Source organism: Acidovorax sp. NCPPB 3576 (assembly GCF_028473605.1).
Taxonomy (GTDB): domain Bacteria; phylum Pseudomonadota; class Gammaproteobacteria; order Burkholderiales; family Burkholderiaceae_C; genus Paracidovorax.
The window spans coordinates 3,355,447-3,468,090 of sequence record NZ_CP097267.1; the positions used below are offsets into that span (position 1 = coordinate 3,355,447).

At 65.1% G+C, this 112,644-nt stretch carries 105 protein-coding genes and 1 tRNA gene (2 of these 106 cut by a window edge); 83 read left to right on the forward strand and 23 right to left on the reverse strand.

Translation table 11 applies throughout. From position 1 onward, the window contains the following. Both M5C98_RS15465 and M5C98_RS15470 read right to left on the reverse strand, forming a co-directional pair. Positions 1–87, reverse strand: the 5' portion of a protein-coding gene (locus M5C98_RS15465; protein WP_272548327.1) for a malonyl-CoA decarboxylase. The gene continues 1,368 nt to the left of window position 1, outside the view; only the first 87 of its 1,455 coding nucleotides appear in the window; its start codon is at positions 85–87; its stop codon lies beyond the left edge, outside the window. After that, entirely contained in the window at positions 84–773 is a 690-nt protein-coding gene (locus M5C98_RS15470; RefSeq protein WP_272548328.1) for a GntR family transcriptional regulator, read from the reverse strand. Before M5C98_RS15470 ends, M5C98_RS15465 begins: the two co-directional genes overlap by 4 nt. 278 nt (positions 774–1,051) lie before the next feature. On the opposite strand from M5C98_RS15470, the gene M5C98_RS15475 reads away from it, so the two are divergent. Both M5C98_RS15475 and M5C98_RS15480 read left to right on the forward strand, forming a co-directional pair. Next, positions 1,052–2,080: a GlxA family transcriptional regulator gene (locus M5C98_RS15475; RefSeq protein ID WP_272548329.1), complete on the forward strand. Its 1,029-nt coding sequence runs from the start codon at positions 1,052–1,054 to the stop codon at positions 2,078–2,080. A gap of 113 nt (positions 2,081–2,193) precedes the next feature. Then, on the forward strand, positions 2,194–3,360 hold the full coding sequence (locus tag M5C98_RS15480; RefSeq protein WP_272548330.1) for an MFS transporter: 1,167 nt from the start codon (positions 2,194–2,196) through the stop codon (positions 3,358–3,360). 93 nt (positions 3,361–3,453) lie between these two features. On the opposite strand, the gene lgt is transcribed toward M5C98_RS15480, so the two are convergent. Then, a complete protein-coding gene (gene lgt, locus M5C98_RS15485; RefSeq protein WP_272548331.1) occupies positions 3,454–4,275 on the reverse strand; it encodes a prolipoprotein diacylglyceryl transferase in 822 nt (273 codons plus the stop codon). 383 nt (positions 4,276–4,658) lie between these two features. Between lgt and M5C98_RS15490 the strand changes: the two genes are divergently transcribed. After that, the gene (locus tag M5C98_RS15490) at positions 4,659–6,824 is read left to right on the forward strand and encodes a TonB-dependent receptor (protein ID WP_272548332.1); all 2,166 of its coding nucleotides are present in this window, start codon (positions 4,659–4,661) and stop codon (positions 6,822–6,824) included. Positions 6,825–7,310: 486 nt separating this feature from the next. Here the strand turns inward: M5C98_RS15490 and M5C98_RS15495 are convergent, their stop codons facing one another. Further along, complete coding sequence (locus M5C98_RS15495) at positions 7,311–8,771, reverse strand: Fic family protein (RefSeq protein ID WP_272548333.1); 1,461 nt, start codon at positions 8,769–8,771, stop codon at positions 7,311–7,313. Positions 8,772–9,354: 583 nt separating this feature from the next. Between M5C98_RS15495 and M5C98_RS15500 the strand changes: the two genes are divergently transcribed. Both M5C98_RS15500 and bfr read left to right on the forward strand, forming a co-directional pair. Beyond that, positions 9,355–9,540, forward strand: a complete 186-nt coding sequence (locus M5C98_RS15500) for a hypothetical protein (RefSeq protein WP_272548334.1) — start codon at positions 9,355–9,357, stop codon at positions 9,538–9,540. 92 nt (positions 9,541–9,632) lie between these two features. After that, a complete protein-coding gene (bfr, locus tag M5C98_RS15505; protein ID WP_272548335.1) occupies positions 9,633–10,109 on the forward strand; it encodes a bacterioferritin in 477 nt (158 codons plus the stop codon). Positions 10,110–10,207: 98 nt separating this feature from the next. Here bfr and M5C98_RS15510 read toward each other — a convergent pair whose 3' ends face one another. Continuing rightward, positions 10,208–11,194, reverse strand: a complete 987-nt coding sequence (locus M5C98_RS15510; protein ID WP_272548336.1) for a LysR family transcriptional regulator — start codon at positions 11,192–11,194, stop codon at positions 10,208–10,210. Positions 11,195–11,336: 142 nt separating this feature from the next. Between M5C98_RS15510 and ilvD the strand changes: the two genes are divergently transcribed. Continuing rightward, on the forward strand, positions 11,337–13,031 hold the full coding sequence (gene ilvD, locus M5C98_RS15515; protein ID WP_272548337.1) for a dihydroxy-acid dehydratase: 1,695 nt from the start codon (positions 11,337–11,339) through the stop codon (positions 13,029–13,031). Between the two features lie 102 nt (positions 13,032–13,133). Here ilvD and M5C98_RS15520 read toward each other — a convergent pair whose 3' ends face one another. Continuing rightward, entirely contained in the window at positions 13,134–13,376 is a 243-nt protein-coding gene (locus M5C98_RS15520) for a TIGR04438 family Trp-rich protein (RefSeq protein WP_272548338.1), read from the reverse strand. 104 nt (positions 13,377–13,480) lie between these two features. On the opposite strand from M5C98_RS15520, the gene M5C98_RS15525 reads away from it, so the two are divergent. Beyond that, positions 13,481–13,786, forward strand: a complete 306-nt coding sequence (locus M5C98_RS15525; protein WP_272548339.1) for a c-type cytochrome — start codon at positions 13,481–13,483, stop codon at positions 13,784–13,786. A gap of 200 nt (positions 13,787–13,986) precedes the next feature. Here the strand turns inward: M5C98_RS15525 and M5C98_RS15530 are convergent, their stop codons facing one another. Both M5C98_RS15530 and acs read right to left on the reverse strand, forming a co-directional pair. Beyond that, on the reverse strand, positions 13,987–14,466 hold the full coding sequence (locus M5C98_RS15530) for a LapA family protein (RefSeq protein ID WP_272548340.1): 480 nt from the start codon (positions 14,464–14,466) through the stop codon (positions 13,987–13,989). A 354-nt stretch (positions 14,467–14,820) separates the two neighbouring features. After that, on the reverse strand, positions 14,821–16,815 hold the full coding sequence (acs, locus tag M5C98_RS15535) for an acetate--CoA ligase (protein WP_272548341.1): 1,995 nt from the start codon (positions 16,813–16,815) through the stop codon (positions 14,821–14,823). Between the two features lie 199 nt (positions 16,816–17,014). Here acs and M5C98_RS15540 point away from each other — a divergent pair, with 199 nt between their 5' ends. The 4 genes from M5C98_RS15540 (at position 17,015) to proX (ending at position 21,907) form a co-directional block, all read left to right on the forward strand. Then, a complete protein-coding gene (locus M5C98_RS15540) occupies positions 17,015–17,626 on the forward strand; it encodes a TIGR00645 family protein (RefSeq protein ID WP_272548342.1) in 612 nt (203 codons plus the stop codon). 633 nt (positions 17,627–18,259) lie between these two features. Beyond that, positions 18,260–19,552: a glycine betaine/L-proline ABC transporter ATP-binding protein ProV gene (gene proV, locus M5C98_RS15545; RefSeq protein ID WP_272548343.1), complete on the forward strand. Its 1,293-nt coding sequence runs from the start codon at positions 18,260–18,262 to the stop codon at positions 19,550–19,552. Continuing rightward, positions 19,549–20,832 carry a glycine betaine/L-proline ABC transporter permease ProW gene (gene proW / locus M5C98_RS15550; RefSeq protein ID WP_272548344.1) on the forward strand — a complete coding sequence of 428 codons (1,284 nt, stop codon included), beginning with the start codon at positions 19,549–19,551 and terminating at the stop codon, positions 20,830–20,832. The genes proV and proW overlap by 4 nt, the downstream gene beginning before the upstream one ends. 37 nt (positions 20,833–20,869) lie before the next feature. Continuing rightward, complete coding sequence (gene proX, locus M5C98_RS15555; protein ID WP_272548345.1) at positions 20,870–21,907, forward strand: glycine betaine/L-proline ABC transporter substrate-binding protein ProX; 1,038 nt, start codon at positions 20,870–20,872, stop codon at positions 21,905–21,907. A 39-nt stretch (positions 21,908–21,946) separates the two neighbouring features. On the opposite strand, the gene M5C98_RS15560 is transcribed toward proX, so the two are convergent. Continuing rightward, positions 21,947–22,858, reverse strand: coding sequence for a LysR family transcriptional regulator (locus M5C98_RS15560; RefSeq protein WP_272553302.1), 912 nt, complete (start codon positions 22,856–22,858; stop codon positions 21,947–21,949). Positions 22,859–23,000: 142 nt separating this feature from the next. On the opposite strand from M5C98_RS15560, the gene M5C98_RS15565 reads away from it, so the two are divergent. The 6 genes from M5C98_RS15565 (at position 23,001) to M5C98_RS15590 (ending at position 29,121) form a co-directional block, all read left to right on the forward strand. Beyond that, the gene (locus M5C98_RS15565) at positions 23,001–23,924 is read left to right on the forward strand and encodes an amino acid ABC transporter substrate-binding protein (protein ID WP_272548346.1); all 924 of its coding nucleotides are present in this window, start codon (positions 23,001–23,003) and stop codon (positions 23,922–23,924) included. Next, positions 23,924–25,264, forward strand: coding sequence for an aminotransferase class V-fold PLP-dependent enzyme (locus tag M5C98_RS15570; protein ID WP_272548347.1), 1,341 nt, complete (start codon positions 23,924–23,926; stop codon positions 25,262–25,264). The genes M5C98_RS15565 and M5C98_RS15570 overlap by 1 nt, the downstream gene beginning before the upstream one ends. A gap of 200 nt (positions 25,265–25,464) precedes the next feature. After that, complete coding sequence (locus M5C98_RS15575; RefSeq protein ID WP_272548348.1) at positions 25,465–26,382, forward strand: dioxygenase family protein; 918 nt, start codon at positions 25,465–25,467, stop codon at positions 26,380–26,382. Positions 26,383–26,456: 74 nt separating this feature from the next. Beyond that, entirely contained in the window at positions 26,457–26,756 is a 300-nt protein-coding gene (locus tag M5C98_RS15580; RefSeq protein ID WP_272548349.1) for a hypothetical protein, read from the forward strand. Between the two features lie 17 nt (positions 26,757–26,773). Next, positions 26,774–28,393 (forward strand): ATP-binding protein, encoded by a 1,620-nt coding sequence (locus M5C98_RS15585; RefSeq protein WP_272548350.1) that lies wholly within the window; start codon positions 26,774–26,776, stop codon positions 28,391–28,393. After that, positions 28,390–29,121, forward strand: a complete 732-nt coding sequence (locus M5C98_RS15590; protein ID WP_272548351.1) for a response regulator — start codon at positions 28,390–28,392, stop codon at positions 29,119–29,121. Before M5C98_RS15585 ends, M5C98_RS15590 begins: the two co-directional genes overlap by 4 nt. 45 nt (positions 29,122–29,166) lie before the next feature. Here M5C98_RS15590 and M5C98_RS15595 read toward each other — a convergent pair whose 3' ends face one another. Further along, positions 29,167–29,328 carry a hypothetical protein gene (locus tag M5C98_RS15595; protein WP_272548352.1) on the reverse strand — a complete coding sequence of 54 codons (162 nt, stop codon included), beginning with the start codon at positions 29,326–29,328 and terminating at the stop codon, positions 29,167–29,169. On the opposite strand from M5C98_RS15595, the gene M5C98_RS15600 reads away from it, so the two are divergent. Both M5C98_RS15600 and M5C98_RS15605 read left to right on the forward strand, forming a co-directional pair. Next, the gene (locus tag M5C98_RS15600) at positions 29,327–31,411 is read left to right on the forward strand and encodes a TonB-dependent receptor domain-containing protein (RefSeq protein WP_272548353.1); all 2,085 of its coding nucleotides are present in this window, start codon (positions 29,327–29,329) and stop codon (positions 31,409–31,411) included. The genes M5C98_RS15595 and M5C98_RS15600 overlap by 2 nt on opposite strands. 281 nt (positions 31,412–31,692) lie before the next feature. Continuing rightward, complete coding sequence (locus tag M5C98_RS15605; RefSeq protein WP_272548354.1) at positions 31,693–32,841, forward strand: DNA topoisomerase IB; 1,149 nt, start codon at positions 31,693–31,695, stop codon at positions 32,839–32,841. A gap of 55 nt (positions 32,842–32,896) precedes the next feature. Here M5C98_RS15605 and fumC read toward each other — a convergent pair whose 3' ends face one another. Then, positions 32,897–34,282 (reverse strand): class II fumarate hydratase, encoded by a 1,386-nt coding sequence (gene fumC / locus M5C98_RS15610; protein ID WP_272548355.1) that lies wholly within the window; start codon positions 34,280–34,282, stop codon positions 32,897–32,899. Between the two features lie 186 nt (positions 34,283–34,468). On the opposite strand from fumC, the gene M5C98_RS15615 reads away from it, so the two are divergent. The 3 genes from M5C98_RS15615 (at position 34,469) to murI (ending at position 39,337) form a co-directional block, all read left to right on the forward strand. After that, positions 34,469–36,688 carry a putative bifunctional diguanylate cyclase/phosphodiesterase gene (locus M5C98_RS15615; protein ID WP_272548356.1) on the forward strand — a complete coding sequence of 740 codons (2,220 nt, stop codon included), beginning with the start codon at positions 34,469–34,471 and terminating at the stop codon, positions 36,686–36,688. A gap of 74 nt (positions 36,689–36,762) precedes the next feature. Beyond that, positions 36,763–38,316 (forward strand): fumarate hydratase, encoded by a 1,554-nt coding sequence (locus M5C98_RS15620; RefSeq protein ID WP_272548357.1) that lies wholly within the window; start codon positions 36,763–36,765, stop codon positions 38,314–38,316. Between the two features lie 100 nt (positions 38,317–38,416). Continuing rightward, on the forward strand, positions 38,417–39,337 hold the full coding sequence (murI, locus tag M5C98_RS15625) for a glutamate racemase (RefSeq protein ID WP_272548358.1): 921 nt from the start codon (positions 38,417–38,419) through the stop codon (positions 39,335–39,337). Positions 39,338–39,371: 34 nt separating this feature from the next. On the opposite strand, the gene M5C98_RS15630 is transcribed toward murI, so the two are convergent. From M5C98_RS15630 to M5C98_RS15640, 3 genes are all read right to left on the reverse strand, one after another. Continuing rightward, complete coding sequence (locus M5C98_RS15630) at positions 39,372–39,887, reverse strand: M48 metallopeptidase family protein (protein WP_272553303.1); 516 nt, start codon at positions 39,885–39,887, stop codon at positions 39,372–39,374. Between the two features lie 67 nt (positions 39,888–39,954). Next, on the reverse strand, positions 39,955–40,587 hold the full coding sequence (locus M5C98_RS15635; RefSeq protein ID WP_272548359.1) for a DUF6806 family protein: 633 nt from the start codon (positions 40,585–40,587) through the stop codon (positions 39,955–39,957). 13 nt (positions 40,588–40,600) lie between these two features. Beyond that, positions 40,601–40,692, reverse strand: a tRNA-Leu gene (locus M5C98_RS15640). Positions 40,693–41,074: 382 nt separating this feature from the next. Here M5C98_RS15640 and M5C98_RS15645 point away from each other — a divergent pair. Next, entirely contained in the window at positions 41,075–42,172 is a 1,098-nt protein-coding gene (locus tag M5C98_RS15645; protein ID WP_272548360.1) for a hypothetical protein, read from the forward strand. 311 nt (positions 42,173–42,483) lie between these two features. Here M5C98_RS15645 and M5C98_RS15650 read toward each other — a convergent pair whose 3' ends face one another. Beyond that, positions 42,484–43,128, reverse strand: a complete 645-nt coding sequence (locus tag M5C98_RS15650; protein WP_272548361.1) for a hypothetical protein — start codon at positions 43,126–43,128, stop codon at positions 42,484–42,486. Between the two features lie 544 nt (positions 43,129–43,672). Further along, positions 43,673–44,848: an IS5 family transposase gene (locus M5C98_RS15655; protein ID WP_272548362.1), complete on the reverse strand. Its 1,176-nt coding sequence runs from the start codon at positions 44,846–44,848 to the stop codon at positions 43,673–43,675. 128 nt (positions 44,849–44,976) lie between these two features. Here M5C98_RS15655 and M5C98_RS15660 point away from each other — a divergent pair, with 128 nt between their 5' ends. Continuing rightward, a complete protein-coding gene (locus M5C98_RS15660; RefSeq protein WP_272548363.1) occupies positions 44,977–45,879 on the forward strand; it encodes a LysR family transcriptional regulator in 903 nt (300 codons plus the stop codon). Positions 45,880–45,943: 64 nt separating this feature from the next. On the opposite strand, the gene M5C98_RS15665 is transcribed toward M5C98_RS15660, so the two are convergent. Beyond that, positions 45,944–46,111, reverse strand: coding sequence for a hypothetical protein (locus tag M5C98_RS15665; RefSeq protein WP_272548364.1), 168 nt, complete (start codon positions 46,109–46,111; stop codon positions 45,944–45,946). 93 nt (positions 46,112–46,204) lie between these two features. Between M5C98_RS15665 and M5C98_RS15670 the strand changes: the two genes are divergently transcribed. From M5C98_RS15670 to M5C98_RS15740, 15 genes are all read left to right on the forward strand, one after another. Next, the gene (locus M5C98_RS15670) at positions 46,205–46,354 is read left to right on the forward strand and encodes a hypothetical protein (protein ID WP_272548365.1); all 150 of its coding nucleotides are present in this window, start codon (positions 46,205–46,207) and stop codon (positions 46,352–46,354) included. A 5-nt stretch (positions 46,355–46,359) separates the two neighbouring features. Further along, positions 46,360–46,572, forward strand: a complete 213-nt coding sequence (locus tag M5C98_RS15675; RefSeq protein ID WP_272548366.1) for an AlpA family transcriptional regulator — start codon at positions 46,360–46,362, stop codon at positions 46,570–46,572. A gap of 37 nt (positions 46,573–46,609) precedes the next feature. After that, the gene (locus tag M5C98_RS15680) at positions 46,610–47,473 is read left to right on the forward strand and encodes a ParA family protein (protein ID WP_272548367.1); all 864 of its coding nucleotides are present in this window, start codon (positions 46,610–46,612) and stop codon (positions 47,471–47,473) included. After that, the gene (locus M5C98_RS15685) at positions 47,457–47,717 is read left to right on the forward strand and encodes a type II toxin-antitoxin system HicA family toxin (RefSeq protein ID WP_272548368.1); all 261 of its coding nucleotides are present in this window, start codon (positions 47,457–47,459) and stop codon (positions 47,715–47,717) included. Before M5C98_RS15680 ends, M5C98_RS15685 begins: the two co-directional genes overlap by 17 nt. Further along, positions 47,710–49,422: a ParB family protein gene (locus M5C98_RS15690; protein WP_272548369.1), complete on the forward strand. Its 1,713-nt coding sequence runs from the start codon at positions 47,710–47,712 to the stop codon at positions 49,420–49,422. Before M5C98_RS15685 ends, M5C98_RS15690 begins: the two co-directional genes overlap by 8 nt. 11 nt (positions 49,423–49,433) lie before the next feature. Beyond that, entirely contained in the window at positions 49,434–49,994 is a 561-nt protein-coding gene (locus tag M5C98_RS15695) for a DUF2857 domain-containing protein (protein WP_272548370.1), read from the forward strand. A gap of 2 nt (positions 49,995–49,996) precedes the next feature. Next, entirely contained in the window at positions 49,997–51,193 is a 1,197-nt protein-coding gene (locus M5C98_RS15700; RefSeq protein ID WP_272548371.1) for an STY4528 family pathogenicity island replication protein, read from the forward strand. 408 nt (positions 51,194–51,601) lie between these two features. After that, positions 51,602–52,420 (forward strand): PFL_4669 family integrating conjugative element protein, encoded by an 819-nt coding sequence (locus M5C98_RS15705; RefSeq protein ID WP_272548372.1) that lies wholly within the window; start codon positions 51,602–51,604, stop codon positions 52,418–52,420. Then, positions 52,417–52,935 carry a DUF3158 family protein gene (locus tag M5C98_RS15710; protein WP_272548373.1) on the forward strand — a complete coding sequence of 173 codons (519 nt, stop codon included), beginning with the start codon at positions 52,417–52,419 and terminating at the stop codon, positions 52,933–52,935. Before M5C98_RS15705 ends, M5C98_RS15710 begins: the two co-directional genes overlap by 4 nt. Beyond that, positions 52,932–53,330 carry a single-stranded DNA-binding protein gene (locus M5C98_RS15715; RefSeq protein WP_272548374.1) on the forward strand — a complete coding sequence of 133 codons (399 nt, stop codon included), beginning with the start codon at positions 52,932–52,934 and terminating at the stop codon, positions 53,328–53,330. The genes M5C98_RS15710 and M5C98_RS15715 overlap by 4 nt, the downstream gene beginning before the upstream one ends. A gap of 278 nt (positions 53,331–53,608) precedes the next feature. After that, a complete protein-coding gene (locus tag M5C98_RS15720; RefSeq protein WP_272548375.1) occupies positions 53,609–55,633 on the forward strand; it encodes a DNA topoisomerase III in 2,025 nt (674 codons plus the stop codon). A 545-nt stretch (positions 55,634–56,178) separates the two neighbouring features. After that, complete coding sequence (locus M5C98_RS15725; protein WP_272548376.1) at positions 56,179–57,657, forward strand: DNA cytosine methyltransferase; 1,479 nt, start codon at positions 56,179–56,181, stop codon at positions 57,655–57,657. 326 nt (positions 57,658–57,983) lie between these two features. Continuing rightward, the gene (locus tag M5C98_RS15730) at positions 57,984–59,549 is read left to right on the forward strand and encodes an ATP-binding protein (RefSeq protein ID WP_272548377.1); all 1,566 of its coding nucleotides are present in this window, start codon (positions 57,984–57,986) and stop codon (positions 59,547–59,549) included. A 355-nt stretch (positions 59,550–59,904) separates the two neighbouring features. Beyond that, a complete protein-coding gene (locus M5C98_RS15735; protein WP_272548378.1) occupies positions 59,905–60,183 on the forward strand; it encodes a type II toxin-antitoxin system RelE/ParE family toxin in 279 nt (92 codons plus the stop codon). Positions 60,184–60,192: 9 nt separating this feature from the next. After that, complete coding sequence (locus M5C98_RS15740) at positions 60,193–60,477, forward strand: HigA family addiction module antitoxin (protein WP_272548379.1); 285 nt, start codon at positions 60,193–60,195, stop codon at positions 60,475–60,477. A 158-nt stretch (positions 60,478–60,635) separates the two neighbouring features. Here M5C98_RS15740 and M5C98_RS15745 read toward each other — a convergent pair whose 3' ends face one another. Beyond that, positions 60,636–61,619: an IS5 family transposase gene (locus M5C98_RS15745; RefSeq protein ID WP_272547916.1), complete on the reverse strand. Its 984-nt coding sequence runs from the start codon at positions 61,617–61,619 to the stop codon at positions 60,636–60,638. Between the two features lie 484 nt (positions 61,620–62,103). Here M5C98_RS15745 and M5C98_RS15750 point away from each other — a divergent pair, with 484 nt between their 5' ends. The 21 genes from M5C98_RS15750 (at position 62,104) to M5C98_RS15850 (ending at position 80,316) form a co-directional block, all read left to right on the forward strand. Continuing rightward, positions 62,104–62,355, forward strand: a complete 252-nt coding sequence (locus M5C98_RS15750) for a hypothetical protein (RefSeq protein WP_272548380.1) — start codon at positions 62,104–62,106, stop codon at positions 62,353–62,355. A gap of 27 nt (positions 62,356–62,382) precedes the next feature. Next, positions 62,383–62,775: a hypothetical protein gene (locus M5C98_RS15755; RefSeq protein ID WP_272548381.1), complete on the forward strand. Its 393-nt coding sequence runs from the start codon at positions 62,383–62,385 to the stop codon at positions 62,773–62,775. Positions 62,776–62,873: 98 nt separating this feature from the next. Further along, entirely contained in the window at positions 62,874–63,584 is a 711-nt protein-coding gene (locus M5C98_RS15760; protein WP_272548382.1) for a DUF5983 family protein, read from the forward strand. A 130-nt stretch (positions 63,585–63,714) separates the two neighbouring features. Continuing rightward, positions 63,715–64,731 (forward strand): hypothetical protein, encoded by a 1,017-nt coding sequence (locus tag M5C98_RS15765; RefSeq protein ID WP_272548383.1) that lies wholly within the window; start codon positions 63,715–63,717, stop codon positions 64,729–64,731. A gap of 280 nt (positions 64,732–65,011) precedes the next feature. After that, a complete protein-coding gene (locus M5C98_RS15770; protein WP_272548384.1) occupies positions 65,012–65,812 on the forward strand; it encodes a GTPase in 801 nt (266 codons plus the stop codon). Between the two features lie 84 nt (positions 65,813–65,896). Beyond that, complete coding sequence (locus tag M5C98_RS15775; RefSeq protein WP_272548385.1) at positions 65,897–66,271, forward strand: DUF3085 domain-containing protein; 375 nt, start codon at positions 65,897–65,899, stop codon at positions 66,269–66,271. A gap of 397 nt (positions 66,272–66,668) precedes the next feature. Beyond that, positions 66,669–67,223, forward strand: coding sequence for an STY4534 family ICE replication protein (locus tag M5C98_RS15780; RefSeq protein ID WP_272548386.1), 555 nt, complete (start codon positions 66,669–66,671; stop codon positions 67,221–67,223). A gap of 111 nt (positions 67,224–67,334) precedes the next feature. Further along, complete coding sequence (locus tag M5C98_RS15785; RefSeq protein ID WP_272548387.1) at positions 67,335–67,943, forward strand: DUF3275 family protein; 609 nt, start codon at positions 67,335–67,337, stop codon at positions 67,941–67,943. Between the two features lie 108 nt (positions 67,944–68,051). Then, positions 68,052–68,702: a hypothetical protein gene (locus M5C98_RS15790; protein ID WP_272548388.1), complete on the forward strand. Its 651-nt coding sequence runs from the start codon at positions 68,052–68,054 to the stop codon at positions 68,700–68,702. 72 nt (positions 68,703–68,774) lie between these two features. Further along, positions 68,775–69,884: a DUF6094 domain-containing protein gene (locus tag M5C98_RS15795; protein ID WP_272548389.1), complete on the forward strand. Its 1,110-nt coding sequence runs from the start codon at positions 68,775–68,777 to the stop codon at positions 69,882–69,884. A 113-nt stretch (positions 69,885–69,997) separates the two neighbouring features. Further along, positions 69,998–70,324, forward strand: coding sequence for a methyltransferase (locus tag M5C98_RS15800; protein ID WP_272548390.1), 327 nt, complete (start codon positions 69,998–70,000; stop codon positions 70,322–70,324). An 86-nt stretch (positions 70,325–70,410) separates the two neighbouring features. Beyond that, positions 70,411–70,707, forward strand: coding sequence for a hypothetical protein (locus tag M5C98_RS15805; protein ID WP_272548391.1), 297 nt, complete (start codon positions 70,411–70,413; stop codon positions 70,705–70,707). Between the two features lie 102 nt (positions 70,708–70,809). Continuing rightward, positions 70,810–73,089, forward strand: a complete 2,280-nt coding sequence (locus M5C98_RS15810; RefSeq protein ID WP_272548392.1) for a DEAD/DEAH box helicase family protein — start codon at positions 70,810–70,812, stop codon at positions 73,087–73,089. Between the two features lie 161 nt (positions 73,090–73,250). Further along, positions 73,251–73,889 (forward strand): PFGI-1 class ICE element type IV pilus protein PilL2, encoded by a 639-nt coding sequence (pilL2, locus tag M5C98_RS15815; protein WP_272548393.1) that lies wholly within the window; start codon positions 73,251–73,253, stop codon positions 73,887–73,889. Next, on the forward strand, positions 73,886–74,530 hold the full coding sequence (locus tag M5C98_RS15820) for a hypothetical protein (protein WP_272548394.1): 645 nt from the start codon (positions 73,886–73,888) through the stop codon (positions 74,528–74,530). Before pilL2 ends, M5C98_RS15820 begins: the two co-directional genes overlap by 4 nt. 9 nt (positions 74,531–74,539) lie before the next feature. Continuing rightward, on the forward strand, positions 74,540–75,271 hold the full coding sequence (locus tag M5C98_RS15825) for a TIGR03759 family integrating conjugative element protein (RefSeq protein WP_272548395.1): 732 nt from the start codon (positions 74,540–74,542) through the stop codon (positions 75,269–75,271). Further along, the gene (locus M5C98_RS15830) at positions 75,256–75,870 is read left to right on the forward strand and encodes a transglycosylase SLT domain-containing protein (RefSeq protein WP_272548397.1); all 615 of its coding nucleotides are present in this window, start codon (positions 75,256–75,258) and stop codon (positions 75,868–75,870) included. The genes M5C98_RS15825 and M5C98_RS15830 overlap by 16 nt, the downstream gene beginning before the upstream one ends. Further along, entirely contained in the window at positions 75,867–76,826 is a 960-nt protein-coding gene (locus tag M5C98_RS15835; RefSeq protein ID WP_272548398.1) for a phosphoadenosine phosphosulfate reductase family protein, read from the forward strand. Before M5C98_RS15830 ends, M5C98_RS15835 begins: the two co-directional genes overlap by 4 nt. 19 nt (positions 76,827–76,845) lie before the next feature. Next, positions 76,846–77,388, forward strand: a complete 543-nt coding sequence (locus tag M5C98_RS15840; RefSeq protein ID WP_272548399.1) for an integrating conjugative element protein — start codon at positions 76,846–76,848, stop codon at positions 77,386–77,388. 10 nt (positions 77,389–77,398) lie between these two features. After that, positions 77,399–79,570 carry a type IV conjugative transfer system coupling protein TraD gene (traD, locus tag M5C98_RS15845; RefSeq protein ID WP_272548400.1) on the forward strand — a complete coding sequence of 724 codons (2,172 nt, stop codon included), beginning with the start codon at positions 77,399–77,401 and terminating at the stop codon, positions 79,568–79,570. Next, a complete protein-coding gene (locus tag M5C98_RS15850; protein WP_272548401.1) occupies positions 79,567–80,316 on the forward strand; it encodes a TIGR03747 family integrating conjugative element membrane protein in 750 nt (249 codons plus the stop codon). The genes traD and M5C98_RS15850 overlap by 4 nt, the downstream gene beginning before the upstream one ends. A gap of 936 nt (positions 80,317–81,252) precedes the next feature. Here M5C98_RS15850 and M5C98_RS15855 read toward each other — a convergent pair. The 3 genes from M5C98_RS15855 to M5C98_RS15865 all read right to left on the reverse strand — a co-directional run bounded on the left by M5C98_RS15855 (position 81,253) and on the right by M5C98_RS15865 (position 84,837). Next, entirely contained in the window at positions 81,253–82,539 is a 1,287-nt protein-coding gene (locus M5C98_RS15855; RefSeq protein ID WP_272548402.1) for a hypothetical protein, read from the reverse strand. Between the two features lie 195 nt (positions 82,540–82,734). Then, positions 82,735–83,232, reverse strand: a complete 498-nt coding sequence (locus M5C98_RS15860; RefSeq protein ID WP_272548403.1) for a restriction endonuclease — start codon at positions 83,230–83,232, stop codon at positions 82,735–82,737. A gap of 111 nt (positions 83,233–83,343) precedes the next feature. Then, positions 83,344–84,837 carry a hypothetical protein gene (locus M5C98_RS15865; protein ID WP_272548404.1) on the reverse strand — a complete coding sequence of 498 codons (1,494 nt, stop codon included), beginning with the start codon at positions 84,835–84,837 and terminating at the stop codon, positions 83,344–83,346. A gap of 409 nt (positions 84,838–85,246) precedes the next feature. On the opposite strand from M5C98_RS15865, the gene M5C98_RS15870 reads away from it, so the two are divergent. The 11 genes from M5C98_RS15870 (at position 85,247) to M5C98_RS15920 (ending at position 95,980) form a co-directional block, all read left to right on the forward strand. Beyond that, complete coding sequence (locus M5C98_RS15870) at positions 85,247–85,609, forward strand: integrative conjugative element protein, RAQPRD family (RefSeq protein WP_272548405.1); 363 nt, start codon at positions 85,247–85,249, stop codon at positions 85,607–85,609. Further along, positions 85,606–85,839 carry a TIGR03758 family integrating conjugative element protein gene (locus M5C98_RS15875; RefSeq protein WP_272548406.1) on the forward strand — a complete coding sequence of 78 codons (234 nt, stop codon included), beginning with the start codon at positions 85,606–85,608 and terminating at the stop codon, positions 85,837–85,839. Before M5C98_RS15870 ends, M5C98_RS15875 begins: the two co-directional genes overlap by 4 nt. 17 nt (positions 85,840–85,856) lie before the next feature. Further along, positions 85,857–86,231 (forward strand): TIGR03745 family integrating conjugative element membrane protein, encoded by a 375-nt coding sequence (locus M5C98_RS15880; protein ID WP_272548407.1) that lies wholly within the window; start codon positions 85,857–85,859, stop codon positions 86,229–86,231. Positions 86,232–86,241: 10 nt separating this feature from the next. Beyond that, complete coding sequence (locus tag M5C98_RS15885; RefSeq protein ID WP_442867187.1) at positions 86,242–86,637, forward strand: TIGR03750 family conjugal transfer protein; 396 nt, start codon at positions 86,242–86,244, stop codon at positions 86,635–86,637. Beyond that, on the forward strand, positions 86,634–87,326 hold the full coding sequence (locus M5C98_RS15890) for a PFL_4703 family integrating conjugative element protein (protein WP_272548409.1): 693 nt from the start codon (positions 86,634–86,636) through the stop codon (positions 87,324–87,326). The genes M5C98_RS15885 and M5C98_RS15890 overlap by 4 nt, the downstream gene beginning before the upstream one ends. After that, the gene (locus tag M5C98_RS15895; RefSeq protein WP_272548410.1) at positions 87,323–88,231 is read left to right on the forward strand and encodes a TIGR03749 family integrating conjugative element protein; all 909 of its coding nucleotides are present in this window, start codon (positions 87,323–87,325) and stop codon (positions 88,229–88,231) included. Before M5C98_RS15890 ends, M5C98_RS15895 begins: the two co-directional genes overlap by 4 nt. After that, a complete protein-coding gene (locus M5C98_RS15900; protein WP_272548411.1) occupies positions 88,221–89,672 on the forward strand; it encodes a TIGR03752 family integrating conjugative element protein in 1,452 nt (483 codons plus the stop codon). The genes M5C98_RS15895 and M5C98_RS15900 overlap by 11 nt, the downstream gene beginning before the upstream one ends. Continuing rightward, positions 89,653–90,087: a TIGR03751 family conjugal transfer lipoprotein gene (locus tag M5C98_RS15905; RefSeq protein WP_272548412.1), complete on the forward strand. Its 435-nt coding sequence runs from the start codon at positions 89,653–89,655 to the stop codon at positions 90,085–90,087. Before M5C98_RS15900 ends, M5C98_RS15905 begins: the two co-directional genes overlap by 20 nt. Then, positions 90,087–92,966 (forward strand): conjugative transfer ATPase, encoded by a 2,880-nt coding sequence (locus M5C98_RS15910; RefSeq protein ID WP_272548413.1) that lies wholly within the window; start codon positions 90,087–90,089, stop codon positions 92,964–92,966. Before M5C98_RS15905 ends, M5C98_RS15910 begins: the two co-directional genes overlap by 1 nt. Positions 92,967–93,210: 244 nt before the next feature. Next, positions 93,211–95,523: a type VI secretion system Vgr family protein gene (locus M5C98_RS15915; protein ID WP_272548414.1), complete on the forward strand. Its 2,313-nt coding sequence runs from the start codon at positions 93,211–93,213 to the stop codon at positions 95,521–95,523. Positions 95,524–95,536: 13 nt separating this feature from the next. Continuing rightward, positions 95,537–95,980, forward strand: coding sequence for a hypothetical protein (locus tag M5C98_RS15920; RefSeq protein WP_272548416.1), 444 nt, complete (start codon positions 95,537–95,539; stop codon positions 95,978–95,980). 12 nt (positions 95,981–95,992) lie between these two features. On the opposite strand, the gene M5C98_RS15925 is transcribed toward M5C98_RS15920, so the two are convergent. Beyond that, positions 95,993–96,982 carry a DUF2169 family type VI secretion system accessory protein gene (locus M5C98_RS15925; protein WP_272548417.1) on the reverse strand — a complete coding sequence of 330 codons (990 nt, stop codon included), beginning with the start codon at positions 96,980–96,982 and terminating at the stop codon, positions 95,993–95,995. 56 nt (positions 96,983–97,038) lie between these two features. On the opposite strand from M5C98_RS15925, the gene M5C98_RS15930 reads away from it, so the two are divergent. The 12 genes from M5C98_RS15930 (at position 97,039) to M5C98_RS15985 (ending at position 112,430) form a co-directional block, all read left to right on the forward strand. Continuing rightward, positions 97,039–98,316: a hypothetical protein gene (locus M5C98_RS15930; protein ID WP_272548418.1), complete on the forward strand. Its 1,278-nt coding sequence runs from the start codon at positions 97,039–97,041 to the stop codon at positions 98,314–98,316. Beyond that, on the forward strand, positions 98,313–99,428 hold the full coding sequence (locus M5C98_RS15935) for a 3-oxoacyl-ACP synthase (protein ID WP_272548419.1): 1,116 nt from the start codon (positions 98,313–98,315) through the stop codon (positions 99,426–99,428). Before M5C98_RS15930 ends, M5C98_RS15935 begins: the two co-directional genes overlap by 4 nt. A 3-nt stretch (positions 99,429–99,431) precedes the next feature. Then, on the forward strand, positions 99,432–104,225 hold the full coding sequence (locus tag M5C98_RS15940) for a DUF6531 domain-containing protein (protein WP_272548420.1): 4,794 nt from the start codon (positions 99,432–99,434) through the stop codon (positions 104,223–104,225). After that, positions 104,215–104,793 carry a hypothetical protein gene (locus M5C98_RS15945; RefSeq protein ID WP_272548421.1) on the forward strand — a complete coding sequence of 193 codons (579 nt, stop codon included), beginning with the start codon at positions 104,215–104,217 and terminating at the stop codon, positions 104,791–104,793. Before M5C98_RS15940 ends, M5C98_RS15945 begins: the two co-directional genes overlap by 11 nt. A 287-nt stretch (positions 104,794–105,080) precedes the next feature. Further along, positions 105,081–105,953 (forward strand): Bug family tripartite tricarboxylate transporter substrate binding protein, encoded by an 873-nt coding sequence (locus M5C98_RS15950; RefSeq protein ID WP_272548422.1) that lies wholly within the window; start codon positions 105,081–105,083, stop codon positions 105,951–105,953. Between the two features lie 126 nt (positions 105,954–106,079). Continuing rightward, entirely contained in the window at positions 106,080–106,847 is a 768-nt protein-coding gene (locus M5C98_RS15955; protein WP_272548423.1) for an AP2/ERF family transcription factor, read from the forward strand. A gap of 118 nt (positions 106,848–106,965) precedes the next feature. Further along, positions 106,966–107,700 (forward strand): DsbA family protein, encoded by a 735-nt coding sequence (locus tag M5C98_RS15960; protein WP_272548425.1) that lies wholly within the window; start codon positions 106,966–106,968, stop codon positions 107,698–107,700. Between the two features lie 44 nt (positions 107,701–107,744). After that, on the forward strand, positions 107,745–108,197 hold the full coding sequence (locus M5C98_RS15965) for a TIGR03757 family integrating conjugative element protein (protein WP_272548426.1): 453 nt from the start codon (positions 107,745–107,747) through the stop codon (positions 108,195–108,197). Next, positions 108,194–109,147 carry a TIGR03756 family integrating conjugative element protein gene (locus tag M5C98_RS15970; RefSeq protein ID WP_272548427.1) on the forward strand — a complete coding sequence of 318 codons (954 nt, stop codon included), beginning with the start codon at positions 108,194–108,196 and terminating at the stop codon, positions 109,145–109,147. Before M5C98_RS15965 ends, M5C98_RS15970 begins: the two co-directional genes overlap by 4 nt. Further along, positions 109,144–110,553 (forward strand): integrating conjugative element protein, encoded by a 1,410-nt coding sequence (locus M5C98_RS15975; RefSeq protein WP_272548428.1) that lies wholly within the window; start codon positions 109,144–109,146, stop codon positions 110,551–110,553. Before M5C98_RS15970 ends, M5C98_RS15975 begins: the two co-directional genes overlap by 4 nt. Next, complete coding sequence (locus M5C98_RS15980; protein WP_272548429.1) at positions 110,550–110,900, forward strand: hypothetical protein; 351 nt, start codon at positions 110,550–110,552, stop codon at positions 110,898–110,900. The genes M5C98_RS15975 and M5C98_RS15980 overlap by 4 nt, the downstream gene beginning before the upstream one ends. Positions 110,901–110,918: 18 nt before the next feature. Beyond that, a complete protein-coding gene (locus tag M5C98_RS15985; RefSeq protein WP_272548430.1) occupies positions 110,919–112,430 on the forward strand; it encodes a conjugal transfer protein TraG N-terminal domain-containing protein in 1,512 nt (503 codons plus the stop codon). 12 nt (positions 112,431–112,442) lie between these two features. Here M5C98_RS15985 and M5C98_RS15990 read toward each other — a convergent pair whose 3' ends face one another. After that, positions 112,443–112,644: the 3' portion of a DUF3742 family protein gene (locus M5C98_RS15990; protein ID WP_272548431.1), read on the reverse strand. It continues 161 nt past the right edge of the window; 202 of the gene's 363 nt are visible here — the last part of the coding sequence; its start codon lies off the right edge, out of view; the stop codon is at positions 112,443–112,445.

The window sequence follows — 112,644 nt, forward strand, 5'->3', positions numbered from 1 at the left end:
GCCGGCGCCGTCGGCCGATCCGGTGGTCTTGTCGGCGGGGCGCAGGCGGGAGACGCTGCGCGAGATCCATTCCGCAGTGGCATTCATGGGGTGATCCTCGAAGGGGGGTTGCGGGCGATGTCGCGCAGCGCGGCGCGCTGGCGCACGAGGTGGGTGCGCATGGCCTCCTCGGCCGCCTCGGGGGCGCGCAGCTTGATGGCTTCGAACAATTCCAGGTGCTCGGCCAGGCTCTGCTGCAGCCGCCCCGGAGCGCGCAATTGCTGCAGGCGCGCCAGCCGCAGGATCTTGCGCAGATCGCCGATCACCTGGGCCAGCCAGCGGTTGTCGGCCAGCGTGATGAGGGCCTCGTGGATGGCATGGTTGGCCGCGTAGTACTCGCCGATGCGGCCGGCCGCGGCGTGTTCGCGCAGGCGTTCGTGCAGCACTTCCAGCGCGGCCAGGTCGGCCTCGCTGGCGCGCAGGGTGGCCTCGTGCGCGGCGCGGCCTTCCAGCAGGGCGATCACCGGGAAGATCTCGTCCAGGTCCCGCTCGGTCACCTCGGCCACGAAACAGCCCCGGCGCGGCTCGTGGCGCAGCAGGCCCTCGGCCACCAGCACCTTGAGCGCCTCGCGCAGCGGCGTGCGCGAGATGGCGAGCCGGTCGCACAGCGCGATCTCGTCCACGAACCCGCCCGGGGGCAACTGCCCGGCAAAGATCAGCTCGCGGATGCGCTCGGCGGCCTCGGAATGCAAGGACAGGGAGAGCGAGCGCGCGGTGGCGGGGAGGGACGACATGGCAAAGCGGCGTTGGGGCGGCGGTAGGGACGGCGGGGTGTGGCTCGATCGACCTCGCAAGCAGTGACAACGAAACGCAACCTGCCGGCATCGCGCGGCAATGTGCGTAATTTCACATAATTATGGCGATCGCCCCGCCACTTTCCCATCAGGGATTCCCTGGCCCGCGAAAACCCCCATGCAGTGGCGCCAAGCGGCCGGCCTGCTCGGCAGAAGTGGCCGGATCTGTGCGATGGTTGTCATTGCAGCCACTGCCCCGCCGCGCGACACTGCAGCGCATGACCCCACACCCCCGCCGCATCGCCTGCCTGCTGTTCCCCGGCTTCATGAGCCTGGACGTGGTCGGGCCGCTGCAGGTCTTCGCCTCCGCCAATGTCGAGATGGAGCGCCAGGGCCGCACGCCCGCCTATGCCCTGCAACTGGTGGCCGAGTCCGCCGGGCCTGTGGCGTGTTCCGCGGGCTTCGCCGTGGTGGCCGACACGGCGCGGCGCGCCGTGGCGCTTGCCGGCCTGGACACCCTGCTCGTGCCCGGCGGCATGGGCGTGGAGGCGCAACTGGACGACGCGGTCCTGCAGGACTGGCTGCGGCAGGCCGAGCGCGCCGCACGGCGCGTCGGATCGGTCTGCTCCGGCGCGCTGCTGCTGGCCCGCGCCGGCCTGCTGGACGGGCGGCCCGCCACCACCCATTGGGACAGCGTGGAAAGCCTGCGCCGGTGCCATCCGCAAGTCCAGGTGGCCGGCGACCGGCTGCACACCTACGACCCCGGCGGCATCGACGGCGACGGCCACGTCTTCACCTCGGCCGGGGTGACGGCGGGCATCGACCTGGCCCTGGCCTTGGTGGAACACGACCTGGGCCGCGCCATGGCGCTGGCCGTGGCCCGGCGCCTGGTGATGTACCTGCGCCGCCCGGGCGGGCAGGCGCAGTTCAGTCCGCTGCTAGCGCCCGATGCGGCGCACGCGCCGCGCCTCACGCCGCTCTTGGAATGGATTCCCGGCCACCTGGGCAGCGACCTGTCGCTGGACGCCCTGGCCGCCCGCGCCTGCATGCCGCCGCGCACCCTGACCCGCGTGTTCCAGCGCGAGCTGGGCACCACGCCCGCGCGCTATGTGGAGCGGGTGCGGGTGGAGGCGGCGTCGGCCCTGCTGGCGCATGCGCAGGCCTCGGTTTCCACCGTGGCGCGGCTGTGCGGGTTCCAGCACCCCGAGACGCTGCGGCGCGCCTTCCACAAGCACCGGGCCGTGAGCCCGCAGGCCTATGCCGAGCGCTTCGGCGCTGGGACGGCCGGCGCGGCGCGGCCGGGCTGACGCGGCGGCCGGCAAGGACAGCCCCGGGTCGCTGCGGCCGGTCCATCGCACCGCGCCACGGCTCGAACGACCTTCCTTTCGCGTTTCTTTATCCATCCCTCACAGGCCCTGCCATGCTGCTTCGCAACCCCGCCATCCGTCTGCTGTTCGCCGGCCAGGCGCTCTACTGGTCGTGCTCCATCATCGGCATCACCCTCACGTCCCTCGTCGGGCTGCGGCTGTCGCCGTGGGGCGCGCTCGCCACCCTGCCGCTGGCGCTGCTGGTGCTGGGCAACCTGCTGGCCGTGTCGCCGCTGTCGCTGTTCATGCAGCGCCGCGGCCGGCGGCCCGGCCTGATGCTGGGCGCCGCCTTCGGCGTGGCCGGGGGCCTGGTGTGCGCGCTGGCCGTGGCGGCGGGCAGCTTCGCGCTGCTGTGCCTGGGCACGGCGTGCATCGGCGTGTACCAGGCCTCGGCGGGCTACTACCGCTATGCCGCGCTGGAGGCCGTGGACCCGCGCCACAAAGGCCGGGCCGCGGCCTGCGTGGTGGGCGGGGGCCTGTGCGCCGCGCTGCTCGCGCCGGCCGTGGCAGTGGGCTCGCGCGATGCGCTGGCCACGCCCTTCGTGGGCTCCTACCTGGCCATCGCGGCCCTGGCGGCGCTGGGCGTGGCCACCATGGCGCGGCTGCGCGAGGGCGTGGCGCCGCAGCCAGCCGCCGCCGGGCGCGCGGTGCTGCTCGCGCTGCTGCGGCGCCCCGCCCTGCGCGCCGCCGTGGGCATGACGGCCATCGGCCACGGCCTGATGATCCTGGCGATGAACGCCACCCCGCTGGCCATGGATGGGTGCGGCTTCTCCACGGCCCAGGCGGCGCGGGTGATCCAGTGGCACGTGGTGGGCATGTTCCTGCCAGCGTTCTTCGCCGGCCCGCTGGTGGACCGCTGGGGCAGCCGGCGCGTGGCCGGCGCGGGCGCCCTGGCGCTGGTGGCCAGCGCCACGGTGGCGCTGTCGGGCCTGGGGTTCGCGCAGTTCCTGGCCAGTTCGCTGCTGCTGGGCGTGGGCTGGAACCTGATGCTGATCGCCGGCACCACGCTGCTGTCCGAAAACCATGCGGAGCACGAACGCGGCCCGGCCCAGGCGCTGATGGAGCTGTGCAACGGCGGCATGGCCGTGGCCATGTCGTTCGGCTCGGGCGCACTGCTGTCGGGCATCGGCTGGACCGCCATCAATGCGGCCATGCTGGGCCTGCTGGCCGTGGCGCTGGGCCTGCTGTGGTCGATGGCGCCGCGGCGCGCGGCGGCCTGAGGGCCGATCACCGCCGATGCGCGCCCAAGGCGTTTGCTACATTTTTTATAGCAACATGCCCTAGTGCTTATTGCGGTGGAGGCCTTTTTTGCCTCAAGCCCTTTGCAGCACGGGCTGACGCCGCGCCCACACCCACATGGCGATGCCGGCAACGATCATGGGCACGCACAGCCATTGGCCCATGCTCATGCCCAGCGAGAGGATGCCCAGGAACGCATCCGGCTCGCGGAAGTATTCGGCGATGAAGCGGAAGCTGCCGTAGCCCACCAGGAAGGCCGCGGCCACCTCGCCCTGGCGGCGCTCGCGGCGGGCATAGAGCCACAGCAGCACGAACAGCAGCACGCCCTCCAGCAGGAACTGGTACACCTGCGACGGGTGGCGCGGCAGCAGCGAGCCGCTTTGCGGGAACACCATGCCCCAGGGCAGGTCCGGGCTGCTGAACCGCCCCCACAACTCGCCGTTGATGAAGTTGCCCACGCGCCCGGCCGCCAGCCCCGTCGGCACGCACGGCGCCACGAAGTCGGCCACCTGCAGCCAGGGCCGCCTGCGCGAATGCGCGAACCACACCATGGAGGCGATCACGCCCAGCAGCCCGCCATGGAAGCTCATGCCGCCCTGCCAGATGTAGAAGATCTCCAGCGGGTTGGACAGGTAGTAGCCCGGCTTGTAGAACAGGCAGTAGCCCAGCCGCCCCCCCGCCACCACGCCCACCACGCCGAGAAAGAGAATGTCCTCCACGTCGCGCCGCGTCCAGGCGCCGGGCCCGGTGATGGAGGCGAAGGGCTCGTGGCGCAGGCGCCGCACCCCGAGGAACATGAACAGCGCGAAGGCCGCCAGATAGGTCAGGCCGTACCAGTGGATGGCCAGCGGGCCCACTTGCAGGGCGATGGGGTCGATTTGGGGGTACATCAGCATGGTGGGCGGTATTGTGCCCGCGCGGCATGGCGGTTCCGGCCGGCGCCCTGGAGCGGCGGCCGCTGCGGCGACGGCGCGGCGCGCCGGCCGGCCAGGCGCCGCCGCAGTCCGCCCAGAGGACTTCGTCATCGCATTCCGCCGGGCGGGATATGGGCCGAATCGGGCCCATGCCGGCGTTTTGATTGCCTTCGACGCTATTTAATTGATAGCACCAATCCCACGCGCCCGGCCGACGACCCCGATCAGCCCGTGGTGGTGACTTCATAATTGATAACGCTTCTCATTCTTCTAACCGCTTTCCGCCGCCGGCGTTCCTCTCCCGGCCTTTCACGGCCTCGCCATGGACCCCGGCCCGCCGGCCGCAAAGCCCGCTCCTGAACACCATGCACCGACACGCCAGCCGCGCAGAACCCCGCTTCGCCCCCACCCCGCTCGCCCGCCTCGTCCGCCATTGCGTCGGCGCCGGCCTTCTCATCGCCGCCACCGGCGCCGGCGCGCAGACCGCCGCCCGGACGGCGCTCGACGAAGTGGTCGTGTCCGACCAGGCCGAGGCCATCGGCGGCCTGCAAAAGACCTACTCGGGCGGCCAGTTCGCGCGCGGCGGCAACCTGGGCATCCTGGGCAACACCGATCTGATGAACGTGCCGTTCAGCACCACCAACTACACCTCGGAGCTGATCGACAACCAGCAGGCACGGACCGTGGCCGATGTGGTGATGAACGACGCCTCGGTGCGCACGCTCACCTCGCGCGGCGGCTTCGGCGACGACTTCCAGGTGCGGGGCTTCACCCTCTCCAACAGCGACATCAGCATGAACGGGCTGTTCGGCCTGGCGCCGTCCACCAGCATCCCGCTGGAGACCATCGAGCGCGTCGAAGTGCTCAAGGGCCCCGGCGCGCTGACCAATGGCGTGGGCCCCGGCGGCAGCGTCGGCGGCAGCATCAACGTGGTGACCAAGCGCGCGGGCGACGTGCCGCTCACGCGGCTGACCACCACCTACATGGGCAAGGCACAGTTCGGCACCCACCTGGACGTGGGCCGCCGTTTCGGCGAAGACAACCAGTGGGGCGTGCGCGTGAACGGCCTGGTGCGCGGCGGCGAGGGCAACATCGACGGCGGCAAGCAGAACCTGGGCCTGGGCTCGGTCGGCTTGGACTACGCCGGCGCCCGCACGCGCTGGTCGCTGGACGCCTTCGCCACGCGCGGTGAAACGAAAGAGTTCCGGCCCCAGATCAACTTCGCCGGCACGGCCGCGACCGTTCCGGCGGTGCCCGACGCGCGGCTCAACTTCTACCCCGGCACCAAGCTGCAGGACAACGTGAAGACGGTCATGTCGCGCCTGGAGCACGACCTGAACGACCGCACCACGGTCTATGGCAGCGTGGGCTACATGGACATGGACTACGAGCAGACCTTCCCCAGCGGCCGGCCCGACGCGCTGGGCAACTTCCGTGTGTCGAACGCCTACTACGACCAGTACACGAAGTCCAAGGCCGCCGACGTCGGCCTGCGCACGCGCTTCAAGACCGGCAGCGTCGGCCACACGCTGGCCCTGGGCGCGAACTACCTGAACCAGGAAACGGGCTACTTCTACGCCACCTCGGCCACGACCAACGCCTCCAACCTGTACAACCCCTCGCCCCTGCCCGCCATGACCGTGGCGCGCGGCGCGCCCGGCAAAAGCTCGGTCACCGACCAGTCCAGCCTGGCGCTGGCCGACACCATGGCCTTCCTCGACGACCGCCTGCTGGTGACCCTGGGCGTGCGCCACCAGACCATGGAGCAGGAAAACTTCACGCCCACCACGGGCGTCTCCACCAGCCGCTACGACAAGAGCGCCGTGACGCCGCTGGCGGGCGTGGTGTTCAAGCCGGCCAGGAACATCTCGGTCTATGCCAACTACACCGCGGGCCTCACCCGCGGCGCCACCGCTGGCGTCACCACCGCCAATGCCGGCGAGACCTTCGCCCCGCAAAAATCCAAGCAGCACGAAGTGGGCGTGAAGGTGGACTGGGGCCAGCTCACCACGCAGGCCGCCATCTACCAGATCAAGAAGCCCAGCGCGGTCACCGACCCGGTCACCAATGTGTACAGCTTCGGCGGCGAGCAGCGCAACCGCGGCCTGGAGCTGACGGCCTACGGCGAAGTCCAGCGCGGCCTGCGCCTGATGGCCAGCGCCGCGTTCAACGACGCCAAGCTCACCCGCACCGCAGGCGGCCTGAACCAGGGCAACCACGCTGCCGGCGTGCCGGACCGCACCTTCAACCTGGGCCTGGACTGGGACACGCCCTGGGTGCAGGGCCTGAGCCTGAACGGCCGCGTCATCCACACCTCGCCGGTCTATGCCGACGCCGCCAACCGCCTGCGCGTGGGCAACTGGACGCGCCTGGACATCGGCGCCCGCTACGCCACCAAGGTCTCCGGCAAGCCCGTGGTGCTGCGCGCCAGCCTGGAAAACGCGTTCGACAAGAACTACTGGGTGGTCAGCAACTACGTGACCGTGGGCGCGCCCCGCACGGTGATGCTGTCGGCGGCTGTGGATTTCTGAGGCTAGGTGGCCTGGCAGGAAATTAGAGGCCCGAGCAACGCCGCCGACGTTGCCGTGTCAGACTCATGGTGCAGAGGACGCTGAACCTCGAGGCGCGCCGGTGGGGTGCAGAATCTGCTCCAGCTTTTCGCGGATCGCTTCCGGTTTGCTTCCACTGCGGTTGATGGTTTCGCAATTCCCCAGCGCCGTTTCTTTGGACGGACTCGGGGACCGAGCGTAGCGCAGCGACTCGCAGTCGCACCGCAAACGGGCTTTCAAGGCCTTTGTCCGCTGACTCCGAACTTCGGCCACCCAGCATGCGTCGGCGCAGCCGCAGGAGCGGTAGTTGAGCACTTCGCCGCGGTAAGGCCAGTCCAAGCGATAGATACCTGCTCCTCCAGCGTGCGCAATCGCAGCGGTGAAGACAAAACAAAGCACCAAAGTGCTGCGCAGGACACGCCGTGCGGAGACGGGTTTGTCAAAAGGCCTCTTTGGACATGGTGAGTTTTAACGCCTTGATGTTTTCAATCCCAAATGTTTTTCGTAAATCTCGACGGTCTTTGTCATCCCCTCGACTGTCCAGGCCAAAGCATCGTCGGGACCGTTTGGATTGCGTCCGCTGGAAAACACGATGATTGGACGTTGCGGGCTGTTGACGGGCGGCAGTCCATAGCTCATCAACACCCAGTCGCCCGCAAGCCGCGTCGTGCGACCGTTGGCATCGGGGAACGGGTGAATGCTGACAAGGCGCTGCACTGTCGCAGCAGACAATTCAGCGGGACTCATTCTGCCTTGAGCCACCTGAGCAGACGCCTGTTCAAACCATTCATCAAACTGAGCCATCTCCGCACCCACTTCTCGCTCGTCCACTACAGCAGCTGCAGAGCCCCCCTGGGGAAAACCGGTCGGTTGCCGACGAAACTCCCCAAAGCGAGCGCCAAGTTTTTCAAAAGCATCGGGGTCATTGAAAGGATCGGTGCCGTTGCCAAGCATCGCATTCAGGCGCTTGAGATGGTCGGTATCCAACGGCTGGTGCTGGCCGATCCATTCTTTGATTTGATGATTGGCGGCCTTCCAATTGCGCCCTGCCAGTGGTGTTGATTGCGCGGTATTGGAGAGACCGGCCCTGCCCTGATCCACTTCCAAGCGGGCGGCCTCTGTCTTCTGTGCCACTTTAGCGCCGCCGGTTTCGATCAGCTTCTGGATCGTTCCCCAGTGCTTTTGCACTTGCTTGAGTTTGGCGTCTTGCTCTTTGCGCACAGGCGGACTGATGGGTTGGTTTAAAACCAAGTCCATCAGGCGGATCTGCGTCCCTCGCGTGCCGACATGCACCTTTTTGAAGTTCAGGCCTGGTGGAAGCTGCTGCATGGCCGTGTTGTCCGCTAAGTTCAGCGACTTCAGCTTTGGGAGGGCCCCAATACCAGAAGGAATGCTCGAGAACGAGCAACCTTTCAATTCCAGATGTTCAATATTGGGGCTCTCGCCTAATTTCTCTGGCAAATGGCTGAGCCTCGGATTATCAGAGAGATCGATTTGCCGGATTTTTGGGCCCATCCCGCCTTCCGGCAAGGCCACCAAATTACAACGGGTTGCCTCGATCACCTCGAATTTTTTCAAATCCGCCATCGATGCAGGGAGTTCGGTCAAATGGCCGTTATTTTTAATCTCCAGCATGACCAACTCCCCCGCCTGACCGATATTTTCCGGCAACTCATGCAGGTCACAATCGTTTGCCTGGATGCGGGCCAATGCGGGGGCGTAAGCCAGATCGGGCGGCAAATTTTTGAGTGAAGGGTTGCCATTCACAATGAGGTTTCCCAAATGTGGCAGCAAGAAAAGCCCATCCGGAAGACTGCTCAGATGTTTCCCTTCCAAGTCTAGAACGAAGGACTCCTGCTCGTGGGCCTTGAGAATTTTGGTTTTTACCGACTGGGGACCTGACCAATTCGTCAAAAAATCTTGGAGCATTTCCCTTTGCTCGCTTTTGCTCTGTGGCAATACTGGCCTGATTTCCGCCCTGCCCGATCGACCCCTTATCGAGGGAGACATCATCAGGGCAGACCCTGGCTCGGATGCGACCCGCTCGGCAATTTCCGTCATCCTTCGCCGATCCAGCGCAGGTCCACGGGGCTGAAACGCAAATGCCTTTCTTGGAGCAGACGAACTGGAACTCGATGAGTTGCCCTCGACGCGTGGAGGCAAATCAGATGGGCGATGGAGCGCAGCCCGATGCCTGAGAGGCGGGCGTTGGGTACTCGGCCCTTCCCCTGATGCAGTCGGGTTACTACGACGTGATGATGAATCAATGGGCGATGACTTCATTAGGGGATTCCATAGCAATTCGTAAAATCATCTTAAAAAATGCAGAGCGAACCCAATGATCGAGCGCGAAGCAATGGAAAAAATAACGAATTTCCTCTCGCTTGACGAATTGACAGCCCCTGATGCAGTCGGGTTACTACGACGTGATGATGAATCAATGGGCGATGACTTCATTAGGGGATTCCATAGCAATTCGTAAAATCATCTTAAAAAATGCAGAGCGAACCCAATGATCGAGCGCGAAGCAATGGAAAAAATAACGAATTTCCTCTCGCTTGACGAATTGACAGCACATCTCTTTGTTGAAAGTCGAGCATCTTTCCTGCAATTGACCATCGATGCACGAAATACCGATCGGCTCCAACAACGCCGAGCACTCTCGTCATCAAAGCACCCCCAACGCGAACGCTTCTGATCCCGGTACGCATGCAGAGCGCTGGCAGGGGGACTTTCACCCGCGGGCCGGGCGGCCGCGCGATACTCCTGCCCTGATTCCAAGGAAAACACATGCAGGGAAACCCACAGGTCATCGATTATTTCAAGGACCTGCTGCGCGGCGAACTGGCCGCGCGCGATCAATACTTCATCCATTCGCGCCTGTACGAAGACCAGGGCTTCGTGAAGCTCTACACGCGGATCGACCATGAGATGCAGGAAGAGACCCAGCACGCCGACGCGCTGCTGCGGCGCATTCTCTTCCTGGGCGGCATGCCCGACATGCGCCCCAAGGAGTTCACGCCCGGCACCACGGTGCCCGAGATGCTGCGCAAGGACCTGGCCACCGAATACGAAGTGCGCGCCGCGCTGCAGCAAGGCATGGCCCTGTGCGAAAGCGTGCGGGACTACGTGAGCCGCGACCTGCTGCTCGCCCAGTTGCGCGACACCGAGGAAGACCACGCCTACTGGCTGGAAAAGCAGATCGGCCTGATCGACAAGGTCGGCCTGCAGAACTACCTGCAGACGCAATCGGCCTCCGCGGACTGAACCTGCGCCCGGCCAAGGCGCGCATGCCAGGGCGGTGTGCGCGCCTCTTGATTCAAGACGTTTTATGCCTTCTGCCGCCGGTTTTATTGCGGTGGCAGCTATTCATTCAATAGCAAATCATTCTCTTGCGGGCTTCCCGATGGCCTGCCCTGTTCCGCGCCGTGAAGCGACTGCACGAAGGCCACGAACCGCACCAGGGCCGGGCTGGCGGCCTTCGCGTTCCACACGAGCCGGGTATCGCATTCGGGCAGTGCTGCCGGCCCTTTCCGGCGTGACGGCGCCGCCACGCGGCGATAGACCACGCCGGTGCGCTGGAACTGCATCACGCTCTGCGGCACGAAGGCCAATCCCAGGCCGGCCGCCACCAGGTTGACGATGGTCTGCATCTGGATGGCTTCCTGCGCCACCTGCGGCGAGTGCCCGGCCGCGTGGTAGAGCGCGAAGATCGCGTCGTACACCGACGGCAGGATGCGGCGCGGAAAGATCACCAGCGGCTCGGCCAGCACGGCGGCCAGCGGCGGGTCTTTGGCCTGCACCGCCAGCGGGTGCGCTGCGGGCAGCGCCAGCACCAGCGGCTCGCGCGCCACGCGCAGGCCGGCCAGGCCCGGCGGGGCGAACTGCGGCGAGTGCAGCAGCAGGCCGGCATCGATCTCCCCGCGCTCCAGCAACTGCAGCTGCACGTCGCCCGTGGCCTCGACCAGTTCCAGCGACACCTGCGGGCAGGCGCTGCGAAAGGCGCGCACCCAGGCGGGCAACTGCTCGAAGCCCACGGTGGACACGAAGGCCAGCCGGATGCGACCGACCTCGCCCTGCGCCGCGGCCCGGGCGCGCGCCGGCAGGGCCTGCGCGCGTGCCAGCACCTCGCGCACATCGGGCAGCAACGCCTCGCCGGCCGGCGTGAGCGCGACGCGGCGGCGCGTGCGGTCGAACAGCAGCAGGCCCAGCGCGCGCTCCAGCTGGGCGATCGCCTGGGTGAGCGGGGGCTGGGTCATGTGCAGGCGCTGCGCGGCGCGCCCGAAATGCAGCTCTTCCGCCACGGCCAGGAACTGGCGCCACACACGCAGCTCGATCAATGCGTCATTCATATGCCAAGCATATCAATAGCCCCTTGAAAACGGATTGGAACCAATCAATCAAACAGCGCATACTCCGCGCTGCCCCGAAAGCCGCAGGCCCTCCCGACGCTGGCCCGGCAGCACAAAAATTTCCTCCCACGAAGGACGCCCCATGGAAAACCAACCCCTGCAGATCAACCGCCGCAGCGCCAATATCACCGAAGGCAAGTCGCGCGCGCCCAACCGCTCCATGTACTACGCGATGGGCTACGAAGAAGGCGACTTCAAGAAGCCCATGGTGGGCGTGGCCAACGGGCACAGCACGATCACGCCGTGCAACTCGGGCCTGCAGAAGCTGGCCGATGCGGCCATCCAGGGCATCGAAGAGGCCGGCGGCAATGCCCAGGTGTTCGGCACCCCCACCATCAGCGACGGCATGGCCATGGGCACCGAAGGCATGAAGTACAGCCTGGTGAGCCGCGAGGTCATCAGCGACTGCATCGAGACCTGCGTGCAGGGCCAGTGGATGGACGGCGTGGTCGTCGTGGGCGGCTGCGACAAGAACATGCCCGGCGGCCTGATGGGCATGCTGCGCGCCAACGTCCCGGCCATCTATGTCTATGGCGGCACCATCCTGCCGGGCCGCTACAAGGGCCAGGACCTGAACATCGTGAGCGTGTTCGAGGCCGTGGGCCAGAACGCCGCCGGCAACCTGAGCGACTTCGACCTCAAGGAGATCGAAAAGCGCGCCATTCCCGGCACGGGATCGTGCGGTGGCATGTACACCGCCAACACCATGTCCAGCGCGTTCGAGGCGCTGGGCATCAGCCTGCCCTACTCCAGCACCATGGCCAACCCGCACGACGAGAAGCAGAACTCGGCCAAGGAATCGGCCAAGGTGCTGATCGAGGCGATCAAGAAGGACATCCGCCCACGCGACATCGTGACCAAGAAGTCCATCGAGAACGCCGTGGCCGTGATCATGGCCACCGGCGGCTCGACCAACGCGGTGCTGCACTTCCTGGCCATCGCGCACGCGGCGGACGTGGAATGGTCCATCGACGACTTCGAACGCGTGCGCCAGAAGACACCCGTGCTGTGCGACCTCAAGCCCAGCGGCAAGTACCTGGCCGTGGACCTGCACCAGGCCGGCGGCATTCCGCAGGTCATGAAGGTGCTGCTGAACGCCGGCCTGCTGCACGGCGACTGCCTCACCATCGAAGGCAAGACCATCGCCGAGGTGCTCAAGGACGTGCCGGACGCGCCCCGCGCCGACCAGGACGTGATCCGCCCCATCGACCGGCCCATGTACGAGCAGGGCCATCTGGCCATCCTCAAGGGCAACCTGAGCCCCGAGGGCGCGGTCGCCAAGATCACGGGCCTGAAGAACCCCGTCATCACCGGCCCGGCGCGCGTGTTCGATGACGAGCAGTCGGCCCTGAAGGCCATCCTGGACGGCAAGATCGTGGCGGGCGACGTGATGGTGCTGCGCTACCTGGGCCCCAAGGGCGGCCCCGGCATGCCCGAGATGCTGGCCCCCACGGGAGCGCTGATCGGCGCGGGCCTGGGCGAGAGCGTGGGCCTCATCACCGACGGGCGCTTCTCCGGCGGCACCTGGGGCATGGTCGTGGGCCACGTGGCGCCGGAAGCGGCGGCGGGCGGCACCATCGCGTTCGTGAACGAAGGCGACTCGATCACCATCGACGCGCACACGCTGCGGCTGGAGCTGAACGTGCCCGAGGCCGAACTGGCCCGCCGCCGCGAAGGCTGGACGCCGCCCGCTCCACGCTACACGCGCGGCGTGCAGGCCAAGTTCGCCTTCAATGCCGCCAGCGCCAGCAAGGGCGCGGTGCTGGACGCCTATTGATCCACGCCGGCCGCGCACCGGCCATCGCAAAAGACAAAGCCCGCGGCCGGTCAGGCGCGCGGGCTTTGGTTTGAAGGGTGGGTGCCGATCGGGACAGTGCGTTCAGCGGCGGTTGCGCGGCTGGATGCCCAGGGCTTCCTTGTTCTTGTTGATGCGGTCCTGCTTGCGCTGGTCCATCCGCTCCATGGCGCGGCGCTTGGTGTAGCCGGTGGCGTCGGCCCAGGTCCACCAGGCCAAAGCCACGGCGAAGGGGGACAGCACCCACCACCACGACCACAGGGCCACGGGCCCGATTTCGAGGTATTTGAGCAGCACAAGAAGCACTCCCAGACCCAGCGCGTACATGGCGATCTCCTGTGCGGTACGGACTTTACGTGGCGGGGGTCAACCCCCACCACTACAATTTCATTGAGCCGGATACTAACCCACAACCCACAGGAAAACCCCCGATGAAGCGCACCCTGATCACCCTCGCGATGGCCCTGTCGGTGGCCGCGCCGGCCCTGGCCGACCAGGCCCTTGCCACCTCGAAAAACTGCATGGCCTGCCATGCGGTGGACAAGAAGCTGGTGGGTCCGTCGTTCAAGGACGTGGCCGCCAAATACGCCGACCAAAAGGATGCGGTGGACAAGCTGGCCGCCAAGATCATGAAGGGTGGCTCGGGCGTGTGGGGGCCGGTGCCCATGCCGGCCAATGCCCAGGTGAACGATGCCGACGCCAAGAAGCTGGCTGCCTGGGTGCTGTCGCTGAAGTAAATCCAACCCTCGCTGCCGATCAAAACAAACGCCGCGCTGCACGGGACCCGTGCAGCGCGGCGTTTGTTTTGGAGGGGCGGCAGCGGGCGGGCCGCCCAGTCAACCCCACGACTTACGCAAAAAGGGGCTCAGGCAAGGCGCTCGCTTTTGGGCAAAGCCGTTGCTGCATCCTTGTTTGCGTAAGTCCTAAACCCATTACGTCAGATCGGATCGATGCGGGAATCGACGCGCGGAGTCCCACGCAGTTGGTGTTCGAGCTGGCCCACATAGGCCGCCGTGGTGTTGTCCGACTCCTGCGCGCGTTGGGCCAGGTGCAGTTCCATCGCATCGATGCGCGCGATGAGCGCTGCGTGGGACTGCAGGTTCTGGTTTTCGAGAAAAACGCGCAGTTCGGTGAAGCGGGAGGCTTCGGCCTTGTCGGCCAGGTCGCGCTGGGCCGTCATTTCCTTGGCATGGCGGCGCGTCTCCAGCAACACCGAGCCTTGCAGCGACAGCACATAGGCGATGAAGAACACGCCCAGCAGCACGGTCAGCCCCAGCATGAGCAGGCCCAGCGGCGCTTCGAAGGAGGTCAGCCCCAGGGAAATGATGGAAGGGGTGGCCAGCGTGGTCCAGTTGAGCGCGGCCAGCACGGCCATGGCGGCCACGATGACCAGCAGCGCGATGGTTCTGAAATTCATGTCAATCTCCCGGAAGGTGTCGAAATCCGCAGCTGGGGGCAGGTGCGGTTGGGGGACGTTTTTAACCTGAGCAGCGGCGGTTATCGCGGGCTGGAAATTGAAACCGGCACTGTCCTACAGTGCGGGCCGGGCGTGAAAAAACCACCGAACGGAAGCGTGCGGTGGTTTTGATGGGGACAGAAACCCACGTTTGAAAGAATGCCTGCGCGCCTGCGGCGCTTTTAGGCCCGTCGGTTGGCGCCAGTCACCGAGATGAGGGATTTTGCCGTCACTCACATCGCCTGCGGCGATATGAGTGCCGTCAAACCCTGCGAGCGCTTCGCGCCGGGCCGCCTTGCGGCGGCCCCCCCTGGATCAATTGGTTTCAGCCAATTGATCCAGGATCGCAGGGTTTTCCAACGTGCTCGTGTCCTGCGTGATCTGTTCGCCCTTGGCGATGGAGCGCAGCAGGCGCCGCATGATCTTGCCGCTGCGGGTCTTGGGCAGGTTATCGCCGAAGCGGATGTCCTTCGGTTTCGCGATGGGGCCGATTTCCTTGGCGACCCAGTCGCGCAGTTCCTTGGCGATGGCCTTGGCCTCGTCGCCCGTGGGGCGCGAGCGCTTGAGCACGACGAAGGCGCAGATCGCCTCGCCCGTCACGTCGTCGGGCCGGCCCACCACCGCGGCCTCGGCCACCAGGTCGGTCTTGGAAACCAGGGCCGATTCGATCTCCATCGTGCCCATGCGGTGGCCCGAGACGTTCAGCACGTCGTCAATGCGGCCCGTGATACGGAAGTAGCCGCGGTCGGCAGAACGAACGGCACCATCGCCCGCCAGGTAGTAGCCCTTGAGCTCTTCGGGAAAGTAGCTTTTCTTGAAGCGCTCGGGGTCGTTCCAGATGGTGCGGATCATGCTGGGCCAGGGCTTCTTGATGACCAGGATGCCGCCCGTGCCGTTGGCGATGTCGTTGCCCACCTCGTCCACGATGGCGGCCGCGATGCCCGGCAGCGGCAGGGTGCAGCTGCCCGGCACCAGCGGCGTCGCGCCCGGCAGCGGGGTGATGACGTGGCCGCCGGTTTCGGTCTGCCAGAAGGTGTCCACGATGGGGCAGCGCTCGCCGCCCACATTCTTGTAGTACCACATCCAGGCTTCGGGGTTGATGGGCTCGCCCACGCTGCCCAGGATGCGCAGGCTCGACAGGTCGGAGCGTGCGGGGTGCACGGCGGCATCGCCTTCGGCGGCCTTGATGAGCGAGCGGATCGCCGTGGGCGCGGTGTAGAAGATCGTGCAGCGGTGCTTTTCGATCATCTGCCAGAAGCGGCCGGCGTTCGGGAAGGTGGGAATGCCCTCGAAGATGATCTGCGTGGCGCCCGCGGCCAGCGGCCCGTAGGCCACGTAGGTGTGGCCGGTGATCCAGCCGATGTCGGCCGTGCACCAGAACACGTCGTCCGGGCGCAGGTCGAACGTCCAGTCCATGGTGAGCTTGGCCCACAGCAGGTAGCCGCCGGTGGCGTGCTGCACGCCCTTGGGCTTGCCGGTGGAGCCGCTGGTGTACAGGATGAACAGCGGGTGTTCGGCGCCCACGGGCACCGGCGGGCAGTCGCTGCTCTGGCCCTGCAGCGCCTCGGCGAAGGTCTTGTCGCGGCCCGCCACCATGGCGCAGGCGGTGGCCGTGCGCTGGTACACGAGGATGCTGCGGATGGTGTCGCAGCCGCCCATGGCCAGGGCCTCGTCCACGATGGCCTTGAGCGGCAGCTCCTTGCCGCCGCGCATCTGGTAATTGGCGGTGATGACGGCCACCGCGCCGGCGTCGATGATCCGCTCCTGCAGCGCCTTGGCCGAGAAGCCCCCGAACACCACGCTGTGCGTGGCGCCGATGCGCGCGCAGGCCTGCATGGCGATCACGCCCTCGACGGTCATGGGCATGTAGATGAGCACGCGGTCGCCCTGCTTCACCCCGTTGGCCTTGAGCGCGTTGGCGAACTGGCCCACGCGGGCCAGCAGTTCCTTGTAGGTGACCCGGGTGACCGTGCCGTCGTCGGCCTCGAAGACGATGGCGGTCTTGTTCTCGACCGGGGTGCCGATGTGCCGGTCCAGGCAGTTGGCGCTGGCGTTCAGCTGTCCATCGGCGAACCATTCATAGAACGGCGCCTTAGAGGCATCGAGCGTGCGGGTGAAAGGCTGGGTCCACTGCAGGTTCTCGCGCGCCAGGCGGGCCCAGAAGCCTTCGAAGTCCTGCTCGGCCTCGGCGCACAGCGCCTCGTAGCCGGCCATGCCGGAAACGCGTGCGGCCTTCTGCAGGGCTTCGGAAGGCGGGAAAACGCGGTTTTCCACCAGCACGGATTCGATCATGGATGAGGACGCACTCATGGGATTTGTCTCCTGGGATCAAGATAGTTTCGCGGTACTGTCGGGCGCTGCACTTACATGCCACTGACGGATGTCGGCAGCCGCCCCGGGCTCCGATGCTACGCCTGTACCGCAAGGCGGGTTTCTGTCACAAGGCGCGCGGCCGGTGCTTCTAGAATCGCGCGACTTTCATTTCCAGCGATTTTCACGAAAACCTCCCATGGCCTTCCCGCAACCCCCTGCTTCCCGCAATGGCAGCAAGTCCCTCACCCCCCTGGCTTCGCTGATCTTCGCCAGCCGCTGGCTGCAGTTGCCGCTCTACCTCGGACTCATTGCCGCCCAGGGCGTGTACGTGTGGCACTTCCTGGTGGAGCTGTGGCACCTGATCGAGGCCGCGTTCGGCCACCAGGGCGCGCTGCAGTCGCTGGTGACCAGCATCGGCTACAAGCCGGGCGTGGAGGTCACGGCGCTCAACGAGACGGTGATCATGCTGGTCGTGCTGGCCCTCATCGACGTGGTGATGATCTCCAACCTGCTCATCATGGTGATCGTGGGCGGCTACGAGACCTTCGTGAGCCGGCTCAACCTGCAAAGCCACCCCGACCAGCCGGAATGGCTGGGCCACGTGAACGCCTCGGTGCTCAAGGTGAAGCTGGGCCTGTCGATCATCGGGATCAGCTCGATCCACCTGCTCAAGACTTTCATCAACGCCGCCAACTACGACGAGAAGGTGCTGATGTGGCAGACGATCATCCACGTGGTGTTCCTGCTGAGCGCCATCGCCATTGCCTACACTGACAAATTGCTGAACGTTTCGCACGAAAAGCACTGAGCGCCAGCGCGCACTCCCGCAGAGCCCCGGCAAGGCCCCGAATTCGGACCTTTCGAGGCTCTTGCCGTTGGATTCATTGCCTTTGTAGCTACCAAAAATATAGCAACAGAAAAACACCGCGCCATGGCGGCTGCGCCCGCGAATAGCACATCGGGCAAACCCGGGTCTTTTGACACAAAAACACCCAATACCTATACTTTCCGATTGTTTTACAACCTGCAATGCAGGTAATCCGCTCTTTGGGCGGCCTATCGGGCTGCTTTCACAGGGGGCGGATCTCGCCAGGTGAACCGCGGCATCGACCGCCTCCCGCCTGGCCCACGGCCGACGATTCGGCCCTGATGCCTTCGGCGCCCAGCCCCTTCACCGGGCCCGGCGCCGCGTGATTTCCGGGAGTCCTCCGACCAGACCTCTCCCGGCACGCACCAGGCCCTTGCGCACCGCCTCGCGTGCCATTCGGGCCGATCCCGGTCACCTCGGTGCCCACCCTTTCACTGCAGTGCCTGCGCGCCTTGGGCGTTCGGGTTCGGCTGCCGCATCAGGGTCTTTGAATCGTCCGGCCTTCGCAGCCCCGCCCGCCCTCGGGCGGCCGGGGCGTGTTCAACCCGTTCCAACCGAGGGAGGACCCCCACCGTGGCCAAACAAATCACCATCGAACATGTGTTCAAGGTTTTCGGCGATGCGCCGCAAGCCGCGCTCGAACTCGCCAGCCAGGGCCTGAGCAAGCAGGACATCCTGGCGCGCACCGGCCATTCGATCGGCGTGTTCGACGCCAGCTTCACCATCGAGGCGGGCGAGATCTTCGTCGTCATGGGCCTGTCGGGCTCGGGCAAATCGACCCTGGTGCGCATGCTCAACCGGCTGATCGAGCCCACGGCGGGCCGCATTCTGGTGGACTGCCAGGACATCAACGCGCTGTCCGACCGGCAACTGCGCGCGCTGCGCCGCAAGGACATCAGCATGGTGTTCCAGTCGTTCGCGCTGATGCCCCACCTCACGGTGCTGGACAACACGGCGTTCGGCCTCGAACTGGCGGGCGTGGCCCGGCCCGAGCGCCAGCGCCAGGCCGCCTTGGCGCTGGAGCAGGTGGGCCTGGGATGCTGGGCCGACAGCCATCCCGACGAGCTGTCGGGCGGCATGCAGCAGCGCGTGGGCCTGGCGCGGGCGCTGGCGTCGGACCCGTCCATCCTGCTGATGGACGAGGCGTTCTCCGCACTGGACCCGATCATCCGCACCGAGATGCAGAGCGAGCTGCTGCGCCTGCAGCAGATCCAGCGCCGCACCATCGTCTTCATCTCGCACGACCTGGACGAGGCCATGCGCATCGGCGACCGCATCGCCATCATGAAGGACGGCTACGTGGTGCAGGTGGGCACGCCCGACGAGATCCTGCGCAACCCGGCCAACGACTACGTGCGCAGCTTCGTGCGCGGCGTGGACGCGGCGGCCGTCTTCAAGGCCGGCGACATCGCCCGGCGCCCGCTCACCGTGGTGTCGGAGCAGCGCGACCGGGGCTCGCGCGCCGCGCTGCAGCAGCTGGAGGAGCAGGACCGCGACTTCGCCTACGTGGTGAGCCCGGCGCGGATGTACCTGGGCACGGTCTCGGCCGACTCGCTGCGCGCCGCGCTCCAGGGCCACGTGGGCCCGCTGGGCCTGCAGCACGCCTATCTGGACGGCGTGGTGCCCATTCCGGTGGACGCTCCGGTGGCGGACCTGTTCGGCCAGGTGGCGCAGGCGCCCTGCCCGCTGCCGGTGGTGGAGGACGGCGGCCGCTTTCGCGGTGCGATCAGCAAGACCACGCTGCTGCGCTTTCTCGACCGCGACACGCCGCCCGTGCCGCCGGACCCTTTGCCGCCCGCGCCCGCGCCCGCACCCGCCATCGCCCCCCTGCCCGCCACTGAACCATCCGAAAGGAGCCCGGCATGAACCAGCCCACCGCCCCATCGCTCGACTCCACCGCCAACCCCACGGCCGGCGAGTCCACCCCCTGGACGCCCGCCGCGGAGGCACCGCCTGCGGCTTCGGCATCGCCCTGGGATAGCCCGGCCGCCGCGGTGCAGCAGGTCCCCGCCCCCGAGGCGGCGGCCGATCCCTGGGCCGCATCCACCGCGCCCAGCGATGCCGGCAACACCGACTGGCTGAACGCCCCCGCCAGCGCCACGCCCGGCGACGCCGCCACGGGCTTCGACCCCACGGCCGGGGGCTTTCACCTGCACCAGCTGTGGGACGGCAGCCTGCCCGTGGAGTCGTGGATCAACCACGGCCTGTCGTGGGTGGTGGCGCATTTCCGGCCGTTCTTCCAGACCGTGCGCGCACCCATCGACGGCACGCTGGCCTGGGTGGAGGGCCTACTCACCAGCGTGCCCACGCTGGCCATGATTGCGCTGATCGGCGTGCTCGCCTGGCAGTTCGCGGGGCGCGCGCTGGCCGTGGGCACCGTGGTCTCGCTGCTGCTCGTGGCCATGCTGGGCATCTGGCCCGAGGCCATGGTGACGCTGTCGCTGGTGCTGACCTCGCTGGCCTTCTGCCTGGTGATCGGGCTGCCGCTGGGCATCCTGCTGGCCAGCAGCGACCGGGCCCAGCGCGTGATGCGGCCGGTGCTCGATGCCATGCAGACCACGCCGGCCTTCGTGTACCTGGTGCCGGTGGTGATGCTGTTCGGCATCGGCAACGTGCCGGGAGTGGTGGTGACCATCGTGTTCGCGCTGCCGCCGCTGGTGCGCCTGACCAACTTGGGGCTGCGCCAGGTGCGGCCCGACCTGATCGAGGCCGCGCGGGCCTACGGGGCCTCGCCGCTGCAGTTGCTGGCCAAGGTGCAGCTGCCGCTGGCCATGCCGTCCATCATGGCGGGCATCAACCAGTCGCTGATGCTGTCGCTGTCGATGGTGGTGATCGCCTCGATGATCGCCGTGGGCGGCCTGGGCCAGATGGTGCTGCGCGGCATCGGCCGGCTGGACATGGGCCTGGCGACCGTGGGCGGCCTGGGCATCGTGCTGCTGGCCATCACGCTGGACCGCATCACCCAGTCCATGGGCCAGCCGCGCCGCGGCGTGCGCCACTGGTGGCAGACAGGCCCGGCTGGCCTGGTATGGCGCCTCGCCGCGCGGCGCAGCAACCCCGCCCCTGCAGCCGATGCGGCCACGCCACCGCCTGCCGCACAAGGCAGCGCCACGGCCTCCCCGCAATGGGCCTCCGCCGGCCACTGAGCCCCGCCCATCCCCCTCCAGAAACAAGGACGACGACATGACCTGCATCACCCCCTCCCTCCGCCCCTCGCGCCCCTTCGTCCGCACCTGGCTGGCCGCCGGCGCCCTCGCCGCCGGCCTGGCCGGCGCCGCCGCTGCGCAGCCCTTGCCGGGCCAGGGCGTGCGCGTGCAGCCGCTGCAAAGCTCCATCGCGGAAGAGACCTTCCAGACTCTGCTGGTGGGCCGCGCGCTGCAAAAGCTGGGCTACGACGTGCAGCCCATCAAGGAGATCGAGTACGCCACCGCCCACGTGGCGATCGCCAACGGGGACGCCACCTTCATGGCGGACCACTGGGACCCGCTGCACGCGGACTTCTACAAGAACGCCGGCGGCGATGCCAAGCTGTGGCGCCAAGGCACCTATTCGCAGAACGCCGCGCAGGGCTACCTGATCGACCGCAAGACGGCCGAGAAGTACCGCATCACCCACATCGACCAGCTCAAGGACCCGAAGCTCGCCAAGCTCTTCGACACCAACGGCGACGGCAAGGCCGACCTCACGGGCTGCAACCCCGGCTGGGGCTGCGAGGGCGTGATCGAGCACCAATTGAAGGCCTTCGGCCTGGGCGCCACGGTCACGCACGTGCAGGGCAGCTACTCGGCGCTGATCGCCGACACCATCGCGCGCTTCAAGCAGGGCCAGCCCATCCTCTACTACACCTGGACGCCCTACTGGGTGAGCGGCGTGCTGCGCCCGGGCCAGGACGTGGTGTGGCTGCAAGTGCCACGGTCTTCGTTGCCGGGCGCGCAGGCCGGACAGGACACCGCACTGCCGGACGGCAAGAACTACGGCTTCGTGCTGAACACCCAGCGCATCGTGGCCAACAAGGCCTTCGCCGAGAAGAACCCGGCCGCCGCGCGCCTGTTCGAGGTGATGCAGTTGCCCGTGGGCGACATCAACGCCCAGAACCTGGCGATGAAGAACGGCCAGAACCAGCCGGCCGACGTGGCGCGCCATGCCGACGGCTGGATCAAGGCCCACCAGAAGACCTTCGACGGCTGGATTCAGCAGGCGCTCGCCGCGGCCAGGCCCTGAGGCGGCGCACAGGCCCCGGGCACGCGCTGCCCGAGGGCATCACGCCGCGCCATCGGCCTGCGCCTGGAAGGCCCGCGTGAAGTCGCAGCACGACTGCGCCAGCATGATGATCGAGGCGGCCAGCGCGCTGCGGTGCTCGCCCTTGTGCATGGCCACGTAAGGCACGCTGGGCAGCGCGGGCACCACGTCGATCACGGCCAGCATGCCCGCGGCGATGAGCGGCGCCAGGCAGTGCCGGGGCAGGTAGGCCACGCCCAGGCCCGATACGGTGAGGCCCGTGAGCGCGACGAGGTTGCTCACCACGATGGCGTCGGCCAGTTCCACCCCGCGCTCCTTCATCCACGCGTCGTAGAGCCGCCCGGTGCCTGAGGCATTGCCCTGCACCAGCAGGCGGTGGCGCGCCAGTTCGTGCAGCCGCACTGTGCCGGCCGGCACCAGCCCGGGCTTGCACATCCACGCGCTTTCCACCTGGCCGATGGCCTTGGCCGGCAGGCGTGCATCGGCAAAGGCATCGGGCACGATGATGAGGTCCAGCTCGTCGGCCAGCAGCTTGTCGCGCAGGGGCAGGCTGCCGTCCACGTCGGGCTCCAGCGTCACCTTGGGGTAGTGCTGCTGCACCAGGGCGACCAGCCGGGGCAGCCAGGTCATCGCGGTGAGTTCGGTCACGCCGATGCGCAGGCGCCGCTCGATCACGCCGGGCTTGCCGAACTGCTCCACCGCCGCATCGCGCTGGCGCAGCAGCTTACGGGCAAGCACGAACATCTCCTCGCCCTTTTCGGTGAGCCGCGCCGTGCGCTGGCTGCGGTCGAACAGGGGCGTGTCGAAGAGCAGCTCCAGCTCGTGCACCCGTTTGGACACGGCCGACTGCGAGGTGTGCAGCTTCTGGGCCGCCTGCGCGAAGCCGCCCAGCTGGCCGATCCAGTACAGCGCTTCGAGTTGCTTGAAGGTCATCATGGCGGGGCTTATCGAACACTTTTATTCATCTGATTCCAGCACAAAAAATCGCTTTTTCAAAAGCGTCGGCGCTTCCAGAATGCCATTCAGCCCCTCGCCGCCGCGAGGCCCCCCGCGCCCCCTCCCCCGAAAGCCCGCCATGCACCGCCTGCCCCGCCCCCTTGCCTTCGCCCTGCGCCGCACCCTGCCCCTGGCGGTCTGCGCCGCCCTGCTGTCCACCGCGGCCAGTGCCCAGGAGATCGACACCCTGCGCAAGATCAAGGACAGCGGCACGCTCATCATCGGCAGCCGCGACAGCTCGATCCCGTTTTCGTACAAGCCCACGGGCAGCGGCGACCCCATCGGCTTTTCCAACGACATCTGCCTGAAGATCGCCGAGGCGGTGAAGGCCAAGCTCGGCCTGCCCACGCTGCGCGTGCAGTACACGCTGCTCAACTCGCTCAACCGCATTCCGCTGCTGCAAAACGGCACCGTGGACCTGGACTGCGCCACCACCACCAATTCGATCGTGCGCCAGCAGCACGTGAACTTCGCGCCCAGCCATTTCGTGACCAACATCACCGTGGCGGTGAAGAAGAATTCCGGCATCCAGTCGCTGGCCGACCTGGCCGGCAAGACGGTGGCCACCGTGGCGGGCAGCACGTCGATCCAGTTGCTGCGCACCTACAAGCGCGCAGAAAACCTGGAGGTGCAGGAAATCTCGGGCAAGGACACGGCCGATGCCTTCCTGCTGCTGTCCAGCGACCGCGCCGCCGCCTACGTGCTGGACGACGTGCAGCTGGCCGGCCTGATCGCCACCGCGCCCAACCCGGGCGACTTCCGCATCCTCAAGGACGTGGTGCTGCGCCAGGAGCCCTACGGGATCATGCTGCGCAAGAACGACCCGCAGTTCCAGGCCCTGGTGGACCAGACGGTGACCGGCCTGATGCGCTCCGGCGAAATGGAGCGCCTGTACGCGCGCTGGTTCACCCAGCCCATCCCGCCGAGCAACGTGAACCTGAACTTCCCCATGTCCGACGCCGTGCGCGAGGCCTTCCGCAACCCCAGCAACAAGGGCGTGTGATGGCAGGCCAAAGCAACGCGACGCAATACCCGCAGGGCCGCCTCTTCTCCGACGCCTTGATGCGCGAGGTGCGCGAGCGCTTCCTGCAGGTGGAGCGCGACCACCACGGTCAAGAACGGCTGTATTTCGACAACGCGGGCGGCTCGTTCCGGCTGAAGGCGGCGGTCGAGCGCTTCGCGCAGATCGATGCCGTGCCGGACAACACCGAGCGCATCCACGCCACGGCGCGCGAGCTGCAGGACATCCAGGCCGCCGGCGTGGCCGACGTGCGCCTGGTGCTCAATGCCAGGGGCGGCAGCGTGTACGCCGCGCTCACCGCCTCGGGCGCCATGTTCGAGATGGTGCGGGCCGTGGCGCAGAACGTGCCGGGCACTAACATGGTCACCACCGTGCTGGAGCACCCCTCGTCGTACGACGCCATGGACCGCTACGCCCGCGAACTGGGCCGCGAGCTGCGCGTGGCGCCCAGCAACCGCGCCACCGGCGGCGTGGACGTGGACGCCATCGTGGGCCTGGTGGACCAGGGCACCAGCGTGCTCAATGTGATCCACGCCTCCAACATCTCCGGCGCCAAGCTGGACCTGGAGGCCATCGTGCGCCGGGCGCGCGCCATCCGGCCCGACCTGTACATCCTGGTGGATGCGGTGCAGCACGCGCCGCACGGCCTCATCGACCTGCACAAGACGCCGGTGGACGGCATCAACATCGCGCCCTACAAGTTCTTCGGCTGCCGGGGCTCGGGCTTCGCCTGGCTGTCCGACCGCGCGGCCGCCCTGCCGCACCACAAGCTCACGGCCAAGCCCGCCGACTTCTGGGACCTGGGCAGCACCGCGCCGTGGCAGTTCGCCGTGATGACGGAGATCGTGGACTACGTGTGCTGGCTCGGCGCCCAGGCGCCCGAGGGCGAGCACGCCAGCGATGCGGCCCCCGGCAGCCGGCGGGCGCGCTTCGAAGCCGGCATCGAAGCCATCGAACTGCACGAACGCGCGCTGCTGTCGCGCCTGCTGAACGGCAATGACGGCGCAGGCGCCGTGCCCGGGCTGCGCGCCATGCCGGGGGTGGAGGTGTTCCTGGACCACCCCGACCTCACCCGGCGCGACCTGATCGTCGGCATCGGCTTTCCGCACCTGGACTGCACCAGCGCCGTGCGCGAGTACGGCGCACGCGGCGTGACGGTGTACGAGCGTTCGGCCAGCAGCCTGTATTCGCGACGCATGCTGGAGTCGTTCGGCCTCGCGGGCGCAGTGCGCGTCTCGCCGCTGCACTGCCACTCGACGGCCGATGTGGACCGATTCCTGGCGGTGACGCAGGACATCGCCCAGGCGTTCGCCGCGGCGTGAGCGGCGCGCCGGCCGGGGCGGTCCGGCCACGCTGGAGGCGAAAAAGGCCTCCAGCGCATGATTATCTAGGGCACATTGCTATCAAAAAAGTAGCATTTCCATTGTCCACCTAGTGGAAAGAAGGGCGCGCGCCGCCTCAATTTCTCCTCAATTGGATTGCAAAGTTCCTCCATCCCCAACGAAGGAAAAGGAGAGGAACCATGAACACATCCACCCCACTGGCCACCGCGGCCGCTGACATCGCAGCGTCCACCGCGGACAAGCGGCGGCGCCTGGCACTCGGCACCATCGGCTCCCTGGGCATCGCCACGCTGCTGGGCTGCGGCGGAGGCGGCTCCGACGCCGTGGCCGACAGCTCCGGCACAGGGACGGGAACCGGTACGGGCACCGGAACCGGAACCGGAACCGGAACCGGAACCGGGACAGGAACGGACACGGGCACGGGTACGGGAACTGGCACCGGAACGAACACCACCTGCTCCGTCGTCCCCGAGGAAACCGCCGGGCCCTACCCCGCCGACGGCTCCAACGCCAGCAACTCCAACTACAACGTGCTCGCGCTCAGCGGCATCGTGCGCCAGGACATCCGCAGCAACATCGGCTCGTCCAGCACCGTGGGCGGCGTGCCGCTCACCATCACCATCACGCTCACCAACACGCGTGCCAGTTGCGCGGCGCTGCAGGGCTATGCCATCTACCTGTGGCACTGCTCGCAGGGCGGCGACTACTCGGTCTATACCGAGCGCAGCATCGCCGCCAACTACCTGCGCGGCGTGCAGGCCACCGATGCGAGCGGCACCGTCACCTTCACCACCATCGTGCCGGGCTGCTACGCCGGGCGCATGCCCCACATGCACCTGGAGGTGTATCCCAGCCTGTCGGTGGCCACCACGGCCAGCAACAAGGTCAAGACCACCCAGCTCGCGTTCCCCACGGACACCCTGCGCTCCATCTACACGGGCAATGCGGGCTACAGCGCCAGCGTGTCCAACCTGGCGGCGATCACCTTCGCCACCGACAACGTGTTCAGCGACGGCACCGACCTCGAGATGGTGACCATGCAAAGCAACGGCAGCGGCGGCTACACCGCCGCCATCACGATCTCGATCGCCGCCTGACCCTCCGCCTGACCCTCCTCCCGGGGCGCCCGCCCCGGGCCCTTTGAAAAACGCCCAGAAAGGCCAGCGCCACCATGTTCCCTTCCCGCCACCCGACCATCACGACCCTCGCCGGCCTCTGCCTGGGCCTGTCGCTCACGGCCCTGGCCGCCTCCAACGCCCTGGCCCAGGGCGGCCCCAACGGACAGCCCCCCGGCCCGCCGCCCGAGGCCTACACCGCCTGCAAGGGCCAGACCGAAGGCGCCTCGGTCACGCTGACCATGCCGGACGGCAAGACCCTGCCCGGCACATGCCGCACAATGAACGGCACCCTCGTGGCCATGCCCGCCGGCGGCCCTCCTCCCGGCGCTGGCGGCCCGCCCCCCTCCCGCTGACCCCCGACCAGCCGCCCATGCCCCGCCTCACGCTGCAAAGCAAAGCCTTCCTCGCGCTCACCCTGTTGCTGGCCGTGCTGCTGCTGCTTTTCGTGGGGTTCTCGCGCCTGGGGCTGCAGCGCGGACTGGGCCCGTACGTGGCCGAGATCGAGCTGGCCCGCATGGACTGGCTGGCCGCGCGACTGCAGCGCATGCACCTGCTGCACGGCGGCTGGCAGACGCTGCGCACCCAGCCCGAGCTGTGGCGCGAGATGCGCCGCCCCGGCGACAGCCCCGCGCTGCGCAGCAACGCCCAGGGCGCGGGCAGCCCGAACGGCCGCAGCGGCGATAACGCCACGGCCCGCAACGAGGGCCGCAGCGGCGGCTTTCGCGAGCGCCCTCCGCCACCGCCCGACTTCGGCGAACCCGGCGAAGGCCCGCCGCCCGATGGCTACTCTCCCGATCGCACCTCGCCGGATCGCAGCTCGCCCGACGGCCGCGACCGTCCGCCACCGCCGCCCGGCTCCATGCTGTCGCAGCGGCTCGGCGTGCTCGATGCCCAGGGCCGCCTGGTGGCCGGCGTTCGCCCCACGCCCGATGCCGCCCGCCTGCCGCTGCGCGGCAGCGACGGCACGCCCATCGGCGAACTGGTGCTGAGCCCGCCGTCCCACCTGGAGACCGAGGCCGACCGCGCCTTCATCGCCCGGCAGCTGGGCTTCGTGGTGTGGACCGGCATTGCCGGCCTGGCGCTGGCGCTGCTGCTGTCCTGGGCGCTGGCCCGCCGCTGGCTCGCTCCCATCGGCGCGCTGGTGGACGGCGCGCGCGGCGTGGCGGCGGGCCGGCTGGACACGCGCGTGGCCGTGCATGGCGACGACGAGCTGGCCCGGCTGGCGCTCACCTTCAACGACATGGCCGAGCAATTGGGCGGCATGGAAGCCTCGCGCCGGCAGTGGATCGGCGACGTGGCGCACGAGCTGCGCACCCCGCTGGCGGCGATGCGCGCCGAGATCGAGGCCGTGCAGGATGGCGTGCGCCCTTTCGACGACAAGACCGCGCTGCGCCTGCACCGGCAGGTGATGCGGCTCATCCAGCTGGTGGGCGACCTGCGCGCCAGCCTGGATGCCGCCGCGGGCAGCGCGCCCTCGGCGCTGGTGCCCGTGCACCCGCTGTCGCTGCTGGCGGAGGCCGTGGCCTCCATGCAGCCGCGCTTCGACCAGGCCGACCTCGCGGTGGACACGCACGGGCTGGCCGCGCTCGCCCGCCTGTCGCCCCCGCCCCTGGTGCGCGGCGACGCGCAGCAGCTTCACCGCGTGTTCCTGAACCTGCTGGAAAACACGGTGCGCTACACCGATCCCGGCGGCCGGCTGGAAATCCAGGCGCAGACCGAGCGCAGCGGGCCCGCGCCCTCGCTCGTGCTGCAGTTCGACGACACCGCGCCCGGCGTGGCCGAGCACGACCTGCCGCGCCTGTTCGACCGCCTGTACCGCGCCGAGGCATCGCGCGCCCGCGCCACGGGCGACCTGGGCGGATCGGGCCTGGGCCTGGCGATCTGCCGGGCCATCGTGCAATCGCACGGCGGCCGCATCACCGCGCAGCCCTCGCCGCTCGGCGGGCTGCGCACCACCCTCACCCTGCCCTTGCTGGAGAACCCTTCATGACAGCGCGCATCCTCGTCGTCGAGGACGAGACCGACATCGCCCACATCGTGCTCGACTACCTGCGCCACGCCGGCTACGAGGCCGATCACGTGGCCGACGGCCCGGGCGCCCTGGCCCGGCTGACCGGCCCCACGCCGCCCGACCTCACCCTGCTGGACGTGATGCTGCCGGGGCTCGACGGCCTGTCGGTGCTGCGCCAGGCGCGCCGCCACACCGACAAGCCCATCATCATGCTCACCGCCCGGGTCGAAGAGGTGGACCGCCTGATCGGCCTGGAGCTGGGCGCGGACGACTACATCTGCAAGCCGTTCTCGCCGCGCGAGGTGGTGGCGCGGGTCAAGACCGTGCTGCGGCGCGGCATGGCCCAGGCGCCGGCCACGGCCGGCCCGCCGGTGCTGGCGCTGGACGAGGCGCACTGGCAGGTCACGCTGCGCGGCACGCAGGTGACGCTGACCCCGCGCGAATTCCGCCTGCTGCAGGCGCTGGCGCGGCAAAGCGGGCGCATCTTCTCGCGCGCGCAGCTTCTGGACCTGGCCTATGGCGACACGCTGGACGTGAACGAACGGGCCATCGACAGCCACATCAAGAACCTGCGCAAGAAGCTCAAGGCCGCCAGCGGCGACGGCGTGGAATGGATCCGGTCGGTGTACGGGGTGGGCTTCGCGTTCGATGAGGATGCGGGCAAGGCACAGGCGTCGGGCCAGGAACGCCAGGCGGAGGCCGAGTAGCCAGTCAGTGAGCGATGGCCGATGGCACAGGATTTTGCTATTTTTTCAATAGCTGACAATTCTCTCTGCCACTGCGGATTTCTGCTTTTTCAACCTCTCTTTCCACCATTCGAAGAAGCCCGAAATTTCTTCTAAAACCCACCAATTGGTCAAATAGTAAAAGCGAATCACTATCATTTGCAGTTTTTTACAGGAAACTGCTTCCATGATCTTGCCGCCTTCGCTCCGCCCCCAGCCCCTGTCCCTCGCCATCGCGCTGGCCCTGAACGCCGGTGCGCACGCCCAGACCGCGCAGCCGTCCGCATCGCAACCGGCGCAACCCGCGCAGGCCGCCCTGTCCACCGTGGTGGTCACGGCCTCGGGCACGGCCGTGGACATCAAAGAGGCACCCGCCAGCATCAGCGTGATCACCCGCGAAGACATCGAGCGCAAGCCCGTCACCAGCCTCGGCGAGCTGCTGTCCACCCTTCCCGGCGTGACCGGCGGGCTGTCGGGCACGGGCGCGCAGTCCAAGATCCGCCTGCGCGGCCTGCCCGAGAAATACACGCTCATCCTCGTGGACGGCAAGCGCCAGGGCAATTCGGCCGGTGTGAACTACCGCGACGACCTGGGCCAGCAGGACCTGGACTGGATCTCGCCCGAGATGATCGAGCGCATCGAGGTGGTGCGCGGCCCGATGTCGTCGCTGTACGGCTCGGACGCCATGGGCGGCGTGATCAACATCATCACCCGCAAGATCGGCCTGCGCTGGGGCGGCTCCGCCACGGTCAATGACTCCAGGCCCTCCGATTCGGAGCGCGGCGACACGCGGCAGACGGGCTTCACCGTCAGCGGCCCGGTGACCGACCGCATCGGCCTGCGCGTGTCGGGCAACTACACCGAGCGCGATGCCGACGAAGGCACGGGCGGGCATGCGGGCACCTACCCGTCCACGGCCGGCGCGCGCAACCAGGGCCTGAACGCGCTGCTGAACTGGCAGCTCACGCCCGACCAGTCGGTGTCGATCGAGGCGGCCCAGGCCACGCAGCGCGCCACCGGCTCGGATGCGCGCACCGCCAGCGGCGCGCAGGTCGTCAGCCCCTGGGGCCTGAGCCGGCTGCGGCACACCTCGTTCGGCCTGGGGCACGACGGCCGATGGGGCGACGTGCGCTCCAAGATCAACCTGTCGCGCCATGAATACGAAGACCTGGGCGACACCATCGGCAACCACTCGCGCGAAACCACGCTGGACGGCCGCGTGGACATGCCGCTGAAGCTCCTGGGCTTCGACCAGATGCTGACCACCGGGCTGCAATGGAAGCAGGAAGAACTGGACAACCGCGACACCATCGGCCTCGCCCCCATCGACTACAGCGGGCGGCCGGTGTCGGGATCGTCGCTGTCGGCCACCACCTGGGCGCTGTTCGGCGAAGACCAGATCTTCCTGCGCGAGAACCTGGCGCTCACGCTCGGCCTGCGCATGGACCACCACGAAAAGTACGGCAACAACTGGAGCCCGCGCGCCTACTTCGTCTACCACCCGGCCTCGGCCTGGACGGTGCGCACCGGCGTGTCGCGCGGCTTCCGCGCGCCGGGCCTGAAGGAGAACTCGCCCAGCGCCGCCACGCAGTCCGGCGGCAACGGCTGCCGCAGCCTGGCGGGCCTGGGCTGGACCAGCACCAGCGTCAATGCCGACGGCACGCGCGGCTGCTACATGGCCGGCAACCCCGACCTGCAGCCCGAGACCAGCACCAACTTCGAACTGGGCACGGGCTACGAGCAGGGCGGCTGGGCCTTCGGCGCCACCTACTTCCACACCGACTTCAAGAACAAGATCGACTACCAGCCCCTGGGCCTGTACAACGGCTTTTGGTGGACGCGCATGGCCAACGCCCAGCGCGCCCGCACGCGCGGGCTGGAGGCCAACGCCACCGTGCCGCTGGCGCCGTCGCTCGACTGGCGCACCAATGCCACGAAGATGTTCGAGTCCAAAAACCTCACCACCGGCGCCTCGCTGCTGTCCGTGCCGCGCCTGACCGTGTATTCATCGCTGCAGTGGCGCATCGCCCCGGCCTGGACCGCCGACGCCAGCGCCCGCTACGTGGGCAAGGAACTCGTCGTCACCGGCGCGGCCACCACCTTCGCCAAGGCCTACACCACCGTGGACCTGACCACCAGCTACCGGCTGAACGAAACCTTCACGCTGCGGGCCGGCATCCTCAACGTGGCGGACAAGCAGACGCGGGAACTGGGCAGCAACTACGACAACGGCGGGCGCACCTATTTCGTGGGGGCCACGGCGCGGTTCTGAGGCCAGGGCGATGCGTGCAGCGGTGCGGCAGCCACTACTGCGCCCACTGCTGCATCCATCTCGGATGCTATATTTTTCATAGCACAATGCCCTAGTGGATATTGCACTGCAGGCCATTTCGACCCATGGCCCGCAGCACGAGCCCCAACCGGGCCGGCGCGGCGCGGATGCACTCCCACCGGCGCAGCGGGCTGCCTCCTACAGCCGGCCCGCGCCGGCTGGGCTGAGATCGGGGGGCGCGTTTCGCGCCCCCTTTTGCCGCACCGCCTGCCGTCCCATCCATGCCACGCACCGCCACTGCCACCGCCCCTGCCGCCGCTTCGCCGGCCCGCCCGCCCGCCACCCGCCTGGCCCGCGGCCTGCGCTACGTCAACCCCGAGATGCCGGGCCTGAGCCGCGAGCGCAAGGGCGAGGGCTTTCGCTACCGCCAGCCAGACGGCCAATGGCTGACCGACCCGGACGAGATCGCCCGCATCCAGCGCCTGGCCATCCCGCCCGCCTACACCGAGGTGTGGATCTGCCCGCTGCCCAACGGCCACCTGCAGGCCACGGGGCTGGACGCGCGCGGCCGGCGGCAGTACCGCTACCACGCCGACTGGCGCCTGCAGCGCGACGAGGCCAAGTTCGAACGCATGCAGGCCTTCGGCCGCGCCCTGCCCCGCATCCGCGCCCGGGTGGCGCGCGACCTGCGGGCCAAGTCGGGCCCGGCCTTGTCCCGCGAGCGGGTGCTCGCCACCCTGGTGCGCCTGCTGGACACCACCTACCTGCGCGTGGGCAACGAGGAATACGCCAGCACCAACCGCTCCTACGGCCTGACCACCTTGCGCACCCGCCATGCGGCGCTGCGCGGCAACAAGCTGCAGCTGCGGTTTCGCGGCAAGAGCGGCGTGCAGCAGGAGGCCACGCTGGACGACCCGCGCGTGGCCCGCGTCGTGCGCCGCTGCCAGCAGCTGCCGGGCCAGGAACTGTTCCAGTACGAGGGCGAAGACGGCGCGCTGCATGCCGTCGATTCCGGCGACGTGAACGACTACCTGCGCGAGATCACCGGCACGCAGGAGGGCGAGCACTTCACCGCCAAGGATTTCCGCACCTGGCACGGCACCGTGCAGGCGCTGGAGCTGACGCGGCTGGCCTGCTCGCCCCAGCCCGGCGCGCCCGCGGTGACGGCCAAGCACATCCTGGCCGAGGTGGCGCGGCAACTGGGCAACACGCCGGCCGTGTGCAAGAAGTCGTACGTGCACCCCTCGGTGCTGGCGCTGGGATCGCGGCTCACGTCCGACGCCGGGCCGGACATGCAGGTGCTGTGGGAACGCATCGGCGGCACCAACACCCCGCGCGCGCTGCAGGCCGCCGAACGGCGGCTGCTGGCGTTCCTGCGGCACCAGGACCGCCCGGTGCGCGCTGCGCGCGCCCGCAAGGCCACGCACTGAGCCGGCGGTCAACGAGGCGCTGGCACCTCTTCAGTGCCAGCTCAGCGGCCGGCCTTCAGCGGCCAACCATGTTCCCCGGCACGACCCATTGGTCGAACTGCTCGCCGGTGACGTGGCCCGACGCCACGGCGGCCTCGCGCAGGCTGCTGCCCTCCTTGTGCGCCTTCTTGGCGATGAAGGCCGCCTTGTCGTAGCCGATGTGCGTGTTGAGCGCGGTCACCAGCATCAGCGAGCGGTCCACCAGCTCGGCGATGCGGTCGCGGTTGGGCTCGATGCCCACGGCGCAGTGGTCGTTGAAGCTCACCATGCCGTCGGCCAGCAGGCGCACGCTCTGCAGGAAGTTGTGGGCCACCATCGGGCGGAACACGTTCAGCTCGAAGTTGCCCGAGGCACCGCCGAAGTTGATCGCCACGTCGTTGCCGAACACCTGGGCGGCCAGCATCGTCACCGCCTCGCTCTGCGTCGGGTTGACCTTGCCCGGCATGATCGACGAGCCGGGCTCGTTTTCAGGAATGCTCAGCTCGCCGATGCCGCTGCGCGGGCCGCTCGCCAGCCAGCGCACGTCGTTGGTGATCTTCATCAGGCTGGCGGCCAGGGTCTTGAGCGCGCCGTGCGCATGCACCAGGGCATCGACCGAAGCCAGGGCCTCGAACTTGTTGGGCGCCGTGACGAACGGCAGCCCGGTCAGGCGCGCCAGCTCGGCCGCGGCCTGCTCGGCATAGCCCTTGGGGGCGTTCAGGCCGGTGCCCACGGCGGTGCCGCCCAGGGCCAGTTCGCACAGGTGCGGCAGCGCGGCGCGCACGTGGCGTTCGCCGTGATCGAGCTGCGCCACGTAGCCCGAGAACTCCTGGCCCAGCGTGAGCGGAGTGGCGTCCTGCAGGTGGGTGCGGCCGATCTTCACGATGCCGTCGAAGTCCTCGGCCTTTTGCGCCAGCGTGGCACGCAGCCTGGCCAGGGCGGGCAGCAGCCGGTGCGTGAGCGCCTCCACCGCGGCCACGTGCATGGCGGTGGGGAACACGTCGTTGCTCGACTGGCTGCGGTTCACGTCATCGTTGGGGTGCACCAGGCGGGCCTCGCCGCGCTCGCCGCCCAGGATCTCGCTGGCGCGGTTGGCCAGCACCTCGTTGACGTTCATGTTGGTCTGCGTGCCCGAGCCCGTCTGCCACACCACGAGCGGGAACTCGCCCGGGTGCCGGCCGGCGATCACCTCGTCGGCCGCGGCCACGATGGCATCGGTCTTCTTCGCGTCCTGCAATCCCAGCGCCTGGTTGACCACGGCCGAGGCGCGCTTGACCTGCGCCAGGGCCTGGATGATCTCGCGCGGCTGCTGCTCGCCGGAGATGTCGAAGTTCTGCAGCGACCGCTGCGTTTGCGCGCCCCAAAGCTGGTGGGCCGGCACCCCGATGGGGCCGAAGGTGTCGCGTTCGATGCGGGTAGTCATGTCGGGCGGGTCCGGTGGTGAGAAAACAAGGGGCGCACACGGTGCGTATCACCCAAAAGCATAACGCGAAACAAAACCATTCTCATCGGTGAGGACCTAGCAGCGCAGAGACCCTCACTGCCCCCGGGAGAGCCCGCGGTGGATACACTTGGACACCTTTGGCCCCCGTGCGGTCGCCGCCCTTTCATGCCCCCCGAACTCGCCCAACCGTTGACTGGCTTCCTGCCGTCGCACCACGATCCGTTGGTGGTGGCGGCATCGTTTGCCGTGGCGGTGCTGGCCTCCTATGTCACGCTGAACCTCGCCCGCCGCGTGCGCACCTCCCAGCGCCGCATCGGCCTGGCCTGGTGGGCCGCGGGTTCGCTGGTGATGGGCACGGGCATCTGGTCCATGCACTTTCTGGGCATGCTGGCCTTCGAGCTGCCCATTCCGCTCGGGTTTACCGGTGCGATCACCGCCCTGTCATGGCTGTCTGCCGTGGCGGCCTCCGCCGTCGCGCTGGGCATGGCCAGCCTGGAGCGGTTCCGGTGGCTGCACCTGGCCTTCGGGGCGCTGGCCATGGGCAGCGGCATCAGCGCCATGCACTACATCGGCATGCGGGCCATGCACTTGTCGGTCGGCATCGTCTGGAACGGCTTGTACGTGGCGCTGTCCATCGGGGTCGCCGTGCTGGCATCGGCAATGGCGCTCTGGCTCTTTCGCACGTTGCAGCGCATGCACGGCAACCGCCGCAGGGTGTTTCAGGCAGCAGCATCGCTCGTGATGGCTGCGGCGATCTGCGGCATGCATTACATCGGCATGGCCGCCGCCCAATTCCCGCAAGGCACCGTGTGCCTGAGCGCGAATGCACTGGGCGGCCCGGGGCTGGCGGCCATGGTGGCGGTCATCACGCTGCTGCTGATGCTCAGCACGCTGTTCATCTCCATCCTCGATGCGCGGCTGCAGAACGTCGCGCGCCGGCTCACCCAGTCGCTGCAGGACAGCAATGCCAAGCTCCAGCAGGCCAATGCCGAACTGCAAAAACGCGCGTTCGCCGATGCGCTCACCGGCCTGCCCAACCGCCTGCTGTTCGAAGACCGCCTGGCCCACGCCCTGCTGCGCCTGGAGCGCACCAACCACCACCGCGTGCTGGACCGCCTGGCCGTGCTGTTCGTGGACCTGGACGGCTTCAAGCCCATCAACGACTCCTTCGGCCATGCCGCGGGCGATGCCATCCTGTCGGAAGCCGCACAGCGCCTGCGGGCCGAGGCGCGCGAAAGCGACACCGTGGCCCGCGTGGGCGGCGACGAATTCCTGCTGCTGCTGGAAGACGTGGGCAACACGGCCGACTGCATCGTCGTTGCCAACCGCATCCTCGCATCGCTCGCCCTGCCCTTCCATGTGGCCGGCCGTCAGGTGCAGATCGGCTGCTCCATCGGCGTGGTGCTGCACCCCGACCACGGCGACCGCGACAAGCTGGTGGCCAATGCCGATGCCGCCATGTATGCGGCCAAACGCGCGGGCGGCAACAGCTACGCCATGTTCGAGCCCCACATGGGCTCCGACGCATCCGACCAGCTGGAACTGCAAAACGACCTGCGCCACGCCCTCGCGCGCGGCGAACTCGCGCTGCACTACCAGCCCAAGATCGACGGCAAGCGCGGCCGCATCAACGGCGTGGAGGCGCTGCTGCGCTGGCGCCACCCCACGCGCGGCATGGTGAGCCCGCTGGTGTTCATCGGCCTGGCCGAGCGCTTCGGGCTGATCGGCCAGCTGGGCGCCTGGGTCATCGAAGAGGCCTGCCGGCAGATGGCCGACTGGGCGCGCAGCGGCCTGCACATGCGCGTAGCGATCAACCTGTCGGTGCACCAGTTGCGCGAAAGCGGCTTGGCCGAGCGCATCGAACACGCGCTGCAGTTCCATGGCCTGGATGCCTCGCAGTTGCTGTGCGAGATCACCGAATCGGTCGCCATGGAAGACACCAAGGCCACGCAGCGCACCTTCGAAGGCCTGGCGCGCATCGGCGTGTTCCTGTCCATCGACGACTTCGGCACCGGCTATTCGAGCCTGAACTACCTGCGCCAGTTGCCGGCCCAGCAGCTCAAGATCGACCGCAGCTTCGTGAATGACCTCGAACACGAAGAAGACGCCCGCGCCGTGGTGGATGCCGTGGTGCGGCTGGCCCATGCCCTGGGCCTGCGCGTGGTGGCCGAGGGCGTGGAAACCAGCGGCCAGCGCGACATCCTGCTGGCCATGCGCTGCGACGAGCTGCAGGGCTTTTTCTACGCCCGCCCCATGCCGGCCGACGTGCTGCTGGCCTGGGCCCAGGGCGACAAGCCGGAAGGCTCGGCGGATTTTGCGCCGTCCGTGATCGGCGGGCTGGGGCCTGCCGACAGCCTGCCGTTCGACGCCGCGCCGCGCGGCTGAACGCCGCCAGCGCCGTCCGGAGCGGGCGGCGATAATTGCGCGGTCCCGTTTCTCTCCAAAAAACACACCCCACCATGACCACGACCATCCGGTACCACGACCTCGTGGAGTCCGTTGCTGCGTCCCTGCAGTACATCAGCTACTACCACCCCGCCGACTTCATCGCCCACCTGGCGCGCGCCTACGAGCGCGAGCAGAGCCCTGCGGCCAAGGACGCGATGGCGCAGATCCTCACCAACAGCAAGATGAGCGCGACCGGCCAGCGCCCCATCTGCCAGGACACCGGCATCGTCAACGTGTTCCTGAAGATCGGCATGGACGTGCGCTGGGAAGGCTTTCCCGGCGGCCTGGAAGACGCCATCAACGAAGGCGTGCGCCGCGGCTACAACCACCCCGACAACACGCTGCGCGCCAGCGTCGTGGCCGACCCGCAGTTCGCCCGCAAGAACACCAAGGACAACACGCCTGCCGTGACCTTCACGCAGATCGTGCCGGGCGACACCGTGGACATCACCGTCGCGGCCAAGGGCGGCGGCAGCGAGAACAAGTCCAAGATGGTCATGATGAACCCCAGCGACAACCTGGTGGACTGGGTGCTCAAGACCGTGCCGACGATGGGCGCCGGCTGGTGCCCGCCCGGCATGCTGGGCATCGGCATCGGCGGCACCGCGGAAAAAGCCGTGCTGCTGGCCAAGGAAAGCCTGATGGACGACCTGAACATGTACGAGCTGCAGGCCAAGGCTGCGCGCGGCGAGAAGCTCGACCAGGTCGAGGAACTGCGCCTGGAGCTGTACGAGAAGGTCAACGCCCTGGGCATCGGCGCGCAGGGTCTGGGCGGCCTCAGCACCGTGCTGGACATCAAGGTCAAGATGTACCCCACGCATGCAGCCTCCAAGCCCGTGGCGATGATCCCCAACTGCGCCGCCACGCGCCACGCGCACTTCGTGCTCGACGGCTCCGGCCCCGCCTATCTGGAGGCGCCCTCGCTCGACCTGTGGCCCAAGATCGACTGGGCGCCCGACTACAACAAGAGCCGCCGCGTCAACCTGGACACCCTCACCAAGGAAGAAGTGGCGAGCTGGAAGCCGGGCGACACGCTGCTGCTCAACGGCAAGATGCTCACCGGCCGCGATGCCGCGCACAAGCGCATCCAGGACATGCTGGCCAAGGGCGAGAAGCTGCCCGTGGACTTCACCAACCGCGTCATCTACTACGTGGGCCCCGTGGACCCGGTCAAGGACGAGGCCGTGGGCCCCGCCGGTCCCACCACCGCCACGCGCATGGACAAGTTCACCGAAATGATGCTGGCCGAAACGGGCCTGATCTCGATGATCGGCAAGTCCGAGCGCGGCCCGGTCGCCATCGAAGCCATCAAGAAGCACCGAAGCGCCTACCTGATGGCCGTGGGCGGCGCCGCCTATCTGGTCAGCAAGGCCATCAAGGAAGCCAAGGTCGTCGGCTTTGCCGATCTGGGCATGGAAGCCATCTACGAGTTCACCGTGGTGGACATGCCAGTGACCGTGGCCGTGGACGCTGGCGGCACCAGCGCCCACATCACCGGCCCGGCGGAGTGGCAAAAGCGCATCGCCACGGGCGAGTTCAAGTCCATCGATCTCGTCGCCGCTTGAACTCTATCCCCGGCTGCGGCTGCGGCTCCAGGCGTGGCCTGCAGCCGATGGGGCCGCCAGAGTTTTCTGATTTTTCCGTTCACATCGCACCAAGGCACGCATGACGCCCACCTCGCAGCAACGCCCCATCGGTGTGTTCGACAGCGGCATCGGCGGCCTGAGCGTGCTGCGCGCACTGCAAGCCGAGCTTCCGCACGAACGATTCGTCTATCTGGCGGACAGCGGCCATGCGCCCTATGGCGAGCGGGGCGACGCCTATGTCGCCGCGCGCACCCACGCGATCACCCGCTATCTGCAAGCGGAACATGGCATCAAGGCGCTGGTCGTGGCCTGCAACACGGCCACGGCCGCAGCGATCCATGAGGTCCGCACGCAATGCCCGGACCTGCCCCTCGTCGGCCTGGAGCCGGCCATCAAGCCCGCAGTGGCGCTGAGCCAGACCGGGCGCATCGGCGTCATCGGCACGCGGGGCACGCTCACCAGCAGCAAGTTCGCGCTGCTGCTGGGGTCGCTGCAATCGCAGGCCGAGTTTGTGGTCCAGCCCTGCGATGGTCTGGCCTACGCCATCGAACGCAGCACAGAACATGCGGTGCCGGCCGCCGCCGCTGAATCCTCCGAGGTGCGCGAACTGTGCACGCGCTACATCGGCGCCATGGGAGCGTTCGGCACCACCGCCGGCAGCATCGACACGTTGGTGCTGGGCTGTACGCACTATGTGTTCGCCGAAGAAGAATTGCGCGCGCTCATCGGCCCGGCGGTGCGCCTAGTGGACACCGGCGAGCCGGTCGCAAGGCAAACCCGCCGGCTGCTTCAGGCCACAGGCCTCCTGGCCGAGCCCGGCGATCAAGTCCCGCCAGCACGGGACCGCATTCGATTGATGACCACGGGCTCGCTACGGCCCCTGCAGGCGGCTGCGCAGCGCTGGCTGCAACTGCCCGCCCAGTGCTGCAGCGTAGCGGCCGTATCTGGAAACGGCACTGGCCCAGTGGCACATGAGTCCAATCAGGCTCTGGCGCAATAAATACGCCGGCACATTGCTACACAAACAATAGCAATCAGGCACCCCAGAGGCGTTCCCCCGCGTGCTCGATATGGGTCAGATACAACCGGGTATCGAACTCATACTGGTGGTAGCGGGGCTCCATGTGCTCGCATAGCTGATAGAACGCCTTGTCGTGGTTCTTTTCGCGCAAGTGGGCCAGTTCGTGCACCACGATCATGCGCAAAAACTCTTCCGGCACCTGCTTGAACATGGAGGCGATGCGGATCTCGTGGCGCGCCGTCAGGCGCCCGCCCTGAACACGCGCCGACGAGGTGTGAAGACCCAAGGCATGCCGCACCACATGGATCTTGCTGTCGAAAACCACCTTCTGCACCGTATCGGCTTTGCGCAGATGCTGCGCCTTCAGGTCGGCGGCATATTGGTACAGCGCCTTGTCGGTGCGAACAGCATGCGCCTGGGGATAGCGGCGCTGCAGCATGGCCGCCAAGCCGCCTTCGGCGATGAGCGTGCGCACCTGATCCTGCAAGGCATCCGGGTACGCACGAAGGTAAGGCAGTTCGATCGCCATCGGTCCCGACCCGCTGGCCGCCTCTGGATGAGAGGCCACCGGATCTTTCGAGAAAACGCGTGCGCTCTCAGTGCAGATGGCGGGGGCGGCGCCCGCCGCTGCCACCATGGCCGCCACCGGAACCGCCGCTGCCGCGTGGCGGCTTGCCGATCTCCAGCGAGTTCACCAGGGCATCGAAACGCTGCGAGAACAGCTTGTCGATCTCAGCCACCACGCCGCCCAGTTCGGCGCCATCGAAGTGGCGCTCCATCATGTTCACCACATCCTGCACGAGCAGATCGCGCTGCACCTGCATGATGGCTGCAGGGGTCGGGCCCACGAACAGCATGAGGAAGTCGTCACGCGCTTCGGTGCCGTCATCCTCCTCGTCTTCATCGAAGTCGGTGTCATAGAACGTGACCTCAATGGCCGCGCCCTGCTCCGACAACTCGTTGAGGCTCATGCACATCTCGTCGAGCGACTGGCGGAAGTCCTCGTCGCCGCGCACCGTCCAGCAGATTTGCAGGGTGTGCTCCTTGGCGTCGAACTGGATGCCAGGCTCTTCCTCATAGGCGCTCGCCGCACCGTCAGCCAAGGAGCGGGCTCCAGCGTACTTCCAGAGCGGCTTCAAGGCCTCTTGCAATTGATCAAACCCTGCATCGGCACGCAACTGCACCTGGCCGTGGACATGGATTTCAAAGGGAGCGTTGTAACTTGACATGATCGAATCGTAATGGTGCCCCGAGCCGGGGTCGAACCGGCACGCCCCTTTTCAGGAAGCGGCGGATTTTAAGTCCGCAGTGTCTACCAATTTCACCATCGGGGCGCCGGCTGCGCGGCGCGCGCCTCGCATTCAAGCGTAACCCGGGCCACGCAGGTGCGCAACGCTCCAAATACGGATCAGCAGTTCGCTATGAACAACCGATTCGCGCAATAAAAAAGGGAAGCCGAAGCTTCCCTTACAAAACTGGAGCGGGAAAAGGGACTAGAACCTAGCCTCTAACCGCTTGATTTCTAACAACTTTCTCATATCCCGGGCTTTGGGATGGACATGATTATAGACTTGTTTTTACCCATAGGCAAACGCATTGCTCGAAAGAGCGGAAAGGTCGTAGCCTTCAGGATGGTGGACGGATCATGAGGCCACCGACATCTGCTCGACACGGATGATCAGATCTAGCCAAGCGACAACTACCGAAAGGCAAAAAATGACATTGACGCTCGGTCGTGGACGCCCCACTCCCATGGTGTTCAGTGGCCTCTTCCTGCCATCGGTGGAATGGGAAATGAAGGCAGAAGGATTTCCATGGCACGAGATGGAGTCCGAGCCCGGTGATTTCGGCACCCTCGCACGAAATCTGCGTCGAAGGGACGTCTCACCGCAACGGCTCATGAAGCAGGCCATTGAGGCCTTGAAGGCACTGGGGCAGGACAACGAAAGGGCGATCACATTCGCAAACGCACTGGAAGCCGGCTTACATGCCGGCGCGCTTGAGTCGAACGAAATTGCTGATCGCATTTCGGGCGAGCTTCCCGGCTTATGGGGATGCTTCATCGCTGGCATCCGTGAAGAGCCGACCTACCCTACTGCTTTCATGAGGGCCTATGTCGAGATCGAACTCGCCTCCAAAAGGGCTGATGCCGCGTTGGTGGTGGGCGACTTTCGCAACGCCGCCGCGCTTGTTCGTGCCGACCCAATGCTGAACCTCTTCTGGCGCAACCATGATTTGGACGTTCTTGCCACAGCCCAAACCGAGAGAGAGACACTTCGACCTCGACTGCATGCTTGGCTGCAACTCCAACTCAGTGTCGTAGCAAGACAAGCAGTTCGTCACCCAGGTGCGATACAAGCGCAGGAACTGTGTGGAAAGTACAGCAATCTACTCACAGGCCATCGAATCCAACCCGGCGTCTCCTGGCTCAGGATGGCTAAAAGCCTCGCAGGCGCAGCAAGTCTCGCGCAGTTGCGCGAACAATTGCTGCTGAATAGTACCGATTCGGCTTCGCTGCCTAGCGAAGCGACGATCAAGCGATGGAATCGGGGCGTCATATTTCCCCAACGGACCGATCAACTGCGGACATTCATCGAGAGGGTGGCAGCAAGAGGACACATCTACAGGCCAGTGTTGGCGGCAAACAAAATCTGTGATGCACTGGTAAGGATGTATGTCACAGCCCACCGTCTCAACCATGTGGGCTTTTTCGCATCGCTTCTCTGGCAAGAACCTGCGACGCACGTGCAAAGATCCTTCGATGAGTGGTGCGATCACCATCGCGGCACGCCGCGCGCAGAGCGCGGCGCTTGAGCGTCACTTTTGACGCGGCCGATTGACGCTTCTCTTTTTCCCGGACGGTCCCTTGTCGGGGCCTGCTGGCCAACCGCCCGCGTTTCCGGGACCCAAGCCTTTTCCGAGTCCGGGACGGGGAGCGTCTGTACGAATTGCAGGATCTCGGGGCTTCTGGGCAATCGCTTTAGGAGTTGATTTCATATCGATCTTCAATGACGCGGCAATGGCACCGCAGAAGAAATTCTGAAATCAAAAGCTGCCTTGCGCGGGATCATCTTTTCGGCAACTGTCGTGTTTCACGCGAGCGTCATGCGTGAGCAAGCGACTGCTCAGGCCTTCTTGTCCGTAATTGCATTGATTCCTTTAATTGCAAATTTTTTGGAATAGAGCGGAGACGTGTAATAAGAGCCTTTTTTCGTCGCGAGAGTTATCAGATTTTTCATCGCGCCCTCAAGGCCTTCTTCGGCATATGCGATAGATTGGGTGTTTCCGAATGGCTTGTCTGGCTCATAAGTCGTGCAAGGCACTGTTGGATGGCCTATCTCTTTAAGATACTCATCAAAGGCATTCTGACTTATGGCCAAGCCGAAAACACGCCAAGCGTACTTCTTCCCCCAATAGTAGCCAGTCACTTTACCCTTGGGCGTTACTCGCCGGTCATTATTGACTTTTTCAATCGCGTAATTTTCAGCAGACACTTTCTGCGCCACCGCATGGCTAATCGCTGGGTCCACCTCGGAAATCTCGGAAATAAACGCCGTATCAACAATATTCAGTCCATTCCGATCCGGCCTGAAACCGATATTGTAGTGTTTCCCATCAACGACCCTTGGCGTTGATGCTCCTTCAAATTGGTACACAGTCGCCGTTGTTGCAGGTGTAAATTTGTGCAGGTAGCTTCCACTCGGTTGCTGAACGATCGTGTAGTTCGTCACAATAAGATTATGAATTGTATGCAGGTCGCGCGGCTTCATAATTGCAAATCCTTTGCAAGAAATTATTCATAAAAGATAGCTTATTGAAATTCAAAGTGGATACAACCAACGGTCATATAAAAATATAAGTTAGCTTGAGGCCTTATTACCGAAAGAGTTTACCCTACGAAACTGAACTTCACGGAGAGTAGCACAGCAGAAACGAGGGCACGAGAGACCACGTTCGCACAATGGGCTAACATAAATATTCGCCTGAAATGACTGGGTGAAATGAGCATCTCATTCCACGCCAATTCTGCAGCCTCTCCCTAATCTGCTGCTTGAAATTTTGGTGCTTAGATCTATGCGCCGTTCACGCGCGGCGGTTGTCCTTCAATCGCCCATTTCAGATGCAGCATCTGCAAGGCTGATTCGAGCGCGAATAATTTCGCGCCCCCTAACAGGCTGAAGAAATACTCCCCAGATTCCAAGCCAGTCCTGGCCTGCGGTCGTCGGCGGGCTCGCTGGCTTTCACATCCCGGGATCCGAGCGGCCAATCAGGCGTTCTTGCGCATGTTGGGGCCACCTTTGCACCCGTTTTCCCTCAATGCACTGCCTGCGCACGCACCTGTCCCCATTGCCCCAGCGTGCGCATGCGCACCAGGTTGTAGCCCGCCATCGTCAGCACGAACATCTGGTCCACGCGCTTGATTCCTCGCACCATCACCTGCCTCATGCCGCCCACGGTCTTGGCCCAGCCAAAGCCTTGCTCGATGAGCTTTCTCTTTTGTTGCGATACCGCGTAGCCTTCGCTTTGCGCAATGGCTTCGGGCACGGCCGAGTTTCTGCCTGACTTGTTCTGGGCCACGTGGGGCGTGACGTTCATGGCCTGGCACGCTTCAATGAATTCGCATGCGTCATAGCCTTTGTCTGCCCCCAGCGTGATGGTTCGCATGGGATCGGCCTGCGCCTGCCTGGCGTCGTTGATCATGGCCTTGGCTGCTTCCCGTTCTGCGTAGCCATCGGCCAGCGTGACTACCGCATTGGCCACCAGCCCGTGGCGGTTGTCGCTCAGGGTGTGCCCCATGTAGCGCAGTTCGCTGGCGGTATTGCCTTTGCGGTACAGCCGGGCATCGGCATCGGTTGTGGATTCGTGGGTGTCGTTGCTGCGCCGCTGGCCCTTGAAGTTGCCGCCATCGCTGTTGGCTTTGGCATCTGCACCATGGCCATCATCTGTGTTGTCACTATTGCCATCACGACCATCACCGCTCGCGTCATCGTCGCCTTTGCGCGCGAAGCTCTTGTGGCCCGCCCAGGCCTGGATGAGCGTGCCGTCCACACTGAAGTGCTCGCCCGAGAGCCAGTGCTTCTTGTCGGCGATCTTGAGCACTTCGTTGAAGAACTCGATCACGGCGTCGTGCTCGATCAGGCGCTCACGATTCTTGGTGAACACGCTGGGTACCCAGACCTCGTCGTCCATGGACAGGCCTATGAACCAGCGAAACAAGAGGTTGTACTGCACCTGCTCCATCAACTGGCGCTCCGAGCGCACGCTGTACAGCACTTGCAGCAGCATGGCGCGCAGCAGCTTCTCGGGGGCGATGCTGGGGCGCCCGCCTTTGATGTCTGCTTCGTACATGCGCGAGAACAGGGCATCCATCTTGGCCAAGGCTGCGTTGACCATCTTGCGGATGGGACGCAGGGGATGCGAGGCTGGGACAAAGTCGTCGAGCTTGCGAACGGAAAACAGGCTCTCGGTGAAGGTGTCGGCGCCGCGCATGGGGTCAGGCAATGGAGATGGGAGGGACTGGTGAGCTTACCGGGGTTGGGTTGCCGGGCTGGCTGAGCGGGGGTATTTCTTCAGCCTGCTAAAGGGGCACTACTCGAACAACCAAAGGAGGTTTCATCATGAGAATACGTCACTTGCAATATTTCCTGATCGTTGCCCAGGAGCAGAGTTTCGTTCGCGCCGCTGCCAGAGCGAATATCGAGCCATCACCGTTATCGCGGGCAATCAAGGATCTGGAAGAGCAATTGGGCGTGCAGTTGCTGAACAGAACGAAGGGCCGGATCACCCTCACCTGGTGCGGAGAGGTATTTCGGGATGAGGCCCGCCGTATAATCGAATACATAGAAAGCGCTAAAACCCGCGTTGCAGCGGCATCCCTCGGATTCAAGGGTCGTTTGCGGGTAGGCATTACCGACAGTCTCGCCCAGCCGCGTCTGACACGACTTCTTTCACAAAGCCGGGAAGAAGAACCCAGTACGGAAATTCGCATTACCGAAATGACCGTCAACGAAATGCAGATTGCGCTTCGATATGACCAGATCGACATGGGCTTCACCATGGATGAGGAACCCGTTGATGGCTACCTTAAGCACATGGTGTGGAAGGAGCGCCCAGCAATAGCGATCCCCAAACATCACCCGATCCTGTCTCAGGACAAAGTTTCCATGCGGGAAGTGGTCCGTTACCCACTGATCATGTGCCACCCGGAACGATGGGCGGGTGGCTACAAAGTCATACAGCGCTGGATCACCGATCACGATCTCGCATCACCGACCGTCGCAGAACATGCCGCGTGCCATGAGGCCATGATGATGCTCGTCGCGGCAGGATACGGGGTGGGCATCGGCATGCAGTCCCAAGCCGCCCTGTATGACCATCCGAACGTCATTGTCCGGCCCATGGTGGACGAAATCCCGGATGTCCCCACCTTCATCGTTATCTCCGATGAAAACACCTCACCGGAAACGACTCGATTTATCCAGCGTGCAAGACAAATCGGAATGGCCACGCCGACCGATTAATCGCCAACATGAAATTTTCATGACATATCCCCTGCATTTTCCATCGGCCTGACGACAAAAAAAGTCACCTGCTTGCATGGCAGGTGCCATATTCCGTTGATTTCAAAACGATTAAAGGATTGCGCTGTTTTTCTGCCAGCAGCGGCAAGCCGCCTTGAGAACAACTTTTTGTGTAAAGCGCAGACATTTTAAGTCGCTCGGGCGACGTTTTGCGGCAGAACATGGTGCTCAAGCGCCTGGCATCCTGACAGGCAATACCAAGCTCTTCATTCGCGCGCGATCGCTACTTAATATGTAGCGCCCTGACCCAAACCGTGAGAGTTGAATGACGAGCGAACTGGCTGGTAATCACGTTTCTGATTGCGACGGAATGAATGCGGTATCCATTGCAACCGCATTGTTTACTGATTTTCGGCAATGGCATCCATTTAATGCGGATCACGCCCAAGAAGTGCCACTGAGCATCAAGGAGTGATCGCAATGTCCGAACAGAGCAGCCCGCCGGATACCGGGCGCAAAATCCTTCGCCGTGCGGAGGTGGAAGCCAAGACGGGTTTCAAACGCGCGCACCTGTACAACCTGATGAAGGATGGCAAGTTTCCGAAAGCCGTCCGGCTAGGGGTGCGTGCCGTGGGCTGGGATTCCACGGAGATCGACCAGTGGATCATCGACCGTCTCAATGACCGCGCATGACCCGGCTCCCATTCGTTGTGAAGCGGAGCGAACCGCCATGCAGGTGATTTCGGTGATTTCGACCAAGGGCGGCGTCGGGAAAACCACCGTTGCCGCCAATCTCGGCGGGTTCATCGCGGACGCGGGTTTGCGCGTGCTGTTGCTGGACCTGGACATGCAACCCACCCTCTCGTCGTACTACGAGCTCACCAGCCGTGCCCCGTCTGGCATTTACGAGTTACTGGCTTTCAACGAGCGCGACCTCACGCGGCTGGTCTCGCACACCGCGATCGAACGCCTGCATGTGGTTTTGTCCAACGACGAGCATCGGCAACTCAATACGCTGCTTCTGAATGCTCCGGATGGACGGCTGCGGTTGCGCCATCTGCTCCCGGTATTTCGGCCCCACTACGACGTGGTGCTGATAGACACCCAGGGGGCCCGAAGCGTCCTCCTGGAGATGGCGGTGCTCGCGTCGGAATGCGTGGTCTCACCCGTGACGCCGGAAGTGCTCGCAGCCCGAGAATTGCGGCGCGGGACGCTGCAGCTCATCGAAGATATCGCCCCATACCGGCATCTTGGCATCCCCGTGCCACCGCTGCACCTGCTGATCAATCGGGTGCCTGCGGTTTCGGCCAATGCCCGGCTGATCCAGCAGACGCTGCGCCTGGTGTTTGGAGAACATCCCGGCGTCCATGTCCTCGAAACAGAGGTGCCGGCCATCGAGGCGTTTCCGCGCGCCGCCACACGCGGATTGCCCGCCCATCGGGTGGAACATCGCCGCCCCCAGGGACGCCTCACCCCAGCGGCATTCGAGATCGTCCGCGCCCTGGCTTCGGAGTTGTGCCCCCAGTGGAACGAACGTTTTGTCGCGGTGAACGGCAAGCCCGGCGGGAGATTTGCCCATGCCAAACGCCCATGAGCTTGCCCGCGGCCACAAACGATTGCTGCCTCTCATCGAGTTTGCGCTGAAGGAGGGGTGGGAAGTCACACGCACCGCCGGGGGGCATCTCCGGTTTTTCAAAGCGGGGCTGGCCCCCATCTTCACCAGCTCGACCCCCAGCGATCACCGCTCCGCTAGCAATGCACACGCCCGGCTGCGCCGCGCGCAGCGCCAGGCAGATACATCGCACGATACCGGCAGACACGAGGCACCCCATGGCTGAGATTTCCCCACAGGACATGGCATCGCGGTTGCTGCAGGACCGTTTCACCCGCACCGGGCCTGTGGCAGACGCGCTGACGGACCCGATCGCCGATACGCCGATGATCGTGACACTGGACGAGTTGCGCCCCTACGAGCTCGATCCCCGGATCACGCGCAATCCGCTGTACGACGACATCCTGGCGTCGATCCGCGAGCGTGGTCTGGACACACCGCCGCCGATCACCCGCCGACCTGGCGCGACCCACTACATCATCCGCAATGGTGGCAATACCCGGTTGGCAGTCCTGCGGGAGTTGTGGGCGCAGACCAAGGACGAGCGGTTCTTTCGCATCGGTTGCCTCTTTCGCCCCTGGCCCCAGCGCGGCGAGATCGTCGCGCTGACCGGCCACCTCGCGGAAAACGAACTCCATGGCGGCCTGTCTTTCATCGAGCAGGCGCTCGGCATCGAGAAGGTTCGGGAGCTCTATGAAGAAGAGGATGGCAAGCCGCTGTCGCAATCTGAACTGGCGCGGCGGCTGAAATCGGATGGCTATCCGGTTCCCCAACCCCACATCAGCCGCATGCAGGAGGCGATTCAATACCTGCTACCCGCCATTCCGAATGTCCTCTACGGCGGTCTCGGTCGGCACCAGGTCGAACAACTCACGGCCCTGCGCAGGACGGGAACGAAGATTTGGGAGGCGCGTGCAGCATCGAGCCGGCTCGACCTGGATTTTCCGACGCTGTTCCAGGATGTGCTGTCGGTCTTCGACGCGAGCCCAGGCCAGTTCAACGTGCAGCGCGTGCAGGACGAACTGGTGGGACAGATGGCCGATCTGCTGGGCGAGAAGTACGATACGCTCGCCTTCGATATCACGGCCTCGGACAAGCGCTGGCAGTTGCTCAGCAGCGAACCGGGCAGCGTGCCGGCCATCCCCGCGATGCCGGCCCCGCCCGAGCTGCCCCCTCCCCCACGCCCATCGCCTGCGACATCTCCCATCGCAGCGCTGCCTGCGCCCCGCACGGAACCATCGACCGACCCTTCCGAAGCGGTCTCGCCACCGGAACCGCTCACAGTTCAAGCGCGCAACGGCGCTTTCGACGAGGCGGACGATCATGCAGCGCGGGTGCGTGGGCATGTGGTTTCCCCGGCACCGACGTCCGATCGATTGCAGTCCATCCAGCGCCTGGTGGCCGACCACCTTGGCGAGGCACCGCCGGACTTCGAGAGCAATGTGCTGCAAGCCATTCCGGTGCAGGCGGGTGGCCTCTATCCGGTGAGCGACATCTGGTACATCGATCCGGGCCTGGACACGCCGGAACGGCTGAGAACCCTCATCGCGCAACTGGCGCTGGAAATCGCCGACGAGGCGGAACTGTCCGCTGAAATCCTTCCCAGCGAAGACGGTATCGGCTTCCATTGCGCCCAGGACAGCGAATCGATCGGCGAGCGCGCCAGTGCGCCCTTCCCGCGCACGATCCTCTCGCTCCTGCATGCCCTGAGCGCACCGTTTGAGCACGCACGGTTCGTTGCCCCGCACATCGACACGGTGCATCTGGCAAACCATCTCGGCCCCCTGCTGCAGGGGCCGGGCCTCAAGGTACAGTTTCCGCGATTGAGCGACAACGGCCTGGTGAAACTGTTTCGGCTGGTGCGCCTGGCGCGGCGGCTGCTGGACATCGAAGCCTCCCTGCATGGCGACAGCGCCATGCCGTCCCCGTAGGACGGGCCGCGATGTCCGGTCCGCATCCGCTGAACCAGGCCGTGATTGCACAGGCCCTGCACGACCTTCGCAACGGCCAGCTGCGCAAAGCCAAATCCATGGGCTTCGATGACCAGGACCTCGATGCCCTGAAGCACCCGGCCATGGCGAGCGTGCTGGCGAATGCAACGGTGTCTTGGTGTTCGGTCGAGGTCAACCGCGATGTGCTGCGCCGCCTGCTGCATCAGGTGAACGACGTGGCCAAGGAGATCGAGGCGGTGGACCGGATGCTGCGCCTGGGTGCCAGTACCGAGATGATCAGCAAGTTCTACGGATTGACGCATCAAGAAGTCGCGCTGCGCAGATCGGTGATCGGCTTGCCCAAGCGCAAGGGTCGGTATCCGGTCCTGACGGAACAGCAGGACGCACAGCTGTGGGAATCCTGGTCGGACCTCATCAAGGAGCGGGGCATCGCGCTGAACAACGACACGGCCATGCTCGCCATCGCGGCGGATTTTTCGGAATCCACGGGGGTGCCGGTCTCGGTGATCTGGAGCGCCATTCGCGGATGGATCGATGAAGGGCTGGTTTGAACATGACAGCACCGCGCAGACCAGGCGGGCCGGTCCTGCTGGGAGAACTGCTCGACCAGGCGCTGCAGCGGATGCAAGTCGAACCCGCAACCCCGCCGGAAAAAGCCGCGCCAGCCCTGCCCCCATCCGATGGCTTCATTTTCAGCGGCAATCGCCATGACAGCGTGCCGAGGGCGCTGCTGCTGGACCGGCGTCTCACGCCCCTGGAGCGCAATGCCTGGCAGGTGTTTCGCCTGCTGCTCAACGACGATGGCATCACGGCCTTTCCGACCTATGACCAACTGTGCCCCTACCTTGCCTCCATGCCCTGCGCTGCCAAGGCATCGCACGAGACCGTTGCACGCGCGCTGACCCTCTTGCGCCTGACCCGCTGGGTCAGCCTGGTCCGGCGGCGGCGCGATGCCAGGACCGGGCGAATGCTGGGCAATCTCTACGTCCTTCACGACGAACCGCTCACGCCCTATGAAGGCATCCAGCTCGACCCCGACTACCTGGGGCTGGTCAGCCATGCGCTCGATCACGCCAGCAAGTCCATCCAGCGGGTCGGCGTGCACACGCTCAAGGAGATGGCCGAGGACCCGATGCTCAACGGGCGGATACTGCCGAGCCGTCTGCAGGTGCTGACCCAACGCCTCGCCGCCCAGGGGTGGGGGGAGACGATCGGTTATCCACAGGCTGGGGACAGTCACGATTCCGAAGACGGGTCGAGCGGCCTTCTTCGGAATCGGAAACCACCGGGTTCGGATTCCGAAGTGGGTCAAAAAGCCCGCCAAACCGGCACGCTTCGGAATCCGAACGAGGACCGTACTGTACGTAAAGAAGAGATAGAAAAAGAAATACGTACAGTACCCCGCACGCGAGGCGCCCTGCTCCTGCCCGAGCGGTTCAAGGCCCTGAAGTCGGAACAGCAGAACGGGGCGCTCGCCGCCCTGCAGTCGGTCGATCCCGCGTTGCACCAGGCCGTTCTGGAGGAGTGGGATGCACGCTGCCGCGAAAGCACGGTGCGCAATCCCGCAGGTTATCTCTTTGCCCTCATCCAGCGCGCGTTGCGCGGGGACTTCAAAGCCTGGGCCGCATCGAAGGCACCTCCCGCCCCCACCGCTCCCACCGCGGCCGAGCCGGCCCCGTCCCGCCCGGCAGACCCGGAGGTGGCACGGGCGCACATCGCCAAGATCCGGGCGCTGCTGCGGATGCCGTGACGCGGTGCGGTCTTGAGGTTCGCAATCGCACGCTGGATCGTCCACTGGGTTCCATGCTGGGCTATACCCCGGGTATAACCCGGCGCGCCACCCTCCATCGACGGCGGGGCATGTGCCCACATCGGCGGACTGATCGAGGGGCGCGCTCTCTGCGGCGCGCACCCTGTCGCAAGACCTTTTGCGCTCCACGCGCCTGTGCCGGCGTCCCACCGAAGGCCAGGGTCGCCTATACCCTGGGTATAGCGCGACATGCAGCCTTCCTGGCTGGAGGATCAATGACTTTCGGGAGGCCGTCGCCCCTGTGCATGCGCGCACAAACAGGCGTTCGAGGGGTGCGGTTTGATCACTGACGGCCTTCCCGCGCTCGCAGATGCTGAAACCTCGTCTCCACCAACGAGGGTTGCCACCATGGCCAACGAAACGGAACCATTGCAGTTGAACCTGGGGTCGCTGCGCAGTGCGATGTCGCTGACGTTGCACACCCACCACGCCTCGCGCATCTGGCATGGCCGGGCCGCCGCGGAAGGCAAGCCCGGCATCATCGGCCTCAACGGCTTCGTCGGCATCATGAACAAGTTGAAGCGTGGATCGGAACAGGACGATCCTTACTCCGACTGGTGGATGCTTCGGATCGAGGACAAGCTCAACGCCACCAAAGAACAGTTGCAAATCCTGCGCGAACAGGTGGACCGTGCCTTGGCCGATGTTCCACCCGCCCTGAGCCTGGGCGAGAACCTCAACGTCCAGCCCGTCAAGCTGCCGCTGTTCGTCGCCTCGCAGTTGGGCTTCATGGCGGTCTATTTGTTGGCGGACTACGACGATCTGGCACGCCGCCTGATCCTGGCCCACCACACCGCGCTGATCGATCGCGGGACATTGGAACGCTGGCTCAACGAAGGCGCCCACGCCTTGCGCAGCCTGTTTTCGCTGGCACAGCAATACCGATACTCCGGGACGACCCGCAACGACTTCTCCACCGGCAACGCCGCCGCGCGCGTGGCGCGGGAAAAATTCGGCGATCTGCCGCAGGACATTCTGGACGGCTCGCGCCGCTCGCGCTTCGCCCCACCGCCCGTGCGCCGGTCCGCGCCAGCGTCTGCCACCACGCGCTCCCGTGAACCGGAAGAGGCACCGATCATGGATACCGATGCAGCGCCCACCGGCACCGACGCGACGCCGCAGGACGAGGATGCCCCCTCCGACAACGACGGAGAGGAGCCGGCATGAGCGCGCTGCATCGCTTTGTGCCACTGGAACAGCCCGCCTTCCAGTCGCTGGAACATGCGGCCTACCTAAAAGGCCTTTTAAGACCCTTTAAAGGTAAGGGGGCGCTGGAGGACTGGGCCAGCCATTGCAGTGGTCTGCGCGACAGCCTCGTTGCACTGGCCGAGCGCCGTTTGCTGCCACAGGTGCAAGGCTTTCCGTTCGATCGGCTGGCCGCCCATCTGGCCCCGCAGAACACCGCGGCCGGCACCACGTTCCTGCGCTGGCGCAACGTCGATCGCTCCCGCATGGGGGTTGCGTTGTGGGAAGGACTGCTTGCCGATCCCGCGATGCCTGCCGCGCTGATCGATGACCTGTACGCCATCGAGGTTCAGCGCATCGTGCTGAACATGCAGGTCAGCCTCACCCACAGCATCGCGCGGCAGGCCACCGACTGCGCCAACAAGGTGGCCCACGCCGACACGATCTACCAACGGCGCATCCGCGCCATCATCCACCCCGAGGAGTCACACCCATGAGCACGCATTTCCATGGCGAGGGCAATATCGGCTCTGCGCCCGAGTACGACGAATACCCCAACGGCAACGAGGAGCCGCGCCGGGTCCTGCGCCTGAACGTGTATTTCGACAACCCGATCCCGGGCAAGGACGGCTACGAGGACCGTGGCGGTTTCTGGAGGCCGGTCGAGTGGTGGCACCGCGATGCCGAACACTGGGTTCACCTGTTCCAGAAAGGCATGCGCATCGCCGTCAACGGGCGTGAGGAACGCAACGACTGGACCGATGAGGACAACAACCCGCGCACGACCTATCGCATCAACGCCCGGACGGTAGGCATCTTGCCCTACCGCATCGAGTCGGTGACCCTCAGCGCCCGGCCATCGGGACACGAGACGGAACCGCAGGCCGATTGAACGGGGTCTGCGAGGGCGGCTGCCGCAACCGTTATCCGCCCTCCATGCGCCAGACGTCGGCGATGCCTCAACGATTGCGGCCTGCGGCAGCGGCGGTCGTCCGGACAGATGCGCCAGCTTGTCTATCCGACCGTCAGCGAACCCAACACACTCCCCCTGCCGCAGCCGCCCAACAAGCGGGGCGCGGTCGGCTTCCGCTTCTTTGCTGTCAACGACAGCCAGTGCGGACATGCTGGTGTCCTATTCAACGAACGCCACGCCATTTCCGGGGAGGCTCCATGGCTTTGTATCTTTGCGAAAAGCACTCGCAGGCCAAGGACATCGCCCGGGTACTGGGTGCCACCCGGCGCGGCGATGGCTGCTACATCGGTCCCCGCGACACCGTGACCTGGTGCATCGGCCATCTGCTGGAGGCAGCACCGCCCGAAGCCTACGGCGATCAGTACAAACGCTGGTCCATCGAGCAGCTTCCGATTGTTCCAACGCGCTGGCGCAGCGAGGTCAAGGCATCCACGGCCAAGCAATACAAGGCGGTCCAGCAATTGATCGGTCGGGCCACCGATCTGGTCATTGCGACGGACGCCGACCGGGAGGGCGAGATGATCGCCCGCGAAATCATTGATCTGTGCGGCTACCGGGGTCCCATCCAGAGGCTGTGGCTGTCGGCCCTGAATGACGCATCCATCCGCAAGGCACTGGGCGCGCTCAAGCCCTCTGGCGAAACGCTGCCGCTGTACCACGCGGCCCTGGCGCGATCGCGTGCGGACTGGCTGATCGGAATGAATTTGAGCCGCCTGTTCACCCTGCTCGGCCAACAGGCCGGCTACCAGGGCGTGCTGTCGGTCGGCCGCGTTCAAACGCCGACGTTGCGCCTGGTGGTGGACCGGGATCGCGAGATCGCGGGTTTCGTTTCCGTGCCCTACTGGGCCGTCGAAGTCCAACTGTCGCATGCCGGCCAGTCGTTCGCCGCGCACTGGGTGCCGCCCGATGGCAGTACCGATGCCGCGGGACGGTGCCTGCGGCCATCCTTGGCCAGGGAAGCCGCCGACCGCATCCGGCAGGACCGTGGGGCGCTGGTGGTCTCGCTGGAGACCGAGCGAGTGAGCGAAGCGCCACCGCTGCCGTTCGACCTGGGAACACTTCAGGAGGTCTGCTCGCGCCAGTTGGGCCTGGACGTGCAGGACACCCTCGACATCGCACAGGCTCTGTACGAAACGCACAAGGCCACCACCTATCCCCGCTCCGATTCCGGCTACCTTCCGGAGAGCATGCTCCCGGAAGTTCCGGCGGTACTCGACGCGGTGCTGGCGACCGATCCCGGCCTGCGGCCATTGATCGACCGCCTCGACCGCACCCAGCGCTCACGCGCATGGAACGACAGCAAGGTCACGGCCCACCACGGCATCATTCCCACGTTGGAGCCAGCGAAACTTGCCGCCATGTCGGACAAGGAACGCGCGGTCTATGGCCTGATCCGCTCCCATTTCCTGGCGCAGTTCCTGCCCCACCACGAATTCGACAGGACGACCGCCCGGTTGTCCGCAGGCAGCCGATCCTTGCACGCGTCCGGCAAACAGATCGTCGTTCCCGGCTGGCGGATGGCGCTGCCCGGCCATCCGGCGAACGGGGCCGAGGACGCGGACGATGCACAGGGGCCGCGCAGCCAGGTCTTGCCACCGCTCGCGCAGGCAAGCCGTTGCAGCATCGAACAGGTCGATGTGAAGGCGCTCAAGACGCTGCCTCCCAAGCCCTACACGCAGGGCGAACTCGTCAAGGCGATGAAAGGGGTTGCCAGGCTGGTGACCGACCCGCGCCTCAAGCAGAAGCTGAAAGAGACCACGGGAATCGGCACCGAAGCAACCCGTGCCAGCATCATCAACGGCCTGCTCGGCCGAAACTATCTCCTCAAGAAGGGCCGTTCCATCCGCGCATCCGATGCTGCTTTCACACTGATCGATGCCGTGCCCTCGGCCATCGCCGATCCCGGCACCACCGCGGTCTGGGAGCAGGCGCTGGACATGATCGAGACGGGGCAACTGACCCTGGACGCCTTCATCGACCGGCAATCGGCCTGGGTGGCGCAACTGGTGGAGCAGTACCGCAGCGCGAGCCTGTCCCTCCCCGTACCCCAAGGTCCCGCCTGTCCTCTCTGCGGCAGTCCCACGCGGCAACGCAACGGCAAGTCCGGTGCATTCTGGTCCTGCAGCCGGTATCCCGACTGCAAAGGCACGGCAGCGCTGGGTTCGCCCGGCGGCAAGCCCTCTGCCCCGCGCCAGCGCGGGCCCCGTTCCACAGCGTCCTGAACCAGTCACGTCGTGCCCCGGCCCGCGTTCCCTGCGGCCGTTGGGCGTGGCCCCGCATCACTGGCGGGGCACACCAAACATGCCCTCGCCTTCTGCAATGGCATGTGCCTCCCCGGCCGTTCGTGTGGCCGGGTGAGAGGAAGGCGTCCTTATCGACCCCGCTCCCCGCGGACCTCTGTTCCGCTTTCTCTACGTTGCACCCGAAGGGTCTCCTGGCACCTCGCGCATGAGGTGCCAGGAGACCCTTCGGGATCGACGGTGTTCGATGCCGGTGCCCGCCGGCGAAAAAAACGGGCTCCCTTTGTGCGCGGATGTGCGCCGAACGGTTCCGACCCCAGCCACGAAACGGGTCGGGTGCGATCGCTGACGCAACGGCAGGCTCTACCGATGGCCACGCCCTGCAGCAGCCCACGGGTGGTTTCCTCTTCCCTCGCCGCGGGCACCACGCCCGCGGCACCTCTGTCGCCTCGATCCCGACCGCAAGCAGTGCACCGGACCGCCGTACCAGCGGCGCAATCGCTGTGCCCACTCAAGGAGACCACCCCATGACACATCCCCCCATCGAATACGGCAGCGTGTGCAGCGGCATCGAGGCGGCAAGCCTCGCATGGCAACCGCTCGGCTGGCACCCCGCCTGGTTCTCGGAGATCGATCCGTTCCCGATGGCCGTTCTGGCGCACCGGCACCCTGGCGTTCCCAACCTCGGGGACATGGCGCAGATCGCCGCCCGGGTGCTGGCGGGCACCGTTGCGGCCCCCGACATCCTCGTCGGCGGCACGCCATGCCAGGCATTCAGCATCGCCGGATCACGCCAAGGTCTCGCGGACCCGCGCGGCGCCCTCACCCTCAAATACACGGAGCTCGCCAATGCCATCGACCAAGCCCGCCAGGCGCAACGCCGGCAACCCGCGGTCATCGTCTGGGAAAACGTCCCGGGCGTCCTGTCCGACCGTTCCAATGCCTTCGGATGCCTTCTGGGCGCCTTGGCCGGCGAGAGCCGCCCGCTGCAGCCGGCAGGGGGCCGATGGACGCACGCAGGTTGTGTGTCTGGACCCCGCCGCCACATCGCGTGGCGGGTGCTCGACGCACAATATTTCGGCGTGGCCCAACGCCGCAAGCGCGTGTTTCTTGTCGCAAGTGGTCGTACCGGGTTCGATCCCGCCGCGGTACTTTTTGAGTCCGGTGGCCTGCCTGGGCATCCTTCGCCGGGCAGACCGGCGCGGCAAGAATCTGCCACCGCTGCTGAAATGGGTGCTGAAGGCGCAGGCCGATTCGACCACGAACTGAACAGCGCCTATGGCAAGGTATCGGTGACCGTCTGCTTCGGTGGCGGACATTTGCGGGGCCCGATCGACAAGGCGGCATGCCTGACCGCCCGCGGCCACAAATGCGATTTCGAGGTGGAAACCTTCGCGGCGCAATCCGTGGCCGGCAGCATCAGCCACACGCTCGATACGGCCAACCGGGGCAAGGGCTGCGGCGAAGACGGGACGGGCAAAGGCGTTCCCATCGTGGTCGCCTGTGCGCCGCAGGCCCTGGCCTTTGCACAGAACAGCCGCAGCGAGGTGCGGCTGGAATCGGGACATGGCCAGATCGCGGGCACGCTCTCGACCGGCGGCGGCGCTCCGGGCCAGGGCCGGCCCGTGATCGCCAGCATCACGATTCCAGCCGGACACACGGCGGGTGCCATCGCCGACTTGGGGAGTGACCTGTTTCCGACCTTGCGCTCCAGCCGCGGTGGAGGCGACCTCGGCCACGTCGTGATGCCGAACATCGAAGCGTATTTCCAGTGCACGCTGGAGCCGCCCGAAGGCGGCTGGCTGGACTGGTCGTCATGGCGCGTGCGCCGCCTCATGCCGATCGAGTGCGAGCGGCTGCAGGGGCTGCCCGACGACTACACGCTGGTGCCGTATCGGGGCAAACCGGCTGCGGATGCACCGCGCTACAAGGCCATCGGGAACTCCATGGCCGTTCCCTGCATGGCATGGCTGGGCCAGCGACTCCACGAAGCCTTGCCTATCTAACGGGCTGCCCACTGGCACCGTTTGTCGAATGACGGCAGGGGCGGCGATGGTCAAGGTGCCGGCGCGCGTCGGCTGATGACCTCAGCGACATGCCAGCAGCCCGGGTTCTCAAGGCTGCGACGTGGATTTTCCACGGAACCCATCCAGTCCGCACCGCATCACGACCGCGGACGCACGCTCTTTTGGCGTCGATGCATTTCGTCCTCGCGCAACGCCTGCTTCCCAAAGCCATGCCGGGCGCGCGACCTGTTCGGTCACCGCCCCGCGCGCTGCGCAACCCCACTCATCCCTGCGCCGTCGCTGCGCACCCACCATCAGGAGGCCCCATGGGCACCATTCGTCTTCACAACCATCAGGATTTCCTCATCGCGGCCCTGCGCCAGCAACTCCATCAGGCATCGGACCTCGGCGCTTTGCTCCAGACCGCGCGGAGCGCGGGTGCCAGCCTCATCCGCGTCGTGGCCGACAACGCGTCGATCACCCTCTGCGACGACGGCAAAAGCATCGAAGACATGCAAGCGCTGCTCGATCTGCCCGATCCCATCGGCGAGCACGAAGTGCGGGAACGCAGCAATGCTCCCCTCACGGGCGTGTTGTCCGCGCTGTATTTCGCCACGCATTTGTCGGTCCATTGCGGCCAGCAAGGGTTCAGCACGCCGACGGACGCCATCATCCGGGGCGAACCGATTGCCGTTCATGCCGCCGCTCCCCGGATCGGCAACGAGTTTCGCCTCGATGGGGTGGAGTCTCCCCGCCCGGATATGGATCTGCCGCAATGGGTGCGGGTTCATCTGAGGCATTTGTGCCAGGCGTTTCCGGTTCGCGTGATCTTCAATGGCGTCGAGTTGCCACGGCCTCTGGCCCATCCATCGCTGGCCTGGCGTGAAACGCCGATCGGCCGTGTGCTTCTCGACCTGGACGCCCCGCCGCATGAGTGGCAGTGCTTTCGCAACGGCTTGCCCATCGGCCCTGCGCCGTCCACCCCCCGCTACCAGGCCGTGCTTTTGCACGATGGATCGACCACCCGTCCTCCCGATCCGTGGCACCCTTGCGGTGAAGGAAACGACCATGGGTGCATCCAGGCCACGATCGACCCAGCCTATCGGGCGGCGCTGATCGAAGCCAAGGAGCGGCTTTCCGACAGCGAGTTCGTCGTCTTGTATTGGGAGGCGTGTCTGGCCTCGTCCCATGCCGATCTTCTCAATGACGTTCCCTTTGCCCCTCGGGCATGGTTTCGTGACTGGGACGCCCATCCGCCTGGCTACCAACGCTTCGGGCAGAGCGAGCACCTCAGCGGTCTCGCGCACCTGGACAGTCTGGACACGGAAGGCGTCTGGCGCATCCATCCCGAGGGCGACGAGGAACACGCCGCAGAAGTCTATGTCTGCGCCCGTGGAGGTCTTTTGCTGGAAGAACGCCGCCTCGATGCGGGGCACTGGTTGTTCCAGCGGATCAGGTCGATCTCCTCCGAGCAGGTTCGGGTCTATCAGGACGCGGTCCTGCACGAAGACATCCAGGCCACGCTCTACGAGGACGATATCGAGCTGGTGCTGGTCCGTGCGCTGAATGTCCGCCTCAACGGCGAGCCCGATCCGTATGCGGTCAACGCCGTGCGCAAGGACGGCAAGCTGGTGCTGACGGAACAGGCCGGGCCGGTCACCCGACTGGTGTCCGACTATGTTTTCGATGGGCGCCACGACGAAGCGGCCGAAGCAACCGACGCGCAGACCATTCTCGCGTTCATCGCGTCAGGCAGCACACAAGGCCCCGCCCGGATCGTCAACGCCGTACTACCGCCGTCGCTGCGATACCAACCCAATCCTGGCTTGGCCGGAGCAACGGTGCATCTGCGGTTCGGTCCCGATGGACGGCTGCAGGCGATCGACGCCTGATCCGGCCTTTTTCACAACGCCCCTTCGGGGGCGTTCTTCTTGCCTGAAACGGGTACGGACCCTGTTCGCATTCCAGTGGGACGGAGCCGCGCCGCATGCCCATGCTGCACCCATGTGTCGCTGATGCTTTCAGCCCATGCCAGCAGTTCCGGTCTCCCAGACTGCGCCGCGGTTTCCACGCGCCGACCGAACCTGTCCGCTCTCGCATCGCCCCCGCGGACGAACACCTCTCAGGTGTCGATGCTTTTCATCTGCCAGGCCCCTTGCGGGCCCGTTTTCATGAACAGGAGATTTCCATGCGTTCGATCTTTTCGCACTTGAAAACCGTAAGGCCAAGCCTTACACTCCGTGCATCATGATCCGGAGTTTCCAGCACAAGGGACTGCGGATCTTGTACCAGCGTGGTGATGCGTCCGGTGTTCGCGCCGATCACGTCCAACGCCTGCAACGCCTGCTCGCCTCCCTGGAAGTCGCTCGCGCTCCCAACGATATGGATCGCCCCGGCAACCGGCTGCATCCCTTGAAAGGGAGGCTCAACGGCTTCTGGGCGGTCAACGTGTCGGGCAACTGGCGCGTCGTTTTCCGTTTCATCGACTCCGATGTGGAGCTCGTCGATTATCTTGATTATCACTAGGAGGCCCTGATGCCCATGCACAACCCTCCCCATCCGGGAGAAGCCCTGCGCGAAGACGTGATGCCGGCCATCAAAATGAGCGTTTCGGCGCTGGCCCGGCACATCGGCTACTCGCGCGGCCAACTGTCCACGGTCCTGAACGGGCACGCGGCGATTTCCGCCGACCTGGCCCACCGCCTCGAACTCGCCGGCCTTGGCAGCGCACGCCAGTATCTGGCCGAACAGGCGGCCTACGATCTTTGGCAAGCGGAACACCGGGAGCACCCTCCCATCCTGCGCCTGCGGTTCGCCTAAGGAAGGTCTGCAAAACCCCATTCGTCAGCCCGGCACAGCCTGATGTTGAACGGAAGGTCCGCCTGATTCCTGCGCAATCCGCTGCTTAGGCCCGATTGGCACGGTTTACAGGCCCGTTTCAGCCCTTGCGGCGCCACCTCGGCACCCCGCAGACGCACCTATCCCTGCAGCGCCAGGATCCGCTTCCTGGCCATCCACAGATTGCCCAGCGCAAACAGCATCATGAGGCGCGCCGTGTTCTTTTCCAGACCTCGGTAGCGCACCTTGGCGTAGCCGAACTGCTGCTTGATCACGCGGAACGGGTGTTCGACCTTGGCTCGCACGCTGGCCTTCAGGCGCTCGGCTTTGTCCAGCAGCTTGTGAAGTTCCCGCTCGGGATCAAGTGCCTTGCGTTTGCCCGGGCGCATGGCCACGTGCCACTTGATCTTGGCCTTGGCTTTGCTCCCTTGCATCTCCTGGCGCTTGTCCACGCCCTGGTAGCCTGCATCGCCCCAGGCATGCTTTTCTTTGCCATTCAGCAGGCCTGCTGCCTGCGTCACGTCGTTGACGTTGGCGGCTGTGCCGATGACGGTGTGCACCAGTCCCGAGTCGGCATCCACGCCAATGTGCGCCTTCATGCCGAAGTGCCACTGGTTGCCTTTCTTGGTCTGATGCATCTCGGGGTCTCGCTCACCCTCTTTGTTCTTGGTCGAACTGGGCGCTGCAATGATGGTGGCGTCCACGATGGTGCCTGTCTTGAGCATCAGGCCCTGCTGGGCCAGACCGGTGTTGATGGCAGCCAGCACCTGCGGAGCCAGTTGGTGCTTCTCCAACAGATGGCGGAAACGCAAGATGGTGGTCTCATCGGGCATGCGCGCTGCACCATCGAGGCCGGCGAAGCGGCGGTACAGGGGCCGCTCGTGCAGTTCTTCTTCCATGGCCGGATCGCTCAGGTTCCACCACAGCTGCAGGCAGTGGATGCGCAGCATGGTTTCGATGGGGAATGGAGGGCGGCCACCCAGGGCCTGGTGCGCGCCCCGGGCGAACGGAGCAATGAGGGCCACCAGCGTTGCCCAGGGCACAACCTGGTTCATCTCTTCGAGGAAGATCTCCTTGCGGGTCTTCTTGGGCAGTGGGTCCAGGCCCAGGGTGTATTGATCCATGGCGCCATTGTCTTGAATGCTTGGCGCTGGGGGAGGATCAGGCGGGGAGGTTTTGCAGACCTTCCCTAAGCCCTCGACACACCCAATATCCCTCCCCCCTTAGCCCCGCCATCGCGGGGCTTTTTTTCGACCTGGTTTTTTGGCGAACCGGGAAATCAGCCCATGAACCGGGGGCACCGAAGGGCTGGCGTGATGCACCCCGGCACCACGCCAGAAAACGGTGTGCCGCCGTTTCCCATTGCCCGTCGCGATTCGATGCGCCCCGCCGCACATTGCCGCATGCGTTGCCGATAGTCGTCGGTGCCATGCCCAGGCAGATCGGGTCTTCAAGGCTGCTCGGTGGCTCTGTCACCCAGACCCTCCAGTCCGCCCCGCATCGTCCTGCGGACAAGCGCCGTCCCGGCGCAGATGCTTTGTTCCACCCCCCGCGGAAGTTTCACGCCCGCAGGGACGTGGCGCTTTCCGCTCTTTCAAGGAGAAACCCATGTCCCAAGCATTGCTCGACCAGACCTTGAGCATCGCCCAGGCCAAAGCCCAGTCCATCGGGTATCTGGCTTTGACCTATGTGAACAAGCGCCTCCCACTGGAGGTGCGCCACAGCGCCGCCGGCCACTACATCGGCACGGGCGATGCGGACGGCAACGTGTCCAGAGAGTCGTCCGGGTACTTCCGGTCCTACGACGCGGCCACGACGGCCCTCAAGACGGGCCGTTGGCAACAGCGCACCCATCCATGAACCTTCCCCGACCCCAGGAGAATTTCCATGTCCTTGCCACTGGCCCCCGATGCCACAGATTACATCTCACTGGAGGATGCCCACTTCATCCAGGCACCCGAGGCATTTTTTCGGGCCTGGAAGCGTGGCGCGCAAATCGCTGGCGCCGAATGGTTCGGCGATGGCACCCATGAAGGGTGGTTGCGCGCCCACAGCAAATGGGACTTGAAGCCCCGGTTGTTGGTGGTCAACGACGCCCTTGGCGTCCTCAGCGGCGGCGAGAAGATTTTCCTCTCCGCGATGGTGAGCTTCTACAACGCCCGTGAGGGCGGTGCGATGCTCAAGCGCTCCGGCTTTCTGGGCTTTGCCGACCTGGGCGGTCTCGATCTGGAGCGGCGCAAGGTCATCACCGATCTGGCGCTGAACTACTCCGGCTGGTGAGCCACCGCGCCGCCATCCCTCCTTTCATCTTCATCCCTTCGGGACACGCGTCCCGGATGGGGCCGTGTCCTCGTCTTTTTTCTTCACAAGGAGCAACCATGGCCCCCCAAGACAATCCCTTCCTGCGCGGTTACCAGAACCTGCGCGTCAGCCGCATCCTGTGCATTACTTGCAGCGATGACCATCCTCCCCTTTGGAGACCCCTTCATCCCAGCCAGGTGCATCTGACCGATGAGCAGGTCATTCAATCCCGCTGTCGTGTGGGCCGCGATTTCGCCATCGTCTTGCAAGGCAACACGACCGACGTGGAGCGGGCATGGCCCGCACTGGAAGGCATCGTGCGTTTCGTGACCTATTCGGTCGTCGGCGACGACTTCGGCCAACCCGTTCACGTGGGCGATGCCTACTCTTTGGAAGCGGCGCGCGAGGTGATGCGGCGCCTGACGTTCGAGACCGGCTTGTACAGCCGGTGCTGGGAAATCAGCTGCGCGCACCTCAGCGAGGCGGCCTACCGGCATCTCGAAGCGCTCGCGGACTCCCGCGAGTCCCGTGATTCGATCATCGCAGCATTTCGCATCCCCGGCAGCCCGGCGATCGGGATCAAACTGATCGCCACCCCATGGACCGATGCCAACCTGCATTCCATTTTCGGCCTGAGCGCGCACCAACTGCGGCAGGAACACATCGTACAAGGCATGCCCCCCTCGCTGGCGGACGTACTCCACCTTGCCGGTCAGGCCGATGTGCGCATGCTGGTCTTCGACGCCGATGCGCGCCGCCTCGATGGCCTCGCCGTCCACGACACCTGACACCTTCCCAAGCCCCTCACGGGGCTCTTTTTTTTGGCGGAGCGTTGCGATTGCCATCGGGATCGCCATACTGCCGGCTCCCCGGCTTGATGCATCCCGTCCCTTCAAGAAAACAGCCCGATCCCGCCCCATGTCCCAGCCCTACCCACCGGCACAACGCTTGCAGCGTGACGACACCCCACTGCACCAGGCGGTTCGCTCGCTGGTCTCGGCCAAGGACGATCTGGATGCCGCCCTCCGCTCGCCGGTCCTGTCGCCCTTGCTTCCCGCGCAACTGGCCAACGCGGCGGCGTCGGCCATCAGCGTATCGGGGTTCGTCCACGCGGTCGTGCCGTTCCTGGACCACACAAAAGCTGAGGACCGCGAACGCGCACGGGTTCCGATCGACCGGCTGCTGGGGGAATCCTGGCGCTGGCGCGAACCCTATAAAGCCAATCCATCGGCTGAAGAGCTGACACGCCATCTGCTGGACGATGCACGCTCCCACGATGGCGACCCCGACCTCGCCATCGTCTTCGCGGTGGTGCCGCTGGGATTGTTCTTTGCCCATGAAGGCAAGAACCGGGTCCAGTTCCTGCGCTCGCGCGGTGCCACCGACATGCCGGCCCGAATCACCCCGCTGGACTACCCCGAGGCCCACAGGCTGGCGCTCTACCGCTTGCGGGTCGTTGATCGGATCGAACATTGGTGCGTACTGGACCGGCGGTGGGCACAGGCCCTGCCGCTGGCCCACCTCACCGAGCGCCTGCTGGTCGCCTACGGGGTCGCGCACCCAGCGGCATGGCCTGCCGATCTGCCCGCACCGGACGCCGCCGCACGGGAGATGCTTCGGTTTCCGTCTGATGACGACCATCAACCGATCGACCTGGACCTGCTGCGCCAGCGGCTCCATGCGCAGGCCACGCGGGAAGACTTCACGAACGCCAGCCTCGGCGAACTCGCGATCGCCGGCATGATCCGGCCCCGCTGGCGTTGGATCGGGGCCGCAGGCGCCCTGCTGCTGGCCGCTTACCTGCTGAGCCTGGCGGTGCCCTCGCCATGGGACCAATGGCTGTGCATCGGGGCCACCGCAACGCTGTACGGGGCCTGGGCGACGCTGGCCCTTCCATGGGTGCGAACGCGACGCCGGCATCTGGACCGCCAATGATGTGACCGGGACCACCGCGCTGGTGTGCCAGGCGTGGTGTTTGGGGACAGAACTCCGATCGCATTGAGGCGGGCCAAAGCGCGTGGCCTCGGCCAAGCTGCCACCGTGTTCGCTGGCGTTGCCGGCAAGCATCCCAGGCAGCCAAGACCCTGAAGGCTGCGGTGCGGTTTCCGCACAGGTTGTCACCGTCCCCAGGCGCTCCGCGCCATTTCACTCAACCCACAAGGGATCACCTCCCTTGCGGGAGGGCGACCCTTGGTTTTCCTCAAGGAGTTCCCCAATGGATCATCAAGCCATCCGTGCGCAACTGCCCTCCCTGGTCGCAGGCCATGTTCCGCGCAACATCCGGTCTTTCAAATTCCGCATCCATGACGACCAGCCACAGACGTCCGGACTGGGCTTTTCCATCGATCCCAAGCCCTTCGAAGGCACGGTGATCGCCACGACCGCCGAGGCCATCGTCGTCAAGACAGGACGAGCGGAGTTCGCGGTACTGGATCGCCACCTTGTGACACAGGTGCCGGATGAAGGCATCAAGGTGCATGTGCGGCCCTATGCACGCCATCGGTTCGACGGTCTGCGCGCGGACACCCCCGAGGAGCGAACCGAGTTCACGTCCGACGGCATGCCCTACACCGTGCAAACCCACGTCCTCGGATCGGCACCCGCCAAGTTGCCGATCCCGCAACCCCGTTGCCCCCAACTGCAGGAACTGGTGCATCAAATGGAAGCGCTGCCCGCGCCCGATGGATTTCGGCGCATCACGCATTTGCTGGTGGACGCCGGAGCCCGGGATTTCCGCTGGGTCGATCCGCTGGCCGCCGACATCATCCGAACGCCGCCTGCGATCAGTTTCAGCGTGGACAACGCCAAGTTCCAAGGCCGGGTCACGGTGCTCTATGAGCGGGCCGATGACCTCTATGCCGTGGAGCTGCACCGCGATGAAGAAATCGTTCAGCGGGTGGACTCGGTGTTCTTCGACACGCTCGGAGAAACGCTGGAGCGACTGATCGACGACGGTGCCTGGCGCCGCATCCAGGTGGACATCCTGCCCTGCACGCGCAAGCGGGCCCGGCATTGATTCACCGGACGGTATTCCCGCCTGCCCAACGACTTCCCGCCCTCGCGGCGGGAGGTTTCTTTTCAACCCCTGGAGACAACCCCCATGCTGCGATTCAAAGGTGAAGACCTGCGCCCCATCCTGGCCGAGGCCGCAACCCATCGATGCCGTATCGTCCTTGTCAAGGACCACGGTGTGTACTTCCTCGCGGAGAACGGCGAGCAAACGCCGCAGGGCCACCGAAAGCTGCTGGCTTTCGCGGTCGGCTGCAACCCCGACCTCGACCCGTTCGATGCGTGGTGGGAGCGGGCCCGCACCGAACTCGGCGGCGACGACTTCGCCGAATATTTCGACAGGGACAGCACGGTGTTCGCGCGCATCGCCAACAGCCAGGACGACCTGGCCTTGTCGGCCACAGCCACGCACATCACGCTGCAGCCCATCCCGGCCGACGCCGACGAGCGCCCCTCCACCCCATGATCCCCAAGCCCTCACCCGAGGGCTTTTTTTTGCGCTGCGAACCCGATGCAGCGTTGCCCGCACATCGCTTGGAGTTGCCCCACCCCATCGCCGCCAAAACGCGCCCAAGAAACGGGAGCCGTGCCAGTGCCGCTTTCCAGTGGCAGAGCGCACCGGCCAACGCCACGATCGCCCCATGTCCCGCTGACCCCGGTCAGCGACATGCCCAGGTAGCCATGGTCTTTGAGGCTACGACACGGATTCGACCGTGTGATCGCACCAGTTCGCACCGGCATCCCAGCGCGAACGTCCGCCGAAGGTTTCGGCGGTGATGCCACCCACCACCCACACGGGGATCACACCTCCCCTTGGGGCAGGCGTGTCTCTGCCATCCTGTCCTCAAGTCTGGAGATTCACCATGACCGATTCCAATCCAAAGTCGTACTTCGACCTGCACATCACGGGCCTGGGCTACCTCAATCGCATCCGCGACGTCAAACCCAAGCATGCCGAGGCGTTCCTCGCTTGCGACATCGCGGCGCTCAGCGGCCCCGGCGATGACATTTCCTACGTGCGTTTCGACACCAAGGTGGTCGGATCGGACGCCCAGCATCTGGTTCGCCGTTGTGATGACGCCGTCAAGGCGAAACGCAAAGTGCTCGTCGGATTCCGCCTTGGCGACCTGTGGAGCGACATCTTCCACATCAAGAGTGGCGAGAACGCAGGAAAGCCCTGCGTCAGCCTCAAGGCCCGTCTGCTGTTCATCAGCTGGATCAAGATCGACGGGGTCCTCAAGTACAAGGCCGAGACCGAAGATTCCCGACGGGACACCGCGCAACCGCCCTCGGAGCCGGCTCGGGAAGAAGCGCCCCCTCAAACGACGGAAGCCGAAACGCCTGCGACAACCTCCACTTCGGTGGATCAGGCCGCAGGAACTCAGGCCCCCGCCATGGAGGAGGACCGCCCCTTCTGAACGGCCAGACCCCTCGCACCGGGGCCTTGCCTGGATTCCATCCGCCCCCCTGGCACCGCAGTTCCCCTGCGGGGCCGTGGTGCCGGGTGACCCATTCATCAGGAGCCTTCCATGATCATTCTTGCCGGTCAGCTGGCCATCAAGACCATCCATGGGCGCAACGGCGATTTCAACGTCGGGCGCCTTACCACTTCCATCGGGGAGTTCGTCGTGAAGAACGCCGAACTCGATCAATACGACGAAGGCAAGTACGAGGGCGAATTCACGCTCGTGGAGATCCGCCCCGCCACGTACTACGCCAACGGTCGCCTGGTCGTCGAGATCCGCGCCTATCTGGGCGGGATGACCGTCTCCAACATCGATCGGCTGAGCCGGGACGAAGCCCAGCAACTGGGTCCCCAGGAGGTCGATCCCATTGACGAGGAGCCGCAGGCCCCGAAGTCCGATCCGAAGGCGACAGCCACGCCGAAGGCGCGCAAGCGTCCGGACCCGCTGATCGACACCACGCCGTTCGGCAGCGAGCCGGCGGATGCACCGTCCTCGGGCGCAAACGCCGAGGAAGACGATGCGGCACTGTTCGGAACGCTCTGGCCTCTGGGCCCGATCGTCAAGCTCGATGCGACCGTCGATCGCCGTGTCATGCGGCAGCAACGCGACCGCCTCGATGCCCTGGGCTACCAGTTCCAGCCGATGTCGCAGGACTGGCATCTCAAGACCTGATCGCACACCCAGCCATCCGCTTCGGATCGCCGCATTCTTCCACCCCCTGGGACAGCACCTGCCCCACGGGTTCGGTGGCTGTCCCGCTTTTCCAAAAGGACGCCACCCATGCCCGAACGCCCCTCTTCCTCACCGCTTCTGCGCATCGACGAATGCCCCGACCTCATGGTCGATGGCTATGTCGGGGACGAAAGCGGCCACCTCGTCTTCCTGTCCGTGTGGGCCCGCGATACCGCGATCCAGCAGTTCATCGCCCGGCTCACGCTGGGACGCGATGAAGACGGATTGGATCAATTCCACATCCTGACCGATCAAAACGGGTCCGTTCCCGTGTTCGTCGGCAACGTCGATCGCCTGGACAAGCGCTCCACGCGCGTGTTCCGGCGGACGCTGTTCGGCTCGATGGTCAATCTGTGGCTGTTCGATCAGCGCTGCGTGAAGCCCGACAAGGCCAACGCCAGTGCCCTGGCGCTCCTGCGCCGGGATGCGGATCAGCCATTCCAACGGCTGTGGACACTGGTGCAGGACACCTGCCCCTTGCCGCTGCTCGACCACTGGCGCGACACCGTGCTGGACATGCTGCTCGCGCAATCCATGCTCTCACGCCTTCCCATGGCCCTCGGACCGCTGGAGGGCTACCGGCTCTCGATCGATGTTCCGGCGCTCACCAAGGGACTGGGCGATCTGATCCGCAACGGCACCCTCGGTGCCACCCGCCACGAGCTGGCCAGCGGCGAAGCGCTTCGGCGTGTCGCCTGAATCTCCCATCCTCCCCGGCCCGCGCACCGCGCCCGCCCTCTGCCTGTTCCCCATCTGCCAAAGGAGGTTTCCATGGCGCTCATGTTCCCCCGGCTCGCCCGGAATTTTGCCAAGAACGGGTATTTCCCGACGGATGAACCTACGCTGGAGCGAGCGCTGAAGGCGCTGGCACCGGCACCCGCTCGAATGAGCATCATCGATCCCTGTGCGGGCGAAGGCGTCGCCATCGCCGAAGCCGCACATGCCCTGGGCCGGAGCCAGGTGTCCGCCTATGCCGTCGAGTTCAATGGCGAGCGCGCCAGCCATGCCAGGGGTCTCGTCGATCACTGCCTGCACAGCGATCTCATGGATACGCTGGTGAGCCGGCAGAGCTTCGGGCTGTTGTGGCTCAATCCGCCCTACGGGGACCTGTCCAGGAGCGCCGATGGCGACATCGGCTATCAGGGACAGGGCCGCGCCCGGCTGGAAAAGCTGTTCTATCAACGGTCCCTGCCGCTGCTCCAATACGGCGGCGTGCTGGTGTTCATCATTCCGAGCCATGTGCTCGATGCCGAACTGGTGGGCTGGCTCACACGCCATTTCACCGGGCTGCGCATCTACCGTGCGGTGGAGACGCAGTACAAGCAAGTGGTGATCTTCGGCACCCGCGTGCGCCAACGCGATCTGTTGGCCGATGCGGCCCGGCCCGCACGCCAACGGCTTATGCAGATCGGCGCGGGCGATGTCTCAGCGGAGGAACTGCCCCTCGAATGGCCGTTCCTGCCATACACCGTTCCATCGGCGACAGCCGAGCCGGAACATTTCTGCAGGGTGTCCATGGAGCCCGAGCAATTCGCGCGGGAGGTCCATCGCCTGCAAGGGCTGTGGCCGTCTCTGGATACGCACCTGGGCGCATCGCAGCAATCGCTGCGGCCACCGGCACGCGCCTTGTCCCAATGGCATCTGGCACTGGCCCTGGCCGCAGGCGCCATCTCCGGCGTCGTGCGCTCACCCAGCGGCAAGGTCATGGTGGTCAAGGGCGATACCCACAAGGAGAAAACCTCCACCGTGGAATACACCGAACGTGACGACGGCTCCATCGCCGAGACACGCATCCTCACCGACAAGTTCGTCCCCGTCATCCGCGCATGGGACATGACACCTGGCTCCCCGACAAGGGGCGAGGTGCTCACCATCTGCTGACGTTCTTCCCTGTTCCCCAAAGCGGCTCATCGCCGCCTTCGTTCACCGGAACGATCCGCCCGCTAAAGGGCGTTCGTCCGGCCTTCATCCCTGCCCACCGAAAGGAGTTCACCATGCCACTGCGGCTTTTCTCCGGCATGCGCGCAGCGCAGCCTTCCCTGCCCCTGTTTTCCACCGGCACCCTGAAGCTCAGCGACAAGGTGCAGTGGCTCGACAGCAAGGGACTTGTCGATCCGCATCGCTACCTGCACCGCCATCTGCGCGGCGACTGGGGCAACCTGGACGAGGACGGGCGCCGTGCCAACGACGCCGCATTCCAGTCCGGCGGCCTGCTGACCTCGCGCTATGCGGTGACACCCCGACTGTCGTTGGTGGTGGTCACCAACGGCGATCGCAGCCTCACCGTCATCCAGCTGCCCGAAGAGAACCCGCTTCTCTGACGGTTTTTTCATCTTTCCCAACCACCCAAAGGGGTCACGCACCCCTTCGGGGATGCCGTGGCCCCGCCCTCTCGAAAGGAGCCACCATGGCACTCGCACTCTTGTCTTCAACGCAGTTTCAGGCCGGGCAACTGGTCATGACCCAAGGCGTGAACGATCTGGTCCAGCAGGGCCGGATCGAGCCGCTCAGCTGCCTTCGTCGGCATCTCAATGCCGACTGGGGCGATCTCGGCGACAGCGACTGGCAATCCAACGATACCGCGCTGCGCACGGGCCAGGACCGCCTGTTTTCATCCTATGAGCTGTCACCGATCCTGACGCTCTGGATCATCACCGAATGGGATCGCAGCGTCACCACGCTGCTGCTGCCCAGCGAATACTGATCGTTTGGGCGGCTGACAAGCCGCCGGATTTCCTTCTCACCCAACGGGCATGTCCATCGCCCTGCGGGCCGGTGCATGCCCTTTTTCTTTTGGAGCATCACCATGTCCCTCGATCTCGACACCGATACCCTCACCGATGGCACCGCGCAGGACGACCTGTTCGCGACGCCATCGACTCCTCTGACCATCAGCCTCACCGACTTCGTTGGCGAATTCGGCGACGAGCTGCTGGACTCCCTCAATCGCGCGAATCCGCCGGTCTATGCGGGGCAACCCCGTCCCGCCCGGCAGATGGCGCTGTCGCGCCTCAAACGCGCTCCGTTTCCCGCACAGGCCGAGGTCATCCACGCGGTGACCGAGCTGCTGCTGGACCGTGGCGAGCGTGCCGCGATCATCAATGCGGAGATGGGCACCGGCAAGACGCTCATGGCCATCGCCACCGCGGCGGTCATGAACGCCGAAGGCTACCGCCGCACTCTGGTCCTGTCGCCGCCCCACCTGGTCTATAAATGGCGCCGCGAAATCCTCGAAACCGTTCCCGATGCCAAGGTGTGGGTGCTCAACGGCCCCGATACCCTGGTCAAGCTGCTCAAATTGCGCGAGCAGCTCGGTGTGCCGGCGCAGGCTCAGGAGTTCTTCGTCCTCGGGCGGGTGAGGATGCGGATGGGCTTTCACTGGAGGCCCTCCTTCGTCCAACGCCGCACGCTCAATGGGCCGGTGGGGGCCTGCCCCCATTGCGGGACGGCCATCACCGACCTCGATGGCGAACCCATCCCCACGGCGCAACTGCAGGCCGAAGAGTCGCGCCGCAAGTGCGGCCATTGCGCATCCGCGCTGTGGACGCTGATGCGACCGCGATCGCTGTCCGCCACCGACCAGTCGTCGGCCGTCATCAAGGCCCTCAAGCGCATACCGACCATCGGGCAAGCCACGGCCCAGCGTCTGATGAAGACGTTCGGCGAGGCGTTCCTGGTCTCCCTCCTGGGCGACAACCTGTTCGAGTTCATCAACCTGATGGACGAGAAAGGCCAGTTGGTGTTTTCCGACCGGCAGGCCCATCGCATGGAACGCGCGATGGCCTCGATGGAGTTCGGTTTCGGCGAAGGCGGATACCAGCCTTCGGAATTCATCAAGCGCTATCTTCCCCAGGGGTTCTTCGACCTTCTGGTGGTGGACGAAGGCCATGAGTACAAGTCGCCCGGCTCTGCCCAGGGTCAGGCCATGGGCGTGCTCGCCTCCAAGGCGCGCAAGGCCCTCCTTCTCACCGGGACGCTGATGGGCGGCTACGCGGACGACCTGTTCGCGCTGCTGTTCCGGACGTTGCCCGCACGCATGATCGAAGACGGCTACCGGCCCTCCAAGACCGGCAGCATGGCATCTGCGGCCCTCGCCTTCATGCGGGACCATGGCGTGCTCAAGGACATCTATTCCGAGAGTACGGGCACGTCCCACAAGACGGCGCGCGGCAGCAAGGTGTCGGTGCGCACGGTCAAGGCCCCGGGGTTCGGACCCAAGGGCATCCTGCGATGCGTCCTGCCGTTCACAGTGTTCCTCAAGTTGCGCGACATCGGCGGTAACGTCCTGCCGCCCTACGACGAGGAGTTCCGAGAGGTCGCCATGCAGACCGACCAGGCAAGTGCTTACCGCGAACTCGCGGGCCGCTTGACGGCCGAACTGAAGGCGGCGCTGAGAAAGCGCGACACGACGCTGCTGGGGGTGGTCCTCAACGTGCTGCTGGCCTGGCCGGACACATGCTTTCGTTCCGAGGTCGTGACGCACCCGCGCACGCGGGAAACCCTCGCGTGCACGCCATCGCAGTTCACCGACCTGCAAGTCATGCCGAAAGAGCGCGAACTGATCGACATCTGCAAGGCAGAGAAAGCCGCCCATCGCAAGGTGCTGGCCTATACCGTCTATACCGGCACGCGGGATACCACGTCCCGGCTCAAGTCGCTGCTGGAGCGGGAAGGTCTGAAAGTCGCGGTGCTGCGCGCGAGCGTGGATACCTCCCGGCGCGAGGACTGGATCGCCGAGCAGCTGGACCGGGGCATCGACGTGCTTCTCACCAACGCCGAGCTGGTCAAGACGGGCCTTGATCTGCTGGAGTTCCCCACGATCGTGTTCATGCAGTCGGGGTGGAACGTGTACACCCTGCAGCAGGCCGCGCGGCGCTCCTGGCGCATCGGCCAGGACCTGCCGGTGAAAGTGATCTACCTGGGCTATGCGGCCACGTCGCAGATGACTTGCCTGGCATTGATGGCGAGGAAGATCCTGGTTTCGCAAAGCACGTCAGGCGACGTGCCGGAATCCGGGTTGGATGCGCTGAACCAGGACGGCGACTCGATCGAGGTCGCGCTGGCAAGGCAACTCGTTGCCGCTTGATCCGCGCCCCATGCCGGCAGCCCTTCCGGGGGCTGCCGGCTTTTTTTATGGGCACCGCGCCCTCGCCCTGCCAAACCGGGTGCTGGCCGGTGCCTTTTGTTTGCTGATCCACCCGGCCCGTTGGGCAATCGTGCGGGTTCGATGTTCCAGAGAACCGCCCCATGCGATCCATTCATCCATCCCCACGTTTCTTCGCAGGCTGCGGCCTGTGGCTCGCCGCGGCCCTGATCGGCGGCTGCGCCAAGGCACCGCCACCCAACACGTCCGCTGCATCTGCCACATCGGCCACGCCGCTGAACACCCGGTCCGCATCGCACGCTGCAACCCCAGGACCCAAGCCACCGCCCGGCTTCGTGCCTGTGGTGCGCCAGGGGCGCTATACGCTGGTCGAGCTTGCCCCGGAATCCGCGCAGAAGGACTTGCTGCAACAGGTGATCGAGGTGTCGGTGCCCGATGCGCGCCGGGCCACGGTCGGGGATGGCCTGCGCCATGTGCTGCTGCACTCGGGCTATCGACTGTGCCAGGCGGGAGAGGTCACGGCTTTCGACACGCTGCCATTGCCGGCCGCGCACTACCGGCTGGGACCTGTGCTGCTGCGCGACGCCCTGCTGACACTCGCGGGTCCCACCTGGGAACTTCGGGTGGACGATGCTGCCCGCAGCGTGTGCTTTTCCCGCGCCGGGTCCCCGCCCGCGCCTGTCGGCGAAAAGACATCGAAAACACCCGACCGCACCGGCACGTCGGCCAAGTCGGTCCATTCGGCCAACACCCCCACGGCCCGGCAGGGAGCTCGGTCATGAAACTCCCTGCACTGCGCCCGCCCACCCGCTCGATGCTCCTGCGCGCCACCGCCATCACCGCGCTCGTCCTCACCAGCGTGATCGCCGTGATCGATCACGTTGCATTGTCCCGTCTTTCCGAGCGGACCAGCGCAGGCCCACGGGCCTCTCAGATCGCCTCCCTGGAAAACCGTCTCGCGGAACTGGCGCAGCAGATCGAGAGTGTCCAACAGCAGCCACCCGCAGTGACGCAGGCCGATTTCGAGGAGGCGCGCAGCGCCATCGCACAGCGGCTGGCAGACGTCGATCAGGCCATTGCAGAGCGCCCGCCTGCGCCGGACCTGTCACCGCTGCAAAGCCGCATTGAACAATTGGAAGAGCGCCTGAGCACCACCGAACGCGCGGCGATGCAACCGCCCCAATCGCCTGGCGCGCCGCCTCCACGGCCCAAGGCATCCGCGCCACCTTTCCAGGTCATCGGCAGCGAGGTGCGTGGCGGCGAACGCTTCCTGACCATCCTGCCGCAGAACGCCTCCGCGCCGTCGCAGGCCCGTGTGCTGCGGCCCGGTGAAACCGAGTCCGGCTGGCGGCTGGAGGCCATCGAGAACCGCACGGCGGTGTGGGAACACCAGGGCGAAGTCCGTCGCCTGGCTGTGCCATAGGAGGATGGAATGAAACACTGGACCACCCGCATCGCGTTGGCCCTCGGGCTGTCGGCAGGCAGCGTGCTGCCGGTGTTTTCGCAGGATGCCCGCCTGCGGCCCTCTCCCGTGGTGCCCGACCGGGAGCAACCTGCCGCCACCGCGCTCAGCGATGAGCAGCAGGCCCGCACCTGGGGTCTTGGCGTGGAGGACTGGGCGCGTTTTCGGGAGGTGATGCAAGGCCCGCTGGGCACCTACTCTCCGCACCTGGACCCCCTGTCGGCGCTCGGCATCGAGGCCCGCTCGGAAGAAGAGCGACGCCGCTATGCCGAGTTGCAGGTCGAGGCGGAAGCGCGCCGCGTGGAAAAGATGCTGGTCTATCAGCGCGCCTACGATGCCGCCTGGCAGCGCCGGCATCCCGGTGCGCAGCGGGTCAGCCTGCCCGGTGCCAACCCCCATCCTGGCACCTCAGGCGCTGCGGCCCGACTGGCGGTTTTCGTCAAGGGCGATTGCGCGCCCTGCTTGCCCCTGGTGCAGCAACTGCAATCGGCCGGGACGCCCTTTGACCTCTACATGGTGGGAAGCCGGGCCGAGGATGGCCGCATCCGCGAATGGGCCCGCCAGGCCCGCATCGATCCGGGCAAGGTCCGCTCCGGCACGATCACCCTCAACCACGACACGGGCCGCTGGCTGTCGCTGGGACTGCCGGGCGATCTGCCCGCCGTCGTGCGACAGGTGGACGGCCAATGGCAGCGCCAATGAACCGGCTCGCTGCCATGGCAATCCTGCTCGCCAGTTGGGGGGCTGCCAGCGCTGCGGCGCAGGCGCAGGAGATGCCGCCTCCCGCCTACCAGATCGCCGCCCGGCGCGCCGACATTCCCTCTGCGGTCCTGTACGCGGTCGCGTTGCAGGAAAGCGGGTGGCAACGCGGCGGACGGGTGGTGCCCTGGCCCTGGACCCTGAACGTGGCGGGCGACGCCCGGCGATTCGGAAATCGCGGCGAAGCCTGCGCCGGTCTTCAAAGAGCGCTGCGTGAGGTGCCGTCCACGCGCGTGGACGCGGGCTTGGGGCAGATCAACCTCGGCTACCAGAAGCACCGCTACGACCGGCCCTGCGATCTGCTCGACCCCTACCGCAATCTGGCGATCGCCGCCGAGATCCTGCGCGAGCAATACGACCCCGGCGAGGACTGGTTGATGGCGATGGGTCGCTATCACCGCCCGGCCGGTGGTGCGCCTGCCGCCCGCTACCGCCGAAGCGTCGGCAAGCACCTGGCGCGCGTCCTGGGTCCCTCCCAAGCCCAAGCGGCCCTGGCGGGCTGGCACCACGGCGCGCGATGGCAGGAAAGGACGCCCCGATGATCCGCCGCCACGGCTCCCGCATCCAGCATCTGGTCAACGTTTCGGGTGGCAAGGACAGCACTGCCACCTACCTGCTGGCGCTCGAATCGGGCCGCGCGTTTCGCGCCGTGTTCGCCGACACGGGCAACGAGCATGAGTGGACCTATGCATTCATCCAGCAACTCGCTGCGCGCACGGGTGGCCCGGAAATCGAGATCGTGCGCGCCGACTTCACGGCGCAACTGGCACGGCACCGCGCGTTCGTGCTGCGGGAATGGCCTCGCATGGGCGTGGCCGATCACATCGTCCGGGAAGCCGCGGCATTGCATGAGCCCACCGGCATCCCGTTTCTCGACCTTTGCATCTCCAAAGGACGGTTTCCGAGCCGGATGGCGCAGTTCTGCACCTTCGAGCTCAAAGCGCAGCCCATCACTCTGCAGGTGGTGTTCCCCATGCTGCGCAACGGCCCGGTCCTGCAGTGGCTGGGCATCCGCGCACAGGAGAGCGCCCACCGGGCCCAGCAACCGCGCTGGAACCGCCATGAGACCGGATGCATGGTGTGGCGCCCGATTTTCCGTTGGTCGGTCGATGACGTGTGGGCGCTGCATCGCCGCCACGGGCTGGAGCCCAACCCGCTCTACGCCCACGGCATGGGTCGCGTGGGCTGCATGCCCTGCGTCAACTGCCGCAAGTGCGAGCTTCGATCCATTGCCGAGCGGTTTCCAGCACACATCGACCGCATCGAGCGATGGGAGGCCATCGTGGCCGCAGCGAACAAGCGCAGGGCCGCGACGTTTTTTCCCGCCGTGAAAGACCCCATGGACGTGGAGCGGCCCGGCACCTATGCGGGCATCCGCACCGTGGTGCAGTGGAGCCGCACCAGCCGTGGCGGTCGGCAGTACGACATGTTCTTCGATGACCAGGGCGGGGGCGGTTGCCAATCCGATCTGGCGCTTTGCGAGCGCAGCGACCCATGAACGCGACAAGGAGCCTCCGATGAAACACTCATACACCGCCCGGTCGGGATTGGCCTGCCTGCTGTGTTGCAGTGCGTTGCCGGTTCTGGCCCAGTCCCCATTGACCGTGGTGGAGGACCGGGGCGGCGCTTCGGCCCTGCCCTACTATGAAGCATTGAGCCCGCCGCCCAAGCAGCAGGCTTCGCCATCACCATCCAGCGCGGCCGTGCCCAACGCACCGGCCCGGCTGTTCTCCGAAGCCGACATGCTGCCGGTGCGTTCGCAGCGCCTGTCGCCGGGCACCGAGCCACGCCGTGTGATCCAGGCACCAGGACTCATGCCGATGTTCGTGATCGGCGACGACGACCGCTCGCGGGCCTGGCTGGCCGAACGCGGCGCAGCCCTGCGCGAGATGAATGCGACGGGTCTGGTGGTCAACGTCGAATCGGCGTGGGCCCTGGCCGCTTTGCGTCGGGAGGCCCAAGGTCTGACGCTTTCCCCCGTGTCCGGGAACGATCTTGCCGGGCGTCTCGGCCTGCGCCACTATCCCGTGCTGATCACCGCGACCGGCATCGAGCAGTGAGTCCGTCGCCATGGCCCAGCCCCATGCGGTGGAAGTCCTGCTCCGGCCCGCCGTGGAGCTCTATACCGTCGCGGTTTGCGCGGGCGCCGCGCTGCTGTGCGCGATGGCCCCTTGGGCGATTGCGCTGAGCCCTCGGCTGGGCGCTGGTTCCGCGATGGCCTTTCTCGCCTTCGGCGCGATCCGCCTGCGCGACGCCCTGGCGATCCTGCGCTACCGCCGCAACATCCGCCGCCTTCCCCGTTACGTCATGACCAGCCGTGCGGTTCCGGTGAGTTCGCAGCGGCTCTTCATCGGCCGGGGGTTTCGCTGGGACCAGCGGCACACCCACCGCCTGATGCAGACCTACCGGCCGGAGTTTCGCCGCTACGTCGAGCCCACGGCCCTGTACCGCCTGGGCCGGCGTGTGGAGGCGCGCCTGGAGTTCGCGCCGTTTCCGCTGTCGGCCATCGGACGCCTGACCGCATGGGATCACCCGCTCAATCCCGCGCGCCCGTTGCCGCCCGTGGGCGGCATGCCGCGCTTGCACGGGATCGAGCCGCAGGAAACCGACGTGACCCTGCCGCTGGGTGAACGGGTCGGCCATTCGCTGGTGCTGGGCACCACGCGGGTCGGCAAGACGCGCCTGGCCGAACTGTTCATCACGCAGGACATCCGCCGGCGCAATGCCCACGGGGATTTCGAGGTCGTCATCGTCTTCGATCCCAAGGGCGATGCCGATCTGCTCAAGCGCATGTACGTCGAGGCGAAACGCGCGGGCCGCGAGGGCGAGTTCTATGTGTTCCATCTCGGCTGGCCCGACATCAGCGCACGCTACAACGCCGTGGGCCGCTTCGGGCGGATCTCGGAGGTCGCCACCCGCATCGCCGGGCAGTTGTCCGGCGAGGGCAACAGCGCGGCCTTCCGCGAATTCGCCTGGCGGTTCGTCAACATCATCGCGCGTGCGCTGGTGGAACTGGGCCAGCGCCCCGACTACCTGCTGATCCAGCGGCATGTCGTGAACATCGATGCGCTGTTCATCGAGTATGCCCAGCACTACTTCGCCCGGAACGAGCCGAAGGCCTGGGAAATCATCGTCCAGCTCGAAGCGAAGTTGAACGAGAAGAACATTCCCCGCAACATGATCGGTCGGGAAAAACGTGTCGTGGCGCTGGAGCAGTACCTGTCCCAGGTGCGGACCTACGATCCGGTACTCGACGGCCTGCGCAGCGCCGTGCGCTACGACCGCACGTATTTCGACAAGATCGTGGCAAGCCTGCTGCCGCTGCTGGAGAAACTCACCACGGGCAAGATCGCGCAGCTGCTGGCCCCGAACTATTCGGACCTGGCCGATCCGCGGCCGATCTTCGACTGGATGCAGATCATCCGAAAGCGCGCGGTGGTCTATGTGGGCCTGGACGCTTTGTCCGATGCGGAGGTCGCTGCCGCAGTCGGCAATTCGATGTTCTCCGACCTGGTGTCGGTCGCAGGGCATCTGTACAAGTTCGGCGTGGACGATGGACTGCCCGGCGCATCCGCGAACACGAAGATCCCGATCAATGTGCATGCGGACGAGTTCAACGAACTCATGGGCGACGAGTTCATCCCGATGGTCAACAAGGGTGGTGGTGCGGGCATCCAGGTCACCGCCTACACGCAGACGCTCTCCGACATCGAGGCGCGCATCGGCAACCGTGCCAAGGCCGGCCAGGTGGTGGGCAACTTCAACAACCTGTTCATGCTGCGGGTGCGCGAGACGGCCACCGCAGAACTGCTCACGAAGCAGTTGCCCAAGGTGGAGGTGTACGCCACGTCCGTCATGAGCGGTGCCACGGACAGCTCGGACATCCATGGCAAGACGGCGTTCACCAGCAACACGCAGGACCGTATCACCACCTCCAGCGTGCCGCTGATCGAGCCGGCGCATGTGGTCGGCCTGCCGAAGGGCCAGGCTTTTGCGTTGCTGGAAGGGGGCAATCTCTGGAAGATCCGGATGCCGTTGCCAGAGCCCGATCCCGACGAGGCGATGCCCAAGGACCTCCAGCAACTGGCCGGATACATGCGCCAGCACTACGTGGAGGCCGGCGACTGGTGGGAACACCAGGGACTTGCCGGGCTGCAGGACACCCCCCTGCCCGCCGATCTGCTGGACGGATTTCGCCACATGGCCGCGGACGAGGCGCAAGAGCGCGCGGCGGCACCATGAGCGATCCGGCCACGACCGCGCGGCGCCAGCAGGACCAGCAGCAAGGGTTGGTCGCCCAGATCATCACGCTGCCGTTTCGCTTCGTCGGGGTCCTCTGCGGCTCGCTGCTGCTGTGCATCGCCATCGAATGCGTCGGCATGCACCTGTTCTGGCCGGAAGAAGGCTGGCGGCACGCATCGAACATGCTGAACGACGAACTGGACCAGTTGTCGGGGCATTTCACGCGCAGCGCGCTGGTAGAGGAACCGGGGCGCACGGGCCGATGGCTGGTCGAGCAAGGGTACGAGTGGACCTTCGTGCGAAGCGGTCTGGTGGACTGGATGCGCGATGCGTCGGCGCAGGCCAGCGCGCCCAGCCGTGGCAACCATCGGGATTTCCGCTTCTACATCAGCCAGGTGTATGTCTGGACGGAGCGCTATCTGATTGCCAGCGGTTTCATGCTGCTGGTGTTCATCGTCCGACTGCTCGTCCTGGTGCTCAGCCTGCCGCTCTTTCTGATGGCCGCCTTCGTCGGGCTGGTGGATGGCTTGGTGCGCCGGGATATCCGGCGCTTCGGCGCAGGCCGGGAGTCCGGTTTTGTCTATCACCGGGCGAAGGCTGCGGTGATGCCGCTCGCCGTATGGCCTTGGGTTGTCTATCTGGCCTTGCCCGTGAGCGTCAGCCCGCTGCTGATCCTGCTGCCCAGCGCGATGCTGTTGGGGTTGGCGGTAAACATCGCGGTGGGCAGCTTCAAGAAATACCTCTAGTCAGAATTGTGTGCAATCGGATGGACCAAGCGTTATAAATCGCGCGAACAACGCATTGGCATTTGACCTAAAATAGTCAGGTTGATGATTTCAACGACGCCGCAGTGGAAAGAGCAAACGTCCATGCCATTACAGTCATTTTATAAGAGAACTTTATGGAATACATAAGAGGTACATCTTACCCTCATCACGCTGAGTTCATGGGAATTGTCGAGCAATTTCATTCGCAAATCGAAATAAAATCAGCTGAAAATTTATATTTGCGCTACATGTTCTCCCAACTTAGTCGACGAAACAGGCTAATACGGCTCAATTTTGGTCCTAATTTGAAACCAATATCACTTACAGTGGAGACGAGTGAGGACGAAATTTTTCCTGACTGGTGTATAGAAAATTTTGATCGGCAGGAGCTTATTGGAATATGCGCGCAATATAGTGTCGAGTGTCCACCCAGCTTTACCGACGAACTAGCACGTCAGTTACTGTTGAATGTGCTCGAACAAGAAACAGCATCCGTTCCTGCGTACCGTTTCAAAAAAGGCTAACACACCGTTCGGCAAAGTGAGAACAAACGAGAACTTCTCAATAGCTCATGTTTGAGGCGATCCATATAGGTATGAGTAGCGGTCTGCGCTCCGTGCATCAGCTTATGAATCCTCGATGCACAGGGCGCAGACCATCAGTGGGATCCCATTGCACACAAGTCGAAAGGTATGAGCAGCGATGGCTTGCGCGTAAGTTATTGATTTTTCCCACGCCACGCCCGCCAGCAGGCTGCGCACTCTCGCTCCTAAGCTGTTAGGATCAGATATTTGTGTGTAATGCTATGCGTTAGGGGGACGTCATCGCGAACTCGAAAATATCTACAATCTGATTTCCCGTATCTAGAGCGGCGTCCAGCCTGGAGTTTTGAGAGGTTCCCTCACGACACGCCAATCAAACGTTCGCCAAGAAGTTTTTATAGGCACTCGTATCAACGGACAAATTCGACGCAGCAGCCACCACTTCCCTGTGATCAATTTTGGCGCGACGCCGATCATATATCTGCGAATTTTTGTCGATTTCTTTCAGCAGCGCTATCATCCTGGCTGCATCAACCTTGCCAAGAATTGGCGCGATGAAGCGCCCAAACCGTTTGTCCGCATCATCATAATTGACGCAAGCGCCATAGTTTTTTATCGCTATTTCGCATGCAGTTTGCAGCATACCTTCGCTTGCTGATTCATCCAGAAGCAGTGCCCAGCTTTGTTCGCTGACATCATCGAATGCATCGGCGGTTTCGGAACGCAATGCGGCAAGATGCGCAGCGAAGCGGGGGTGTTGAAACCAGGACTTGATTCTGAGGTTGATGTCTCCCGCAGCCTGCCCTTGCAGGAGAATATGGGCGGCAGAATTAAGTGATCCGTATAGTGCCTGGTGCTCCGCCAGGAAATGGATCAACGCTTCGAGCAGTTCTGGATCTGGTCCAACATTGCTGAAATAACTCCGATCACCGTCCATCGCCGTGCGGAACATGGCGGGATTGCGCTCGTAAATCACACCCAGCGCCACAACATTGATATCGCGATGTGCGTCAGTCTCAACATTCCTGAGCTTGAAGCAGAATTTCCAGAGTGACCGAAACAATTCCAGCTCCACCGCCTCGGGCATGTTCGGGAAGTAACGGGCCTCCAGATAGGACTTCAGCTTGCCGGTTGAAATCAGCAGCGCCTTGTTGGTGGCAATATCTGCCACCAAAGCGGGTACTATTTTCTTAGAAAACAACGGCGGCTTGAGAAGCACTGCTTCCAACGCGGTGCGAATGTTGGCACGCGCCGTCTCCTTGGTCGGCTGAAACAAAAGGTCGCTTCCAGTGAGAACGGGATGCGCCGACAGGTGGCGGAGTTTCTGCAGTCCTTGCAACTGAATATGCTCGGCCGCTTCCAGCAACTTGGTACGCGCAACGACCTCATTCAGGAGATAGAGCTCCCACTCCGGATTGGATGGATTATCAAGCTGCTTTTTTTCAACGTCCTTCAGCAGCCTGTCCGCTTGCACATCACCATGCATGTCACGCAAGTTTTGCAATTTATAGACAAGATCGCAGACGACTACGGTCCAAAGCATCACGATGCTGCTGCGATAGCAGCCTGTGGCAAAGCATCGAACAACTTCCTCGAAATTGTTCTGAGAACGTTTTTCGACGATGCGTTCTGCGGCTAAATCAATTGAGAAACTTGGCATTGGTATTCCATATTAAACACGTTTATCTGGGCGAGGGTTTCGGCTGTAGTACCAGTGGCTTGAGTTTTTGCCAGAGTTTTTTGGCTGATCAAGGCTCGTTTCATGTACACGATGACGCTGCTCAGCCGTGCAAGTTCCCAGTTTTGTTAGCGACTCTCAGGGAGACACCACCAGCTCAAACTCTGCACGAAGCAGCTACACGCCGTCACCGGACACTAAAACATCGGGCAGTTCAATTGGCACCTCGACGACGCGCAACACCACACTGCGCTGCAGGCGGTTTCGAGCCGAAAAAGCTTCGTACGCAGCGTTGCGGCCTCCGTTACGGCGGTTCCGTGGGAAGGCAATCTCTAGGGCCGGCACGACGAGGTCGAAGTAGTTTGCCCCGTCGATCAGGTTCTGCTGGATAAACGATGATGCGGCATACAACAGCTGCTCAATCTTCTTCGGTCCGAGGGACTGCAAAGTGAATTTGCACTGTACGAAAATGCGCTCTCCTGGAGCATCGGCGACGAGATCGATGCCTCGATCCAGGTAGCCCAGTGATGATCGCTGTTCGACCACGTAACCTCGGCGCTCGTAGTCGAGGCATGCAAAACGTTCGAAGACGTAGCCAATGCCGCCACGGGCAAGCGCTCTCGATGGAATTAGGGAGATCTGAGAGCCATCCGCGTCGAAGACGGAAATAGACAAATCGGCGTTTATCGACGGCCGCCCTCTTCGAAGTTGAGCGCTTAATCCTGGCTGCATTTCGGGTTGTATGTGGCTTTCGATTTTTCCGCACGGTAGACGACGCCGTAACCTCTATTTCACGCCATCGGCCGTAGCCTTTGAACGCACGATATCCATTATCTTCTTGACGTCGTCGAGGCTCAGCTTCTCCAGCAATTGCAGTGCGGGAGGCTTCTCCATGTGCTTGCCGTCCAACGTCACGGAAGCGTTGTACGCGATCGCGTCGACTGCCTTTGCGATCAGCACCTGTTGCAATTGCTCCGCGTCGACTTGCAGGTCTTGCAACTGCTTCTTGTAGCTCTCGTATGACGATGCCAGTGCCTCTTTGTGTGCGTATTCCTGTTGCAGTCGCTCGTACTGACTCCGACGCGTGGCCGAGAAGATTGCCACCCAAACCACCGGTACGATGATAGGAAGGCGCGTGAGCATGGTGCGTAACACGTCCTGCCAGTCACGAGCTTGAACAAGCTTGATTTCCAGCGGAATGATGCTGATGGAATCGGAAACGATGAACAGGCCACCAAGGAACAAAAGTCCCAGCGCAGCATAGAAAGCCTGCGTGTACCTTGAGATCGGCTTTTGGAAACTGTCCCTCATGGACTTGTAGGCAGTGGCCAAGCCCGCGCTGGCTGCCCCTGGCAGCAATGAGTCGATCTTGTCAAACATTGCTTGGTGTCTGGTGCGATGCTCTGCTTCAAACTTGGTCAGTTGAGCGATGCGGTCATCCAGTTCCGCTTTTAGGCCTCCCTCACGACGATCATCATCCAGGCTCGCCTTTGTACCGAAGATCCGATCATGGAATCCTCCCAGTTCGCTGCATTCGGCTTTGACTCCCTTCAGCATTGAATCAAGCTGGTCGTGGATGGTGCGAATTTGCTTGTCGGCCGCAGCAATCTGAGCGGATGTCGAATCCGGCCCATGAATGAGCTTGAGGTGCAAGGCGTCGATTTCCTGAAGGCGACTCTGAATTTTCTCAGACCAACGCTCGACGAAGGTCTCCATGGAAACGTTGCCATCGATGCCTTCGAAGAGGTAGGCATCGAAATTTTGAGCCTTCTGCTCCATCGCTTCAATATTGTTCAGCCGCGCCCGGGCATCACCTTCCGCCGCGGCCAGCACGGCTTGAGCGTGCGAGCCTCGTTCCTGAAATGACCGCGTGTAGCTGGCCACCTGATCAGAGAATGCCTTGACAGCAACTCCAATGGCTTCCAGTGCTTGCTCTGGCGCCACCATGTACGGTCTTACGTAGGACAGCAGGTTGTCGGCATTCTCGTTAGCGGCCACCAGATGATTTACGCCCCTGCTGGTTGAGAAACTGCGAATCTGGTTAAGGCAAGCCTGGGCCTGGCTTTCGCAATTGCTCCACACTGACCGGGGGATCAACTCCAGATCAACATGGCTGATGATCTTGTCGATGAATGCCAAGGCTTTCTTCAAGCGGGCCGCTTCTTCTACGGCTTCCACGACAGTTGTGTCGTCAACCTCCAGCTTTCCGGCCTCAAGCATTAGGTCAGCCCACACTTGCTTGAACGGGTGTTGCTCGAACTCGCGTTTCCATCTCGTCATGTCGCCTCCCTCATGGCAGCCAGTCTCGCCGGACTGTTCCGCCGAATGCCTGCTCTTGTTCGCTTCCTAAGCCAGGGTAAGCGGCGCGAGCAGGACCATGTTGTTGGAATAGTGATCAAACTGGCAAGGCCCATCGCATTCGGAAAGGGTGGGCTTGGCTTCTGCAGTACAGGCGGCAGTTCGTAGCGTCACGCATGCGCTGTTGATCTCAATGAGAAGGATACTTGATGGACGAAACGCCGCACGGAACCTGTCAGGCTTTATTCGTATGCCGACACAGGTCGATGTCGATGGGCTTGCCCCTTAAGAGTCGCTCAACAAAGTGGTGGTCCCAAAATTCCGATAGATTGCGGACTTTTTTCCCACCACGCCGCAGCATCCAGCCATTCGCATCAGACGGGATGGCACGATGGATCGAACCCACAGATCGACGCTGGCATGGCGACCCACTTTCGCTGCGGCCCTGTTCGTCAGCCTGCTGCCTGCGGCACACCAGGCCGCCGCAACCGATGACGCGGAGATCGAACGCGATCGCCTCGCCGCCATCGTTCGCCAGTTGGACCTGATCGATCGCCTCGTCGGACAATCCTCCACTGCCGCGCCCGGCGTTCCCGCCCGATACCGCTTCGACTACCCGCGCCTGAACGCCGATCTGCAGCGTGTGCGGGCCGGCATCCGCGATTACCTCAGCCCGCAGCGCGCCCAGCCGCGCGACCCGGCTGCCCTCTCCGGCGACTACCGCCAGGACGCCGGGCAGGAGCGCGAGCGATGACGGCCCAGCAACTGTCCGCATTCCAGGCCAATGGCGGCTTCGACGCCTCCGCATCCCTCGGCCTGCTGGTCGGGGCCGTGTTCGCCATCCTGCTGCTGTGGGGCGTGTGGGCATTGCGCACGGCCTATGTCGGCTGGTCGGAGCAACGAATTTCCCAGCGTCAGTTCCTCGGTGTCGCGATGCGTTTCGTCGCGATGTACCTCGTGCTGACTTTCTTCCTTCTCTCTTGACGCAAAGGCAGGACACCATGAATCCGGTCCCCTCCCATCGTTCCTTCCTCCGCTGGCCCGTGCGCCTTTCGGCGCGGGCCAGTATTCCCGCGCTGCTGCTGTCGTCATTCGCGCAGGCCCAGGGGTTGCCCACGCTGGAGGACCCCACCCGCGGCGCGGGCAGCGGCATCATGGAAACGCTGCGCAACTACGCCTACGACATCGTGATGCTGGTGGCACTGCTCGTCGTCGCCTCCATGTTCATCGGTGTCTGCTACCACGCCTACGGCACCTACGCCGAGATCCACAACGGCCGCAAGACCTGGGGCCAGTTCGGATTGAGCGTGGCGGTCGGTGCGGTGCTTTTAGTGGTCGGCATCTGGCTGCTCACCAAGGCCACCGGGATTCTGTGAGGGCATGGGCATGGCCGAGCACGATATCCGGCCCGATGGCACGGTCGCATTCCTCCCGCACCGGCTCAACCGCCATCCCGTGGTGGTCCGGGGCCTCACGGCCGACGAGCTGTGGGTCTGCGCCGGAATGTCGGGCGCGGCGGGGTTTGCGATGGGGGTGCCGCTGGCCCTCCTCGCCGCCTCGATCGCCGTCGTGCCCACCGCCATCGTGCTGGCCATCGCGGTCGGCGTGTTCGTCGGCGGCGGTGTCCTGCGTCGTCACAAGCGCGGTCGGCCCGATACCTGGCTGTACCGGCAGATGCAGTGGTGGATCGCACGCCACCAGCCGGCGCTGGCCTGGCTGTTCGGGGGAGACGGCCTGGTGATCCGCTCGGGCTGGTGGTGCACCCGGAGGACCACGACGTGAGCCGGTTCAAGAACGAAATCACGCAGTTGCGCGCACACATCCAGACCCTGCGCCTGGGCGCTGGCGCGCTGCTGCTCATCGCCCTGGTGATGGGCGCGGGCTGGTGGAGCTCGCCGCGCAACCTGACCATCCATGTGCCACCGGACCTCCGGTCGGGCAGCACCCGCAAATGGTGGGAGGTTCCACCGGAGAGCGTGTACGCGTTCACGTTCTACATCTGGCAGCAGCTCCAGCGCTGGCCGACCAATGGCGACGAAGACTATGCGCGCAACATCCGTGCGCTGTCGCCCTACCTCACGCCGGCCTGCCAGGACTTCCTTTTGCACGACTACGAACTGCGCCGCGCGGCGGGCGAGTTGCGCCAGCGCGTGCGCGGCATCTACGAGATTCCGGGGCGCGGCTATGGCAGCGATCCCGCGCTGCGCGTCAAAACCGTGTCCGAACGGGACTGGCTCGTCACGCTGGATGTGACCGCCGACGAGTATTTCGGGGCGGAACAGGTCAAGCGCGCGCTGGTGCGCTACCCGCTCAAGGTCGCGCGCTCGGACATCGATCCCGAACGCAACCCGTTCGGGCTGGCGCTGGATTGCTACAGCACACCGCCACAACGCATCGCTACGCCCGAACCTGCGCCCGCCCCTGGCCGGCCCTCGGGTGTGCTCGGTGGCGCCTTGGGAGAGACACCATGAGACACACCCGTTGGTCCATCGGCCTGCTGCTGTCCGCAGCCTACCTGGCCACCCCGGCGCAGGCGCTGGAAATCCTGCGCTGGGAGCGGCTGCCCCTGGCGGTGCCGCTGCATGTCGATCAGGAGCGTGTCGTCTTCATCGACCGCAATATCCGCGTGGGCGTGCCGGCATCGCTGGAAGGACGGTTGCGGGTGCAAAGCGCGGGCGGCGCGATCTATCTGCGTGCCAGCGAACCGATCGAACCCACCCGGCTGCAATTGCAGGACGCCGATACCGGCGCACTCATCCTGCTGGATGTCGCCGCCGAAACGGCCGGGGTTGGCCAGCCGGCCTTGGAGCCGGTCCGCATCGTCGAGGCCGATGCCGCCGCCGTGCGCTACGGCGATGCAAAACCCGCGGCAACCATCGAGGATGCCGCCGAAGGGCCGGGATCATCGCCCCGCACGCCGCGCGAGACGCCGATCCCCGTCGTTCTGACCCGGTACGCCGCGCAGAACCTCTATGCCCCCTTGCGCACCGTCGAGCCCTTGAGCGGTATCACGCGCGTGAACCTCCCGCGCCACCTGGCGCTGGAGACCCTCTTGCCGACCGTCCCGGTGCGGGCGCGGGCCCTGGCGGCCTGGCGGCTCGATGACCTGTGGGTCACGGCCGTGCAACTGAGCAATGGCTCCCCGCGCACGTTCAGCCTGGACCCACGGGACTTGGTGGGCGACTTCGTGACGGCCACCTTTCAGCACGGGACACTGGGGCCTGCCGGCCAGCCGGACGACACCTCGGTCGTCTATCTGGTGACGAAGGGGCATGGCCTTGCGCAATCGCTGCTGCCCGCCATCGGCCGGATCGATGCCGCCGCCAACCTTCCGAAACCGGCCCAGCGCCCGCAGGGAGCCTCCCATGAAAAGTAATGGCCTGCTCAAGTGGTTGATGGTCCCGCTGGCGCTGGTGCTGGTGTTCGCGGGCATCCAGCTGTTCTCCGGCGGCAGCGCGTCGTCGCCCCGCCCGCCCGGCACCCGGCTGACCGCCGAGGAGGCCAAGACCCTGGGCATCGATGCCGACACGCCGCGCGACACCGTGGCGACCCTGGTCGGCCAGGTCAAGCAATTGCGCACCGAACTGCAGGGTGCCCTGGCGGACAACAAGACCCAGCAGGCCGAGAACGAGCGGCTGCGCCAGCGCGAGGGCGCGATCGACCGGCGCATCCAGAGCGCGCTGGACGCCGAGCGCAACCAGTTGCGCACCGACCGCGATCAGGTCGCAGGCGAGCGCCAGCAGGCGCAAGGCCTGCTGCAGGAGGTGCAGCGCCAGATCGAGGGGCTGGCCGGGAAAAGCGGCGATGCCGACCTGCCGGTCGGTCTCGGACTGGAGCCGGATGCCAAGGGCGCCCCCGGCGCGCAAGGCATGCGCTGGATCGAGCCCGACGATGCGCGCCGCGACAAAAAGAGCGGCGTGTCCGATCAAAATTTCAGTTTCCCCACCCGGTTCGGGATGGACAAGGCCAACGGGGCGTCCGCCGATCACACCACGGACCCTGCCGGGCAGACGCCAGACGTCTCCACCGCCAAGCCGGTCTATACCGTACCGACCAACGCCACCCTGATGGGCTCCATCGCGATGACCGCGTTGATCGGGCGTGTGCCGGTGGATGGCACCGTCAACGACCCCTATCCCTTCAAGGTGCTGATCGGGCCGGACAACCTGACGGCCAACGGCATCGACATTCCCGACGTCGCAGGGGCCGTGGTGAGCGGCACGGCCTCCGGCGATTGGACCCTTTCATGCGTGCGCGGCCAGATCCGCTCGGTCACCTTCGTCTTCGCCGATGGCACCATCCGCACCGTGCCGCAGGATCGCGGGCGCGGGTCCGGCAATGGACAGCAGAACGGCACGGGGGAAGGGAATGGCAATGCCGACAGCAATGGGGCGCGGGAAGGCCTGGGCTGGATCAGCGATCCCTACGGCATCCCCTGCGTCAGCGGCGAACGGCGCAGCAATGCACAGCAGTATCTGGGGACGCAATCGCTCATCACCGCAGCGGGAGCCGGTGTCGCCTCCTTGATCAAATCCGACAATGGCAGTGTCGCGGTCGTCGCCAACAACAACGGCTCGCTGGGCACGGTCGGCATCTCCGGCAACGAGGCGATGGGCCGCATCCTCGCCGGCGGCGTGCAGGACATGTCGCAGTGGGTGAACAAGCTCTACGGCCAGGCCTTCGCTGCCGTCTATGTCCGGCCCGGCGCGAAGGTGGCCGTGCACCTCGAACAACCCCTCACCATCGACTACGACCCGAAGGGCCGCAAGGTCGATCATCGCCTCGGAGGAGCCTTGCATGCGCAGGACCTGGATTAACGGCATGGCGGCGCTGCTCGCCGCCCTCGCGCTGGCGGGCTGCTCGACCAGCAAGGAAAAACTCCTTCCCCACGACGACCAGACCATGCTCGACGTCTGGAACGCGGAAACCGGCGGCAGCGCGGGCCCGGGCCGACAGGCCGGGCAATTGCTCGACGCCCGGCAGTCGCTGCGCCGCCCGCTCACCGAGGCGGATGTGAAGGCAACGCCTGCGGGCCAGGCGAGCTACACCCGCACGGCGCGCAACGAGATCGATCGGCAGTTCCACCGCCTGCCCAATCCCGACCTGGCGATGTACGTGTTCCCCCATCTGGCGGGCACCGATCCCGTGCCGATTCCGGGCTACACCACCGTGTTCCCGCTGTACCAGCGGGTGCAGTACGCGATGCCCGGAGAACGGACCGAGGACTACTGATGCGGTGGCCCTTCCAGCGCCATCGCCAAGCCGCACCCGACGCTGGCGCGGACGCGCCGCCGCCCGATGCCTGGGAGCGCCACGTCGCTGCGTTGGCGGCGCAAGGCATCGCCGAGCCGGGCAAGCCGCGCGGCCGGGCAACGCGCCCTGCGACGGTCGCCGACGAGCAGGCGCTCTACGACGTGACCCCATCGTTTGCCGACATGCTGCCCTGGGCCGAGTACCTGCCCGACTCCCAATGCATGCTGCTGGAGGATGGCACCTCGGTGGCCGCGTTCTTCGAGCTGCAGCCGATCGGCACGGAAGGCCGCGAGGCCGACTGGCTGATGCAGGCGCGCGATGCCGTAGAAAACGCGCTTCAGGACAGTTTCGATGAACTCGATGAATCGCCGTGGGTGGTGCAGTTCTACGTGCAGGACGAGGCGGACTGGCACCACTACCTGCAGACGTTGGAGAACTACGTGCAGCCGCGTGCGCAAGGGACCGCCTTCAGCGCGTTCTACCTGCGGTTCCTGGCCCATCATCTGCGGGCGGTGGCCAAGCCGGGCGGCTTGTTCGAGGACCACACGGTCACGCGCCTGCCCTGGCGCGGTCAGACCCGCCGCGTGCGCCTCGTCGCCTATCGGCGTGTCCACCAGACCGCGGCCCGCAGGGGCCAGTCACCGGAGCAGGCGCTGAACGTGATCTGCGAGCGATTGGTCGGTGGCCTGTCCAATGCCGGCGTGCAATCGCGCCGCCTGGCCGCTGCGGACATCCATGCATGGCTGCTGCGCTGGTTCAACCCTTGCCCGCCCTTGTTGGGTCCGAGCGCCGAGGACCGCGAGCGCTTTTACCGCCTTGCGGCCTATCCCGAATCCACCGATCCCGGCGAGATCGAGATGGCGAGCGGCACGGATTTCGCGCAACGCCTCTTCTTCGGCCAGCCGCGATCGGATGCCGACAACGGTCTTTGGTATTTCGACGCAATGCCGCACCGGACCATCGTGCTGGACCGGCTTCGCCTGCCGCCCGCCACGGGCCACGTCACCGGGGAGACCCGCAAGGGCGGCGATGCCATCAACGCGCTGATGGACCAGATGCCCGAGGACACCGTGATGTGCCTCACGCTGGTCGTGACGCCGCAGGACATTCTGGAATCCCATCTCAACCAGATCGCCCGCAAGGCGGTCGGCGAGACGCTGGCGTCGGAGCAGACGCTCAAGGACGTGCGGCAGGCGCGCGGCCTGATCGGCAGTTCGCACAAGCTCTACCGGGCCTCCATGGCGTTTTACCTTCGGGGACACGATGTGGCCGAGCTGGACGCGCGCGGCGTGCACCTGGGCAACGTGCTGCTCAACGTGGGCCTGCAGCCGGTGCGCGAAGAGGACGAGGTGGCACCGCTCAATAGCTATCTGCGCTGGCTGCCGTGCGTCTATGACCCGGCCAAGGATCAGCGTCAGTGGTACACGCAACTGATGTTCGCACAGCATGCGGCGAACCTGGCACCCGTGTGGGGCCGCAGCCAGGGGACGGGCCACCCCGGCATCACCTTCTTCAATCGCGGCGGCGGGACCGTGACGTTCGACCCGCTGAACCGCCTTGATCGGCAGATGAACGCCCACCTGTTCCTGTTCGGCCCGACCGGCTCGGGCAAGAGCGCCACGCTGAACAACATCCTCAACCAGGTCACCGCGATCTACCGGCCACGGCTGTTCATCGTGGAAGCGGGCAACAGCTTCGGCCTGTTCGGCGACTTTTCCAAGCGGCTCGGGTTGACGGTGCATCGCGTCAAGCTGTCTCCGGGCTCGGGCGTGAGCCTGGCTCCGTTTGCCGATGCCTGGCGCCTGGTCGATACACCCAGCCAGGTGCAGACCCTGGACGCCGATGCACTGGACGAGGACAGGGAAGAACGGGGCCATGCCGCGGATCACGACGAACAACGCGACGTCCTGGGCGAACTGGAGATCACCGCCCGCCTGATGATCACGGGGGGCGAGGACAAGGAGGAGGCCCGCATGACGCGCGCCGACCGCAGCCTGATCCGCCAATGCATTCTGGATGCGGCGCAGCGCTGTACCAGTGAGCGGCGCAACGTACTGACGCGCGACGTGCGCGATGCGCTGCGAGAGCGCAGCCGTGACAGCACCTTGCCGGAAAGCCGACGCACGCGATTGCTCGAAATGGCCGATGCCATGGACATGTTCTGTCAGGGCGTGGATGGCGAAATGTTCGACCGGCCAGGCACGCCGTGGCCCGAGGCCGACATCACCATCGTGGACCTCGCCACCTTCGCCCGCGAAGGCTACAACGCTCAGCTGTCGATCGCCTACATCTCGCTCATCAACACGGTGAACAACATTGCCGAGCGCGACCAGTTCCTGGGCCGGCCGATCATCAACGTGACCGACGAGGGACACGTCATCACCAAGAACCCGCTGCTGGCACCCTATGTGGTGAAGATCACCAAGATGTGGCGCAAGCTCGGCGCCTGGTACTGGCTGGCGACGCAAAACCTGGACGATCTGCCCAAGGCGGCGGAACCGATGCTCAACATGATCGAGTGGTGGATCTGCCTGTCCATGCCGCCCGACGAGGTGGAGAAGATCGCACGGTTTCGGGAGTTGAACGCCTCCCAGAAGGCCCTGATGCTGTCGGCACGCAAGGAGGCGGGCAAGTTCACCGAGGGCGTGATCCTGTCAAAGTCCATGGAACTGCTCTTCCGTGCCGTGCCGCCCAGCCTGTACCTTGCCTTGGCGATGACCGAGCCGGAGGAAAAAGCCGAACGCTTCCAACTGATGCAGGAGTTCGGTATCAGCGAACTGGAGGCCGCCTTCAAAGTGGCTGAGAAGATCGACCGCGCGCGCGGAATCGAACCTTTGGCGTTCGATGCGCTGGACTGAAACTGGCGGATGGCAGAGCCCATGCAGAGCGCCCCGACAAGGCGCACCGCCGCACTCAACGTCCCACCCGATCGACCACCGACCTCGGGTCAATTGTGACAATACGCATCAAACTGGCGGAATAGTTACGCTTCGACGCATTTAGACAGGTCTGGCGCAAGGGGGAAATGGCTCGATATTCCATCTGTCGGGATATGATCGCGGCCATTTCAATGTAACGGTCCGATACACGGGCCTGCAAAACATGACCCGCCGCGTCACGATCCAAACGCCCCTGGGAGAGCAACTGCAGTTCCGGCAGTTGCAGGGCAAGGAAGCCATCAGCCAACTGTTCTGCCTTGACCTGGACTTGTTGAGCGACAGCAAAAGCATCGACCCGAAGGCACTCCTGGGCAAGAACGCCACGGTCGTGGTGGAAACGCAGGGCGGCGGCCGGCGCTACCTGGACGGCATCGTCACCCGCTTCGGCATGCAAGGCGAGGACCACCGCTCCTATTCCTACCGGCTGCGCCTGCAGCCCTGGCTGTGGCTCGCCACCCGCAAGACCGATTTCAAAATATTCCAGAACAAGACCGTTCCGGAGATCGTCGAAGAGGTCCTCGGAAAATACGGCTACCCGCTGCAAAAGAAGCTCACCCGCAGCTACCGCAGCTGGGACTACTGCGTGCAGTACGGCGAGAGCGATTGCGACTTCGTGTCCCGGCTGCTGGAGCACGAAGGGGCGTACTACTACTTCGAGCATGCCGCAGGCCAGCACACCCTGATCCTGGCCGACGACATCGTCGCCTCGCACAGCCCGCTGCCCGGGGCGGCGGTCATCCCGTTTTATCCCCCCGAAAAAGCCGCCGTTGCCGACAAGGAGAACATCCACGCCTGGGAACTGCACCAGGCCATCCACTCCGGGCGGCACTACAACGACGACTACGACTTCCAGAAGCCCCGGGCCGACCTGTCCAACATGCGCCAGACCCCGCCAGGCCACGCGCACGACGCCCACGAAATCTACGAATGGCCGGGCGGCTACACCCAGTTCGGCGACGGCGAGGCCTATGCCCGCGTGCGCCTGCAATCGAGCCTGACCGGCCAAAGCACCGTCCGGGGCCAGTCGCGCCACCGGGCCCTGGCCCCGGGCTACACCTTCACGCTGGAGAACTATCCGCGGGAAGACCAGAACCAGCAATATCTGCTGACCGGCATCGAATACCACTTCAAGGAAAACCCCCAGGTCAGCGCCGCCGCCCCCGGCCCCAAGGGCACACCGCAGGAAGAAGGCTCGTTCCAGAAGTTCACCCTGCAAGCGCAGCCCACCAGCCTGCCCTACACCCCTGAGCGCACCACGCGCAAGCCGCGCACCACCGGCCCGCAGACCGCCGTGGTGGTGGGGCCGCCCGGCGAGGAGATCTGGCCCGACCAGTACGGACGCGTCAAGGTGCAGTTCCACTGGGACCGCATCGGGGCCATGAACGAGAACTCCAGTTGCTGGGTGCGGGTATCGAGCAGTTGGGCGGGCTCCGGGTTCGGGGCCGTCTTCATTCCCCGGATCAACCAAGAAGTCGTGGTGGACTTTCTCAATGGCGATCCGGACTACCCGATCATCACCGGCTGCGTTTACAACGCCGACAACATGCCGCCGTGGGCGCTGCCGGGCAACGCCACGCAATCCGGCATCAAGACCAAGTCGAGCAAGGGCGGGGCGTTCGGCGACGGATTGAAGAACGGCGCGGGTGACGCCAACGCCATCCGCTTCGAGGACAAGGCCGGGGCCGAACAGCTGTGGCTGCATGCGCAAAAGGACCAGCTCACCGAAGTGGAGAACGACGAGGACAAGTGGGTCGGGAACGACCGGCGCAAGACCGTGGACCGGGACGAGACCAACGTGATCCACCGCGACCGCACCGAGACGGTGGACCGGAATGAGGACATCACGGTCCACAACAACCGCACGGAGCGGGTGGACCACGACGAGAAGATCAGCATCGGGGACAACCGCCGCGAGGACGTCGGTATCGACGAAACGGTGAGCATCGGCAAGAACCGGACGAAGACCATCGGTCGCAATGAGAAGGACAAGATCGGCAACAACTGGTCGATCAAGGTCGGCAGCTTCAAGACCGAGACCGTGGGCCTGGCCTACCTTCAGAACGTGGGGCTGGCCAAGATGATGAACATCGGTGCGGCCTACAACGTGAACGTGGGCGCGGCCATGATCGTCAACGTGGGCCTGACGCAGAGTACCAACGTGCTGCTGAGCCGTTCCGTGACCGTGGGGCAGAGCGAAACCAGCAAGGTTGGTAAAGACCGCACCGACAGCACCACGGAAAACTACACCGAAACCGTGGGCAAGAATTCAGAAACCACGGTCGGCGAGGTGCGCACGCTATCGGTCGGCAAGGAAATGTCCGTGACCGTGGGCGACGCCATGGAGATCAAATGCGGCAAGGCCGTACTGCGCATGACCAGCGACGGCACCGTGCAGATCAACGGGCAGACCATCAACGTGGCCGGTAGCTCCAGCGTCACCGTCGCGTCGCCGAACACCAACGTCAACCCCACGTAACCGGAGCCACGCCATGGCCATCGTGCAACCCATTGCGCCTCCCACCGCGCCATCCCCGGGCGATTCCCCCGATCCTGCGGGCACCGTGCACCTGTGGCAAGCCACCGTGTCATCCGCCACTGCGCAGCAGGACACCTACACCGTGGTGCTGGGGACCGAAACCCTGGAGGCGCGCGTGGGGGTCATGCTGCCGCTGCTGGTGCCCGGCGACGAAGTGCTGCTGACGCGCACCGGCGAGGGCCGTGCCGTCATCACCGCCGTTCTCAGCCCCTCAGCGGCGGTGCCTTGGGACGACCGGCCCATCCGGCTGCAGTCGCACCAGTCGATCACGCTCGCTGCTGGCTCCGCGACACTGCGTCTCACCGCCGAGGGCCTGGCCCGCATCGTCGCCCTCACCATCGAGCACGACGCGCGCGATCTCGTGGACATCGACGCCGCCGAAGTCCGGATCAACTGATCCGCTGGCTCCTCAAAGATGGATTTGCACCCCGTCCGCCCGTCCCTGCTCTCCCTGCGGCAGCGCATGCCGCCACGTCAATGCGAAGTGGCCATGCTCGGGCTCGATGGTCACGGTGTCGAAATCCGGGGACGCGCTATGGCTCTTGCCGTCCGCCGTCCAGTACACGCGGGGCCGGATGTCGGGCAGGGTGATCTGCGACGGGCCCTGGGCACTCAAGTGGACCCACTGGATCGATGTGCCGGGTTTCACCTGCTCGAAAGAAAACTGCATCCTCGGATGCGCGCAGTTCCAGGCCGCAGGGTCGAACGATTGGGGCATCCGCCCCACGATACCGGGCGCCTGCAACTCCGCCGGTCCATAGCTGCCCAGCAGCTTGCGCCGCGGGAGCCAGGTGCGGCCGAAGCAGCCGAACCCGGCCGGCACCGGCGTGTCGCCGGAAGCGCGGATCAACTGATCCGGCCATTCGAGCCGTGGCAGCGGCAAACCATCGGGCGGCAGGCCTGCACTGAAGCCCAGGCCTGTCGGATTGCCCGGTGCGAAGGCCTGCGCATCGGCCGGGTCCTGACCGCCGTAGGCCAGGTGATAGGCCACAGGCACGCGCAGCGCGGGTGCCTGTTCGACCGCCACCGGGAACAACCCCAGCCGCTTGCGCCACACGCGCTCGCCGAAGACGCGCACCGTGCGCGACTCGCGGCCGATCTGGAGACCGGCATCGAACGACGCCACGGGCTTGCCGCCTGGCGCGTAGGCCACGGCGTTGACGATGACGTCCACCCGGGGCTTGAACGGCACCAAATCGCTCTCGAAGCGCACCACGCGTTCCATGCCCGGCGCATCAAAGAATTGATCGCCCCGCAGGATCGGCAACCCCTTGCCCTGCGTCACCAACCGCGACCGGAAATCCAGCGTGGCCTTGACCACCACGATCCTCTGCAACCCGCCGTCCACCCCGTAACCGGGAAGGATTTGTACGGCAAAAGGCGTCAAATTCTCCAGCATCGTATGTCTCCCTCCTGTTTTTGGCCTGATCCCAACCTTGCGTGCGAAGGCCGTCCATGAGTGTCGTCCAACTTCCCCTCGCCCGGGCCATCGACATCCCCGTCCTGCGCACGCTGCCCCTGCGCATGGCGCGCTCGCTGGTGACGCAGTATTGGCGCCGCGCCCACATGCTCACCGTGCCGGCGCATCGGCTGCAGGCCCTGGCGGTCTTCGATGAAGGCATCGTCCAGAGCCTGGCCTCCCTCAAGCTGCACCTGGCGCAAGCCCCGGCGATGGAGGCGGATTTTCATGCAGAAATCGCCGCCTCTGGGCACGAATTGCAGCAGGAAGGCCCCGCCGTTTTCGCCCACGCGTGCATCGAAGTCCTCAAGCTGCAATTGGGTCGGCCTGGCGATGTGGCGCCCGCCCTCTGGAACGACCACCTGCAGACCCACCCATCCGCCGTATTCAACGCGCTGCGCTTTTGCTTCGATGACGCCGTGGGCGCCTACCTCGCTCCGCGCGCCGAACAAGCAGTGGCGCAAAACCACCCATCGTTGGTGCGGCTGCTCATGCGCCTAGCCATCGCGCGGCCCGGCGTCTGTGACGCCTACGCACAGGCCCTGAATGCCATGGCGGAACCGATGCCAGGCGGGATGCCTGCCCTGTGCCAGTGGCGTTGCCTGGGCCAGGGCGACGAAGCCAAGGCACTGCAAGCGCTGGAGACATCGAGCGACGCAGACGCCGCCCTTGTGGCACTGGCCCTCATGGGCAGCTCCCAGCAGATCACCAGCGCCAAGGCCCTGCTGGCACGCGCGCCCGACTCCAGCATCGCCCTGGGGCTGTGCGCGGCAGGCGCAGGCCACGACCTCGCCGTTGCCTTGCGGGCGGGGCGCTTTCCCGCGATGGCCTGGAGCCAGCAAATCTATGCCGCCGCCCTGGTGGGCGACGGCCCCCTGCTGCGGCACCTGGCGGCCCACACGCCGTGGGACGATGAATTGGCATGCCGGGCATTGGCCGACAGCGTGGCGTTGCTGACCGGCGTCCCCTGCGACGGTCTGTTCGACCGCACGCGCCCTGCCGGTGAGCGCGCCCAATGGGCGGACAGCACCCTGGAGGCCCTGCCTGCCACAGGCCCCGCGCTGCGGCTCGGCCTACCACGCCAGACGGTCGTTCTGGGGGACGCCGCTACCCGAGTGGGGACACCGTTGCGGCAACTGCTGTACATCGAACAGGCATCGCGCATGAGCGGCGCGCTCTGGATCGAGGCCGACGACCTCGCCAGCGTGCAGGCGCTCGCGCTCACCACCGCGTCCGTCTTCGAGCGGGCCGTCATCACCGGGACCGCGCCATGACCCCCTTGACCATCGCGGCCACGGGGGCGTGCACGCCCATCGGCACGCGCGCCTGGCAGACCGGCAGCGCCGTGGCCAGCCGCTTTGCGGCCTTCACCCGCCAGCCCATCACGGGCCACATCGATCATCAGGCCACGGTGTCGCGCGTTGCAGCCATCGAGCCCGAATGCACCGGCATTGATCGGCTGATTCGGCTGGCTGCACCGGCCCTGCACGAGGCGCTGCAAGATCCCACCACCGCAACCACCGCAGTGTGGCCGTTGGTCCGGCCCATCCCGGTCTTCATCGCGCTGCCCGAGCCACTGCCCGAACTGCGCGGCGCCATCGATGCCCAGCGGTTCGCGCTGGAGTTGCCGCGTGCGCTCGACGTGGCCCCCGAATTCCTGCCGTTGATGCTGTACACGGGCGGGGCGGTGGCCGGGGCGGATGCGCTGGCTGCGGCCTACCGCTTCCTGCACGAACACCCGGCAGTGCCCGAGGTCATCTTCGGCGGCGTGGACAGCCTGATCGACCCGGCCGTCGTGGACTGCCTCTATGAGCGGCGCTGGCTCAAGGTCAACGGCCACACCGAGGGCTTCATCGCCTCGGAAGGGGCCGCCTTCGTGCGGCTGGCGCGCAAGCCCTGTGCGGCGAACTACGTCACCGTGTTTCCGCCGGGCTTCGGGCAGGAAGCCGCGCCGCGCGTGGGCAGCGAAGCCATCCTGAGCGGCGCGGGCCTCATCGACGCTGCCATCCAGGCCCTGAAGGCCGCGACCCTGCCGGCCGAGGCACTGCATTCGTACTGGAGCGACATGGACGGCAGCCCTTGGCGCGGTAGCGAACTCACCAACCTGAGTGCGGCCCTCGCCGCGCAACATGGCCATCCTGCGATGCAGGAACCCGCCGCCTTCCTGGGCGAGATGGGCGCCGCCTGGGCGCCGCTGCTTCTGTGCCTGCTGCATGAAATGCGCCAGGGCTTGCACCACCCGCACAGGCCCGTGGCACTGAGCGGCCACGCCGGCCTGCAAAGCGTGACCGGCCTGTCCACGCGAACGGCCGCCTGGGTCGCCACCTGGAACCACACCCACAAACCGATGCCGTCTCCATCCACCCGCAACCGCGAAGCTGCCTGACCCATGGCCACGTACGTCAACGACCGCAGGGCGATCCACGAGGGGCGCAGCCCGGCCATGATTCCGGGGCCGATCAACCCGGTGTTCCCCAAGCCCAACGGACCGCCGGTGCCGATCCTGAACATGGCGCACGGGCCGGGCCTCAAGAACGGCACGGCCACGCTCAAGATCGACGGCCATCCAGTCTCGGTCGCCGGCAGCCGGTTCGAATCCATTCCCGCCACACCCGACCGGCTGGGCGGCATTGCGGGCGTGCGCTCCCAGGTGGTGGGGGGCGCGGCCGAACCCACCAGCTACAGCAGCGACACCAAGTTCGAAGGCCGGGGCAGCGTCCGCTCATTCGACACCACCAAAAGCAACGCCAAAGTCATTGAGCCTGGCTGGTTCGAATGGGCGGCCATGAAGGCCCTGCCCGGGCCCTACGATCAACTGGCCGTCAAGGTCCTCGACAAACTTCCTGGCGCGTTGGGGGACGAGCTCATTGCGGTGGGCGATAGCCTCACCGATCCGTGGGCGTTGGTGAAGCCTGCTCTCAAGCTGGTGGGCAAAGCGATTCCCGGCCTGAACGTCCTCGTCGGCGGTGCGGCCACCGCAGAGGCCGCCGCGCAAATGGCGGAGCTCGCAGCGCAGGTCCAGGAAATGCTGACGCCGCCGATGACCGACGAGAAGCTCGATCAGATCGCCCAAGTCATCGCCGATAAAGTGGCAGAAATCGTGGTCGGCTTCGTCATCGGCAAGATTGCCAAGCGCGCCAAGGCCAAGCCGGACTCGGTCGGGAGCCGCGGGGACAACCAGGTCAATCCCAACACACAGGCCAAGATCATTGACGGGGTGAACGCTCCTACGCCGGGCATTTCGAAATGCGAGACGGGCAGTTGCAGGCCTGTCCTCTTCGCCACCGGCGTCAAGATTTTGGCGGAAACCGACTTTGCCTTGCCCGGCCTGCTGCCACTGGAGTGGCAGCGCTTTTACCGCTCGGCCGACCGGCGCCCCGGCTGGCTGGGCTGGGGGTGGAGCACGCCCTTGAGTATCGAGCTGGCCCTGGTCCACAGCCATGTGCACTACTACGATGCCCGGGGCCGCAGGGTGCAGTTGCCGCCGCTCTCGCCCGGGCAGAGCCACTTCGACGAGCGAGAAAAGATCACGCTGCAGCGCCACGAAGACGGGCGCTACAGCGTCGAGGCCACCGATGGCCTGCGGCACGAGTTCGCCAAGCCCGTGCCCGGCCAGTGGCGCCTGCCCTTGGCGCGGGTGCGCGACCGCCACGGCAATGCCATCACGCTGCATTACCCCGCCTATGACGAAACCGGCGTGGACGGCATCGCGCCGCGCCCCACCGGCCTCACCGACAGCGCCGGCCGCGAGTTGCACTTCGGCTGGACCGAGGCTGGCCTGCTGGCCGAGGTGCGCCTCGCGCCCCGCACCCTGGATGGCGTGCAGCACCAGGGCGGGGTGCTGGTGCGTTATGCCTACGACAGCGCGGGCAACCTGGAAGGCGACCAGCACGCCAACCTCGCCCGCGCCACCGATGCGCAGGGCGGCACCACCGCCTACCGCTACGAGAACCACCTCATGGTGGCCTACATCACCAAGAACGGCTTCACCCACCACCAGCAATGGAGCCGGCTGGATGCGGGTGGGCGCGTGGTGCGCACCTGGACCGACACCCCCGGCCTGCTGGACACCCGTTTCGAATACGACCTGGGGATGCGCACCACCCATGTCACCGATGCCCTGGGCCGGCGCACCAGCTACCACTACAACGCGCACAACGAAGTCGTTGCCGTCACGGAAGCCGGACCGGACGGCCAATCTGTACGCACAGAAACGCAGATGGACCGCGCCGGCAACCCCGAGGCCAGCACCGACGCCCTGGGCCGCAGCACCCGCTGGCAATGGGACGCCCGTGGCAACCTGACCGCCGTCACCGACGCGGCCGGCGCCACCACGCGGCTGCGCTACAACGCGCAGAATTTGCCGACCGAGATCACCGACGCCCTGGGCCATGTGTGGCGCAACGACTACGACGCGCGCGGCGACCTGCGCGAGCACACCGACGCCCTGGGCCACGCCACCCGCTACCAATACGACCCGCGCGGCCTGCCCGTTGCCATCGAGGACGCCCACGGCAAGACCCGGCATCTGCAATGGGATGCGGCCGGCCAACTGGTGGCCTACACCGACTGCTCGGGCCGCACCACCCGCTACCAGTACGACATCCTGGGCAACCTGGCCGCCAGCATCGATGCCCTGGGCCAGACCACGCGCTACCAGCACGACGCGCTGGGCCAGTTGCGCATCGTCACCGAAGCCGACGGGGCCGAGCACCGCTACGACCACGACGCGCAAGGCAACCTGACCGCCTACACCGACCCCAAAGGCGCCATCACCCGCTATGCGTACAACGGTCTGGACCAGCCCGTGGAGCGCCAGGACCCGCAGGGCCAGAGCCTGCACTACCGCTACGACGCGGTGGGGCGGCTCGTGGCGCTGCAAAACGAGAACGGCGCCTGGTACCAGTTCCACTACGACGCGGCTGACAACCTGGTGCAGGAGATCGGCTTCGATGGCCGAATCCAGCGCTACCGGTACAACGCGGCGGGCGAGCTGACCGAGTTGCACGAACGCGATGCCGCGCAGCCGCCGGACACGCCGTACGACATGGCGCCCGATGCGCCATTGCCCAAGCGCACGCACTTCCAGCGCGACCGGCTGGGCCGGCTGCTGGCCAAGGTCCACAGCAATGGAGAGGCGGCCAGCTACGCCTACGACCTGCTGGGCCGCATGGTCGGCTGCGCCAACGGGCAGGCGCAGGTGCGATTCGGCTACGACCCACTGTCGCAACTGGTCGAGGAAACGCAGGTCCATCTGTCCGAAGGGAGCGGGCCGGACAACGGCGCCTCAGCCGCGGCCACCTTCACCTTACGGCATGCCTACGACGCGCTGGGCAACCGAATCGAGAGCGTGCTGCCCAGCGGCAAGCAAGTGCAATGGCTGTACTACGGCTCCGGGCATCTGCACCAGATCCTGGTGGATGGCCACACCGTCAGCGACATCGAGCGAGACGCGCTGCACCAGGAGATATCGCGCACGCAAGGGGCGCTGACCAGCCGCTACGGCCTGGACCCGATGGGCCGGCTGGTGGCGCACAAGGTCAGCCGGGAGGCGGCACTGCAACACCAACCCGGCGCTGCCACCGCACAAGCCCTATGGGACAAAGGAACCAGCAAGGCTCCGGGCCTGTCCGATCTGCTGGCCCGCCTTCCCTCAGGCCAGCGCATCGCGCGGCACTACCAGTACGACCGGGGCGGCAACCTCACGGCCACGCAGGACAGCCTGCGGGGGGCCAGCGAATACCGCTACGACGCGCTGGGCCGCATCCTGTCGGCGCACAAAGGCACGCGGAGCACGGCGCAAGGTACGCAGCAGGGAGAAGACCGCGAGCAATTCACGTTCGATCCGGCCGGCAACCTGCTCAACCCCAACCGGGGCGGCGAGCAAAGCGCAGGCGGCGTGAGCCACGAGCGGGAAAAAGTGCCCACCAACCGACTCACCGTGTACCAGGACCTGCGGTTCACGTACGACCTGCATGGCAACGTCGTGCAGCGGCTGGTGGGCTGGCACACGGTGCAAAACTTCCGCTACAGCGCGGAGCACCAGATCGTGGAGGCCACCGTCACGCGCTACCGGGAGCGGCCGATGCCCAAAGCCGTGCAGGCAGGGCAGGTGCAGGCCGAACCAGCATCGACCGTGCAGACCACCCGCTACCGCTACGACGCGCTGGGGCGACGCATCGACAAGACCGACGCCTTCGGCAAGACCCGGTTCGTCTATGACGGCGACCTGCTCGCGGGAGAAATACGGGGCAGCAAAGTCAGCGAATACCTGTACGAGCCGGACAGCTTCGTGCCGCTGGCCAAACTGGAGTCGGAGGCGAAACGGGCTCCAGCGCAAGAGGTATTAGGGCATATTGCTATCGAAGATATAGCAAACGCGGAGGTCAAGACCAAGGACTTCGCCGTCTACTACTACCAGTGCGACCAGATCGGCGCGCCGCAGGAGTTGACGGACGAGGCGGGGCGGATCGTGTGGGCGGCCAGCTACAAGGTGTGGGGGCAGACACAGGCGCTGGAGTATTTGAAGACCGGCACGGACGATGAGGTGGCGGTGTTCACGGCCAGTGATCGCCCGCTGGCGTTGGCGGTTCAGGGCCAGACGCAAACCCTTAATCTGGTGGAGCAGCCGCTGAGGTTCCAGGGGCAGTACTTCGATGGGGAAACCGGGCTGCATTACAACCGCTTCCGGTACTACGATCCGGTGACCGGGCGGTTTGTGCATCAAGACCCGATTGGGTTGGAAGGCGGTGAATTAGTTTACCTATATTCACCCAACCCATTATATTTCTCTGATCCTCTTGGACTTATTAGAGTCACAGGAAAAACCTCCTCTGGGAAAAATCGAGTTTCTGGTGCTTGGCGTGAAAAACATGGGCCGTCTGTAAATCGAAGGCATCATTTAATACCTCAAGAAATGTTGAAGAACAAATGCTTCGTTAACAGACTGAAGGCTGCTGGTGTAAAAAATCCAAAAGATTTCATAGACCGCCAAATTGCAGACATTCCCAATGCAACGCACTCCGATGCACATAGTAATGGATGGAATAATGACTTTAAATCCTGGTTTTGCCAAAATCCCAACTTTTCCCAGTCAGATCTCCAATCTCAAATTAAGAAAATGATGAAAGACTACAATATCCCTAAAAGCTCTAGAAGCGCAGGAGGAAGATATGGTGGATAAAAATCATCTGGAGTATTTTAAAAAACTAATGGAGGGACATAGCGGGATATCATTTTCCGCTTACCTCAGAAAACATGAAGATTCTCTTCGCGAGCAATTGCCAAGGGCCCAATTTCTCCGTTTGAAATTTAATTCTGTCGATGAAATTCAGAAGATTTTGAACGCTGCTGAAATAAGTTATCAACCTAGCCAATCCGCGATTAATACTGAAAAATACCTAATGAATTTCCATCCTGATGTTCTGGATGAAAATGGAAAGATAAAAAAGTCTCATAAAGACGAAATGTTTGATGGAGCTATTAGGCTTTTTGATGAGGATAAATTAGCTGCGGAACGAGCCCTTCACAAGTTCATCGGATATCCAAAAAATATAAACACAAAAAAATCAATTTCTCGAATGGAAGATGTAGAGGGCTTGGCAGAGGTGGAGTTTGAATATGGATCAAAAGAGTTAGGTTTATTTTTGTTGAAAACTCTAGCATCTATTGAGCGGCAATTCTCGGATGCTGACGAAATTGTTATCAGAGCAAAACAAAGTCTGCTCGCTTATACAGGAAATAGCAAATAGAGGGCCCCTCATAAAACCACCTAAAGCTGTCAATTGAGAATTAGACAGGAATCAGGCAAAAATAACAAATTGCAACAATTCTTCGGAATCTTTGACACTCTCCAAAAACTCACCCCCTTAAAATTTCATTGGGATTTTCTCAATAAAATTAGGGAGGTGATATGGAGAGAATGAATCAAAGGCCCCATGCCATTTCGCGCCGCGTTGCGCTGGCGCTTTGTCTTGCAAATACCGGATTACCCTTCGCAGCCACCGCGAAGGAAGAATTTCCAAACAAGCCGGTTCGTTTGATTTCCCCGTTTCCGGCCGGTGGCTCCACCGATATTCTGGCGCGCCTGCTTTCCAAGCACATGTTTCCCGCCAGCGGGCAGGCCCTGGTCGTCGAGAATGTGCCCGGCGCTGGCGGTAATGTGGGAGCAGCCCTGGTCGCCCGATCACCCGCCGATGGCTACACCCTCGAAATCGGTGCCATGTCCACGCATGCGATGAACGGCAGCATCTACAAGAACCTGTCGTTCGATCCCATGAACGATTTCGACACGGTGGCCTTGCTGGCCTATGCGATCAATGCAGTGGCCATCTCGGCCAGCGTGCCGGTGCGCACCTTCCCGGAACTGCTGGCCTACATCCGCGCCAATCCGGGCAAGGTCAACTATTCGACCGGGGGCATTGGCACCCACAACCACCTCACCGTCGCGCTGCTGGCGAAGACCGCCGGTCTGGACATCGTTCATGTGCCTTACAAAGGCGGTGGCCCTGCCGTGGCGGCATTGGTTCAGGACGAATGCCAGTTGTATGCAGGCGGGGCCTCGCTGCTGCTGCCCCACGCCCAGGCGGGCAAGGTGCGACTCGTAGCCGTGACCGAGAAGTCCCGTTCGGAATTGCTGCCGGACCTCCCCAGCGTTTCGGAAACGCTCAAGGGGTTCGAGGTGACCAACTGGTATGGCGCGTTCGCACCGCGCGGGCTGGAGGCCAGCCGCCGCGCCCTGCTCAACCAGGAGATCAATCGCGTCATCGCGCTGCCAGAAGTGGCCGAGCGGCTCAAGGGACTGGGCATGGTGCATGCCTCCCTGTCGCCGCTGCAAGTGCGCGACGTGCTGCAGGCCGATCACGACCACTGGTCACGCACGATCCAGTCGCTGCGGATCGCCAGCGAGTGACGTGCCGCGTTCATGCGGTGGGCATGGGTCACGTCACGATCCTGTCCCGCTCAGCGTTATGAACAGAGCGCCCGTTCCAGGAAACGCATGGGGAGCAGCGCGTGTAGCTCCTGCAATTTTTTATCCATGACGCAAGCTGCCTACCCAAAGATTTACGCCCTCACGCCACGGTTTTATAAAGGGGTCCTGGTGCGCTGGTCAGTCATGCTGGTGCGGCAGGGCCAGCGCTATCAACGCGAGTTCGCGGTCACAGATCACGGCGGCGTAGAAGACGCCAGGGCCGCAGCACTTGTGTACCGAGACGAATTGCTGCGGACCATCCGCCCGTTGAGCCTGCGGGAGTTCAGCGCCATCGTCCGCAAGAACAACACCTCCGGGGTGCCAGGCGTCTCTCGGAATGTTGATCCGGGAGGGGTTCGCTGGTCGGCCACGGTGTATCTGGCCAACGGCAAATCACAGCGCCGATCCTTTGCAGTGAAGAAATTCGGCGAGGAGCGCGCCAGGGAACTGGCAATCGAGGCACGGCACCAGATGCTCCAAACCTTGGAAGGGTGGATGGTTCGCCACCCTGACGGTGAACCCCAAGGCCAGGCACTCCCCGACATGGATCGCTCTGCCATTCCTCGTCTTCGCAAGGACCGGGGTGAGCGATCGCCGACACGGCTGTCGCTGGAGCGCCGCGTGTACCGCTATCGGTGGACCCGGACGATGCGCCGCGGCGGGTTGTGGACCGGCGAATACTGGGTCGCGGAGTATTCGACGTCCGACGGCAAGGTTCGGCGCAAGTGCTTTTCCGTGGGACGCCATGGCGAGGAAGAAGCCAGGCGGCTTGCCCTGGAGCAACGCCGGGAATGGGTGCTGAACCCGCCCCCGCCACAGAACCGGACCCGATAGCGCAAGGCTCGCCAATCGGGAGACCAGCCAGTTCGCTTTGTTGGTCCCTGATGGCAGGACCGTGTGTTTGACTGGTCTCCTGGGCGCGATCTCCGCGCCGGGAAGATCGGAACACACCATGCCGCACCCCCGCCTTGCTCGCTATCGGCGCCCTGCCCTCGCCCTTCTGGCCGGGACGCTGCTCGCATCCTTGACGCTCTACATCGGGCTTCACCGTGGCGGCTCAGACGAGCGCCGGGTTGCGGAAGACGCGAACAGTGCCGCACCGCTGGGCGCCAGCGTCGGCCCCTGGGTGCATGGGCCCATGCAGGCGCGGTTCGCGCTCACCCTTTATGCGGACCTCGAATGCCCGTTTTGCAAGACCTACTATCCGGCGCTGAAGGACTGGATCGACCGGCATCCCGACACCCGCCTTCAATGGCACCATCTTCCTTTGCCGACACACGAACCGGCGACATCGAACCTGGCCGCGCTGGCGGAATGCGTGGGACAGGCCCACGGCCACAGCGGCTATTGGGATGCCGTGGCCTGGATCTACCGCAACACCCGTGGCGGCGGCCAGGGTCTGGAGGACGGCCTGCGCTATCCCGGCACCACGCCTGACGTTCAGGATTGCATTGACAGCGGCCGGGGCCGCGCCGCCGTTCAGGCGCAAGCGGCCGCAGGGCCGCGCGAGGGCGTGGTCGCCACCCCGACCGTGCGGGTGACCGACACCCTCAGCGGGCAGTCTTTGCTGCTGCAGGGACAGGTCGAGGGCGACGCGCTGCTGTCGGCCCTGGATTTGATGGGCAGCGGCAATCCGGTTGCCTCTGGCTCCCGATTGTTGGCTGACCCCGCCGCCGATTCGGAGTGAACTGCACGGTGCCATCCGAGGCATCCGTTGTGCGGGAGATCACCATGCCCAGTGTTTTTGTTCGGCCAAGTTCAAACCTGCGGGGAGGTCCGTTGCTCACGGCGGCCATCGCTCTGGCCAGCGCGTTCGCATCGACCTTCGTCCAGGCCGCAGAGGTGAAGGTCTTCACGCTGCAGTCGATCCCTTTGATCGGCGTTTCCACGGAGGTGGCCGTTGTCCACCTCGATGCGGCCAGCCAGATCGAATCCCGCATCGGCGCCCAACTGCCGGCCGATCCAGAACACGCGCAGGCCATTGCGCGGGAACGCCTGGACCGAGGTGGTGCGGGGTTGCAGCGGGAACTGGCAGCGGCGTACCAGGGCGTGGCCGATGCCTGGAGCCTGGGGATCACCACCCTGCCCGCCGTGGTCGTGGACCGGCGCTACGTCGTCTATGGCGAGCCCGATGTGGCGAAGGCGTCCGCCCGCATCGCGGCCTACCGAAAGGCCCACCCATGAAACACCGACCTCCGTGGCGCGCCGGGATCGCTGCCGCCCTCCTGGGCATGGCTTCGACCGCCTTGGCACTGGACACCGCCACCATCGCCTCGTCCGCCCTGTCGCCGGATTGCCTGGAGTACCGGGTGGTGGGCATCTGCTACTGGCTGCGCTGCTCGAAGTCGGGCTGCTCGGTGCGCACCTCGGTGAAGGTCCGTCACTACGTGCCGGATGCCGTCGTGTCGAGCTATGCCAACACGGGCGAGAACCCGTGGGTCGAGGTGCGTGCGATGGGCATGCCCAATCCCACCGCAGTCGCGGGCGGCGACGGCACGACCAACCAGAGCAACGAGAACAATCTCTCCAGATTCAAGAACGCCGATGTGATCGGCCATCCGGGCGGATCGCTGTTCGGCCGCTTTGCCAGCACCTCCGGTGTTAGCTGCGAGGGCGCGGGCACGGCCTTCATGCCCTATCTGATAAGCACGCTCGATACCGTGGCCTGGCGCTACAACGTGCCCGAAGCGGTCTATCCCGAAGCACTGATCCCCGGCATGCGGGAGATCGGCGCTCGCACCACCCTCAATCTATGGGGTTCGGTCTATCCGCGGGGCGGCTTCCTTCACCAGACGGATGACCACAAGAGCGGTGCCGTGGTGGCCCAGCGGGCCGGCGATGTCGTCACGCGGCGCGGACAGCCGCATGTCTATCAGCCGATGCTCTCCAAACCGCGCGCCGGCTACTGGCCTGCCGGTGAGCTCATCGAAGGGAATGCCTCCACGGGCAAGTGGCAGGAACTGACCCCTGTCCTGTCGCCCACCTGTGCGGTGTTCCCTCACTCGAATACCCGGGTGCAGGCCCCGCGTGGCGACTACGCCTGGGCGCTGTGGCGCCCCTACAGCTGCTGCCAGCGGCGGGGCCAGGTGTTCCTGGGCAGCGTGGATTTCAACGGTGGAGGCTTGCGGCAATGACGGTTTCTCATTCGACGCGCACGTTCGCCCTGGTCACGGCGATGGCGGTGGCATCTCTCCATGTCGGCGCGGCGGCCCAGAGCGCCGATAAGACTGGCGAGAAGGCTGGCGAGTACGGCCTGCAGCGCCAGGGCAGCGTGATCGGGGACGATGTGCTCTACAGCATCGGCGGGGGGCGCGCCGTGTCCATGACCAGTGCTGCCCAGATGCGCTCGATCGGTGTGGGGGTCGGCTGGAACAGCAATCTCATTTGCGGCGACATGAACATCGCGACCACGATCCAGAACCAGCTCAATGGGGTCACCAACGGGTTCCAGACCATCATGTCGTCGGTGATCCAGAACGCCAGCAGCGCGGTGGCGTCGCTGCCGGCGCTGATCATCCAGCGTGCCGATCCGGGCCTGTACAACCTCCTGACCAACGGGGTGCTGCAGGCGCGGCTGGATTTCGACCGCTCGAAGGCGACGTGCCGCGGGATCGCGAACCGGATGGCGGACATGGCGGGCGGCCAGTTGGGCTGGGGCCAGCTGGCCGAAGGCATGGCCCTCAAGAAGGCCGTGGCCAGCACCGATGCGGTTTCGGCCATCGACGAGGCGGAACGCCATCGGGGCAAGGACGGCGTGCCCTGGGTGGGCGGGCGCAATGCCGGTGGTGCCGGCCAGGCACCCATCCGGGTGGTCGCGGACGTGACGCGCGCGGGCTACAACCTGGTGAACGGGCGCGGGGTCGAGGACACCTCGCCCATCGATGCCGCCGGGTGTGGCAACCGGCTGGCCTGCGAGACCTGGTCGTCCCCGCAAGCGGCGGTCGAATGGGCCACCCGGGTGCTGGGCGAGCAGGAACAGCGCACTTGCGACAGCTGCACCAAGACCCAGACCGTGCCCGGCGTCGGCCTGACGCCCCTCATTCAGGAGGAATACGACACCAAGCTGCAGGTGCTGCAGGAATTGATTGCCGGTCGCCAGCCGACGAGCTTCGAGAACCTGCAAGCCGCGAGCAGCGGCTCGCTGCCCGTGACGCGGGGGGTGATCGAGGCGCTGCGCGACGAACCGGACCAGGACGTTCTGGCCCGGCGACTGGCCTCCGAAGTGGCCTTGGCGAGCGTGCTGGAGAAGGCGTTGCTGCTCCAGCGCACGTTGCTGACCGGGCGGATGGAGCCCAACGTGGCCGCCAACGAACTGGCCCAGCAGGCGGTAGGCCAGGACAGCGACCTTTTGGACCGCGAGATCCGCAATCTCAAGACGGAACTGGAGTTGCGCCGCGAACTCGCCAACAACGCGCCCATGGCCATCATCCAGCGGCACAGCACGCGTGCAGCGGGATCGCGCGGCATCTATCAGGGCGACCCGACGCGCAACCGGCTCGATCAGCTGCAACAGCCACCCCCGCGTGGGGGCACGCCATGATGCCCGCCTGGCTGCGACTGCGCTGGCTGCCGGGTCGGCGGGCCGCAGTGGCGCTGCTGTGGGCGGCGGCAGTGATCGCGGTCGCCGTCGTCGCCAATCTGGTGGGCATCCGGATGCTCGGCAGCATCGTCCAATGGGATCGCTGGCTCAAGGAGCAGGCAGTGTGGTTTTTCGCATGGCGGCTGGCGCTGTATGCGGTGACCGGCTGGGGATGGGTGTGGATGCGCAGGCGTCTGTGCGCACGCGAGCCGGACGGAAACGCGCACCAGCGGTTCCTGCGTGCCGAAATCGCCGCCGCCATGGCGCTGGTGGCACTGGAATGCAGCCTGCTGCTGCAGGCACGCTAACACCGGAGGGATCGGCCAATGACGCTCTACACGACGGACTATCTGGAGTATTACCTGACGCTGGTGGGCTGGCTGGTCCACAACGGAATCTGGAACGTGCTGGTCGCCAGCGGCGTGTTCGCGATCCCGTTCCTGACCATCGTGATCCAGGAGTGGCTCAAGGCACGCTCCGAAGGGGCCGACGAGGGCAACAAGGGGGTGTTGAGCGCCCTGCGGATCGAGAACCGGGTGTTCGTGGCGATCGTGGTGGTGCTGTTCGGTGGCATCCCGTTCATCGATGTGGATCTGTCCACGATCCGCTTCGACGCGTCGCGCTCCACCCAGTGCCAGACGACGGTGCCCACGCCCGCGCAGACGGGCTGGAGCCAGTCGTTCACGACGCTGAACGACCAGTCGGCGAAGGTGCCGGTGTGGTGGTTCTTCCTGCATTCGATGAGCAAGGCGGTGACGGGCGCGGCGGTGGCGGCGATTCCCTGCGGCACGGATTTGCGGCAGATGCGGATGGAAGTGGATGCCACGCGCATCGATGATCCGGTGTTGGCCCAGGAGGTGGCGGATTTCTCGAAGGACTGCTACGGACCGGCGCGGGCGCGGTTGTTCATGCAGCGGCCCGATCTGGACGAGGCGCAGGGCAACGAGGTGACGTGGATCGGTTCGCGGTTCTTCGTGGACACGGCGGGGTATTACGACCGCTACCGTTCCCGCACGCCGCGCGAGGGATGGCCCTATGAGGCCGAGCGGGATGCGGGCCTGGCCGAAGTCGCCAGCGGCGGGGGCTACCCGACGTGCCGCCAGTGGTGGTCGGATAGTGAGACGGGTCTGCGCGCGCGGCTCCTGGCCCAGGTGAGCCCGACGCTGCTCACGCGACTGGCCAACTATGCGGGGTTCGTGTCGCGCAGCGAGCTGGACGATTCGGTGATCCGGGCGATTGCGGCACCGCGCCAGCAGAAGCTGAACCAGGGGGAGGTGTACACGGACTATGGCGGGCAGATCGACAAGACGTTCTTCAACGATCTGGCGCGCGGGGCGGGCCACGTGGGACTGGCCCTGGGCGCGCCGGGCTTCTTCCCGGCGATGGATGTGCTGCGTCAGGCCCTGCCCATGGTGTTGTCGCTGCTCAAGATGGCGCTGGTGATCTGCCTCCCGATGGTGCTGGTGATCGGCACCTACGACCTCAAGGTGCTGATGACGAGCAGTTGCGTGTTCTTCGCGCTGTACTTCGTGGATTTCTGGTTCCAGCTGGCACGGTGGATCGACAGCACGATCCTGGATGCGCTCTATGGCTGGGGCTGGGGGTGGAACCGCCCGATGACGAACTTCAATCTCGCGATGGGGCTGGACAATGCGTTCGGCGACATGCTGCTGAACTTCGTGATGGCGACGATGTTCGTCGTGCTGCCGGGGGTTTGGGTGGCAGCATTAGGTTGGGCTGGCGTCAGGGCTGGAAACTTTGTTCAGATGATGACGATGGCGACCGATGGAGCCAAAGGCGCGGGAGCGAAAGCGGCAGGAGCTATCTCTTTGAAGTAACCGGAGAGGCGATTAATTCTCTTCATAGGGATCGCCGATGTCGATGCGAATGCCTCCCCTGTACAAACCGAAACCGTCAACGCCCGTGCGCCACTCGGTTCTTTCATCACTATCGAAACCACCCACACTTGCGGTCCAAGCGAACGCAACGAGGCATCCAAGTAGCAAAGCGAGCCAGAAGGATAGGTAGGCGATGCCGCCAACCGTCAGTAAC

Excerpts from the sequence above, each read along its gene's own strand:
- M5C98_RS15470 (WP_272548328.1), bottom strand. The coding sequence starts at position 773 with ATGTCGTCCCTCCCCGCCACCGCGCGCTCGCTCTCCCTGTCCTTGCAT.
- M5C98_RS15475 (WP_272548329.1), top strand. The coding sequence starts at position 1,052 with ATGACCCCACACCCCCGCCGCATCGCCTGCCTGCTGTTCCCCGGCTTC.
- M5C98_RS15480 (WP_272548330.1), top strand. The coding sequence starts at position 2,194 with ATGCTGCTTCGCAACCCCGCCATCCGTCTGCTGTTCGCCGGCCAGGCG.
- lgt (WP_272548331.1), bottom strand. The coding sequence starts at position 4,275 with ATGCTGATGTACCCCCAAATCGACCCCATCGCCCTGCAAGTGGGCCCG.
- M5C98_RS15490 (WP_272548332.1), top strand. The coding sequence starts at position 4,659 with ATGCACCGACACGCCAGCCGCGCAGAACCCCGCTTCGCCCCCACCCCG.
- M5C98_RS15495 (WP_272548333.1), bottom strand. The coding sequence starts at position 8,771 with ATGCTCCAAGATTTTTTGACGAATTGGTCAGGTCCCCAGTCGGTAAAA.
- M5C98_RS15500 (WP_272548334.1), top strand. The coding sequence starts at position 9,355 with ATGATCGAGCGCGAAGCAATGGAAAAAATAACGAATTTCCTCTCGCTT.
- bfr (WP_272548335.1), top strand. The coding sequence starts at position 9,633 with ATGCAGGGAAACCCACAGGTCATCGATTATTTCAAGGACCTGCTGCGC.
- M5C98_RS15510 (WP_272548336.1), bottom strand. The coding sequence starts at position 11,194 with ATGAATGACGCATTGATCGAGCTGCGTGTGTGGCGCCAGTTCCTGGCC.
- ilvD (WP_272548337.1), top strand. The coding sequence starts at position 11,337 with ATGGAAAACCAACCCCTGCAGATCAACCGCCGCAGCGCCAATATCACC.
- M5C98_RS15520 (WP_272548338.1), bottom strand. The coding sequence starts at position 13,376 with ATGTACGCGCTGGGTCTGGGAGTGCTTCTTGTGCTGCTCAAATACCTC.
- M5C98_RS15525 (WP_272548339.1), top strand. The coding sequence starts at position 13,481 with ATGAAGCGCACCCTGATCACCCTCGCGATGGCCCTGTCGGTGGCCGCG.
- M5C98_RS15530 (WP_272548340.1), bottom strand. The coding sequence starts at position 14,466 with ATGAATTTCAGAACCATCGCGCTGCTGGTCATCGTGGCCGCCATGGCC.
- acs (WP_272548341.1), bottom strand. The coding sequence starts at position 16,815 with ATGAGTGCGTCCTCATCCATGATCGAATCCGTGCTGGTGGAAAACCGC.
- M5C98_RS15540 (WP_272548342.1), top strand. The coding sequence starts at position 17,015 with ATGGCCTTCCCGCAACCCCCTGCTTCCCGCAATGGCAGCAAGTCCCTC.
- proW (WP_272548344.1), top strand. The coding sequence starts at position 19,549 with ATGAACCAGCCCACCGCCCCATCGCTCGACTCCACCGCCAACCCCACG.
- proX (WP_272548345.1), top strand. The coding sequence starts at position 20,870 with ATGACCTGCATCACCCCCTCCCTCCGCCCCTCGCGCCCCTTCGTCCGC.
- M5C98_RS15560 (WP_272553302.1), bottom strand. The coding sequence starts at position 22,858 with ATGACCTTCAAGCAACTCGAAGCGCTGTACTGGATCGGCCAGCTGGGC.
- M5C98_RS15565 (WP_272548346.1), top strand. The coding sequence starts at position 23,001 with ATGCACCGCCTGCCCCGCCCCCTTGCCTTCGCCCTGCGCCGCACCCTG.
- M5C98_RS15570 (WP_272548347.1), top strand. The coding sequence starts at position 23,924 with ATGGCAGGCCAAAGCAACGCGACGCAATACCCGCAGGGCCGCCTCTTC.
- M5C98_RS15575 (WP_272548348.1), top strand. The coding sequence starts at position 25,465 with ATGAACACATCCACCCCACTGGCCACCGCGGCCGCTGACATCGCAGCG.
- M5C98_RS15580 (WP_272548349.1), top strand. The coding sequence starts at position 26,457 with ATGTTCCCTTCCCGCCACCCGACCATCACGACCCTCGCCGGCCTCTGC.
- M5C98_RS15585 (WP_272548350.1), top strand. The coding sequence starts at position 26,774 with ATGCCCCGCCTCACGCTGCAAAGCAAAGCCTTCCTCGCGCTCACCCTG.
- M5C98_RS15590 (WP_272548351.1), top strand. The coding sequence starts at position 28,390 with ATGACAGCGCGCATCCTCGTCGTCGAGGACGAGACCGACATCGCCCAC.
- M5C98_RS15600 (WP_272548353.1), top strand. The coding sequence starts at position 29,327 with ATGATCTTGCCGCCTTCGCTCCGCCCCCAGCCCCTGTCCCTCGCCATC.
- M5C98_RS15595 (WP_272548352.1), bottom strand. The coding sequence starts at position 29,328 with ATGGAAGCAGTTTCCTGTAAAAAACTGCAAATGATAGTGATTCGCTTT.
- M5C98_RS15605 (WP_272548354.1), top strand. The coding sequence starts at position 31,693 with ATGCCACGCACCGCCACTGCCACCGCCCCTGCCGCCGCTTCGCCGGCC.
- fumC (WP_272548355.1), bottom strand. The coding sequence starts at position 34,282 with ATGACTACCCGCATCGAACGCGACACCTTCGGCCCCATCGGGGTGCCG.
- M5C98_RS15615 (WP_272548356.1), top strand. The coding sequence starts at position 34,469 with ATGCCCCCCGAACTCGCCCAACCGTTGACTGGCTTCCTGCCGTCGCAC.
- M5C98_RS15620 (WP_272548357.1), top strand. The coding sequence starts at position 36,763 with ATGACCACGACCATCCGGTACCACGACCTCGTGGAGTCCGTTGCTGCG.
- murI (WP_272548358.1), top strand. The coding sequence starts at position 38,417 with ATGACGCCCACCTCGCAGCAACGCCCCATCGGTGTGTTCGACAGCGGC.
- M5C98_RS15630 (WP_272553303.1), bottom strand. The coding sequence starts at position 39,887 with ATGGCGATCGAACTGCCTTACCTTCGTGCGTACCCGGATGCCTTGCAG.
- M5C98_RS15635 (WP_272548359.1), bottom strand. The coding sequence starts at position 40,587 with ATGTCAAGTTACAACGCTCCCTTTGAAATCCATGTCCACGGCCAGGTG.
- M5C98_RS15645 (WP_272548360.1), top strand. The coding sequence starts at position 41,075 with ATGACATTGACGCTCGGTCGTGGACGCCCCACTCCCATGGTGTTCAGT.
- M5C98_RS15650 (WP_272548361.1), bottom strand. The coding sequence starts at position 43,128 with ATGAAGCCGCGCGACCTGCATACAATTCATAATCTTATTGTGACGAAC.
- M5C98_RS15655 (WP_272548362.1), bottom strand. The coding sequence starts at position 44,848 with ATGCGCGGCGCCGACACCTTCACCGAGAGCCTGTTTTCCGTTCGCAAG.
- M5C98_RS15660 (WP_272548363.1), top strand. The coding sequence starts at position 44,977 with ATGAGAATACGTCACTTGCAATATTTCCTGATCGTTGCCCAGGAGCAG.
- M5C98_RS15670 (WP_272548365.1), top strand. The coding sequence starts at position 46,205 with ATGACGAGCGAACTGGCTGGTAATCACGTTTCTGATTGCGACGGAATG.
- M5C98_RS15675 (WP_272548366.1), top strand. The coding sequence starts at position 46,360 with ATGTCCGAACAGAGCAGCCCGCCGGATACCGGGCGCAAAATCCTTCGC.
- M5C98_RS15680 (WP_272548367.1), top strand. The coding sequence starts at position 46,610 with ATGCAGGTGATTTCGGTGATTTCGACCAAGGGCGGCGTCGGGAAAACC.
- M5C98_RS15685 (WP_272548368.1), top strand. The coding sequence starts at position 47,457 with ATGCCAAACGCCCATGAGCTTGCCCGCGGCCACAAACGATTGCTGCCT.
- M5C98_RS15690 (WP_272548369.1), top strand. The coding sequence starts at position 47,710 with ATGGCTGAGATTTCCCCACAGGACATGGCATCGCGGTTGCTGCAGGAC.
- M5C98_RS15695 (WP_272548370.1), top strand. The coding sequence starts at position 49,434 with ATGTCCGGTCCGCATCCGCTGAACCAGGCCGTGATTGCACAGGCCCTG.
- M5C98_RS15700 (WP_272548371.1), top strand. The coding sequence starts at position 49,997 with ATGACAGCACCGCGCAGACCAGGCGGGCCGGTCCTGCTGGGAGAACTG.
- M5C98_RS15705 (WP_272548372.1), top strand. The coding sequence starts at position 51,602 with ATGGCCAACGAAACGGAACCATTGCAGTTGAACCTGGGGTCGCTGCGC.
- M5C98_RS15710 (WP_272548373.1), top strand. The coding sequence starts at position 52,417 with ATGAGCGCGCTGCATCGCTTTGTGCCACTGGAACAGCCCGCCTTCCAG.
- M5C98_RS15715 (WP_272548374.1), top strand. The coding sequence starts at position 52,932 with ATGAGCACGCATTTCCATGGCGAGGGCAATATCGGCTCTGCGCCCGAG.
- M5C98_RS15720 (WP_272548375.1), top strand. The coding sequence starts at position 53,609 with ATGGCTTTGTATCTTTGCGAAAAGCACTCGCAGGCCAAGGACATCGCC.
- M5C98_RS15725 (WP_272548376.1), top strand. The coding sequence starts at position 56,179 with ATGACACATCCCCCCATCGAATACGGCAGCGTGTGCAGCGGCATCGAG.
- M5C98_RS15730 (WP_272548377.1), top strand. The coding sequence starts at position 57,984 with ATGGGCACCATTCGTCTTCACAACCATCAGGATTTCCTCATCGCGGCC.
- M5C98_RS15735 (WP_272548378.1), top strand. The coding sequence starts at position 59,905 with ATGATCCGGAGTTTCCAGCACAAGGGACTGCGGATCTTGTACCAGCGT.
- M5C98_RS15740 (WP_272548379.1), top strand. The coding sequence starts at position 60,193 with ATGCCCATGCACAACCCTCCCCATCCGGGAGAAGCCCTGCGCGAAGAC.
- M5C98_RS15745 (WP_272547916.1), bottom strand. The coding sequence starts at position 61,619 with ATGGATCAATACACCCTGGGCCTGGACCCACTGCCCAAGAAGACCCGC.
- M5C98_RS15750 (WP_272548380.1), top strand. The coding sequence starts at position 62,104 with ATGTCCCAAGCATTGCTCGACCAGACCTTGAGCATCGCCCAGGCCAAA.
- M5C98_RS15755 (WP_272548381.1), top strand. The coding sequence starts at position 62,383 with ATGTCCTTGCCACTGGCCCCCGATGCCACAGATTACATCTCACTGGAG.
- M5C98_RS15760 (WP_272548382.1), top strand. The coding sequence starts at position 62,874 with ATGGCCCCCCAAGACAATCCCTTCCTGCGCGGTTACCAGAACCTGCGC.
- M5C98_RS15765 (WP_272548383.1), top strand. The coding sequence starts at position 63,715 with ATGTCCCAGCCCTACCCACCGGCACAACGCTTGCAGCGTGACGACACC.
- M5C98_RS15770 (WP_272548384.1), top strand. The coding sequence starts at position 65,012 with ATGGATCATCAAGCCATCCGTGCGCAACTGCCCTCCCTGGTCGCAGGC.
- M5C98_RS15775 (WP_272548385.1), top strand. The coding sequence starts at position 65,897 with ATGCTGCGATTCAAAGGTGAAGACCTGCGCCCCATCCTGGCCGAGGCC.
- M5C98_RS15780 (WP_272548386.1), top strand. The coding sequence starts at position 66,669 with ATGACCGATTCCAATCCAAAGTCGTACTTCGACCTGCACATCACGGGC.
- M5C98_RS15785 (WP_272548387.1), top strand. The coding sequence starts at position 67,335 with ATGATCATTCTTGCCGGTCAGCTGGCCATCAAGACCATCCATGGGCGC.
- M5C98_RS15790 (WP_272548388.1), top strand. The coding sequence starts at position 68,052 with ATGCCCGAACGCCCCTCTTCCTCACCGCTTCTGCGCATCGACGAATGC.
- M5C98_RS15795 (WP_272548389.1), top strand. The coding sequence starts at position 68,775 with ATGGCGCTCATGTTCCCCCGGCTCGCCCGGAATTTTGCCAAGAACGGG.
- M5C98_RS15800 (WP_272548390.1), top strand. The coding sequence starts at position 69,998 with ATGCCACTGCGGCTTTTCTCCGGCATGCGCGCAGCGCAGCCTTCCCTG.
- M5C98_RS15805 (WP_272548391.1), top strand. The coding sequence starts at position 70,411 with ATGGCACTCGCACTCTTGTCTTCAACGCAGTTTCAGGCCGGGCAACTG.
- M5C98_RS15810 (WP_272548392.1), top strand. The coding sequence starts at position 70,810 with ATGTCCCTCGATCTCGACACCGATACCCTCACCGATGGCACCGCGCAG.
- pilL2 (WP_272548393.1), top strand. The coding sequence starts at position 73,251 with ATGCGATCCATTCATCCATCCCCACGTTTCTTCGCAGGCTGCGGCCTG.
- M5C98_RS15820 (WP_272548394.1), top strand. The coding sequence starts at position 73,886 with ATGAAACTCCCTGCACTGCGCCCGCCCACCCGCTCGATGCTCCTGCGC.
- M5C98_RS15825 (WP_272548395.1), top strand. The coding sequence starts at position 74,540 with ATGAAACACTGGACCACCCGCATCGCGTTGGCCCTCGGGCTGTCGGCA.
- M5C98_RS15830 (WP_272548397.1), top strand. The coding sequence starts at position 75,256 with ATGGCAGCGCCAATGAACCGGCTCGCTGCCATGGCAATCCTGCTCGCC.
- M5C98_RS15835 (WP_272548398.1), top strand. The coding sequence starts at position 75,867 with ATGATCCGCCGCCACGGCTCCCGCATCCAGCATCTGGTCAACGTTTCG.
- M5C98_RS15840 (WP_272548399.1), top strand. The coding sequence starts at position 76,846 with ATGAAACACTCATACACCGCCCGGTCGGGATTGGCCTGCCTGCTGTGT.
- traD (WP_272548400.1), top strand. The coding sequence starts at position 77,399 with ATGGCCCAGCCCCATGCGGTGGAAGTCCTGCTCCGGCCCGCCGTGGAG.
- M5C98_RS15850 (WP_272548401.1), top strand. The coding sequence starts at position 79,567 with ATGAGCGATCCGGCCACGACCGCGCGGCGCCAGCAGGACCAGCAGCAA.
- M5C98_RS15855 (WP_272548402.1), bottom strand. The coding sequence starts at position 82,539 with ATGCCAAGTTTCTCAATTGATTTAGCCGCAGAACGCATCGTCGAAAAA.
- M5C98_RS15865 (WP_272548404.1), bottom strand. The coding sequence starts at position 84,837 with ATGACGAGATGGAAACGCGAGTTCGAGCAACACCCGTTCAAGCAAGTG.
- M5C98_RS15870 (WP_272548405.1), top strand. The coding sequence starts at position 85,247 with ATGGATCGAACCCACAGATCGACGCTGGCATGGCGACCCACTTTCGCT.
- M5C98_RS15875 (WP_272548406.1), top strand. The coding sequence starts at position 85,606 with ATGACGGCCCAGCAACTGTCCGCATTCCAGGCCAATGGCGGCTTCGAC.
- M5C98_RS15880 (WP_272548407.1), top strand. The coding sequence starts at position 85,857 with ATGAATCCGGTCCCCTCCCATCGTTCCTTCCTCCGCTGGCCCGTGCGC.
- M5C98_RS15885 (WP_442867187.1), top strand. The coding sequence starts at position 86,242 with ATGGCCGAGCACGATATCCGGCCCGATGGCACGGTCGCATTCCTCCCG.
- M5C98_RS15895 (WP_272548410.1), top strand. The coding sequence starts at position 87,323 with ATGAGACACACCCGTTGGTCCATCGGCCTGCTGCTGTCCGCAGCCTAC.
- M5C98_RS15900 (WP_272548411.1), top strand. The coding sequence starts at position 88,221 with ATGAAAAGTAATGGCCTGCTCAAGTGGTTGATGGTCCCGCTGGCGCTG.
- M5C98_RS15905 (WP_272548412.1), top strand. The coding sequence starts at position 89,653 with ATGCGCAGGACCTGGATTAACGGCATGGCGGCGCTGCTCGCCGCCCTC.
- M5C98_RS15910 (WP_272548413.1), top strand. The coding sequence starts at position 90,087 with ATGCGGTGGCCCTTCCAGCGCCATCGCCAAGCCGCACCCGACGCTGGC.
- M5C98_RS15915 (WP_272548414.1), top strand. The coding sequence starts at position 93,211 with ATGACCCGCCGCGTCACGATCCAAACGCCCCTGGGAGAGCAACTGCAG.
- M5C98_RS15920 (WP_272548416.1), top strand. The coding sequence starts at position 95,537 with ATGGCCATCGTGCAACCCATTGCGCCTCCCACCGCGCCATCCCCGGGC.
- M5C98_RS15925 (WP_272548417.1), bottom strand. The coding sequence starts at position 96,982 with ATGCTGGAGAATTTGACGCCTTTTGCCGTACAAATCCTTCCCGGTTAC.
- M5C98_RS15930 (WP_272548418.1), top strand. The coding sequence starts at position 97,039 with ATGAGTGTCGTCCAACTTCCCCTCGCCCGGGCCATCGACATCCCCGTC.
- M5C98_RS15935 (WP_272548419.1), top strand. The coding sequence starts at position 98,313 with ATGACCCCCTTGACCATCGCGGCCACGGGGGCGTGCACGCCCATCGGC.
- M5C98_RS15940 (WP_272548420.1), top strand. The coding sequence starts at position 99,432 with ATGGCCACGTACGTCAACGACCGCAGGGCGATCCACGAGGGGCGCAGC.
- M5C98_RS15945 (WP_272548421.1), top strand. The coding sequence starts at position 104,215 with ATGGTGGATAAAAATCATCTGGAGTATTTTAAAAAACTAATGGAGGGA.
- M5C98_RS15955 (WP_272548423.1), top strand. The coding sequence starts at position 106,080 with ATGACGCAAGCTGCCTACCCAAAGATTTACGCCCTCACGCCACGGTTT.
- M5C98_RS15960 (WP_272548425.1), top strand. The coding sequence starts at position 106,966 with ATGCCGCACCCCCGCCTTGCTCGCTATCGGCGCCCTGCCCTCGCCCTT.
- M5C98_RS15965 (WP_272548426.1), top strand. The coding sequence starts at position 107,745 with ATGCCCAGTGTTTTTGTTCGGCCAAGTTCAAACCTGCGGGGAGGTCCG.
- M5C98_RS15970 (WP_272548427.1), top strand. The coding sequence starts at position 108,194 with ATGAAACACCGACCTCCGTGGCGCGCCGGGATCGCTGCCGCCCTCCTG.
- M5C98_RS15975 (WP_272548428.1), top strand. The coding sequence starts at position 109,144 with ATGACGGTTTCTCATTCGACGCGCACGTTCGCCCTGGTCACGGCGATG.
- M5C98_RS15980 (WP_272548429.1), top strand. The coding sequence starts at position 110,550 with ATGATGCCCGCCTGGCTGCGACTGCGCTGGCTGCCGGGTCGGCGGGCC.
- M5C98_RS15985 (WP_272548430.1), top strand. The coding sequence starts at position 110,919 with ATGACGCTCTACACGACGGACTATCTGGAGTATTACCTGACGCTGGTG.